Raw genomic sequence first — 111945 nt, 5'->3', positions numbered from 1 at the left:
CGCCAAGCGCGCCGGCAGCCGGATAGTTCGGCGCCAGCGGCGGCCGCAGGCGCTGTACCCGGCCGCCCTCCTGGTCGATGAACACCGGCGCGTCCGCACGCCCGACGCAGTCGCGCATCGCGGCGACCAGATCGCGGATCTGCTCGGTCTCGCCGATATTGCGCGCAAACAGGATGAAGCCCCACGGGCATTCGTTGCGGTAGAAACGGATCTCGTCGCGGGTCAGTGATTTCCCGGCGCAGCCGAGAATCATGGATTTTGATTCGGTCATGCGGAACAGTTTAGAGCTTCGCGCCGACAAAGGGAATCGCCCGCAATTGCCTCCAGAGCTTTCCGTTCACGCAAAAAAGCCGGCGCGGACGCCGGCTTTTTTTCGAGGGGCTTTGGTGCCGCTAGTGGGACACGAAGCAATTGCCGCCGGCAGCCTTGTAGCTGGTGCACAGTTTGATCGCCTCGTTGCGAGACTGCGCCGGAACGCGGACGCGGTAGAAGGTACCCTTGCCGGCGATCTCGGCCTTGACGATGTTGGCGGTGCGGCCGGAAAGCACGCTGCCGTAGCGGCGCTGCAGATCCTGGTAAGTCGCCTGGGCGCTTTCGACTGTCGGCTGCGAAGCGATCTGTATCGACCACGAACCAGCGCCGGCCGCGGCCGGATCGATGGAAGCAACCTGATCGGGCTTGACCTCGCCGACCACGTCGACCGGCTGGTCGGACGGACGCTGCGGCGCCACCGGAACCGTGTCCGGGGTGTTGGCGGACTGCTTGCTGGCTGACGGCTGGGCCTTGGCTTCAGCCTTTGTGTCGGGCTTGGGCGCCGGCTGCAGCTTGGTGGTTTCGGCCTGGTCGCCACTCGGCTGGTCGCCAATCTTCGGATCACTTGTCATTTGGTCGATCAGGGGCACGGTGCCGGTCTGCGCGGCGGCGTCGGCCTGGGCCGCCGGAGCCACGTGCTGCGGCGCCGGATCGGCCTGCTCGGCAGCAGCCATCTGCGGGGCAACAGGCGCCGGATCCTCGCGCGCCACCAGCGAGCCGTCAGGTTTCACAACCATGGTCCGTACCTTGCGCGGCGCAACGGCGACGATCTCGGGGTTTGCACCCTTCTCGGCCTCCTGCAGAACCTGCGCGATGCGATCCTCGGACTTGGGCGCCGGTGCGGCGGCGGTTTCGGTAGCGCCAGCCGCATTGGCGCCAAGCGCGCTGGGGTCAGGCGCGTTGGTGTCAGGCGGGTTGGTGCCAGACGCGTCGGTGTCGGACGCCACGGTGCCGGGCGCGTCGATATCGTCGGCGGCATCGGGGTCATTGGGCGAAAGATCGACGACGCGGCTCTCCGGTTCGTTGGCTTTCAGGTCGACCGGCTCTTCGGTGTTGGTGACCAGCTTCTGCTGAACCGGCTCGGCGGGCTTGGCGCCCTTGACCACAGCGTCATAAACCTTGTTGTCCTGGTTCGGCACGACAGTGCCGCCTGGATTTTCCGGCTTGATCTTGATCGGCCTGTTGTCGGCCTTGACGATGACCGGCGCATCGCCGCCGCTCTTGCCGCCAAGGGTCAACGCAAAGGCGCCAAGGCCTCCGGCGATCGCCACCGCGCCGACCACCGCTCCTATCAGCAGCCCGCGCCTGCGCGGCCGCCTTTCGGCCTCGCGTTCGGCAAGGCCCGGAACCGACATCTCCTCGTCCAGTTCGGGGTCGTAGTCGAGCTCATCGAAGGTGAAATCGTCGGCTTGCGAAACCGGCTGGCCACCGGGCAATGGCCCCAGATCGAAACCATCCGCTGCATCGGCATAGGAAGCGGCCGCCGCGCTGACAGGGGCTTCCGCGGGCTTGGCGCCATAGGCGCGCGTCTCGCTACGATCTTGCTTATAGCCAGCCGCGAAGCCGGCATCGTATTCATCGTCATAGCCAGCACTGCGCACCGGGGCAGGCGCTATATCCGTGGCATTCATTTCGGTGAGAAGGCTGGCAAAATCGGCATCAAGATCGTCGTAGGCGGGCGCCACCGGCTCGTCATCGTCGAAGTTGAGCTCCGGAATGTCGAGATCGTCCGCCAGCGCCACGACGCGCTCGGGCACGTCGACCGTCTCGACATCGGGCATCTCGTCATAGGCGGAAGCCTGTTGATGCGAGGTTGGTGCGGCTTCCATGTAGGCGGGCCGATCTTCATAGGACGGCCTCTCGTCGACCGGTGCGGCCGGATAGGACGGCGTTGCAGCCGGCTGCGGCGGTGGTGCCGGACGCGCCGAAGTCACCGGCTGGCTTGCAAAAGCGGGCTGAGGCTGTGCGACCGGTGTCACGCGGCTCCACGACCGGGCCGGCTCGGCCGGTGTGGCGCGTGTCGTCAGCCAGTTCAGCGCATCGAGCGGGTCTTCTTCGGCAGCAGCCACCGCACTCTTGTCGGCCAAGTCGTGATCCAGGCCGATGTTCCTGGCGAAGTCGGCATCGAGCGCATCGTTGTCTAAATCATCCGTGGTTCCGGCAGCGGCTTCGACACCGAAATCCTCGCCTTCAAGCTCATCAAGCAGGACACTGCCAAGATCGGCGTCATCGGCGGCACTGGACTGCTGCGGCTCAGCGGGCTCGTGCTCGTCGAGTTCCCAATCCAGCTCGTCGACAGCATGCATCGGTTCGTTAGCGACGTCTTTGACCGCCGCCATTGGCTGTTCAGCGGCCACTGCTGGCTTCTGAATTACCGGCGCGATGGGCTGCTGAACAGTCATCACGGGCTTCTGGGCAGGCTGCTGGGCAGACTGCTGGCTTGTCTGAGGTTCGTTGACCGCTTGTGCCGGCCGTGTGCTCATCGCGCCGAGCAGCGCGTTCAGTTCGTCTTCCAGGCTGCGTTCCTCGGCCACTGGAGCCGTCGGGACGACAGCGGCCGGCGCCGCTGGTTCGGCCGGAACCTGCGCCACGGGCTCTTCAGCGTCCTCGGCAGGCGCATCGTCGAAGCTCAGATCGAAATCGTCGTCGAACGCCGCTTCGGCGGCCGTGCCGGAAAGTCGAGCGGCCTCTGGCTCTTCGATCGACAGCTCTTCGATGAACTCTGGTTCTTCGATTTCGGCAGGCTCGTTCGGGCGAACGTCGAAATCCATGTCGACATCGGCCATGGCATCATCGAAATGGCCGGCAAGATCCTCGTCGGCCGAAACCGCTTCAACCGGCGATGCCGGAGCGGCGACGTTTTCCTCCGGCTCATGCTCGTCGAATATCAGCTCGTCTTCGAGCGAGCTTGCAACGGCATCGTCGAACTCGTCATCGAACGCAGGCGCGGTGGCGTGCACGACGGTGTCAACGGCGACCGCCTGCTCCATCGGCTCATGCTCTTCGAGCATCAGCTCGTCTTCGAGCGAACTTGCCACGGCGTTGTCGAACTCATCGTCCAAGGCGGGGTCGAAGGCGGGCTCGTCGACCGGCTCGATCGCCTGGGCTGCGGCCCTGGGTTCATCCTCGCCGGTCACCGCGATCTTGGCCGTTACATCGTCGTCGAGCCGAAAATCCTGGTCGACAGAGGTGGCAAGTTCGTCGTCACTCGACAGGTCATCCTCGAACGGCGACACGTCTTCGAGCGAGCCGGCGACGGCGTTATCGAACTCGTCGTCGAACTCCGGCTCGACAGCGGGAGCGAACGACCTTTCGGGGCCGGAGGCAATTTCGTCGGCGGCAACAGGAGCGGCCGCAACGGGAACAGCATCGTCCGCCGCACTGTCGTCGAACGCGAAATCCTGTTCGAACGAGGCGGCAAGCGCGTCCTCCATCTCGTCGGCGGCGTCCGGTTCGGGTGTCGGCTCGCGGAGCTCGGCAGGGGAAGCATTGTCATTGGCGTCGGCGCCGAATTCGCCCATCAACTCCTTCTCGAGATCGATGTCGAAATCGGCCTCATCCACCGACGGTTCGGCGGCAGCGGTCTTCGGCTGGGCCGGCGTTTGCGGTTTGACCGGCTGGCGCGGGTCGAACCCCATGATCCTGGTCAGTTCCGCGAACGGATCATCGTTGGCGATGTCGTTGTGGTCGGCTGCTCTCAGCTGGGTTCTGTCTGCCATTATTGTTCCCGAACTCGCACTCATTCGGACGCCATGGACGTCGCGTAGGGTTGGCCCTTACCAGCGCAATGTGGGCAAAAGGTGACAGGTTTTTTACTCAAACCTAACGCATTTCGGTGGGCGCATTGGCTCCGATCAGCGTCAGGCCGGACGTCAAAACGTCCGAAACAGCCTGCACCAGCCCTAGTCTGGCATGCGTCAATTGTCGGTCGTTAACCTTAACAAAACGTAAGTCGGGATTATCGGTGCCCCGGTTCCAGTGTCCGTGGAAGCTGGAAGCGAGTTCGTAGAGGTAAAATGCCAGCCGGTGGGGCTCGAGCGCGAGCGCCGCGGCTTCGATCAGCCGCGGATATTCGGCGAGTTTCCTGATCAGGCCGATCTCCCCCTCATCTGTCAGCAAAGCCACTTCGGCGGCCAGCTGGTTGCGGTCGAACATCGCCTCGCCCAATTGCTCGCTTGCCTGCCGGAACACCGAATGGCAGCGCGCCGAGGCGTACTGCACGTAGAACACCGGATTGTCCTTCGACTGCTCGGTCACCTTGGCGAAGTCGAAGTCGAGCGGCGCGTCGTTCTTGCGGTAGAGCATCATGAAACGGATCGGGTCGCGGCCGACCTCCTCGACCACTTCGCGCAAGGTCACGAACTCGCCCGACCGCTTCGACATGCGCACCGGCTCGCCGGCGCGAAACAGCCTCACCAGCTGGCAGAGCAGCACGGTAAGTTTGACCTCGTCGCCGGCAATCGCCCGGGCAAGCGCTTCCAGCCGTTTCACATAGCCGCCATGATCGGCGCCAAGCACATAGATCAGGTCGACGAAGCCGCGATCGACCTTGTCCTTGAGGTAGGCGACATCGGCGGCGAAATAGGTGAAGGTGCCGTCCGACTTGACCAGCGCCCGGTCCATGTCGTCGCCGACCGCAGTCGAGCGGAACAGCGTCTGCTCGCGGTCCTCCCAGTCGTCCGGCTTCTCGCCCTTGGGCGGCGGCAGCTTGCCCTTGTAGATGTGGCCCTTCAGCGTCAGGTCGCTGATCGCCGAGCGGATCTTCTTCGCATTGTTGGCATGCAGCGTCCGCTCGGAGAAGAAGACGTCATGATGCACGTTGAGCAACGCCAGATCCTCGCGGATCATCGTCATCATCGCATCGATCGTTCTGTCCTTGACGATGGCAAGCGCCTCTTCGTCCGGCATCTGCAGCAGGGAGCGGCCGAATTCGCTGGCCAGCGCCTGACCAACGGGGATCAGATAGTCGCCTGGATAAAGCCCGGGCGGAATCTCGCCGATCTCATCGCCGAGCGCTTCGCGGTAGCGCAGCATGACTGAGCGTCCGAGCACGTCGATCTGCGAACCGGCATCGTTGATGACATATTCCTTGGTCACGTCGTAACCGGCGAAGGCCATCAGATTGGCCAGCGCGTCGCCGACCACGGCACCCCGGCAATGGCCGACATGCATCGGCCCGGTCGGGTTGGCCGAGACATATTCGACATTGGTTTTCTTACCGCCGCCGACCGTCGAGCGGCCGTAGTTGCGGCCTTCGCCGAGCAGCGCCGTCAGATGCGCCTGCCAAAAGCCGTCCTTGAGCCTGAGATTGACGAAGCCCGGGCCGGCGATCTCGGCGGCAGCGATATCCTCGTCGGCGCGCAGCGCCTCGGCCAGCCTTTCGGCCAGCGCACGCGGGCTCTGGCCGGTCGGCTTGGCCAACACCATGGCAGCGTTGGTCGCGAGGTCGCCGTGGCTGGCATCGCGCGGCGGCTCGACGGCGATGCGCGACAGGTCCGGCGACACGCCATCCTTGTCTTTCAAATCAAGCGCTTCGACGGCCTTTATGATTCGCGCGTTGAAATCGGCGAAGATGTTCATTGCTGTGGCTCTGACGGTTTTGCAGGGATCCGGCGCGTTGGCCGGCAAATCGAGCCCGCCCTAGCTCAAATCCGGCGTATGGTCAAACAAACGCCTGTGTTCCTTGAGCGCATAAGTATCCGTCATGCCGGCCAGGAAATCGGCAACACTGCGCGCCTTGACGCGATCCTCTGCCCGGTCGAGCCCTTCGCGCCAGCCATCCGGCATGGCGCGCGGATCGGCGAAATAGACGTCGAACAGGTCCCTGACGATCTGGTCGGCATCGGCGCGCACCCGCATGACCTCCGCGTGCCGGTAGAGGTGCTTGTAAAGAAAGGCCTTCAGCTCCTTTTCCGATGCGGCCGTCTCGCCGGAGAAGCTCACCATCGTCTCGCCGGCCACCCTTACCGCTTCGGCGCTGCCGGGCTTGATGCGCGCCAGATTGGCCGTCGTCGAGACGATCACGTCCTCGACCATGATAGTGATTTGCCGACGCATCAGCTCGTGGCCGGTGCGTACGTCATCGAGCGCCGGATAGCGCTGACGCACGCCCTTGAGGATCGATCCCGGCAGCGAGACATCCTCCAGCATATCCAGCGTCAACAGTCCTGCCCTCAAGCCGTCATCGATGTCGTGGGTGTTGTAGGCGATATCGTCGGCAATCGCCGCGCACTGCGCCTCGATGCCGGCGAAGCGGTCGAGCTCGAGGTCGTGCAGTTCGGAATAGTCGCGGATCGCCTGCGGCACCGGCCCCTTCAGCCCTTTCCCCTTGGCATCGGTCAGCGGGCCATTGTGCTTGACCAGCCCCTCCAGCGTTTCCCAGGTGAGGTTCAGCCCGTCGAACTCGGCATAGCGCCGCTCCAGCCGCGTCACCACACGCAGCGACTGCGCATTATGGTCGAAGCCGCCCCAGGCGGCCATCTTCTCGTTCAGCGCGTCCTCGCCGGTATGGCCGAAAGGCGTGTGGCCGAAGTCGTGCACCAGGGCCACCGCCTCGGCCAGGTCCTCGTCGCCGCGCAACGCCCGCGCCAGAGCGCGTGCGATTTGCGCCACCTCGATCGAATGCGTCAGCCTTGTGCGGTAATGGTCGCCTTCGTGTGCAACGAACACTTGCGTCTTGTGCTTCAGCCGGCGGAACGCCGTCGAATGGATGATGCGGTCGCGGTCGCGCTGGAACGGCGTACGCGTCGGGCTTTCCACCTCGTCGAACAGCCGCCCGCGCGACTTCGCCGGGTCGCTGGCATAGGCCGCGCGCGGCCGATAGCCGAATCCGATGTCGCCCAACTCGTTGGTCATAGCGTATGCCGCAGTTGACTTGCCCCGTCGCGCTTCATACCTATCATACAAAACCGAAAGCAAGGTGACGCCCATGGGCGCTGATGCCAAGACCGCCATGAAAGTCGAGATGACCGATGCCGCCGCCAGGCGGATCGCCAAGATTGTGGCGAGCGAAGCCGGTAAGACGGCCCTGCGGGTTTCGGTCGAGGGCGGCGGCTGTTCCGGCTTCTCCTACAAGTTCGACCTGGTCGACAGGCGCAATGACGACGACGTCGCCATTGAAAAGGACGGCGCCACCGTGCTGATCGACGACCTGTCGCTGGTCTATATGGGCGGCTCGGTGATCGATTTCGTTGACGATCTGATGGGCCAGTCGTTCCAGATCAGAAACCCCAATGCGGTCGCCTCCTGCGGCTGCGGTACCAGCTTCTCGATCTAGAAATGCCCGACATCGGCGCGGTCCGTCAGGTCGCGCTTTCCGCCGGACGCGACCTCGACGCAACGCTGGCGTTCTGGCGCGAGGTGCTCGGCATGAGCCTGCATGCACGTTTCGATCCGCCGGGCATCGCCTTTATCATGGCCGGTGACGTGCGCCTGCTTTTCACCGACGGCCTGCCGGCCGGCACCGTCTATCTCGATATATCCGGCCTCGAAGAGTTCCACGCTTCGGCAAAGGCCGCCGGCGTTCCCTTCACCGCGCCGCCGGCGCTCGTCCATCGCGACACCGAAGGCCTGTTCGGCCAAGCCGGGGAAAGCGAATGGATGGCCTTCCTAAAGGACCCGGCAGGCAATACGATCGGCCTTGTCGAACGTCATCCACCGGATCGCTAGTCTCCGGACCACCAGCCTATCGAGGCCACCATGAAAATCGTCACCTGGAACATCAACGGCGTTCGCGCCCGCATCGGCAATTTGACCCATTGGCTGACGGAAAGCGCGCCCGACATCGCCTGCCTGCAGGAAATCAAGACGGTCGACGAGCAGTTTCCCCGCGCCGAGATCGAGGCGCTCGGCTACAACGTCGAGACTTGCGGCCAAAAAGGCTTCAACGGCGTCGCCATCCTGTCGAAGCTGCGTTTCGACGAGGTCAATCGCGGCTTGCCGGGCGACGATGCCGACGAGCAGGCGCGTTTCATCGAGGGCGTGTTCTCGACCGACAAGGGCGCCTTGCGTGTTGCCTCGATCTATCTGCCGAACGGCAACCCGATCGACGACGAGAAGAAGTTCTCCTACAAGCTTTCCTGGATGGCACGGCTGGAGCGCTGGGCCGAGGAGCGGCTTGCACTGGAAGAGCCGCTGGTCCTGGCCGGCGACTACAATGTCATTCCCGAGCCGATCGACGCGAAATATCCGGAAAACTGGCTAAGCGATGCGCTGTTCCAGCCCGCGACGCGGCAGGCGTTCCGGCGGCTGAAGAATCTCGGCTTCACCGAAGCCGTGCGTGCCGTCACCGACGCCCCGGACGTCTTTACGTTCTGGGACTATCAGGCCGGCGCCTGGCAGAAGAACAACGGCATCCGCATCGACCATTTGCTTCTGTCGCCCGAAGCCGCGAACTGGTTTTCCTCGGCTTCGATCGAAAAGCAGGTGCGCGCCTGGGAAAAACCCTCCGACCACGTGCCGGTGGCGATCGATCTGGCGCTGCAGCCGGCCTGACCGGAGCTGCTGTCCGGCGGCACATTAATAAGTTGACCTCTTATTGCCACAAATCGCGCGCTTGATGAGAAATCATCATGGTGGCTGGGGTTCCCATGACTACTCGATTTGTACTCTGCCCGATCGGCTGCGCGCTTGCGATGGCGGTGGTGACGCCTGCTTTTGCCGATGCAGAGTGCCTGGCTAACGGCAAATCATTCCAGATCGGCCGGGTCGCCTGCCTGACGCTTGCCGGCCAAAGCTACCTCGCCCGTTGCGAGATGGTGCTCAACAACACGTCCTGGACAAAGCAGCGGGATGGCTGCCCGGAGAACACGCTCGCCCCACATCTGCAGGGCACGCCGATCTCGACACCGGCGCCCGGCGGCATGCCGACGGAACCGACCGAGAATTGATTTCAAACGGAATTTCTGCCGGCCTATTGGTCGCCGCCACCCTTGGTGAGGATGTCGTCGGCCAGCGAGATCGCGGTGCGGCGGTCGGCTTCGCCGGCGGCCGCAAACGCTTCTTCCTGCATGCCGCGGATCCATGGCTGGTCCGCAGGTGAGGCCCGTTCGAGCGCCGCGGTCATCATCGCCAGCCCCCGCACGATCTTGCCGCTTTGGAAGAGCAGATTGCCGAGCGTCGCCTGCGCGCCCGCATGGCCCTTTTCGGCCGCCAGTTGGAACCAGCGTCCGGCCTGCTTGACGCTGGCCTTGACGCCGCCCTCACCCTTGAGGAACATCTGGCCCATCTCGAACTGGGCGTTCGGATTGCGGTAGTTGGCGGCGGCACGCATGTAATATTCCTGGGCCGCCACCTCGTTCTCCTCGATGGGGCTGCCGGGAATGCCTTTCCTCAGATAGTCGCCAAGCGCCACCAGCGCGTCCGAAACATAGCTTTCCTCGGGCGAACCGGGCTCGACATCCTGGTCGACGATCTCGCTGAAGAACTTGAATGCCGCGTAGTCGTCTCGCGCCACGCCGTCCCCTTCGGCATACATGCGCGCAAGCTTCCAGGTGGCGCCGATCTGGCCGTTCTCGGCGGCATATTTATAGGCTTCCGCGGCCTGCTCCTTATGGCCGTTCTTGTAGGCGGAAAAGCCGAACTGGAACACCGCCCACGGGCTCGACTGCGGCTTCACACCGGTCTTGTCGTCGAACACCTTGTCGTCGAAGGCCATGGCCTGGCCGACGGCGCCCAAGGTCGCGCCAAACGTGGCGAGCGCAACCAGTGCCGAAAGGACAGACGACCTCAACAACTCAGATGTCCGCATAGCAGTGTGTTTCTTTGGCACCGCCGGGATGGGTGACCGCGCCGTCGCGGGCAGATCCGACCGTCTGTGCGTATTTCCAGATCGCGCCCGACTGATAGTCGGTCGTGCGCGCCTTCCATGCCTTTGCCCTCGCCGCCAGTTCGGCTTTGGACAATGCAACCTCAATCGTGCCGTTCACCGCATCGATCGAGATCAAGTCGCCATCCCTAAGCAGCCCGATCGGGCCGCCCACTGCCGCTTCCGGCCCGACATGGCCGATGCAGAAACCGCGCGTTGCGCCCGAAAAACGCCCGTCGGTGATGAGCGCCACCTTGCCGCCCATGCCCTGGCCGTAGAGAGCCGCCGTCGTCGACAGCATTTCGCGCATGCCCGGGCCGCCGCGCGGACCCTCGTAACGGATGACGAGAACCTCGCCTTCGCTATAGTTGCGATGCGTAACCGCTTCGAAACATTCCTCTTCCGAATCGAAGCAGCGCGCCGGACCCGAGAATTTGAGCTCCGTCATGCCGGCGACCTTCACGATCGCGCCTTCGGGGGCAAGGTTACCCTTCAAGCCCACGACCCCGCCGGTCTGGGTAATCGGCCTGTTGGCGGGACGGACCACATCCTGGCTGTCATTCCAGGAAACATGTTCCATATTTTCGGCCAAAGTGCGGCCGGTCACCGTCAGGCAATCGCCATGAAGATAGCCATGGTCGAGCAGCGTCTTCATCAAGAGCGGAATGCCGCCGGCCTCGAACATGTCCTTGGCGACGTATTTGCCGCCCGGCTTGAGGTCGGCGATGTAGGGTGTTTTCTCGAATATCCTGGCCACGTCGAAAAGATCGAACTTTATCCCGGCCTCGTGCGCGATCGCCGGCAGATGCAGCGCCGCGTTGGTCGAGCCGCCAGTGGCCGAGACCACGGTCGCGGCATTTTCCAACGCTTTTATAGTAACGATGTCGCGCGGGCGGATGTTCCTTGCGATCAGCTCCATGATCTTTTCGCCGGAAGCGAAATTGAAGCGGTCGCGCATCTCGTAGGGTGCCGGCGCGCCGCAGGAATAGGGCAGCGCCAGGCCAATCGCCTCAGCGACGGTGGCCATGGTATTGGCGGTGAACTGGGCGCCGCAGGAGCCGGCCGACGGACAGGCGGCTTGCTCGATCTCGAGCAGCTCGGCGTCGCCGATGGTGCCGACCGAATGCTGGCCGACCGCCTCGAACACGTCCTGTACAGTGATCTGCCGGCCACGGTAGCTGCCGGGCAGTATCGAGCCGCCATAGATGAAGATCGACGGCACGTTGAGGCGCACCATGGCCATCATCATGCCGGGCAGCGACTTGTCGCAACCGGCCAATCCAACCAGCGCATCGTAGCAATGGCCGCGCATGGTGAGCTCGACCGAGTCGGCGATGACCTCGCGCGACACCAGCGACGACTTCATGCCCTGATGACCCATGGCGATGCCGTCGGTGACGGTGATGGTGCAGAATTCGCGCGGCGTGCCATTGGCGGCCGCCACGCCCTTCTTGACCACTTGCGCCTGGCGCATCAGCGAGATGTTGCAGGGTGCGGCCTCGTTCCAGCAGCTGGCGACACCGACCAGAGGCTGCGCGATCTCGGCCGCCGACAGCCCCATAGCATAAAGGTAAGAGCGATGCGGCGCCCGCTCGGGACCAACGGTCACGTGGCGGCTCGGCAGCTTGGCCTTGGAGATCCCTCTGGCGTCCATACTCGTCCTTACCGCGGGCGGTGCGGCCTGCCTCTTCGCCTAGCCTTTTGGCGCGTGTCCCGAGACAAGTTTGAGGTGCGCCGGGTTTATGGCGGGAAATGGGCAATGTTCCCGGGCGGCCGGGTGGCGCGAGGGTTGTTCAGAAACTGTTGCCAAAACGTCACAATTACAGGAGCGAACATCATGGGGACAATTGTTGCGCCGGCCGAATGCCGGACGCCACGCACCCAACAAACGGCCGGGCAGTGCCCGGCCGTTTTGTCGTTTAAAAATTAATAGTTAGAACTTGATCTTGACGGAAGCCGAACCGGCGAGAAGCAGGTCGTTGCCGTAGGTATAGGTGACGGCATTTGCCACGTCGCCGACACCGCTGAAAGTCGATGACCCGCTCGTCAGCACACCGATCGAGCCGCCGAGCCTGACCTCGACCTGATCGTTCGGCGAATAGGAGACGCCGCTGGCCACGGCCCAGGTATCCGACTGATAGCCGGAGGTCGTCGAGGTGCCGCGATCCCAGGTCAGCGAAACCACGCCCGACAATTGATCGGTGAACTTGTGACCGATACCGCCCGTGACCGTCCAGCCGTCGCGATAAAGCAGGTCGAATGAAACGGGCGAGGGAGCACCGGTTACCGGACTGCGCACGCCATTGATGGCAATGACGCCAAGCTTGCTCCACTCCTGCCAGCGGATGGAACCAAAGGCCAGCCAGCCAGGGGCTATACCGCTCTGCAGCTTGAATTCCAGAGCTTGAGGTATCTCGGCCGACGCCGAGACCGGGTACACCCCGGTAGAGCCGGGAACCAGGTCCGCCGGAAAGGCGCCCCTGAAGCCGGTCGTGTCGACGGTTCCCGACAGCCCGTCATATTTGTAGCTCGAAGAGTACATCAGGCTGGCGCGCAGCGCGATCTCGGGGATCTCATAGGCTGCGCCCGCACGCCAACCCCATGCCTCGTCGGATAGCTTGAAGACGCCGAGGCCGGTATTGCCGAAGGCGAGCAGTGTCTGGCGGGACAGAAACGCGTCTACCTGCTGGTAGGAGACACCGCCGATGAATCGTATGGCGCCCTTGCCGACGTTCACCTTGTAGGAACAGGTAAGACCGAAATCGTCTGTGTCGACGGCGTATTTGACCGCTGTCGGCGAATAGGCGTTGTTCATGCCGAAATTTGCGTCCGCACCATACGGTCTCGTATAGGTGGCAAGACAGTCTACGGGCTCAAAGATGTTGGCTTTGATGCCGACATGCGGCACCGCATAGTCGCCACCAACATCCACCGCCGACGTCGACAATCCCGAGCCATCGAGGCGCTGCACATTCTTGAGTTTGCGCTGTGGCGAAACATAGGTGACGCCCGCATCGAACGAATATGGCGCCGCGTCGAACAGCTGGTCGATGTTGACGCCGCCGCGGTCAAAGCCCCCGGCTTGCACCGTCCCAGCCAAAGCCAGCGAAAAAGCCCCCGCGCCCAGCAGCACTTTCAGACGCGAATAACACATGAATCTCCTCCCCGAAATATCCTTGCATCAAGCTAGAACCAATTCAGGTTAACGGCGCAACAACGAATTCGCCGTGCGTACATGTACACCTTGGCCGAACGCATTTCCGACAAGGTTGCGGTCTTTTTCCCGAGGCGGGAAAATGGCCGCCTCAATACAAATTGACGAGAAAACTCGGGAATACCGCCTAAAACACTACAGAACAGGGCATTTTGCGTGCCCAGCCAGCCATTGTTACATTACGGCAACAATGGGGCAAAAACATTCAGTTTGCCTCAAGATTTACGCTGCGGAATGCCTGTTTTCGTGGCAGGCGGCCTGTCTGGAAAGCAGATTCGTGACCGGCGAATCTGTTGCGGCCCGCCGGACCAATCTGTTCGATCAACCGGCCCAATTTGTTCGATCAGCCGGCCCAATCTGTTCGATCAGCCAGCGTCGCGCACCCGCGCCAATGCCACCGAAAGCTTCGCTTGCGCCTCGCGATATTCGGCGAGTTTTTCACGCTCGGCCTCCACCACCTCTTCCGGCGCGTTGGCGACGAATTTCTCGTTGGACAGCTTCTTGTAGAGCCGCGCTATTTCCTCGGTCACCTTGGCAAGCTCCTTCTGCAGGCGCGCTGCCTCGGCGGCAAGGTCGATCAGGCTGCCGAGCGGCAGGCAGATGGTCGCCTCGTTGACGACAATCTGCGCGGAGCCCCTGGGTGGCGCTTCGGCGAGCGAGATGTCGCCGACCCGCGCCAGACGCTTGATAGCCGAGCCCTGACGCTCAAGCCTTTCGCGTGTCGCGTCGTTGGCGCCGATCACCACGAGCGGTGCGATCGCCGCCGGCGGCACGTTCATTTCCGAGCGCACCGAGCGGATGCCGGAGACGAGATCGACCAGCCAGTTGATATCGGCGGCGGCCGCCTCGTCCTCGAAATCGGGCGACGGCCATGCCGCATGACAAAGCAGCGATGGCCGTTGCCTGCCCTCGCCGGCGGTTTCGGCCCACAGTTCCTCGGTCATGAACGGCATCATCGGATGCAGCAGCTTGTAGATCTCGTCCAGCACGAAGGCGACGCATGCCTTGCTCTCGGCCTTGGCGGCCTCGTCGGTGCCCATGAACACCGGCTTCAGCAGTTCCAGGTACCAGTCGCAGAACTGGTTCCAGACGAACCGGTAGGCGGCACCCGCCGCCTCGTTGAATCGGTACGAGGTGATGCCGTCCGTTATGTCGCGCGCGGCTCGCGTCAGCTCGGTCAGGATCCAGCGGTTGACCGCCAGCTTGGCGTCCTGCAGCCAGAAATCGTCGTCGCGCGCCACTTCGTTCATCTCGGCGAAGCGCGTCGCGTTCCACAGCTTGGTGCCGAAATTGCGATAGCCGGCAATGCGGGCCGGATCGAGCTTCACGTCGCGCCCTTGCGCTGCCATCACCGTCAAGGTGAAGCGCAGCGCATCGGCGCCGTATTCGTCGATGAGCTCGAGCGGATCGATGACGTTGCCTTTCGACTTCGACATCTTCTGCCCGTTCTTGTCGCGAACCAGCGCATGGACATAGACGGTATGAAACGGCTCCTGATCCATGAAATGCAGGCCCATCATCATCATGCGGGCAACCCAGAAGAAGATGATGTCGAAACCGGTGACCAGCACGTCGGTCGGGTAATAGGTCTTCAGCTCCGGCGTCTGGTCCGGCCAGCCGAGCGTCGAGAACGGCCACAGCGCCGACGAGAACCATGTATCGAGCACGTCCTCGTCGCGGGTCAGGATCTCGCCAGGCTGGAAATTCTCGAGCTTGTCCTCGACCCAGGCCTTCCACGGCCCTTCCAGCGCCAGATAATATTCGACGGCGGCACCGAGCGCCTCTTCCTCGGTCTTTTCGACAAAGACATGCCCGTCCGGCCCATACCAGGCAGGGATCTGGTGGCCCCACCACAGCTGGCGCGAAATGCACCAGGGCTGGATGTTCTCCATCCAGTCGAAATAGGTCTTTTCCCAGTTTTTGGGCACGAAATTGGTACGGCTCTCGCGCACCGAGGCGATCGCCGGCTTGGCTAGTTCCGCCGCATTGACATACCATTGGTCGGTCAGGAACGGCTCGATCGGCACGCCGCCGCGGTCGCCATGCGGCACCGTGTGGCGATGCGGCTCGACCTTCTCGAGAAAGCCGCCCGCCTCCATCAGCTCGACGATCTTCTTGCGCGCATCGAAACGGTCGAGGCCGTCGAGGCTGTCCCAGACGGCCTGGCGCTCCGGCGTCACTTCCAGTCCGGCCAGAAAGTCCTCATTGTCCTTGAGGCTCACCGCCGCATTTATGGTGAGAATGTTGACCGCCGGCAGCCGGTGGCGCTTGCCGACCTCGAAATCGTTGAAGTCATGCGCCGGCGTGATCTTGACCGCACCGCTGCCTTTTTCGGGATCGGAATACTCGTCCGCCACCACCGGGATCCTGCGGCCGACGATCGGCAGGATAAGGTTCTTGCCGACAAGATGCCGGAAACGCTCGTCGTCGGGGTGGACGGCAACAGCCGTATCGCCCAGCATCGTCTCCGGGCGGGTCGTCGCAACGGTGATGAAGGTCTTCGGATTTTCCGGATCGAATGTCGTGCCTTCGACCGGATAGCGGAAGTGCCAGAGATTGCCGTTGACCTCCTGCTGCTCGACCTCGAGATCCGAGATGGCGGTCAACAGCTTCGGGTCCCAGTTCACAAGGCGCTTGTCCTTGTAGATCAGCCCTTCCTTGTAGAGCGTCACGAACACTTCGAGTACGGCCTTGGAGAGGCCCTCGTCCATGGTGAAGCGCTCCCGGCTCCAGTCGGCCGAGGCCCCGAGCCGCTTCAGCTGGTTGAGGATCGCGCCGCCGGACTCGTCCTTCCACTCCCAGACCTTGTCGATGAACTCATCGCGCGTCAGGTCGCGGCGGTGGATCTGCTTTTCCATCAGCTGGCGCTCGACCACCATCTGCGTGGCGATGCCGGCATGATCCATGCCCGGCTGCCACAAGACATTCTTGCCGCGCATGCGCTCGAAGCGCACCAGAATGTCCTGCAGCGTGTTGTTGAGCGCGTGGCCCATATGCAGCGAGCCGGTGACGTTCGGCGGCGGGATGACGATGGTGAAGGCTTCAGCCCCCTCCTCGGCCCCGGCACCGGCCCGAAACGCGTCGGCCTCTTCCCATATCCTGGCAATCTTCGGCTCGACGGCTTTGGCGTCGTAGGTCTTTTCGAGCATGGGAAAACGGTCCGCGCTGTCCGGAATTTGTGGTCCGGTGTAAATCGGAAGGTTGTTGCCAAGTCAACCGCAAGGGCATGGCCGATAGATAGCGCCGGGATGGTTCGGTGCAACTCGCGGAACTGAATGTTACAAAGCAATCGCTTCAGGTTTGCGCTGCCCCTTGCCGTGCCTTCCGGTCTTGGTGGTTGGCGAAAGCCGAAGCGACATCCAATCTCCCCCCTTGCGGGGGAAATTGGATGCTTCGCCGATGGCGCCTGTCGGCAGGCCGATGAGGGGCAGCGCCGACCTCGACAATTCGCCGGTCGAGCGCCGCCCATCGGCGGCTCTCCGAAATGCTACTGCGCGCCGCGCGCGACGCGCTCGATTTCTTCGCGCACCAGCCGCTCGACCAGCGTCGGCAGGTTGTTGTCCAGCCAGTCCTGCAGCATGGGCCGCAGCATCTCCTCTGCCATCTCGTCGAACGTCTTCTTGCTGCGGCTGGCAAACGCGTCGGAAAGCTCGCCGAAGGCGGCGGCAACCTGCCGGCCCGTATGCTCCGAAAGGATCGCCGGACGTGCGGGCGGCGCCTCGCTGGCCGCCGGACGCGCCAATCCGATCTTCGAAGGTTCCGGGCCGATTCTCGAAGGTCCCGGGCTGCTTTCCGAAGGCTCCAGCCCAATCTCCGAAGGCTCCGGCGCAGGTCCAGCGGTCGCCTCGTCCTCGAAAACCTCGGCCTTCGGCTCGGCGTCCGGCGTATGGGATGGCTCGGCGCGCTCCGGCTTGGCCATCGCGTCGCCGACCGCGGCGATCTCGCGCCGCCAATCGGCGATGATGGTGTCGGTTGTCTCGGCAGCCTTGGCCGTCGCAGGCCGATCCGGCTTTGCGGGCGGTTCGGGAGCGGTGTTCACCTCAGCCAGCGTCACCGTTGCTTTTACCGGGCCGGGGCGGAGCGGCGTTTCCAGGCGCTCGATGACCGGCGCGACCGTTGGCTGCACCTCGGCCCGCATGGCCGGCTTGGCGATCTCCAGTCCGCCGCGCAGTTCGGAACGGAACGCATCCCCCTCCGCTGCCCGTCCGGCTGCCGGCGCCGGTTGCAGATCCTGGCGCAGCTCGTCCGCGTCGCCCGGCTGCTTGCGGCCTGTATCGCTGTCCTCGATGATCCTTCTGATGGAAGCCAGTATTTCTTCCATGGAAGGTTCGCGCTGTACGCTGCTTGCCGTCGCCATCGTCACATCCGCCGCCCTTGTGACTCGTTCTCAGATATCCTGTCCGGCAATGCCGGATTCGAATCATGGCGACAGCGTAACCGACGGAACGGCTTACGAGAATCCCCAATCTGGCGACATCTCGGATTTCAACAGATTAGGGTCGGGAGTTGAAGCCCGCGCGTCGTTCGAGCGCGGGCTGAAAACACGGCCTGGCGATCAGCGGCCGTCCGGCGTGCGCAGGCCGATCCACTTGTCCTTGACGGCGTCGTAATGCTCTTCCGGCCTGTACTTCGTCACGTTGAGCGCAAGGCGCTCTGCCGACAAATGGCCAACCGCCGAGAGGATGGCATAGCTTGCTACCACCACGTCGCGTTCGGCGCTGACAAGATTGATCTTGGCGGTGATGAGGGTCGCCTGCGCGTTGAGCACGTCGAGCGTGGTGCGCTGGCCGACATTGCGCTCTTCGATGACGCCGTTCAAGGCAAGCTGCGCGGCGGCGACCACCTGCCGGTTGGCCGTGACGCTTTGCTGCGCGGCGGTGTATTGCGACCATGCCGAGGTCACCGCTTGGCGCACGGTGTCGCGGCTGACATCGACCTCGATACGGGCCTGGCTGAGTGATTCCTTTGATTGGCGAACCAATGCCGAGGTCCGGCCGCCGGAATAGATCGGTATCGTCAATGTCGCGCCGATGTTCGCCGAATTGGTTACGCCATCCTGTGTCGAGGAGAGCGAGCCGGGCGCGGTGCCGCGAATGGCGCTCGAAACACCGGCCGACGCCGATAGTTGCGGCAGCAACGCGCCTTCGGCAGACTTCACCGAAAACGCCGCCGCGTCGACCAGATGCGCGGTAGCGAGGATGGCCGGATGCTCGGCCGATGCGATCGCGATCGCCGCATCGAGGCTCGACGGCAACAGCTTCGACACCGGCGAAGCCGGCCTGAGCCTGCCCGGCTCGTCGCCGACGATCTGGCGATAGGTCGCAGCGCTTGCCAGCGCCGTCGCGCGGGCGGCGCTCAACTGCGCCACCGCGGAGGCACGCTGGGCGTCGGCTTGCGCGACGTCGGTGCGGGTACCTTCGCCGACCTCAAAGCGCGAACGCGCCGCACGCGCCTGCTCGGTCAGGAATTGCAGGTTCTGTTCGGTCAGCACGGCGACCTGCCGGTCGCGGATAACGTCCATATAGGCACTTGCCGCATTGAAAAGAGTGTTCTCTTCGGCGTTGCGCAGGCTTTCGAACGAAGCGCGGACCCGCGATTCGGCGGCCGCCACATTGTTCCTGGTCTGAAAACCGTCAAACAGCGTCTGGTCGATCTCGACGCCGAAGTTGCCGGTGGTTATCGAGATGTTTCGGTGCAACCGGTTGCTGTGGCTGGCGGTATAATCAATACTTCCGGAACCAGTGATGGTCGGGCGCCAGCCGGACTTGGCGATTGCCACGCCCTCGTCGGTGACGCGCGCGCCGGCGCGCGAAGAATTGAGCGAGGAATTGTTCTGATAGGCCTTTGAAAGTGCCCCGAGAATAGTTTCGGCCGAGGCGGCCATTGGAGACAGCGCGGTCGCCGAAACGAGGACAGCGGTAAAAAGCAACTTGCGTACAGACGGCACGTTATATTCCCTCATTCGTTTTGCACGGGAACTGCGCCACGCTGGCTTCTCCTTCTGATCAGCCGGCGCCGCGTTTTTTATCGTTCCCCCGCTGAAAGCCCCCAGAAACGCCCGGTTATGCAGATCAGCAACGATTGTTCAAACGCAAGCGATCATGACAACGCCTTCGCTGCAAGGCAAAATCACTCAGAATTCGAAGGCGGGAATGCGTTCAAATCCCGGTAGTGGCTTAATTGCCGCATTAAATGCGCGTCTTCCCGTTACAACCCCTCCAGTCTTAAAAAAAAGCCGGGCTACGCCCGAATTGCCCTGCCCTTCAACGGCGACGAGTCGGCCGCCTTCGGCAAGCTGGTCGAACAGCGCCGCCGGCACCTCGCCGACGCTGCCGCCGATCAGGATGACGTCGTAAGGCGCCTTGGCGGCATGGCCTTGCGGCAGCGGCCCGTGGACCACGGTGACATTGCCACAACCCAGCGCCGCAAGCGTCGACGTGGCGGTCTCGGCCAGCGCCGCATCGCTTTCCAGCGCGACCACGGACCTTGCCAGCCGCGACAGGATCGCCGCCGCATAGCCGGTGCCGCAGCCGACATCGAGTGCCGAATCGCTTGGGCCGACATCGGCCAGCTGCATCAGCTTGGCCAATGGCGACGGCTCCATCAGATAGCGCGGACCATCGGCCGTATCGGCAATGCGGATGTCCTCATCGATATAGGCAAGATCGCGCTGGCCGGCGCCGACAAAGGCCTCGCGCGGCACAACAAGCATCGCCTCGAGCAACGGCGCGCTGGTCACGTCGGTGGTGCGGACCTGGCCGTCGACCATCTTCACCCGGCGTTCGGCAAAATCAGCGCTCATGTTCCAACCATCCGCTTGCCGCGCGAAGGGCGCGGCTGTTTCGACCCGAACTGAAGCCCCTGGCGCTGACGCGCGGGAGCTCGGGCATTGGAGGCCTCGCCCGGAATCGAACCGGGGTGCAAGGATTTGCAGTCCTCTGCGTAACCACTCCGCCACGAGGCCTCATTGCTCCCGGCGTTCCACCCGGCTCCAATAGGTTGCGGCGAAAATGCCGTCAAGCGGCCACCATGCATTCCCAACGGTTCTTCCGACATCGAGGCACTGCTTATCAACGCCATGCCATGCTAGCAATAACATATTAGCTTATCGTTAAGCATGATTCTCGGCGAGAGGAACCCGATACCGGCGATCACGTTGGGCAGAAAGGAGGTTCCGCCATGGCTCAAGCAACTACGAAAGACGGCACACCGCGCGGATTGTCGCAGTCTGCAGGGCTTGTGCGCTATGCCATCGACCGCCTCGGCATAGAAGGCGCAAACAGCCTGCCGCCGCGCGACCGGGCGCGGCTGGCATCGGCTACCGCCGTTCTCAAGGAACTTTGCGAACGCCTGGAAAGCTGCTTCGACCAACCTCGGTAGTGCATAGGCGGAGCACGCCGCTCTCAAACAATTGCCTGTTTCCGGCCTGTCAGCAGGCAACCTCAATCGGGCCGGCGCCGTCGCTCCCACCAGACGACGAAGCGGCGCCGGTGACGGCGCACCAATGCGAATTCGTAGGAGAGCACCAGCAATCCGATCGGTACCATCCAGAAACCCAGGATCGGCAGGAAGCCGAGAATGCCGCCGATGATCAGCACGACGCCGATCGCAATCCTGAGGCCGCGCGAGCGCGGCATGGTGAACTGGCGGCCGAAGACCGAGATTTTCCGGGCCGGTGGCTGTTCGTCGCTCATTGCCGTCATTTGAAATGTCGATCCGTTTGCATCAGTAGCACCGTCAGCCGGAGAAAGCCGCAACGGCCTTTTCTGTTCCGTGACAGGCGAGAGACACCTCATATGAGGGCGCTCGCCGGCCATTGCCAGAAAGCCCCGCGCCAAAAAGCACCGAAAAAATGCGAAATGCTTCTTTGCAAAGCCGAAACGGGTTTGCTATAGGCTGCCCCACTCACGCAAGAGCCTCTGTTCCCCGGTAGCTCAGTGGTAGAGCAACCGGCTGTTAACCGGTTGGTCGCTGGTTCGAATCCGGCCCGGGGAGCCAGCGCTCATTGTATGCTAAGGCGCAATATGGCACGGCGGCGTGCGATTTTTCCCTACGCTTTGATCGCGCTAGTCCTGCTTCCAGAGTGGCAGAGCGTCGAGGACCGACGAATCCAAGCGTAGAATATCGGCCTCGCCCGCCCATGCCTATTCCTCGCAAGCCGCAATCTCAAGATCGGCGGCAGACATGCGGAAATACCGACGATCGGCGGCTTCGCCGATCATCGGCTTCGCGCCTCGAAGCTGATCTTGCCAGAGCTTGACCAAAACCGCTCTGGTCGTGATCAATGCGCCACGCCGTCGGATGCGTGTAGGAGTCTCCAAGTCAGGCCGACGCGGCCGTCGAACTGGGATGCGAAATGTTCGGCGGCGACGCCTTCCAGGCCATCATCGACAAGAGCCTCGATGCTTCGTCGCATCAGCGCGAGCTGCATCTCGCGGGCGTGGGCCAGGTCTGCCTCTCTCATGATTTCCGTGACATGGTAGGCGACAACGGGCTGGCCGAGGCAAGACATGAGCGTGCTCGCTTCTGACGTGACGGCCGTAACTGCGTCTTCGATCTTCATTCAGGCGCTCCTCATCAAACATGATGCTGGCGCCTCCCCATGAGACGACGGTGTTCCGTCGTTTCCTTTTACAATTTCGACAGTCGCGCACGAGTGAAGGGACGAGTGCGCGAACAGGAGAATTACCCTCTTGTTCCAGTCTCCTTGAGCAACCTCGCTACCCAAATCAGTATGCTGCAAAATTGAATTAAAGGCGACCGGATAGTTAATCGATGGTTAATGGCGGCGCTCGCATCTCAGGCGTTCGCGCATGAAACATCGGGCAGGTCCGCCTTGCGCCAGCATTCGGTTATAGAGGCGAACTTTGCCTCCGCCCGGAAGCAGACATTGCAGTTGACCGCGCTGGAGGTCGTCGTCGCCCCAGCACCCGAAATTGATTTCGCAGCTTCTGAATGCCCGTTAACGGCGGCGAACCAGCAGTTCGCAACGCCAGGAAGATCACCCTGCGGAAATGCAGTCCGCTAGCTTGCCGGCGACCCTCAAGAACTGCATCACGATGCTTATGGCCGGCACCTGGGCTGCGGAACCAACCCCGACAGACACGCAGGGCACCCTTAGCCTGGAAAGGCACAACTCGGTACACGAGAGCGACTATATCTCTACGGAAACAACTTGAAGAAACGCTTCGCTACCCATAGCATGCCACCCCCTGGTGAAATCTGATCAGGAGGTCGGTGGGATCGGTCGGGTTTTTAAGCCAGTGCAAAGTAGGGAGGATAACTATGGCTTCCGAAGTACAGGCAAACAATGGCGTTAACGTCGAGGCGCTGCTCGGCGCACGCGAAGCGCTTACCAATGCCCCGGAGGCCGCGCAGTTCAAGTGGCGCGCGGCCTGCGAATGGAAGGATGGCACCCACAGCCACTCGACGGTCGAGAGTTTCTACGGTCTCGGCCAGGACCAGCATCGCAAGACCACCTTCGCATTCGATGCCGACCATCCGGAGGTCTTTGCTTCCCTGGATCAGGGCGCCACGCCTGTCGAATACGTGCTGGTCGGGCTGGCGAGCTGCCTGACCGCCGGCATCGCCGCTGTTGCCCAGAACCGGAACATTCAGTTGAAGTCGGTGAGGGCAACCATCGAAGGCGACATGGATATTGCGGGTATACTCGGCATCGACAGCGACGTCCGCAACGGCTTCAGCGGCATCACGGTGAAGTACAACATTGACGCCGACGCCAAGCGCGAGGACATCGAGGCTCTCGTCGCGCAGTCACAGAAGCGGTCGGCTGTCTATGACATTGTAACCAATCCGACGAACGTCACGGTCGTGGTGAATTGAAAGGCGCTTCGAGCCGTAGACTCTCCTGATGAGAGGGCGCGATTAGTTCCGTCACCACAGTGATCGTCGGCGCAGGGCACGCGGGGCTCGCGATGAGCCGCTGCCTCGCGGAGCGCTCTATCGACCATGTGCTGCTGGAGCGCGGCGAGATCGCCCATACCTGGCGCACCGAGCGATGGGATTCGCTGCGGCTGCTCACCCCGAACTGGCAGAGCCGGCTGCCGGGCTTCTGCTACGATGGCGACGACCCCGACGGCTACCGGACGATGCCTGAAGTGATCGACTTCCTCGGGAACTATGCCAAGGCGATCGCGGCTCCAGTCAGAACACACAGGACCGTTACCTCGGTTCGCAGCGACGGTACGGGATATCTCGTGCGCACGGACCGCGGCGAGTGGCGCTGCCGAACTGTCGTGCTGGCGTCGGGCGCGTGCAACATCGCACGCCTGCCCGATTTGGCCGTCCGCGTGCCGCCGTCGGTCGCCATGCTGACGGCACAGTCCTACCGCAATCCGGCTCAGGTCGCCGACGGCGGCGTGATGGTGGTGGGCGCCTCGTCGAGCGGCACCCAGATCGCACAGGAGCTGCAGCGTTCGGGGCGTCAAGTGACCCTGTCGGTGGGCGAGCACATCCGAGCGCCGCGCGTCTATCGCGGCAAGGACCTGGAGTGGTGGATGGACGCCGCCGGCGTGCTCGACGAGCGCTACGACGAGGTAGACGACATCAGACGGGCACGACGGGTTCCTTCGCTGCAGCTTGCCGGCACCCCCGACCGCACCACCCTCGACCTCAATGCGCTGGTCGACCTCGGCGTCAGACTCGTTGGCCGTCTCGCTGGCATCACCGAAGACGGCAAGGCCCAGTTTGCGGGGTCGTTGCGCAACATGTGCGCGCTTTCCGATCTCAAGATGGCCCGGCTGCTCGACCTCATCGACGAATGGGCGCGCGCCAACGGCCTTGACGCTACGGTCGGGCCGCCGGATCGCCTGCCGCCGACCCGTGTCGAGGACAACCCGCCGCTCGGCCTCGACCTTACCGGAGGCGCGATCAGGACGATCATCTGGGCCACCGGCTACCGGCCAGACTACTCCTGGCTGGAGTTGCCGGTCCTCGACCGCAAAGGCCACGTCCGTCACGACGGCGGCGTTGCGGAACATCCGGGCATGTACCTGATGGGGATGCAATTTCTGCGCCGCCGCAAGTCTGCGCTGATCGACGGCGCCGGCGACGACGCGCGTGATCTCAGCGACCATCTGGCATCTTACCTCAGGCAAAAATCAATCAACGTCTAAGGCCAAGGAGGTCAGCTACCGCGACAACGCCGAATTCCGTGACCTGCAATCATATTCCCAAGTGCAACTTCGGCTTCCAGAAGGGGCGGAACAACTCAATCTTGGGACAGCGGTTCATCACCACTTTCAAGCCCGCTTCCTCCGCCAACAGGGCGGCAGTGTCATCGCGCACCCCAATCTGACTCCACAGAACCTTGGCACCAATTGCGATGGCTTCCTGTGCAACTTCCAACAGATCTTCGGAGCGGCGAAAAACCTCAACCATATCCACAGGCCGGTCGATGGCCGCCAGTGACGCGTACACCTTGAGCCCTCGAATTTCATCCAGACCGGGAGTGGGATTGACCGGGATCATGTCATAGCCGGTTTCGTGCAGAACCCTGAGAACACCATAGGAAAACTTGGTCTTGTCGGGGCTGGCCCCCACCATCGCAATGGTTTTGACCGACTTTAGAATGTCTTGCAGATAAGCCTCCGAATAGGGCTCATCATGATTCATATGGGTCATTTCTTTGCTTCCAACGGGGTCGCAATATCGGCTTTCAATTCATGTGCGGCCAAGGGATCTAGGAAGGGGTTGCGATAGAGCTTGTCGTGGCTTTCAACGCCGACCTCCAGCGTGCAGTCGCTCATAGGGCGGGCAACGCAGAGGATTATATAGCCATTGTTGATCTGGCGGTTGTTCAGCGCCCGCTGGGCCTTTTGACTGACTTTGCCGCTGATTATCTTGGCCGCGCAGGTTATGCAGCCGCCATACTTGCACCCGTAGGGCAGGTCCACGCCCTGCTCGCGCAGGCTTTGCAAGAGGGGCTTGCGGTGATCGACGTCAAAGGCCGCACCGCCTTGGTTGGCGAGGGTGATGGTGAAGCTGGTCATACCCAGATGTCACTCGTGCAATCACCGCCGGGATAACGGGTTTCGTGGCAGCGGCTTGGTCCATTTGCTTCCTTGCCAAAATCGACGACAAATCGCGGATCAATTTCCATGCCGCCGTTTTCCGTATCGCAATTGACCATCAGCATGCATCCGCCATTGGTGCGGATTTCCGGATAGAACTGATTGTCCCAGGTCGAGAAGAGCGAGGTCGTCACATAAAGGCGCTTGCCGTCGAGGCTGAGCTGTATCATCTGAGGCCCACCAGTCACTTTCACGCCGTTGACCTCAGGCGCACGGCCGAGAAGTCCGCCCATCCACACTTGTCCGGTGAGCTTGGCGTTATGCGGGTCCGAGATGTCATATTGGCGGATGTCGCCATGCAACCAGTTGCAAAGATAGAGGTGTCTATCGTCCATACTGAGCAGAATGACGGAGATCACGCCCGGTATCGGGATCGGCCATTCGGGATGCGGCTCATTGCCAACATCGACAATTTTTTCCCATTGCCAGTCACCCGCCGCATCCTTCCACCAATGGATGATGTTTGCAGAAAGGGCCGCGCCAACAAAGCCGTGACTGCTGTCGGGATTGTGATGGAATCGCACTTCGAGTGGGAGCAAGCCATCCTCACCGAGATAGAATGTTTGCTTTGGCTCCTTCTTCTCAAAATCCCAGAAATGGATCTCTCGGCCATATTTCAGATGGCCAACCTCCTCCAGGTCAAAACCAGGCATGAAGGTATTGGGCGCGGCCCACTCCGAGCTGACCATTACGTTATGTCGCGGCTGGTACCAGAAATCATAACCAAACTTGATGCTGCCCATGGAGTTTTCCCAACGGCCGACAATCTCGAACTCCTTGTTGAGTTGCAAATAGCCGCCTGGGGCGTTGCCTTGAGCGTCGCCAAGCATGGAAATGATGATATCCGAGCCGAGGCAATGCACTGTGTGCGGCGCCGACAAGTTGGTCCTGGTTTTGATTTCAGCGCCGTCTATGACCTTGAACAGTGTCGGATTGCGGGGATCGGTTGCGCAATCGACAATATGCAGATTGGTCGAGCGCACACCCGGCACAATCAGATACTTGCGTTCCATGCTCGCATCGCCATGGCAGGACGAACAGGCATTCCAGCCCATGTGATGAAGCTCATCGCCAATACCCGGCATTTGCAAACGTGAAATCACTTGGCTGTAGGTCGAACTCTCCGGGTCGACATCAATGGTACACAAATAGTCCGGCTTCTGAATGCCCGTGCCAGTGTAGATGGCAATCGTATAGAGCAGCTTTTCGCGAGGTGCCCTCATCGCCTCTGCTGGAGAAGCATAGCCCGGTCCACAGCAATGATTGGTCATGGGTACTTCCCAATTTGAACAGATCACTGGCCAGCCCCAACTGGGGTCAAGCTGGATGTTAGTGCATGCTTGGCATTAGCGCTATGGCCGGGGTGGCTGGTCAAGCGCGCGCACTGTGACGTACAACTGGGCGACAGAGCGTCCACGGGACTGTCCAACGCGAGCTGCTTATCCCGGCGGAACATTGGTGGGGCGATCGGAAATCGGTGCCTGGACCAAGCCCAAGTGAAGGCTCCCGGCTTCGTATGAGCCGCCAGTCCGCTTTCGGCATAGCGGCCACTTCATGACTGACGACGGATGACTGCTTCTGGCCCAAGACCCGACGGGTCAAGCGGCCTTCTGAAGGACGGCACGAGGGCGGCCGTAACCCGCGCCCAATCGACGCCTCCGCGAAGGCCGGATTGGGAGGTCATCGAAGCGGCGCGATCCTATGGCGCATTCGGCCCGGCCTGAAGGTCAGGCCGCCTTCAACGCAGTGGCTCAACACCGGCCATAGCCGACCTTCACGAGCAGCCCTTCCTCGCGCATCCGGGAGAGATAGCACCGTGGGATACCGATGTCGGTGAGATCGCGGGTCCGCACCTCGCCGCGCTCTCGCGCCAGAGCAACGGCGCGATCCCGGAGCGATGGCGGCCGCCCACCTGCAAGGCGTAGTGCTTCTGCGCCGTCACGATCACGTTTTCGCACTTGATGCGGCTGTTGCGCGTGTCGGTGGAGCGCTATGGCGAACTCGTATTTCGCTGCTTCGTCGGTCCCGGGGAGCCACCGCCTTTTGTACGCTAAGGCGCGCTAGAACCAGCCGCGGCGCGCCCAGACTGCAATGCTGGCCGGGGAACGAGCGACATCGTCGGGAACAAGTCCCGTCTCATAAATCAGCACAACAGGTCTGCCGGGGCTAACTAGCTGACACTTGGTTGATCCCGGCATCAACCCAGGAACGTGTCTGTTCCAGCACCTCATCGGAAAACGCTGGGTCGTCAATCGCCCGGGCGAGGATCACTGCCCCCACCATCGCCGCAAAGCTTCCGATCGCCGCGCGGCGCCTGTCTGCCGCATCCAGCTCCGGGAACGCCCTACCGGATGCTTACGGTCTTGACGTTGACCGGAGGGGAGAACCAATGGGTAGCCATGACACCTACTACTCAGGGGAGAGATACATCTTGGCCTCCTTAGCGGCAGCCTCAAATGCCTTTCGTATCACGTGAGGGTCAATCGGATCGCCCTCCACAGCCGACAGGCAGAGGGTCACCGCCTTGTGCCAGCAAGGTCCTCTCCGGGTCCACGTCTTTAGCTGCTCAAGGGCTGCCCTCGCATTGTTGCAGCCATGCCTATCACCGGACGCAGTCCTTACGAACACAGGAGGGACGAACCAATGGGTTGCCATGAGGGGAATCTAGAGCGGGACGAGCCTGCCGACCAACCCAGTTGTAGCCCGCAATAATGGAACAACGCAGGCGCTCAGTAGTTTAGAAATCGCAGCGGTCGATTCTTCGTGGATGCAGCCGCGTGCTGGGTCCGTCGCCTTTCTCACGAGCGGCGGGCCTCCACCTTATGGAGGGACTAACGTCCCCTGCTCCTTAGCGGCAGCCAGGAATGCCTTGCGGGCCTCCTCGGGTGCCATCTGGTCGGAAATCACGGCGATGCAAACGCGCACCGCGAGGTCCCACTGAAGGCCATGGTTGGTCCACTTCAGGAGTTCCTCAGCGGCTGCTTCAGCGTTGCTGACCTTGCGCGTCGAACCGCGACCCTCGGTCCTTACAGGGACCGGCGGGGAGAACCAATGGAGCGCCATGCAGCCACTCTTTGTCGGCCCGATCAAGTTCCTGCAGCAAATGCTTTTGCTCAGCCGGCAGCTCCTGTTCTACAGGCAGATTTAGCATGGCGCGAAGGTAATTGCGGATTACCTCTGAAGTGATCCACCGCCGCACAACTTCGGCAACAACTTCCTGTCTGGCTTTATCGATTTCGACCACGTTCAGGCCTACATGCTTAATAGGGCCGAACCCCCTCGCAAGCGGATTTGTTCCTTAGAGGGCGGGGAATGTTTGGTACAAAACCGGGTGATCGGATAACTGGCTCGCGCGAGGCCCCCCGTACGTACCCCCCTCCGTTTCCCTTACGGCGCTGGTGGGCACAGCCTTGCTATGTACCCTTGGCAGCGTCCTCGATCAGGTCGGCTATTAAGGTGCGGACCCGTAGGTCGGACCTATCCCCTATGTTTCCCACATCTTTGGTCACCATCCCCGGCGAAGATACGGACACCGCCCCGCTCACCTTAACGTTGACCGTAAAGGTTCTTCTAGGCGCCTTCTCCAATTCTCGCTTCCTGTAGATCTGGAAACGAATCGACGGGGTTAAAGCTTTGACCTGCCGGCGTGGCGCGGTGTCTATGTCGACAGCCACCTCGCCTGCCACGTCAGCCTTGGCCGCCTCCAGCGATGCAATCACGACGTCGTTTAGCCAGGCCTTTGCTTGCTCGCTGAAGTCCGCCATGGGGGCATCTCGCTTCCCCATCTCCGCGCCGCCGACGGGCTTCTCCTGCTGACGGCGAGCTTCCTTCCCGCGCTCAAGGGCTTCTTTAAACTTTGCCATCCCTGTTGCTCCGATTTATCATCAGGCCACCCCCGTCAGATCGGCTATGGCGCCCTCCCATTCACTAGAACGCGCGTAGTCGGGGTACGTTGCGTTGGGGAGCCTTTGGGTTCGCCGCTATTCAGCGTCACGGGGCGCGGCCGATGGACAGCGAAGCAGGTTTCGAGGGTGCTGGAGAGGGTATCGGGCTGATTGTTTGACGGACTGGCTTTGCGAAGGCGATCTCCGCCCCTTCGCGCGGACCGGTCGCCTGGAAGAAGGTGACCTTGCTTTCCGGCTCGAGCGTGACGATCTCGCGCAGATCAGCACCGGCGAGCGTAGCTTCGCGCACGAAGTGGGTCGCGCTCTCCTCCACGACGTCGCAACGGGTGCAGAGGCCTGCGGGCAGGAACAGTCTGGCGTCGCGCGCCTTGAGTTCGAGGCCTTGCCATATCTGCGCACGGGTCAGCCTGGTCTCGCCGCCGGGATTCACCGGAACGGGAGCGCTCGAGTAGATCATGATGTGTCTCCTGGACAGAAGGTCGGTGATGGGGACTCAGCCGGCAATTGCGGCCGCATAGTCGCGATAGGAGCGCAACGGCCGGCCCAGCAGCGCGGTCAGCCGATCGACATCGCCGGCATCGGGGACCATGCCGTCCGTGAGGAAGCGCTCCGCCATCAGGCGCATGTCGAGCGCCATCCAGCTCGGCATGAACTGTCGCAGGTTCTGCTCGAACCCGGCGGTGTCGTCGCCCGGATACGCGATCTTGCGTCCCAGGACGTCTGTCCAGATGGCCGCGACATCCGCGCCGGTCAGCGTGTCGGGGCCGACCAGGTTGATGCGGTCGAACGGCAGCGGCGCGGCGGCCTGCTCGCGGCGGATGAGTTCGATCGCAGCGATCTCGCCGATGTCCCGCGCGTCGATCATGGCGACACCCTTGGCTCCGATCGGCATCGGATAGATGCCGTAGCCGGTCACCACGTCCTTGATCGTGATGTCGTTGTTCATGAAGTAGGCGGGCCGCAGGATGGTGGCGTTGAGCCCCATCTGCTCGATCATCCGCTCGACGCCGAACTTGCCCGCAAAATGCGGCACGTTGACGTAGAGGTCGCTGTGGATCACCGACAGGTAGACGATCCGCTCGATGCCGGCCTCGCGGGCAACGGCAAGCGTTACGAGAGCCTGGGTGTATTCGTCGGCCACCACCGCGTTCAGCAGGAAAAGGGTGGAGACGCCGGAGAACGCCTTGCGCAGGGAATCGACGTCGAGCAGGTCGCCCTGCACGACATCTACGCCAGCGGGGAAGTCGGCTTTGGATGGATCGCGAACCAAAGCGCGCACATTGGCGCCACGCTTCACGAGCTGTTCGACTACGTTGCGGCCGACATTGCCGGTCGCGCCGGTAACGAGAATGGTCATGGGGTTACTCCTGAGTTGAGCCGGATGGCATCCCAGAAAATTAGTGATCCACATTTGTGCCGGTAGGCGTTATATCTGGACACACCGTCTCATTGGTGGAACACATGGATCTACTTGCCCTTGCTGATTTCAATCTGGTCGCCCGCCATGGGGGCTTCGGCAAAGCCGCGCGTGCTGCCGGGCGCCCGAAGGCCACCTTGTCCCGACGCGTGGCGGAGCTGGAGGCGAGTCTCGGCTTACGGCTGTTTGAGCGCGGCGCGCGCGCGTTGAAGCTGACGGAAGAAGGACGTGCGCTTTTCGAGCGCGCCGGCCGGTTGCTGTCCGAGCTCGAAGAGACCGCGGCGGCAATCGCCTCAGGCGGCGAAAGGCCGCGAGGCAGGTTGCGGATCAGCGCCCCAGTGCTGTTCTCACAGACCGCGATGGGGAAGATCGCTGCCGGCTTCGCCCTGAAATACCCGGAGGTAAGGCTCGAGGTCACGACGGAAGACCGCGCCGTCGACATGATCGAAGAGGGATTTGATCTGGTGATCCGGGTCAACCCGGATCCGGATGAGAGCCTCGTTGGGCGAGCCTTTCTGCGTGATCGACTGGTGGTCGTGGCAAGTCCTCACCTCGCCCGGCCGGCGGAGGGTCTGGCGACCCCGGCCGTCATGCGTTCGACAGCCGATCGAAAGGCTTGGGCGGTGAAGACGCCCGCTGGCCGGTCAACAATCGCGATCGAGCCCGTCCTTGTGCTGTCGTCACTCATCATGGTTCGGGATGCGGTGCGGGCGGGCGTCGGCGCGGCACGCCTGCCGGTGTCGCTGGTGAGCCATGATCTGGCGGACGGAACGCTGGTACATTGGGGGGATCTCGATCGACCCGACATCGCCCTGTGGACACTCTATCCCTCTCGGCGGCTGCTGAGCGCCCGCGTCTCCGCATTTATCGACCATCTGAAGCAGGCCTTTCCGATGGGAACGCCTGACGAGCTGGCCGCCTATATCGGCAAATGACGCCGGGAAGCTGGTTAACCCAGCTGAGGCCTTACTCCAGGGTTGGGGGATCGAGCGGTCATTGGTCGTGCAAGCCCTTCCACCGCAAATCATAAACGCGCGTTTTTTGCTTTCTGCGCACGACAGCGCCTTTTCCCTAAAATCGACCGCCCTATTTCGCCTCGACAGGTGGGCGGCTGCTTGCTGGACGAGTCCTTGCGGCGAGTACGGCATGTGCTTCGAGGTACCCACACATGAACTTCCATGATCGGCACCTATTGCGGTTGCGGGTGAACGGAGAGGACCACAGCCTTTCCGATCTCGATCCCCGCGTCACGCTGCTCGACCTGCTGCGCGAGCGGCTTCATCTGAGCGGAACGAAAAAAGGATGCAATTTCGGCGAGTGCGGCGCCTGCACCGTGCATCTCGACGGACGGCGTGTGAATGCCTGCATGATACTCGCCGTGTCCGTGGAGGGACGCGAGGTCACGACGATCGAAGGCCTGGCAGACGGCGGCGCGCTTCATCCCGTGCAGCAGGCGTTCATCGATCATGATGGTTTCCAGTGCGGATTCTGCACGCCCGGCCAGGTGATGTCGGCGGCGGCGTTGATCGAGGAGGGACATACCGGCTCCGATGCCGAGATCCGCGAGTGGATGAGCGGCAATCTGTGCCGCTGCTCGGCCTATCCGCAAATCGTCGAGGCGGTGCGCGCAGCGGCCGGGAGGGCGAGCCAATGACCCCATTCGTCTATGCGCGTGCCGATAGCCTGGGCGAAACGATCGCGGCAGGTGCCGCGCCGGACAGCGCCTTTCTCGCCGGCGGCACCGAATTGCTCAACTGGCTGCGCCTTGGAATTGCGGGGCCGACGCGGATCATCGATATCTCCCGCCTCGACGGGCTGGATCAGATCGAGGCACTGCCCGGCGGCGGCTTGACGATCGGCGCCCTGACGCATCTCAACGATGTAGCGCAGCATGCGCTGGTCATGCGCGACTATCCGGTGTTGAGCCAGGCGATCCTCAACGCCGCGTCGCCGCAACTGAGAAATCTCGCAACGATAGGCGGCAATCTGCTGCAGAAGACGCGCTGTGCCTATTTCCGTGCCGAAGAGCAGCTGCCGTGCAACAAGCGTCAGCTCGGCTCCGGTTGCTCGGCATTGCATGGCATCAACGACAATCACGCAATATTCGGCTGGACCAAGGATTGCGTCGCCACCCAGCCATCCGACCCGGCGGTGGCGCTGGCAGCACTTGATGCGGACATCGTCACCGCGCACCGCAGCGGCGGCCGGCGCATTCCGGCAGCCGAATTCCACCTGCTTCCCGACACGCGGCCCGAGGCGGATAATGTGTTGCAGCAAGGCGAACTGATCACGGCAATCGAGCTGCCGGCGGCGGCGCCGCGATCGGCCTACCTCAAGGTGCGCGAGCGCGAATCCTACGAATATGCCATCGTCTCCGCCGCCGCGGTGCTGGAGATGGACGGTCAAACCATCCGTCGGGCTGCCCTGGCGCTGGGATCCGTCGCGCTACGGCCGTGGCGGCTGAGCGCCGCCGAGGAGCAGCTCGCCGGTGCCGAACTCGGCGATCGCGAGGCGTTGAGCACCGCCATCGAGCAATCCTTCGCCGAAGCGCGTCCCTTGTCGCAGAACGCCTACAAGATCGAACTGGCCAAGACCGCCGCTTTGCGGGCGATCGAAAGAGCAGCGAGGATGCCGTCATGATGATCAGCCAGCCTGTTGCCCGCCCCGACGGCGGCGTCAAGGTTACCGGCCGCGCCCGCTATGCGGCCGACTATTATGCCCCCGATCTGCTTCACGCAGTGCTGGTGACCGCGCCCGTTCCCGCCGGCCGCGTGACGTCGATCGTCGTCGACGATGCGCTCGCGGAGGAAGGCGTCGTGCGTGTGCTCACGCATGAGGACATGCCCAAATTCGGCCGGTTCGCATCGCCGAGGGCCGAGCCCGATACGCAGATGCAGCAGGCCGAAGGCCCGCCGGCGGCGCAGAGCTTCATGCCCATGCAGGGCAACGAGATACGTCACGAAGGCCAGCCGCTTGCCATTGTGCTGGGCGAGACGCTGGAGGCGGCGGAAGCCGGCGCCCGCCGCGTCGCATTGCGCTACGAGTTCGCCGAACCAGAATTGCCGGCACCGCCGGAGTGGACGGCAATCGACAAGGCTGCGGTCGTGCCGAGGGAGAGCGGCTTCCTGTTCCTGGAGCCGACGTTTACGAAGGGCGACGTCGGCCGCGGGCTTAGCAACGCGGCCGCCACGGTCGAAGCCGTCTACCTGCAGCCGTCGCGCCACCACAACGCCATGGAGCCCTCGGCGACGCTCGCCGAGTGGAACGACGGAGAGCTGACGCTGCACGATGCCACGCAGCACGTCTATGGTGTCCGCCAGGTGCTTGCCGCCCGTTTGAATGTCCCGGCCGAGAAGGTCCGCGTGATTTCCCGCCATACCGGCGGTGGCTTCGGCGGCAAGGGTTGGATCTGGCCGCATCAGGTGCTGGCCGCCGCCGCGGCGCGCATCATGCAGCGCCCGGTCAGGCTGGCACTCAGCCGTGCCAACGCCTATTCCTGCCTCGGCTACCAGCCGCGCATGGCACAGAAGATCGTGCTGGCGGCGGACAAGTCGGGCAAGCTGACCGCCGTGCAACAGGACGTGGTCAACCTGACCACCGTGAGCGACGATTTCGTCGAGTTCGCCACCGAAGCCTCGAAGGGTCTATACGCCACGCCGGCCATGCGTCTCAGCCAGCGCGTCGAGCGCGCGAACGTCGCCATGCCGACGGCGCTGCGCGCGCCGGTCGAGGGTCCGGGTACCTGGGCCCTCGAAAGCGCGATGGACGAGCTCGCCCACCGCCTCGGCATCGATCCGCTCGACCTGCGTCTGATCAACCATGCGGACACGGATCCGGCCACCGGCCAGCCCTGGTCGTCGAAGAAGCTGCGCGAGGCTTATGAGGAAGGCGCCCGCCTGTTCGGCTGGCGCGAGCGCCCGCGCCAGCCACAACGCGACGGCGATTGGCTGATCGGCTACGGCATGGCGACCTGCAGCATGGGCTGTTTCCGCCACCCGACGCCTGCAGCCGAGGTCAGGCTGCACAGAGATGGCACGGTGCTCATCCGCACCGGCACCCAGGACATCGGAACCGGAACACTCACCATCTTTCCGCAGATCGCGGCCGACGTGCTGGGCCTGCCGATGGAGAAGATCGAGTTGGAAATGGGCGATACACAGCTGCCGGAGGCGGGGCCGACCTATGGCTCATCATCGACCATGGGAGTGGGCTCGGCGGTGCTCGCCGCTGCCGAAGATGCGCGTTCGCAGCTTGCCCGTCTTGCCAATCTGCTGCCCGACGTCGAGATGCAGGACGGCAAGATTCGCCGCAAAGGCGCTGCCGGCGGCCAGACCATCGCCGACGTGATGAGCCATACCGACATCGGCGAGATCATCGGCTCCGGCTCGTTCGATCCGGCGCAGCATGGCAAAGGCCTCGCCATGCGCACTTTCGGCGCGATTTTCGTGGAGGTCGGCGTCGATCCGGGGCTCGGCCTGCTCAGGCTTCGTCGCGCCGTGGGCAGCTACAGCGCCGGCCGCATCGTCAATCCCCGCACCGCACACAGCCAGATGACGGGCGGCATCATCTGGGGCTGGGGCATGGCGGCAATGGAGCAGAGCAGGCACGAACCAGTGCTTGGGCGGTTCCTGTCGAAGAACCTTTCCGGGGTCGCCATTCCGGTCAACGCCGACATTCCCGGCGATGTCATAATCCACTTCGTCGACGAGGTGGACGAGCATGCCAGCCCGATCGGCGGCAAAGGCATCGGCGAGCTCGGCGCCACCGGCGTTGCCGCTGCGGTTGCCAACGCCGTCTTCGATGCTACAGGGAAACGAATCCGGGAGTTGCCGATCACGCCGGAAAAACTGCTGTAGAAGGACCGGCCAGCGGAATCGTCTGCTCGACGAGGTTGACGTAGTAGCGCATCACCGTCGGCACAATCTCGTCGTTGAAAACGTAGCGGTCGCCGTGCAGGCCTTCGCCCGAGCCGACCTCGCCAGCACCGATCCACGCATAGCAGCCGCTGGCCTCGCGGATCATGAAAGCGAAATCCTCGCAGCCGAGACTGGGGCTGAACTCGGTCAAGACATTCTCCCGGCCGACGGCGGAGGCGGCGGCCTCGACGGCATGGGCCGTTGCGTCCGCCGTGTTGATCAGCGGCGGATAGCCCTTCCGGTAGTCGAGGCTTGCCTTGAGCGAATGCGCGGCGGCAATGCCTTGTGCGATCTCCCCGATCAGCCTCTCGCAATGGTCGGAAAGTCCGGGCTCGAAAAAGCGGCAGGTGCCCTGCAGCCAGACCTTGCCCGGTACGATGTTGCCGACATTGCCGCCATGGATCTGCGTGAGGCTGACGACAAGCGCGCTTTGCGGGTCGACCGTGCGGCTGACGATGCGCTGGACGGCTTGCACGAAGGCGCCGGCAGCCAGGATCGGGTCGTCGCCGAGCTGCGGCATCGCGGCATGCGCGCCAAGACCCTCGAAGGGTCAGTTCGAAATTATCGACGGCCGCCATTTGCGCACCAGCGCGGGCGGCGATCGTCCCCAGCCTGACGCCCGGCCAGTTGTGGACCGCATAGACCGCCTCGACCGGAAAGTGGTTGAACAGGCCGTCCTCGGTCATGCGCATGCTGCCGCCCTCGTTCTCCTCGGCCGGCTGAAAGATGAAAGTGACGGTGCCGTCGAAGGCACGGCGATCGCTGAGCAGTTTGGCGGCGCCGAGCAGCATCGCGGTGTGGCCGTCATGGCCGCAGGCATGCATTACTCCTTCTTTCCTGGAGGCATAGGGCAAGCCGGTTTTCTCCAGCACCGGAAGCGCGTCGAGTTCGGCGCGAAGGCCGATGGCGCGTGTGCCGCCACCGCTGCGCAGGACACCGACGACGCCGGTGCCGCCGATCCCTTCATGCACCTCGTCGACGCCGAAGGAGCGCAGTTTCTCTGCAACGAAACGCGCCGTTTCGTATTCATTGAATCCGAGCTCCGGATTGGCATGGATATGGTGCCGCCAGCCTATGACCTCTGGTGTCAGCGCGGCGATGGGGTCATTATGCAGCATGATGCCTCCTTTCCGCCGACAAAAAGCGGCGTGGTTTGATCCTGCCAGCCATAGAAGGCCCGGCGAGAGGCGTCTTGAACCGGATTGACCATGGCAAGGACAAACGAGGCGGCAGAGACCGGGAAATACTGGCGCCATCCATGCTTCCCCGACCTTGGCCTGTTCGAGGCGCGCTTCACCCGGCACCGCTACGAACTGCACACGCACCCGACCTACGTGATCGCCCTGATCACCTCCGGCTGCGAGCGGATTCGCATCGGCCGCCAAAGCGTTCTCGCTCCGGCAGGCACCATTGCCGTGGTCAATCCCGAGGAGTGGCATGACGGCGAACGCGGGGCGGACGAAGGCTGGGCTTACCGGACGTTTTATCCCTCGGTGCCACTGATGACCGCGCTTGCCCGCGAACTCGGCCGCGACGGCGCTCCGGTATTTTCGCGCGCGAGCATCGAAGACAGCAGTCTCGCCGCAGCATTGAAGGCAGCACACCAGGGCTCGACATCCCCGGACACAATGACGGCCGAGACGTCCCTGCTCGTGGCATTGCGACGGCTGATCGTTCGGCATGGCGACTGGAGCGGGCGCCCCGAGGAGCTCGAAAGCTCCAGATCACAGCGAAGATTTTCGCTCTACCGCGATTTTGTCGAAAGCGAGCTTGGCTCGCAGCTCGACCTCAAGCGGCTTGCCGGCGTGGCTGGCGTGACCCGGTTCCAGGTCATCCGCGACTTCAACAAGACAATCGGCCTGACGCCGGCGGCCTACATCCGCGACCGGCGATTGCGCCGGGCGAGCGCGCTGATCGAACGGGGATTTGGCCTCGCCGACGCCGCTATCGCGGCAGGTTTCGCCGACCAGAGCCATCTTTCCCGTACATTCCGGGCCATGCATGGCATGACGCCGGGCATGTTTAGAAGAGCGGGATAGGCGCTCCTGAACAGACAGCTTGCGCGCCAATGCGTGCTGCGCAATGCTGACGCAGCTCGGGGGGAATCATGCGAAAAATCTTGGCATTGACGCTGCTGCTCGCGGCTGCACTGTTTGCAAATAGGGCCCAGGCGCTGGATGCCAGCGGCACGCCGGTCGTGGTGACCCCACTTGCCTCTCGCACCGAGACCGCGTCCGGCCAGCCGATTACGCTGCCGCAGAAGAACGTGCAGGTCCTGGTCTCGGCCTATCAGATCGCGCCGGGCGCAACCTTGCCGGTCCACAAGCATCCGTTTCCGCGCTATGCCTATGTCGAGGCCGGCACGCTTCAGGTCACCAACGTCGAGACCGGCAAGAGCAACACCTATCAAACAGGTGATTTCATCATCGAGATGATCGGGCAATGGCATCAGGCGACCAATGTCGGCGCCGATCCGGTCAAGCTGCTGGTCATCGACCAGGTCGAAGAAGGTACCAAGAACACCGTGTTGCGCCAGTAGCTGCCACGTCTGAAGACGGAGTCCGTGGCGGATCCAGCACAGCGCGTAACAGACGTCAGAACGCGAACCCCTCCGGCAAATTGTGATTCCAATAGCCTTCCTCGACAAGTTCACTTATGCGCCAGCCCTCGGACGTGCGTACGACGCGGTCGCGATACCACAGCCCCTGGAAGAAGACCTGCCTTTTGCCTTCGCCGAGGTCGACCACCATCGGGCATGAACAATGCACGCGCGCGCTGGCCTCATCCGCTCGGAGATCCAGAAGGATTGTCGAAATGGCGTGCTGCGAGATCAATATCTTCGAAAGGGCGCCTTCCATGTAAGCAACATGCTCATCCACACCGCTCCTGATTCCACCTGTTACAGTGTCGTCAAGCACGGCATCGGGTGTGAATATTTTGCGATAGGCGTCCCAGTCGCGATCGTCCACAGCGTAGCAATAGCGAACAAGCAGCTGTTCGATCTCTAGCCGATCGGAAACCTCCTGCAATGAAAGGGTCATGTCCTGTCTCCGCGGTTGGCGGCACTAATGCCGCATGCGCCAAGCCTGCCCGACATTTCGATCAAATATTCACGTTGCCGATGCTCCGAGCAACCTCGCCGCGCGACTGGGCATGCGCAAACCCGAACACTCATTTGGCCTCCGCCTTTACCCGGTCGGCAGCGGCGGCCAGCACGGCGCGATCCCCCTCCTCGTACAACCGATCGATGGCAATGGCGTTGACGCGCCAGCCTTCTGGTGTCCGCACCAGCCGGTGGAGATAGCTGCCACCGACCGTCCAGAACCGCCCGCCGATCCAGTGGGCTGCGCGGACATGGCTGCGTGCAACCGCGTCATTGCCCGCGCCTTCGACGGTGATGTTGGTGATGAGGTGCTGGGTGGCGTCGAAGCCCGGCAGCAGTCCTTGCCACTGCGCGATCAGCGCGTCGCGGCCGCCGGTCGTGACCTCGCCGCCGAAGAGGCTGGTATAGTCGGTCGTGACACGGGCCGCGAGATAGGATCTGACCCGGTTCCACTCACGCAGATCGGCATAGAGGCCGATCCCGGCCACTGCCTCGGCGATTGCGATCCTGTCTTCGACCGTCAGCGCATCTCCCGATGCGCTCGACGTGGGCGCCGAGACGGCGGAAACCGTCGCAGCGGAAAGCGCCGCGACCAGGACATGCCGACGGGTGACGAGGCTCATTGTTCCGCCTCCCCCGCACTGCCAAGCGTCGCGCGGAAGTGCGCGGCGACGGCATCGCTTGCGGCCTTCACCGGCGCGGCACGATCGTAGAAATCGAATTGGGTGACGTTGTCGAGCCACAGCTCCTGTTTGGAACTGGTCAGCCGCGCGTAAAACTTGTGCGCACCCTGCGGAATGGCTGCCGCCTCGCTATGCACCATCAGAAAGGGCTGGTGCAGGCGCGGGGCAGCCTGGATGGCGTCAAACCTCAGCCAGCCGCGCCAGAAGGCCGGATCGGCCTCGTTGCGCCAGGCCGGGATCATGCCGCGCTCGGGTTCGGTGTAATAAGGCACCTTGAACATGATCGCGCGCTCATCGGTCAGGCTGGCGGCAGGCAGGAACGCCTGTCTGCCGGTGCGGCGATACGCGGCCTCGGCCGCGTCGCCTGCGGCCTCAAGCCTGGCGATGCCTTCCTTGCCGCCATAGGTCTGCTCGACCACTTCGGCATCCTGCAACCAGGGCGCAACGAGGGCGACCGACTTGATCGCAGCGTTTTCGGCCGCAGCGGTGACCATGTAACCGGAGCTGGCGCAAATGCCGAGGCCGCCGATGTGCTCCTTGTCGGCCTCGGGCCGGCTCGCGAGATAGGCGACGGCTGCTTCGATGTCGGCGGTCTTGGCGTTCGGGTCCTCGTACTGGCGACGTATGCCGCCGCTTTCGCCCCACCCACGAAAATCGAAGGTCAAGGCGACGAAGCCACGATCGGCCATCTCGCGGGCGTAGCGGGCCGGCATCTGTTCCTTCACCGTCATCCAGGCACCGGTCACCACCAGCGCGGGCCGAGGTTTCGCCGTGTCTACATCCTCTGGCAGATAGAGTTCGCCGACGAGCTGCTCACCATGCGAGGAGAATGTGACGCGCTCGACGCGCGGTGCGGCCACGGCATTGGAGGCGGCGAGCGCGGCGGTGATTGCTACGGCAAGTGTCAGGGTTTTAAGCATCGCAAGTCTCCTTTGGCTTGGAGTGAGAGCGCGGCGCGTTGCGAGAAAGACCGTCGTCTCAGCGCTCGCCAGCCAGTCGGCCGGGCAGTGGCTTCAGCGGGTAATGCGCCCAGTAGAAGGCGTCCGACTGGTACATGTCGGTCAAAAAATTCTGTGCCTCGGCGATCTTGCCGTCCTTGATGCGGAACATCAGCGCGTAGAACTGGTCGATCTCGGGACCTGAGCCGACATTCGACCAGCCGCGATGGACGTCGACGACGAGGTTGCCCTGCGCCTGGAAGAAGATCGGCTCGGCCTTGAATTTGCCCTCGGCCAGGCCGCGGAAAAAGGCGACCGCCTCGTCCGGCCCGCGCTTGTCGCCGGCGAGCGGATGATGACCGGGAATGCGCCACACGACGTCGGGCGCGAGGAAGGACCGCACGGCCTCGGGATTGCCGGTCGCGTAAGCTGCGTAATAGTCCTTGATGAGCTGGATGTTGCTGTCCTCCAGCGGCCCGGCGTCCGCCGGGGCGGCAGACACCGCCAGAAGAGCGCCGGTGGCGAGTAAAGCGAGCCTGGTCATCGGTCCTGTCTCCTTGCCCGTTCGGGTCCTCGCAATAGCGAGATCCGTTCGTCGGACCCAACATGACGCCTTTTGTTCACCGGAAAAACCAGTAGAATTCGACAGGGCTATTTGGAAAAACCTTACAATGCGCCTCGACCAGTTCAGCGGCATCGTCGCCTTCGTAAAAGTTGCGGAGGCCAAAAGCTTCACCCGCGCCGCGGCCGAGCTCGGCGTCGCTCCGGCCTCGTTGAGCGAGGCGGTCAAGGGGCTCGAGGAGCGTCTGGGGGTGCGGCTGCTCAACCGCACGACCCGCAGCGTTGGCTTGACCGAAGCCGGTGCCCAATACCTCGATCATGTGCGCCCGGCAGCCGAAGATATTCGGGCGGCTGGTGCGGCACTGCGCGAGGCCCGCGACCGTCCCGCCGGCACGCTGCGCCTCAGCCTGCCCTGGATCGCCGCGCCGCTGCTGATCGAACCGCTGATGCGGTCGTTCATGGATGCTTATCCGGAAGTGCGGCTTAGCCTGATCTTCGACGACAGCTTCGTCGACATCGCCGCCGGGGGCTTCGACGCCGGCCTGCGCATCGGCGAGCTTCTCGAGAAAGATATGATCGGCGCGCGCCTGGGCAGGCCCCTGCAGATGGTCGTGGTCGGCAGCCCCGACTATCTGGCGCGGCACGGCACACCGAAGCGGCCGGCCGACCTCGCCGGCCATCGCTGCATCGCATTCGCCCTCACCCGCACCCGAGCGATTTCGCCCTGGGAGTTCATCGTGGAGGGACGCGAAGTCGCATTCACGCCGGACGCATGTCTGGTCGCGAACACGCTTCCACTGTGCATCACCGCCGCCGCGCAAGGGCTTGGCCTCGCCTTCGCGGTCGAGGGCCTCGCCGCGCCGCTTCTCGCCTCAGGGGCGCTGGTCAGGGTGCTGGAGCCTTTCTGTCCCGCTTACGAGCCGCTCCACCTCTATTATCCGAGCCGCCGCCTGGTACCGCCGAAGCTGCGGGCCTTCATCGACTTTGTCCGCGCGAATTCTCACAAGCTGCGGATCTGATGTGGCTTTTCGAGAGCCCGGCCCCGTTCAGCCCCAGGCGCCGACCATCTGCCTGGTGGTTGCGTTGAGCCGGTTGAATGCGTTGATCAGGGCAATCTGGACGACCAGGGCGGCGAGCGCCTTTTCATCATAGTGCCGGGCGGCCTCGTCCCAGACCGCATCCGGCACCGGATCCGGGCGGTCGGCCAACCGGGTTGCCGCCTCGGTCAGCGCCAGCGCGGCGCGCTCGGCATCCGTGAAGTAAGGTGTTTCCCGCCAGGCGGACACGGTGAAGACGCGCTCGTCCTTTTCGCCCGCCTTCTTCAATTCGCGCGCATGCATATCGACGCAGAGGCTGCATCCGTTGATCTGGCTGGCGCGCAAATGGACGAGCTTTCGCGTCACATAGGACAGGTCGGCCGTCTCCGTCGACTTGTCCAGCGCGAGCAGCGCCTGCAGAGCGCCGGGAATGAGCATCACCGGGTTTTTCAATCGTGCTTGCATGGTGGTCTCCTTAGGCGTGTTTTTGCCGGTCGGACATTTCAGCTGTCGGTCGGCGGCGCTGTTAATGCAATCAATAACTCATCAGTTATTAATTGACGTATAACTTCCGGGTTATGGATGTGTCAAGCGGCAAATTGAAGGGAGCGGCGCCCTGTCGCGTGTTGAGCCAACAGTTCCGGCTTTCATGGCACCAGACCCGATGCTACCGCTGGCCAGCCAAATCATCGACGGATCGCCCATGACCGAGACCGAACGCTCTCGCCTGCCGCTGATCGAGATCTGCGTCGAAGGCATAGACGGCCTGCTGGCCGCGCAAGCCGCTGACGCCGACCGTGTCGAGCTCTGTGCCAGCCTGATCGAAGGCGGCATCACACCGAGCTTCGGCACGGTACGCACGGCGCTCGAGCTGGCGACGATCCCGTTCCACGTCATCGTGCGGCCGCGCGGCGGCGATTTTCTCTATAGCGAAGCCGAATATCGTTCGATGCTCGCCGATGTCCGCGCGCTTGCCGAGCTCGGCGTCGCCGGTGTCGTTATCGGCTGCCTTAATGCCGACGGCACGATCGACGAACAGCGCATGAGCGAACTGGTGAAGGCGGCGGGGCGATTGAACGTCACCTGCCACCGCGCATTCGACATGACCCGCGATCCGGCCGAGGCGCTGGAGGTGCTGATCCGCTGCAAGGTCGGCCGCGTGCTGACCAGCGGCCAGCGCGACACGGCGCTCGAGGGCGCTGACCTGCTCGCCGATCTTGTCAGGCAGGCCGGCGACCGCATCATCATCCTCGGCTGCGGCGGGCTTGATCCCGAGAACATCGGCAAGGTGCGGAGGAAAACCGGGTTGAGCGAAATGCACTTCGCCGCGCTCAAGGACGTGCCGAGTGTCATGCGTTACCGCAATCCGAAAGTCGGCATGGGCGGCACCGATCTCGACCGCGAATACCGCAACACCGTGACCGACGAGGCGATGGTGGGGGCGACCATCGCCGCTGCCCGGACATGATGCCGGATGACGGAAGAAAACATGATTGAAACGCACTGGCCGATCGAACGGGTTTCGCCGCAGGATGAGCCCGCCATACTCGCGCTCAACAACGAGCATGCTGCCGAATTGTCGTGGCTCGAACCCGAGCGCCTGTCCTTCCTGCTCGGCGAAGCGTTTTACACGCGCCGCATCGGCACCCTCGAAGCCTTCATCATGACCTTCGACCAGGACGCGAGCTACGACAGCCCGAACTTCCTGTGGTTTCGCGAGCGCTACCCGCGGTTCGTCTATGTCGATCGCGTCGTGGTCGCCGCCGCAGCGCGCGGGCGCGGCCATGCCCGCCGGCTCTACGAGGATTTGTTCGAGCAGGCGTCACGCGCGGGCCAGGCGATCGTCACCTGCGAGGTCAATGCCGAGCCACCCAATCCGGCTTCAGACGCCTTCCATGCCGCACTCGGCTTTGTGGAAGTGGGCAACGCGGTAATCCACGGCGGCAAGAAGGCGGTACGGTATTATGCAAGGCGGATCGCCGGCTAAACTGCGGGCGCTGTTCGCCCTACCAATTGCGGTTCAGCCAGGAGCGGGCCGGCTTTTCGATGATGTAGTAGCTGCACAGCGCGCAAGCGAACACCGCGGCCAGCATCAGCCATGGCGAACTGCCTTTTATGTCGACGAATTGATAAAAGGGCTGCTGCCAAAGATAGAGCGAATACGACCACAGCCCAAGCATCGTCATCGGCAAGGAGGATAGAAACCCGGTCAGGTACCGGCTGCTGAAGTCGAGCGAGTTGACGGCGAGCGCCAGCAGCGGCACCGCGACCAGATAGTGGATGGGGGTTGGCACGGCAGCCGTGGAAAGGAGCACAGCCACGACTGTGGCCGCCAGGGCGACATGCGGCCCCTTGAGCAGCGCCGGCAGCCTGTCGTCGGCCTTGAGCAGGCATATCACCGCCGACAGCAGGATCGAGGCGATGTGCACGTCGGTGCGCCAATAGGTGCCCTCGTAGCCTATTGCGAGCGCCCAGTAGGAAATGGCGCCGTTTGCCATGGCCAGCACCGACAATGCGCCCAGCAACATGATGACCCGGGACCGCCCCGACACGACGACGCTGATCAGCGCCAGGATGATATAGGCGTGCTCTTCGACGCAGAGCGACCAGATATGGTCGAGCGCGCCGGCGCGGGTGACGAGAATTCCGGCATAGTTGTAGGTGAACGTCAACGCCGTCAGCGCCGCCTTCCACTTGAACGCGATGAATGTGCCGGACAAGGCAACCATCGCGGCAACGACAAAAACCAGCAGTGCCGGATAGATGCGGGAGAACCGGCGCTTGAAGAATTTCTTCAGCGGATAGTGTTCGACAAACAGGATCTCGGCCATCAGCCGGCCGCTGAGCACGAAGAAGAATTCGACGCCCAGGACGCCGAGATTGATGCCGGGAACGGGGAAGAAATGGCCGATCAGCACCAGCGCGATCGACAGGCCGCGCCAGCCGTCGAGATAGGCAAGCCTGGTTCTTGCCGAGCTGTCGGCGACAGGCCTGGACACGACAAGACGCGTCGCGGAAATATCCGTCATGCCGGTCCCTTCATTGAACCTGCGAAAAGGCGGGCTGGAGGCCGCATTCCTCCTGCTATATTGCAGTGCACCAGAACTTTGTGCAAGTGCGAGATAACGACACGCCCGAAGTACGGGACGCACAGAAAGCGCCGTCGAGCCCCTTCCCAAAACCAACGGTCGGTAGTCTCAGGCGTTGGCGGCAGGCGCTGCGCGCCATGGCCAGCTTATTGCCAAATAGTACATTGCCATCCTGGCTGGCTAAGCAAAATGTACTCACGATTTCCGCGGCGCCGCGCGGCAGGCCTGCTCTTCCGCCATCCAATGCCTTGCCCGTTTGTCCAAATCGGCCGAATGTGCCGGGGACAGATCCACTGAACAGAGGCAGTGCATGACCGGCTTCGTCCTTCCCCTGCCCGCAACCCCGTCGGTGGCTGTGGTTGGCTCGTCGGAGCGTTTTGCGGTGCGCCGGATCTTCTGCGTCGGCCGCAACTACGCCGCCCATGCCCGCGAGCTCGGCAATGATGAGCGCGACCCGCCCTTCTTCTTCACCAAACCGGGCGACGCGGTGGTCGACGCGGCACTTGGTTCGGGCACGACGATCCCCTACCCGCCGCTGACCCAAAACCTGCATCACGAAATCGAGCTGGTCGTCGCGATCGGCAGAGCCGGCTTTCGCGTCCCGCGCGAGCGCGCGCTGGACCATGTCTGGGGCTACGGCGTCGGCGTCGACCTGACCCGCCGCGACCTTCAGGACGAGGCGAAAAAGGCGGCAAGGCCGTGGGACTGGTCGAAAGCCTTCGACCGTTCCGCGCCCTGCGGCCCGCTGGTCCCGGCGCAAAAATCCGGTCATCCCGACAAGGGCCGCATTTGGCTCGCCGTCAACGGCGGGATCAGGCAGGATGGCGACCTCGCCGAACTGATCTGGCCGGTTCCCGACATCGTCTCGATTTGCAGCGAGGCGATAGAACTTAAGCCCGGCGACCTGATATTCACCGGCACGCCGGCCGGCGTCGGCGCCGTTGGGCCGGGCGAAAACATCACCGGTGGCGTCGACGGCATCGGCGAAATCGAACTGACCATCGGCCAACCGATCCGATGAGCGACATCGTCCTCCATAACTACTACCGCTCCTCGACCTCTTACCGGGTGCGGATCGCGCTGGAGATGAAGGGCCTGGCCTACGAGTACGTGCCGCATCATTTGCGCCATGGCGAACATCGGGAGCCCGCCTACCTCGCGGTCAATCCGCAAGGGCTGGTGCCGGCGCTGGTCTTCAGCGATGGCACGCTGCTGACGCAATCGCTGGCGATCATCGAATATCTCGACGAGACCACGCCCGAGCCGCCGCTGCTGCCCAAGGATGCGCCTGGCCGCGCCCGCGTCAGAATGCTGGCGCAGATGATCGCCTGCGACATCCATCCGGTGAACAATCTGCGCGTGCTAACCTCGCTTCGTACACTGTTCGGCGCCAGCGATCAGGATGTCGTCAACTGGTTCCGGCACTGGGTCAACGAAGGCTTCCAGCCGCTTGAAAAGATTCTGGCTTCCTCGCCCGAGACCAAGACATTCTGCCATGGCGACACGCCTGGGCTGGCCGACATCTGCCTGATCGCACAGGTCACCAGCAATGCCCGCTTCGGCGTCGACATGACGCCCTACCCGACGATCTCGCACATCAATGCCGCCTGCATGGCGCTGCCGGCGTTCCAGAAGGCCGCGCCGGAGAACCAGATCGATGCCGAATAGAGAAGCCAAAGATCCAAATGAAGCGAAAACGCTCGCCGACATCGAAGAATATGGCTGCCACATTCTGTATGTGCTGGAAGAAGGCGAGCATCCGCCTTTCAGCTACTCGGTGGGGATAGAGCACAATTTCAATGCTCCTGAACTGGTCGTTGTCGGGCTGAAGCCAGAGCTTTCCCAGTCTGTCATCAACCAATACTGCAGACGGGTGAGCAACGGCGAGATTTTCCGCGTCGGGCAGCGATCGTCTGGTTTCATAGGCGGCTTCGACTGTCAGTTCGGCTCGGTCCATGTGGAGCACTACCCTGAACATTTCGGTTGGGACATCTGGTTCTACGACGGCCTGGGCTTCCGGGTTATGCAGCTTATCTATCCTACGACCGAAGGCATCTGGCCGTGGGATACTGAAGCGAGCGAGTGGTTTCGAAAGCGGCAACCGCTTCTCGACACGCCGCCGGCATCAAGCTAACTCCGAACAGCCGCCTGACGAATGCGCCGTTATTGAATTGAAACTTGTGAAAGCCTTGTCATGAAAGCCGTCGTCTTCGAAAAATTCGGCGAAACGCCGACGATCCAGACCGTGCCGGATCCGACGCCCTCACCGGAAGGCGTCGTCATCAAGGTCGAGGCGACTGGCCTCTGCCGCAGCGACTGGCATGGCTGGATGGGCCACGACGACGGTATCCGCCTGCCGCATGTGCCGGGCCACGAACTGGCCGGCGTCGTGGTCTCCGCAGGCAGCCGGGTGACCCGCTGGAAGGGCGGCGAGCGCGTTACCGTGCCGTTTGCCGTCGGCTGCGGCCGCTGCTTCGAATGCACCTCGGGCAACCATCAGGTCTGCGAGCATCAGTTCCAGCCCGGCTTCAGCGCCTGGGGATCGTTCGCCGAATATGTCGCGATCGACCATGCCGACACCAATCTCGTGCGCTTGCCCGACGAGATGGAATTCGCCACCGCCGCCAGCCTCGGCTGCCGCTTCGTCACCTCGTTCCGCGCCATCGTCGACCAGGGCCGGGTGACGCCCGGCGAATGGGTGGCCGTGCATGGCTGCGGCGGCGTCGGCCTGTCGGCGATCATGATCGCCAGCGCCATGGGCGCCAATGTCGTCGCCATCGACCTCACCGACGAGAAGCTGGACTTCGCCAAAAAGATCGGCGCGGTGGCGACGATCAATGCGGCAAAGACGCCGAACGTGGTCAAGGCGGTCAAGCAAATCACCAATGGCGGCGCGCATATGTCGATGGACGCGCTCGGCCATCCCAGTACCTCGTTCAACTCGATCGCAAACCTGCGCCGCCGCGGCCGCCACGTGCAGGTCGGCCTGATGCTCGGCGACCATGCCAGGCCGCAGATTCCGATGGACAAGGTGATCGCCTTCGAGCTCGAAATCCGCGGCAGCCACGGCATGCAGGCGTTTCGTTACCAGGCGATGATGGAGATGATCCGCACCGGCAAGCTCAAACCCGAACTCCTGGTCGGCAAGAAGATCAGCCTCGAGGAAGCGCCGGCCGCATTGATGGCGATGGGCGGCTTCGAAGGCATCGGCATCGGCGTGGTGACCAGATTCTAGATCACGCCCCGAGTCTGGATCAGCGAAACGACGCACAGACCTCCCGCACGCAGGCTCGCAGCCAGCGCTGTGCCGGATCGGCATCAAGCCGCGGATGCCACAGCATCGAAATGGTGACCTCCTCGATATCGACTGGCAACGGGAAGCTGTACATGCCTGCGCGCGCGCCCAGCGTGTGCCGTTCGGGGACGCTGGCGATCAGATCGGAGGCGCGCGCCATGGCGAGCGTGGCCGAGAAGCTGGAAACCATGCATACAATCGTCCGCTGGAGACCGAGCAGTTTCAAAGCCTCGTCGATCGGGCCCTTTTCGCGGCCACGCCGCGAAACGCTGATGTGGCGGCCGGCCGCATAACGTTCCGGCGTCACAAGGCCCTCGCTCAGTCTATGTCCCGTTCGCACCGCACCGATGAAGCGGTCGCGAAACAGCGCCTGAATGCGCATTTCAGGGCTCGTTTCACTGGCAACCCCGATTTCGAGATCAACCGCCGCGTCACGCAACGACATGTCGTTCTTGTCGGATTTCGGCGCAAAACGCAGCCGCACGCCGGGCGCGTCCGCTTCGATGCGGGCGACAAGACGCGGTGCGAACTCCTCGACGAAACTTTCGTTGGCGCGCAGCGTGAAGACCTTGTCGAGAGCTGACAGGTCCAGAAGCCTGGCAGGACGCAGCAGCGCCTCCGCGTCCTCAACGACGCGGCCCACCTGTTGCTGCAATTCCTGCGCGCGAGGCGTCGGAACCAGGCCGCGGCCGGCCCGGACCAGCAATGGATCGCCTGTCGCTTTCCGCAACCGCGCCAACGTCCGGCTCATCGCCGAGGGACTGAGGCGCAGCCGCCCGGCCGCGCGCGCCACACTGCCCTCGCTCAGCAGCACATCGAGGGCGACAAGCAGATTGAGATCGGGCGACGACATGGAAGGACTATAGCACAGCTCAGCATGATGTGGCGTTTCATGCACGAATAAGATGAAAATGCTGCGCCTTTCGCCACATCAAGCCGGGGAATAACTTCCGGCAGCTCCGATCCTGGGGGCTGCCGGCAAAGGAGTTCACCTTGGCATCGATCGCTGAAAAGACTTGGAACGAAGTTGCCCCGGTGAGCGCACGATCGACCCGATGGGCATTGGCAAGCCTGTCGCTTTCAACGCTGCTGTCGTCGCTCGCCAACAGCATCGCCAGCGTCGGGCTGCCATCACTGATGCAGGCGTTCGGCGCATCGTTCCAGCTCGTGCAATGGGTCGTTCTTGCCTATCTGCTCGCCATCACCACCTTGATCGTCAGTGCCGGGCGGCTCGCCGATATATTCGGCCGCCGCCCGCTAATGCTCGGCGGCATTGCCCTGTTCACCTTCGCATCCGTGCTTTGCGGGCTCGCGCCGACGCTCTGGCTGCTGATCGCCGCACGGGCGGCACAGGGGCTCGGCGCGGCCGTCATGATGGCTCTGACGCTGGCCTTTGTCGCCGATACGGTTCCCCGGGAAAAATCCGGCAGCGCCATGGGCCTGCTCGGCGCCATGTCGGCGATCGGCACCACACTTGGCCCCTCGCTTGGCGGATTTCTGATCGCCGGCCTCGGCTGGCGCGCGATCTTCCTCATTAATCTGCCGTTGGGGGCGCTGGCCTTCGCGCTCGCCTGGCGCGTCCTGCCGGCCAGAAAAAAGATAGCGGAACCGGATCGGCGCGGTTTCGACGGGATCGGCACGGCCTTGCTCGCTCTGACGCTGGCCGCCTATGCGCTCGCCATGACCCTTGGGCGCGGCAGTTTTGGCTCTCTCAATGTCGGCTTGCTGATTGCCACCGCCGTGGCTGGCCTCCTGTTCGTCATTGCGCAGACAAGGGCCGAGAACCCTTTGATCCAGCCTGCCAGGTTCCGCGACCGCGCCTTGAACGCAAGCCTCGCCATGAACCTGATGGTCGCCACCGTGATGATGGCGACGCTGGTGGTCGCGCCATTCTATCTGTCGCGCGCGCTTGGGCTGGACGCAGCCATGGTCGGGCTGGTTCTGTCGACCGGCCCTCTGGTTACCGCACTGGCGGCGCTTCCAGCCGGACGCCTGGTCGATCGTTTCGGGGCGCACCGGATGATGATCGTCGGCCTGTTCGATCTCGCTATTGGTACCGTTGCTCTATCGCGGGCGGAATTCGGTATTGCCGGCTATGTCGTACCAATCATCATCGTCTGCACCGGCTACAGCCTGTTTCAGACCTCCAACAATTCGGCCGTGATGACCGGTGTGGAATCCGACCAGCGCGGCGTCGTCTCCGGCCTGCTCAATCTGTCGCGCAACCTCGGCCTGATCACCGGTGCGTCGGTGATGGGTGCGGTGTTTGCCTTCGCATCGGCTGGCGGAAGCGAAGGCACCGGTCAGCAGATATTGGCATCTGCGGCAGCCGCACGCGGCATGCAGGTCACTTTCCAGGTCGCGACGGGCCTAGTGCTGATGGCGCTGATCCTTGCGATATTTTCAGCCCGCACCACTGCCGGGCGAACAGATATCGTTGCCAAGCATCCTTGAGGATTCCACCCGGTTCGCATGCAACTCCGGCAGCCGGCACACCTATCTCGCATATCTCTTGGCACCGACGACGCAAAGCACCACGGCGGCGGTGACGGCGATCATGGCGGGACTGACCTGCTCATGCAGCAGCGCTGCCGCCAGCCCAAGGCCGAAGAAAGGCTGCAGCAGTTGCAACTGCCCGACCGCAGCGATGCCGCCTTGCGCCAGGCCGCGATACCAGAACACGAAACCGATCAGCATGCTGAACAGCGAGACATAGGCCAGGCCAATCCAGGCGCCCCTGCCGGCACTTTCGAGCGACGGCGGCATGGTGATGAACGTCAGCGCCAGCATGACCGGCAGCGACAGCACCAGCGCCCACGAGATCACCTGCCAACCGCCGAGCTTGCGCGACAGCGCCGCTCCTTCCGCATAGCCCAATCCACACACGATGATGGCGGCCAGCATCAAGATGTCGCCGAGCGGAGAGACCGAGAGGCCTTGGGTGACTGCAAAACCAGCGACAAGGGCGCTGCCGAGGCACGAGAACAGCCAGAACGCCGGCTTCGGGCGATCACCGCCTCGAACCACGCCGAAGATCGCGGTCGCCAACGGCAACAGGCCGACGAAAATGATGGAGTGAGCCGAATTGATGTGTTTGAGCGCCAGCGCCGTCAGCAGGGGAAAGCCGACCACGACGCCAAGCGCCACGATCGCCAGCGGGAACAGATCTCGCCGCTCCGGGCGCTTCTGGCGAAAGAGAAGCAGCAGCGCCAGGCCGAGGATGCCCGCCGAAGCCGCACGGGCGACCGTTACGAACACCGGATCGAAATCCATCACCGCCACGCGCGTCGCCGGAAGCGAACCGCTGAAGATCAGCACGCCTATGAACCCGTTGACCCAGCCACTCGCCCCCCAGCCACTCGCCGCCCAAATACTCGCCGCCCAGCCACTTGCCGCCTTGTCCATCGATGCCCCGCTCGTTTTCGCCCTCTATCGGGCCGGGCGTCTGGCTCCGCCAGAGACAATCGGGTACAGTTTGACAAAACCGTCATGGTAGGGCGAGCAGTACGGATGGACGAGCAGACGACAACAGATGAGGGCAGCCGGACGCTTGTCGAAAGCGTCATGGCGACGATCAGGCACAGGATCGCCGCGCGCAGCCTGACACCGGGAATGCGGCTGCCTTCGATCCGGGCTTTCGCCAAGGCCATGCAGGTTTCCAAATCCACCGTGGTCGAAGCCTATGAGCGTCTAGCGGCGGAAGGCATGATCCGCTCGCGGCCGGGCTCTGGTTTCTATGCCGCCGGACCGTTGGCTCCGCTGTCGCTGGCCGAGATCGGCCCCAGGCTTGACCGTGCTGTCGACCCGCTCTGGGTCTCGCGCCAATCGCTGGAAGCCGGCGATGGCGTCCTGAAACCGGGTTGCGGCTGGCTGCCGGCAACATGGATGCCCGAGGCTGGATTGCGCCGGGCATTGCGGACGACGGCCCGCGCCGACGACGCCGCGCTGACCGATTACGGCACGCCGCTCGGCTTGCCGGCGCTACGCCATCTGCTGGCGCGGCGCATGGCCGAGCACGGCATCGAAGCCTCTCCGGACCAGATCATGCTGGCGGAGTCGGGAACCCAGGCGATCGACCTGCTGTGCCGGTTCCTGCTCGAACCGGGTGACACGGTATTGGTCGACGATCCCTGCTATTTCAACTTCCATGCCCTGTTGCGCGCCCATCGGGCCAAGGTGATCAGCGTCCCCTACACGCGCTCGGGTCCGGACATCGAGTTGTTCGCGCAGGCGCTGAACGAGCACCGGCCGCGCCTCTACATCACCAACTCTGCGCTCCACAATCCGACCGGCGCTATATTGTCGCCCGTCGTTGCCCATCGGGTGCTGAAGCTCGCCGACCAGTCGGGGCTGACGATCATCGAGGACGATATCTTCGCCGATTTCGAACACACGCCCGCGCCCAGGCTGGCGGCCTTCGACGGGCTCAGCCGGGTCATCCATATCGGAAGCTTTTCCAAGACGCTGTCGGCATCGGTGCGCTGCGGCTTCGTCGCCGCTCCTCGCGACTGGATGGACGGATTGACCGATCTCAAGATCGCCACCTCGTTTGGCAGCGGTCGGCTTGCATCCGAACTGGTACTGACGCTGCTGAAGGACGGCCTCTATCGCAAGCACGTCGATCTGCTGCGCGCGCGGCTCTCGCGCGCCATGGAAGAAACCAGCACCCGCCTCAGGGCAATCGGCATCGTGCCATGGATAGATCAGCCCGCCGGCATGTTTTTATGGTGCAAGCTGCCGGAGGGGATCGATGCCGCGGATGTCGCCCGCCATGCCCTGTCGGCCAATGTCGTGCTTGCGCCCGGCAATGCGTTCAGCCTGTCCCGGTCAGCCAGTCGTTACATGCGCTTCAACGTCGCCCAATCGGGAGACGACCGGATTTTCAGGGCGCTTGAAGAGGCGATGTCGCGTTGATTGCGCTGCCCCAAAACTGAGGCTGAACTCTCAGATGCTGGCCCGCTTGCGGCGCGCATAAAGCATGACGAGCGTCTCGGCGGTCAGCGCCGGTCTCTGCTCGCCTTCGATCTCGACCGTATTGGCGGCCTTCATCAGATACTGCCCCGGACCTTTGTCTTCCATCGACAACAGCGTGGTGCGCAGCCTGATTCGCGAGCCGACCCTGACCGGCGCCACGAAGCGCACTTTGTCGAAACCGTAGTTGAACGCGGCCTGCGTGTTTTCGGGTACGATCCCCATCTCGAGCGCCAGCGCGCCAATGATCGACAGGGTCAGATAGCCATGCGCGATCGTGGTGCGAAACGGGCTTTGCCGCTTCGCCCGCTCCGGATCGACATGGATCCATTGATGATCGCCAGTGCATTCGGCAAACTGGTCGATGCGGTGCTGATCGACCAGCGTCCAGTCCGAGACGCCCAACTCCTGCCCGGCCATCGCCCTGAGTTGCTCGAAGGTCGGCGGCGTCCTCGGCCGTATCTGCGTCATTCCTGCTTTCCCGATCGCTTGCCTGTTCCGGACCACGACGGGCCGCCCCTGTCAATTCGCCAGTGCGATTCCAGCCCATAATCTTCGGCCGCGAACCGCCGGTCTTCGCCGCCGGCAAGCGTGCTGCCGGGGAACAGCTTACTTCTTGTCGTGGCCGGCGCGGATCTCCTCCATCGCCTCCTTGATGCGGCTGCGCAGGATTTCGATCGATTCGGTGCCGGATACCCTCGCCAGTTCGGCCATCTCGCCGGCATTCTTCAGCGCGGTCTCGAACGATTTTCTGGCGAATGCCGCCTGCTTCTGCATCATTTCCTGCGGATTGCCGGGCGCCCTGTAGCTTTGTGCCATGTCGGCGATTTCGCGCAGCGTGTCCTGCAGCATCTCGCGTTGCCTGGACAACAGCGCCGACGCTCCGGCGGCACTCGCCCGGGCCGACTTCTCCAGCGCTTCCAAGTTTTTGCGGTTGTGAGCGAGGATCGCCTCGACGTCGACATTCGGCAGCTTCAGGTCGCGGCCGAACTTGCCGAACATGTCGATGAAGGACTCGGACTCCGGTCGTTTTGCCATGCTGGTTCTCTCCCCCCTGTTGCCGTGAACGCCGCCACTGCACGGAAGATAGTGCAGCAAAGCTCAGCGGTCCATTCGGACGAGTCAGCCGACGAGAAACAGCCGTTCGGCGGTGTAGAGCACGAGCCCGGCAAGGCCACCGATGATCATGCCGTTGAAGCGGATATATTGTAGGTCCTTGCCGATGTTCATTTCGATAAGCCTTGTCAGTTGCGCGAGGTCCCAGCGCTTGACTTGGTCGGCGATGAATTTGGACACGCCGCTCTTCTGGCTTTCGACGAAGGAGGCCAGCGCCACGATGAACCCCTGGTTCATGTCGGCCCTGATCTGCGCGTCATCGGCAAGATGGCGGCCGACCTCGACGAACATGGTGGCGAGATGGTCACGGATCATCGAATTCGGCGCCTTGGCGTCCTGTTCGATGAACAGCCGCATGCTGTCCCACATATCGCCGGCCAGCGCGCTGAGCTCCGGCCGGGCGAGGAAATCGCGCTTCAGCTTTTCGGCGCGCCTGGCATATTGTTTGGATGTCCTCAGCCGCTCGACGAAGGTTTCGACGAAAAGGTCGAATTCGGCTCGCATCGGATGGTGCGGATCGGCCCGCACCTCATCGAGCAGCGAGCCGGCCGACGCAACGATCTTCTTCAACAGATAGGCGTCGGCGCGAAACAGGTTGAACAGCGACGGCAGTTCCTCGCGGATCTTCTCGCGCATCGTCGCCAGCGCCTGCTCGTCGCTCAGGAAGCGGCCGACCACCTTGGTGAACTCGTCGAACAGTTTCTGGTGGCGGCGATCGCCGGTGAGCGCCGACAGCAGCTCGGCGGCAAGCGGCGCCAGCGGCACCTTTTCGATCTGCTCCAGCATACGGCTGGTGACGAAGCCGCGCAGTCCGGATTGCTCGACCGCCGCCAGCGTCTGCGGCACCAGCCGGCCGACGAAGCGCGACAGGTCGGCGGCGCGGTTCGGGTCGGCCAGCCAGTCCGCGACCAGCGCGGAAAAGTCGACCTCGGCGAGCTTTTCGCGCACCGGTTCCGGCGCCAGGAAATTGACCTCGATGAAGCGGCCGAGATTGTCCGCGATGCGGTTCTGGTTTTCCGGGATGATGGCCGTATGCGGGATCGGCAGGCCAAGCGGCCGCCGAAACAGCGCCACCACCGCATACCAGTCGGCCAGCCCGCCGATCGTCGCCCCTTAGGCGAAAGCGGCGACGAAGCCCAGCCACGCATGCCGGCTCTCGAGCGATTTCGCCACAGCAAAGACCAGCACGCAAAACGCAAGTGCTGCGGCGGCAACGAATTTGGTGCGCCTGAGCGCTGAAAGCTTGGCATCGGCATCGGCGTCGAACCGGACGGATGCGACAGATGCAAATGCCGGGGCTGGTCGTGACATGGTGGGCCGCTCCTGATCGATTTATGCGAACTTATCTAGTGTCGCTTACTCAGAAAGCGCGCCGCTGGTTCCGGTGCGCGCAATCGTGCACGCAAACTTGACGCCGCAATTCATCTATTATGCAGCGCCAGTCTGGAATTGTTCCAAACTATGGGCCATATTGACGCCAACCACTGTTATGTGAGGACACAATGCGGCTTACCCGTCAGACCAACTACGCCATGCGCATTCTGATGTATTGCGCCGCCAACACCGAGCGGTTGAGCCGCATCCCCGAGATCGCCGCCGCCTATTCGGTATCGGAACTTTTCCTGTTCAAGATCCTGCAGCCGCTGGTCGAAAACGGCCTGATCGAAACGGTGCGCGGCAGGAATGGCGGCGTCAGGCTCGGCCGCGCGGCCGAATCAATCAACCTGTTTGATGTCGTGCGGGTGACGGAGGAAAGCTTTGCCATGGCCGAGTGCTTCGAGAACGACGCCGCCGAATGCCCGCTGGTCGACAGCTGCGCCTTGAATTCGGCATTGCGCGAAGCGCTCAACGCCTTCTTCGCCGTGCTGTCGCGCTACACGATCGCCGATCTGGTGGCGGCGCGCCCGAATGTGCGACACCTGCTCGGCATCGACATGCTGGTGCAAAGGGCGCCGGCCGCCTGATTTCTCTGATTGCCTAAGCTGCCGATTGCGGCAATACGAACGGCATGTTTGCGGCCGGCAACACGCTAACCTTCAGCCGGCAATCGAAGACCTTTTCGATCAGCTCGTCGCTGAGCACCCGTTGCGGCGAACCTGTAGCGGCGAGCTTGCCGCGATGCATGACGAAAATCTGGTCGGCATACATCGCCGTCAAATTGAGGTCGTGCAGGATGGCGACCACGCCGCCGCCGCGTCTGGCGAAATCACGCGCGATGTCCATGATAATCAGCTGGTGTTTGATGTCGAGGCTGGACACCGGCTCGTCGAGGAACAAATAGCGCGGCTTGCCGTCGAGCACCGGCGCCCACACCTGGCACAGAACACGGGCAAGCTGCACGCGCTGCTGTTCGCCGCCGGACAGCTCCTGGTAGAAGCGGCCGGCAAAGCCGTCGAGGTCGACGCGAGCCAGCGCCCGTTCGGGCAGGCGCTGGTCTTCGCCGGGCAACGCGCCGGAGCGCCCGCCGACCAGGCCCAGCCTGACGATCTCACGCACGGTAAACGGGAAGGACAGCGTCGTCGCCTGCGGCAGCACCGCGCGCACCGTCGCCGCTTCGACCGGTTTCATCGCCGACAGATTGCGGCCGTTGACGGTGACCTCTCCCGAATAGCGAAGGTCGCCGGACAGTGCTTTGAGGAAGGTCGTCTTGCCCGAACCGTTGGGGCCGACGATGGCCGCAATTTCGCCGGGCCGCGCCTCGCAATCGACATTGGCGACAATGCGCTTACCGCCGATCGCCACCGAGACATCCCGCGCTTCGATCATAAGAACCCCTTAGAGACTGTTTCGAAAATCGCTCTGGCGAGCCATATGGTGGTGGTTTCGAGAACCGGAGCGCAGCGGACATTTGGGTCCGTGAGCACCGGAAGCGCAGAAAACGCCATCAGATGGCCGCCAGAGTAGAGTTCCCAAACAGTCTCTCACAGGTCGATGACGCCGCGCTTACGCAGCAGGATCCACAGGAAGAACGGCGCACCGGCGACCGCGGTGACGATGCCGATCGGCAATTCGGCAGGCGCCACGATGGTGCGGGCAACGGCGTCGGCCAACAGCAGCAGCGCGGCGCCGAGCAGCGCCGATGCCGGCAGCAGGTAACGGTTGTCGGGGCCGATCAGCAGGCGCAGCAGATGCGGCACGACGATGCCGACGAAGCCGATGCCGCCGCTGACCGCGACGGAGGCGCCGACCGCTGCCGAGACGCCGACGATCGCGGTGTATTTCAGCCGCTGCACCGGGATGCCGAGATGGCCGGCCGTGGCCTCGCCCAGCGCCAGCGCGTTGAGGCCGCGCGCCAGGAACGGCATTGCCGCCAGCGCCAGCACGATGACCGGCCCGACCGAGCCGATCTTTTGCCAGGTTGCGCCGCCCAGCGAACCGAGCTGCCAGAAGGTCAGGTCGCGCAATTGCCGGTCGTCGGCCATGAAGATCAGGATACCGGTCAGCGCCATGGCAAGCGCCGCCAGCGCGATGCCGGCGAGCAGCATGGTGGCGACCGAGGTCCGGCCCTGCCGTGTCGCGACCTGATAGAGCAGCAATGTCGTCGCCAGCCCGCCGCAGAACGCGGCCAGCGGCAAAGCCATCGTGCCGAGCGCCGAAGTCAGCGGCGCCAGCATGGTCGAGCCAAGCACGATGACGGCGACCGCACCGAGGCTCGATCCGGCCGAAACGCCGATCAGGCCGGGGTCGGCCAGGGGATTGCGGAACAGCCCCTGCATGACGGCACCGGACACGGCAAGCGATGCGCCGATCAGCACGCCCAGAATGATGCGCGGCAGACGGATGTCATGGATGATCAGGCGGTCGCGGGCGCTCAACGCCGCATCGCCGGGCGGCGCGCCGAACAGCCAGTCGCGCATGACGCCGATGGCCGAGGCATCGGATGCGCCGGAGGTCAGCGACAAAAGCACGGCGATAGTCAGCCCGACGCAGAGCAGCACGATGACGAGGTGGGCGCGCCGCGAGCGGTCACCCTCGGCGGCCGTCACCATAATTCCCGCCGCACCAGCGATCGAATGATCGGCCATCGCGCTCAATCCGTGCCCTGGCCGCCATAGAGCGAGACGGCGAGGTCGTGGATGGCGTCGGCCGTGCGCGGGCCAAAGCCGAGCAGATAGCCGCCGTCCATGCGGATCAGCTTGCGGGCGGCACCCGCCGGCGTCGAAGCCACGGCAGGGTTCGAAAACAATTCGTCATCCGCGGTTGCCGGCCCGGCATTGTTCATCATCAGGATCGCGTCGGGCCTGGCGGTGATGACTGCCTCGTCCGACAATTGCTTGTAGCCGGCAAAGCCGTCGATGGCGTTGATGCCGCCCGCAAGCTTGATGATGCCGTCGGCGGCGGTGTCGCTGCCGGCGGCAAGCAGCTTGCCGCCCTGCATCGACAGCACGAACAGGATGCGCTTGCGATCCTTGATCGAGGCGGTCTGCTTTTCGGCTGCCTTCAGCGTGGTGTCAATCTGGGCCGCCAGCGCATCGGCCTTGGCCCCGGTGCCGAGCGCCTTGCCGACGATGTGGATCTTTTCGAGAATGCCTTGATTGTCGTAGCGCTCGGGCACCTCGATGAACGGGATGCTTGATTTCTTCAAGACGTCGACGGCTTCCTTCGGTCCGCTGCCGTGCAGGGCCAATATACCCGACGGATTGGCCGACAGCACACCCTCCGGCGACAGCTGGCGCATGTAGCCGACATCCGGCAGTTCCGCCGCCGCTTGCGGATAGCGGCTGGTCGAATCGCGCGCGACAAGACGATCCTGTTCACCGAGCGCGTAGACGATCTCGGTGATCGAGCCGCCGATGGCTACGATCCTCGAGCGGTCGGCGAAAGTCGCGATGTCCTCGGCGGCTTGAGCCGGCATCAGCGCGGCGAACGCCAGGAAAACAGCGGCCGCAGGACCAGGCGCCGACCTGGAGACCGATGCCAGCCTGGAGAAAAGAACCATCGTCGTTTTCCTCAGGCTGCGGTCGGGCTTGGGATACGCGGCAGGTTTTCGGCCAGAAAGCGCCAGTCTTCGCGCTCGCTTTCGCCTTCATGCCGCTTACCGAAGAACTGGATGATCATCTTGCCGTCAGCGCCATAGACTTCGAGCGACGTGACATGGCCGTCCTTGGTCGGCTTGCGCACGGCCCACACCTCATCGATGTGGTCGGTCCGCAGGTGCAGGTGGAAGGTCTCGTCGAGCACGTTGAGCCATGGTCCCATCGGCTTGATCGAGGCGACGGGGCCGGAATGGATCTGGATGCAGCCGCGATTGCCGACAAAGCACATGATCGGCATGGCGCCAGCAGCGGCGTGGTTGAACATGGCGTTCACGGCATCCTTGTCGACCAGCCAGGCATAATCCTGGCCGACCATACGCACCGCCTGGCGGCGACTGATCTTCAGTGTCTTCAACATGCCAAAGAACTGGTGCACATCGGTCAGTTGGCTCCAGCGGTCGCGCAGATCGTCGATGCTCGCCGGGTTGTCCGCAGGCTCGGTCTCGTCAGCCGTGCCCGCTGAAATCGCCACCGTCGGCTCCTGGTTCGGCGATTCCAACCCGGCCACCAGCTTCTGATAGGCGTAGAGGTTGGAGGCTGGCCTGAGATGCACCTTGTGCATCGCCTCGCCTGCGGTGTCGAAGAACTGCAGGCTGCGTCGGATGTCGGCGCCGTCGCGCTTTTCCACGGCGAAGCCGTGCGCCCAGACTTTCGGGAAGATGCGCAGGTCGATGTTTTCGCCGAGCACCATGGCATTGTGATTGCCGGTGACGACCTTGTCGTAGACGCCGATCTTCTCGTGCACCGCGCTTTCGTTGCGGGTCAGCGCCATCACTTCACCGACAGCTTCCAGGCCAGTCAAGAGGTCGTTGACACGCGGCTCGACGCGCACGACGCCGTCGCCGCAATGCGCGGCGACCAGTTCGGCCTCCGAAATACCGAGCTGGGCGGCGAGATCGCGCTCGCGCATTTTCGGATTGTCTGCCCGTGCCCGCCGGATCTCGTGCGGAGCGGGTTTTACGCGCTGGTCCATTTCTACCACCTACTTGTTGAGGATGAGCTTGCCCTGCCGGGTGATCTTCAGCCGGTACAGCGCACCATGATGCTCGATGCCGATCTCGTGCTCGCCCTGGAACAGCGTGTTGCTTGACAGCGTTCTCACGGCCGATTGGACCCGGTCGAAACGGACGGAATTTTCGTCGGAACGGCGGACGCGATAGCGAAAGTCGCTGGGATTGTGCGTGTTCATGGGTTCGCTCCCTTTCCTGTGCCGGGCATCTGGCTCGGCGCCTGCGTGAAATGCCGATTCAATTCTTGACTCGAATGGTCATGTTATCTAGCAGTGCAATACCGGAGTAAATGAGTCAACATTTAAGACGCCGGACGCGATGAAAAATGCCAGCGAGCCCCAAGCCAGCCAGCATCGAACATGGATTCTTGGAGTTGCAGCATGGGGTTGGCGAATTGGGGACGGCTGGCGGGCAGCGGCCTAACACACTGTTCTATGACAAGCAAAATGGCCGCGTTGCTGGCCGGCGCGGCGGCGATCCCGCTGCTCGCCACACCGGCCGGCGCCCAGCAGGCCGCCCAACCGGCAACTGACCAGCAGCAGACTGACCGGTCTCAACAGCCCGAAAAGACAAAGCCGGCGGGTACCACGCTGCTCGACAAGATCCTGATCCTCAGCCGTACCGGCGAGACGGCGATCGAGTCGCTTGCTTCAGCCAGCCATGTCGACGAGGAACAGCTCGAGCGCCGCATGGCGACGACGCCCAACGAGATGCTGTTCGGTGTGCCGGGTGTCGCCGTCCAGGCCGACGCAAGGCGTGTCAGCTCCAGCATCAACATCCGCGGCCTGCAGGATTTCGGCCGCGTCTCCGTCATCGTCGACGGCGCCCGCCAGAATTTTCAGCGCTCGGATCACGGTACGCAATCGACCTTCTACATCGATCCGGAACTGATCAAATCCGTCGATGTGATCCGCGGCCCGGTCGCCAACACCTATGGCTCCGGGGCGATCGGCGGCGTCGTCTTTTTCGACACCAAGGACGCGCAGGATTTCCTCAAGCCGGACGAGACCTGGGCGGCATCTGCGACCGGGCGCTACGAAACCAACGGCGAAGGCTGGACCACCAGTGCCAGCGGCGCCTATCGGATCAACGAGAACTGGGACGTGCTCGGCAATATCGTCTACCGCGACTATGACGACTACAAGCATGGCGGCGGCGCCACTGTAGCGGGCACCGGCTTCGACGTCTTGAGCGGCCTCCTCAAGACGACCATCCGCCCCAGCGAAAACAGCGAGCTGAAGCTCGGCTGGATCGGCTCGAACGACGGATGGACCGAGACCAGCGGCAGCGCGCCGGTGAACGACGCCGACCTGAAGGCGAATACCTTCACGGCCCGCTACAACATCACCGACGAAGACAAAAGCTGGCTCGATCTCCACATCAACGTCTCCTACAACAAGACTAAGCTCGATCTGACGACCCTTGTCGCGCAAAACCGGTTTGATCCGGTCACCGGCCTGCCCGTGGTTTTGCCGGCGGGCTCGAAATCGACGTTCGACATCGGCACCTCCGGCATCGACATCTGGAACACGTCGAGATTCGAGACCGTCGGCATTGCGCATGAGCTGACCTATGGCGGCGACTGGGTTGGCGACGATGTCGAGACAGGCGGCACGGCGGGCGGCGACAGTTTCTACACGCCCTCGGGCAACAGGAACGTCTCCGGCGCTTTCGTCCAGGACAAGCTCACCTGGGACTGGCTCGAGGTCATCGCCGGGCTGCGTTACGACAGCTACAAGCTCGACAGCGATGTCGGCGAAACCTCGGGCAACCGGCTGTCGCCACGCATCACAGTGGGCGTTTCGCCCTTCGAAACCGCCAGCCTTTCCGGGCTGCAATTCTACGGCACCTATGCGGAAGGCTACCGTTCTCCGTCGCTGTCGGAGACCCTGATCAGCGGCAATCATCCGGCAGGCGTCAGCTTTCCGTTCCTCCCCAATCCCAATCTCAAGCCCGAAACCGGCAAGACCGTGGAATTCGGCGTCAATTACAGCACCAACGGCGTCATTGAGGCCGAAGACGCGTTGCGGCTGAAGGCGGCCTATTTCAACAACAATGTCGACGACTACATCGACGGCGTGACCCTATCGGCGTTCGACCCGACCAGCGGCTGCCCGTTCGGTCCGGGCATACCGATCTGTTTCCAGTATCAGAATTTCGCCAAGGCCAAGATCCACGGCTTCGAGATGGAGGGCGTCTATGACGCCGCCTGGGGCTTTGCCGGCCTGTCCGCCTCGATCACCGACGGCCACACGATTTCCTATGAAGGCGAACGGGCGGACCTTGTCACCGTCCCCTCCTCCCAGATCACCGGGCAACTCGGCTTGCGCTTTCTCGAGGACCGGCTGACCATCGGCGGCGAAGTGCAATACAACGGCAAGCCGCAGGGCAACCCGGTGGCCAGGGACTACACGCTGGTCAATGCCTTCGCCAGCTACCAGGCGACCGACAATTTCAAGGTCGATTTCCGCGCCGACAATCTGTTCGACGTCAAATACGCCAACCCGCTGAACGCATCGACGACGAGCGTCGTCTACGAGCCCGGCGTCACCCTGAAGCTGGCGGCGACCATGAGGTTTGGAGGCTGACGACAATGACAGGCATGACGGCATCCCTTCGTCTGTTCGCCGCGGTGCTGGCAATATTGCTTGCGGCGGCTCCGGCGTGGACACAACAGCAAGTGCCGGCGCTTTTCCTCGAGCTCAACGGCGCGCAGCCTTCCGACAAGGGCTGCCGCCTGACGTTCGTGGTCACCAACAATCTCGGCGCCGGTCTGTCCAAGGCGGCATTCGAGATCGCATTGTTCAATGAGGCCGGCGTCGTCGATCGGCTGACCGTGCTCGATTTCAAGGAGCTGCCGGCAGGCAAGACCAAGGTGACGCGTTTCGACCTTGCCGGCACCGATTGCGGCAAGGTCAGCCGCGTGTTGATCAATAGCGCCACGGAATGCGCCGGCGCCGAGCCGAATGCCTGCATGCGCGGGCTGAAGGCGCAGACTAGGACCGGCATCGCCTTCGGGGTCTGAATTTTGGGACTGGAACCCGCCTTCGCACGAAACGCTGTGCCGTGGCCGCTAGCCGGTTTCCTGCCGCCGGAGCCGGATGATCCGGATTTCGCCATCCCGCGCGGGGCGCTGCGTGTTTCGCTGCGCGACAGGCCGGAAGACGGTTACATCGTCGATGCCGACGGCGACTTGCCTACGGTGCCGGCGGAGCCATTGCGGCAGGCACGACGGAAGCAGCGGCGCCGCAACTGGACGGTGGCGATCACCTGCTCTTGCGCATTCCACGTAGCGGTGGCGCTGGCCTTTCTCACGCTGCCGGACGATCGGCCAAAGATCGAAGGTGCCGACCAGCACGGCGAAATGCTGCTCGGCGCCGATCCGCAGCAGGCGGCCGGCGATGCCGCAGATGACCCGGAAGTGGCCAACGTAACGATGGTGACCATGCTCGAGGCCAAGCCCGTCGAAACGGTCGAGGCACAGGCGACCGCGGCCGAGGAGACGCTCCAGCCGGTCACTGACGCGGCCGAAGCATCGGGAACAGAAGTGGTCGAGCCGGTCAGCGAGGCCGCCACGGAAACTGCTGCCCTTGCCGATCGCACCGAGCCAGCACCTGCCCAACCCGTCCAGCCTGCCCGCCAGGATCCGTCGCCCGACATTCTCGCGACCGACAGGCTGGTGCCTGCCGACGACAATGCCGTGCCGCCGCCAGTCGGCGCCGCCGAAACGGCCGAGCTTGTCGAGACAAGCATGCCGGTACCAGCCGCTCCGAGGCCAGCCGAAACAGTTCAGACGACCGAGACAGTCGGCGCGGCGGAAGAACCGAAGCCGGACAGGCCGAAGCCCAAGCAGCCGAAGAAGGCAACCGCGCAGAAAAAGCCGGCCGGGAAAGCCGAACCAGATGAGCCTGAAAAGCCGACCCTGCGCAAGAAGTCGGGCAAGGCACTTGCCAAAGCCGATTCCAAGAAGAGAAAGACCGGCTCCGGCGGCCGTGACGAAACGGATGTCGCGCGCGGCATGGCCGACGGCAGGAAGGACGGCAAGCTCCTGACCGCCAGCAGGGGCGGCAAATCAGGCATCGGCAATGCAGCCGTCACGAACTACCCCGGCAAGATCAGGTCAAAGCTGGTGCGGGCCTTCAATTCGACACGCACGCGCGCCACCGGCACAGCAACCGTTGCCTTTACCGTCGGCTCGAATGGCAACGTCCGGTCGGCCAGGCTGACGGGCAGTTCGGGTGTTACCGCGCTGGACAAGGCCGCACTCGACGCGGTCCGCCGGGCATCTCCGTTTCCGCCGATTCCAGACGGAGCCGGTCGCTCGGCCTGGCAGTTCGAGGTGCCGCTCGGTATCAGGTAGCGACCGTCCCCATGCCGGCACCAAAGTCGGCGCCGCCCCTGCCCGCGACACGCGAGCCCTGGCGAAACCCTACGCAGCGGCCAGCAGGCTGGCATTGCCGCCCGCCGCCGTGGTGTCGACGCAGACGGCGCGCTCGTGCGCATAGGCGGCCGGATAATAGACTTCGCTGATCAGCGGCACGATCGGGCCGGCGCGCTCGGCGATGACCTTGCGCACGATGCGCGCGGCCTCGGGCGTGCCGGAAAAGGCAACCACGTCGACGCGCAGCGAGCGCGCTTCGACCGGGTCCGGACGGCCGTCGATCGCCGCCAGCGGCAGGCCCTTGCCGGTCAGCGCCGACAGTGCCGCCGGCGCGCCTGGGGCGACGGCGAGCACCGCATTACCGGCGGCCAGCGCCTGGATCGCCTGGGCAAGCAGCGTATCCGCGTCGGGACCAAGGCACAGCACGCGGCCGCGCGGCGACAGCGACAGCGTGTTGGCCTCGCCGGTCGGCCCGGGCAGGTCGACCTGGCCGAAATCGATCGCGGCTGCAGTGCCGATGGCCGCGGCACCCTTGCCGCGCAGATATTTCCTCAGGATGGCGACACGATCTGGACGCGTCGACCAGCCGCCCAACGCCGGGTCCGGCAGATTGTCGGCGAGCTCGGTCGCCGTCACCTTGCGGCCTTCGGCAAGATGGGTGCCGGCCTCCGGTCCCTTGCGGAAGCGCCGGAGATAATGTGGCCCGCCGGCCTTCGGCCCGGTGCCGGAAAGGCCCTCGCCGCCGAACGGCTGCGCGCCGACGACGGCGCCGATCTGGTTGCGGTTGACGTAGATGTTGCCGGCATGGATGCCATCGACGAAATGCTGGGCGCGGCCTTCGATGCGGGTGTGCAGGCCGAAGGTCAGGCCATAGCCCTTGCGGTTGATCGCGGCGATCACCGCATCGATCTCGTCGGCATCGAAGGTGGCGACATGCAGCACCGGGCCGAACACCTCGCGCTCCAACTCCTCGATGCCCTTGACCCGAAAGACGTGGGGCGCGACGAAGCGCCCGTCCTTCGGCGCTTCGAGCTTGGCGATCAGCCGGCCCTGCAGGCCCATTTTCGTGCAATAGTCGCGGATCGACGCCTGCGCCTCGTCGTCGATGACCGGGCCCACATCGGTCGAGATCCGCCAGGGGTCGCCGAGGCTGAGCGCTTCCATCGCGCCCTTCAGCATCTCCAGCATCTTCTTCTCGACGTCCTTCTGCACGTAGAGCATGCGCAATGCCGAGCAGCGCTGGCCGGCACTCTGGAAGGCGGAGGCGAGGATGTCGCGCACCGCCTGTTCCGGCAGCGCAGTGGAATCGACGATCATGGCGTTCAGGCCGCCGGTCTCGGCGATCAGCATGGCGTCGGGCGCGGCGGTGTCGGCGAGCTGCTTTTCGATCAGCTTGGCGACCTCGGTCGAGCCGGTGAAGCAGACCCCGGCAATGCGCGGATCGGCGGTCAGCGGGCTGCCGACCGAGGGACCGTCGCCGGGCAGAAGCTGGATGACGTCTTCCGGCACGCCGGCCTCGCGCAGCAGCTGGACGGAGCGGAAGGCGATCAGCGGCGTCTGCTCGGCCGGTTTGGCGATGACGGAATTACCGGTGACGAGTGCCGCCGCAATCTGCCCGGTGAAGATGGCCAGCGGAAAATTCCACGGCGAGATGCAGGCGATGGCGCCGCGCGCCTCGGTGCCCGCCTCGGCATTGGCGGCCTCAGCCGCATAGTAGCGCAGGAAGTCGACCGCCTCGCGCACCTCGGCAACGCCGTCGGCCAGTGACTTGCCGGCCTCGCGGGCGGCCAGCGCAAAGAACTCGACGGCGTTCGCCTCGTAGAGATCGGCTGCCCGGTTGAGGATGGCGGCGCGCTCGGCGACCGGGCGTCTTGCCCATGCCGGTTGTGCCTCGACGGCGATGCGCACGGCGGTTTCGACCTGCTTGGCGCCGGCCTCGCTGACCGTGCCGACCACTTCCGAAGGTTTTGCCGGATTAACGACCGGACGCTGCTTGCCGTAGCCGGCGGCGCGGCTGACCGGCTTGGCGTGCCAGCGCTCCGGCCCGGCGAACTCGGCCCTCGCCTTGTCGATCGCAGCCAGCGTCAGCGTGTCGGTGATGTCGAAACCCTTGGAATTGCGCCGGCCGGGGCCAAAGATCGCCGACGGCGGCACGATCGCCGGATTGGCGGCGGGGCCTTGTTTCTCCACCGTCTCGAGCGGGTCGCGGGCGATGTCCTCAGGCTCGACCTCCTCGTCGGTGAGCTGGTGGACAAAGGAGGAGTTGGCGCCGTTTTCGAGCAGCCGGCGGACCAGGTAGGCGAGCAGGTCGGAATGCGCGCCGACCGGCGCATAGATGCGGCAGCGCGTGCCTTCGGCCTTGCGCACCGTCTCATGCAGCGCCTCTCCCATGCCGTGCAGCCGCTGGAACTCGAATGTATCGCGGTCCGTCGTCATCGACAGGATGGCGGCGACGGTGTGGGCGTTATGTGTGGCGAATTGCGGATAGATGCGATCGGTCATCGCCAACAGCTTCTTAGCGCAGGCCAGGTAGGAGACGTCGGTGTTGGCCTTGCGGGTAAAGACCGGATAGCCGTCGAGCCCGAGCGTCTGCGCCCGCTTGATCTCGGTGTCCCAATAGGCACCCTTGACCAGCCGCACCATGATGCTGCGGTCGTATTTCCTCGCCAGTTCGTAGAGCCAGTCGATGACGAAAGCGGCGCGCGGGCCATAGGCCTGCACGACGACGCCAAAGCCGTTCCAGCCGGCCAGCTCCGGCTCGGCCAGCACCCGTTCGATGACGTCGAGCGACAAATCGAGGCGGTCGGCCTCCTCGGCATCGATATTGAGCCCCATGCGCGAATGGCGCGCCGCCAGCGCCAGCGACAGCAGCCGCTCGGCCATGACGGGCAGCATCTTTTCCTTCTGCGTCACTTCATAGCGCGGATGCAGCGCCGACAGTTTTACCGAAATGCCGTGGTTCTGGCGGATGTCGGGGCCGTTGGCGCCGGCGTCGAGCGAGGAGATGGCGTCGGCATATGCCTTGAGGTAGCGCAGTGCGTCGGCCTCGGTGCGGGCCGCCTCGCCCAGCATGTCGAAAGAATAGAGATAGCCCTTCTGCGTCATCGGACGGCCGCGCCTGACCGCCTCGGCAATGGTGCGGCCGAGCACGAACTGCTCACCCATCTCGCGCATCGCCGCCGCCACCGCCTTGCGGATGACCGGCTCGCCCAGCCGGCGCACCATGGCGCGCAGCGTGCCTTCGATGCCGCCCTCGCCTTCGTCAAGCACGCGGCCGGTCAGCATCAGCGCCCACGTCGACGCATTGATGAAGATCGAGCTCGAGCCGCCCGAATGCGCCGACCAGTCGTGCGGCGCAATCTTGTCGGCGATGAGGTCGTCCATCGTCTCGGTGTCGGGCACGCGCAGCAGCGCCTCGGCCAGGCACATCAGCGCCACGCCCTCTTTGGTCGAGAGGCCATAGGCTGACAGGAAGACCTCCATCAACCGCGGATCGGACGAGCCGCGCACCGCGCGCACCAGATCGGCGGCACGGGCCGAAATCGCCTTGCGGTCTTGCACGAACAGCCCGGCCGCCTCGGCCAGCCGCCTCACCGCCTGGTCTTCGTCGGGCAAATAATTGGCACGGATCTGCTGGCGGATGGTGTCGAGCGCTGGCATGGCGGTCCTGTAGAGCGAGCATAAGGGTGCGGGCCGGCGGTCACCGGACCGAATGGCGCAAGCTAACATAAGTGCGGATTGCAGTCGGTCCAAAGAAGTCGACAGAACAGATCGATCGATCTATCATTAGGACTGATCACCTCCAATTCGACCAGGAATCCAGTGACAGAAGACCAATTGGACCGGATCGACAGGAACATCCTGTCGGCTCTGGGCAGCAATGGCCGGCTTTCCATGTCGGAACTGGCGGCGAAAGTCGGCCTGTCGAAGACGCCGGTGCAGGCACGGGTCAAACGGCTGGAGAAGGACGGCTTTATCAGGGGCTACCAGGCGATCGTCGACCGCGAGCGCATGGGCGAAGGCCATGTCGCCTTCGTCCAGGTGAAACTGTCCGACACCCGCTCGGCCGCGCTCGACGCCTTCAACCGCGCCGTGCAGGCGGTGCCGGAGATCGAGCAGTGCCACATGATGGCATCGAGCTTCGACTATCTGCTGAAGGTACGCACCACCGACATCGCCGCCTACCGCCGCGTGCTCGGCGAGCGCATCTCTGCCCTGCCGCACGTCGCCCAGACCTCGACGTTTGTCGCGATGGAGACGGTGAAGGATCGATAGGCGCTCACCGAGCTCGTCAGCTCATCCGGCTCGTTCAAGACGCTCCTGAAATTGCTCCTCGATCGCCTTCAGGAAATGGTCGGACGTCGATGTCCATCCAAAGAGTATCTGCACGAGCGTAATCGAGGCGTCATGGTTGCTCCGTGGGGCGTCCAATGCGATCGGTTCGCTCGTGCAATCCGTCAGCAGGATGCAGTGATAGTCCCTGAAGAAGGCATCCCGAATTGTCGACTCCACACACACGCTCGTCGTGCACCCAGTCACGATGAGCTGTTTGATGCCTGCGGCCTTCAGAACAGCATCGAGTTCGGTCTCGTAGAAGCCGCTGAACCGGGTTTTGTAGAGGACAACATCCCCCGCCTCCGGCTTGAGGTCGTTGACGATATCTGTTCCCCAGTTGTCGCGGATCAGAATCCGGCTCTCACTGCCATCCGGCGCTGTCATTTTCTCACCGACCCCAAAGATCTGGAGATGTCGGAGACGATTGGGGGCATCCGATGTCCCGAGATCTGAAAGATCGGAATGATACCCCATCTTCAGATAGATGACGGGCAGTCTCAACTTGCGAGCGGCCGCTGTTACAGTTGCAGTAGGGCCGACAGCCTTTTGAATCCCGGAGATATTGATGCCGGCTCTGTCGAACATCCCGCCTTTCGAGCCGAAGTCATTCTGCATGTCCACAACGAGAACTGCAGTCTTGGCGGGGTCAATTGAAACAGGTTGAGGTTTTGCGTCGATGACAAGTGGCTGCATTTTTATCCTCCCACAGCCTGAGGTATCGCACTTTGCGCCTTTGTTATCATGAGCAGCGACCCTGCATCGTGTCAACGTTACTTGGCGGCCCAAGACGATGGTCCGCTCTTGTCGCAGACTAACCCGGCCTCACTCCGCCAGCGTCTTCAAAAACGCCACCAGCGCCGCGCGCTCGCGGTCAGAGAGCTGCAGCGGGTGGATCTCGGATGTGCCTTCGACACTTGCCAGCGCCTTGGAATAATGCGCCACCACTTCGTCGAGCGAGGAAAACTGCCCGGCATGCATGTAGGGCGGCCGGGTGGCGGCGCCGCGCAGCGACGGCGTCTTGTAGGCGCGGACGAGTTCCGGCCCGGTCTTGACCATGAAGCGCAGTTCGCGGCAGGCGCTGGCATCGCCGTCGCGAAAGGCGCCGAAACAGTTGAACGGATCGGCCTCGACTTGGCGCACCGCATCGACGCGGCCGCGATCCGGCGGCAGGCCTGCGACCGGCGGCACGCCGGTGTTGTGGAAGCTGCCGTCGGTAAAACGCGGGCCGTTGTGGCAGGTCACGCAATTGGCCTTGCCGATGAACAGCTTCAGGCCGAGGATTTCCTCCGGCGAAAAGGCGGCGTCGCCTTTCGGCTCGGCGCCCGCAGCCAGGTCGATGGCAAAGCGGTCGAAGCGTGTCTGCGGCGGCGCGATCGAGCGCTCGAAGGCGGCGATCGCCTTGCCGATGTTGGCAAAGACGCGGTTGACCTCCTCGGCTTGGCTGGCGGGCATGGCGTTCCAGGCCGCCTTCTCGGCATCGGTGCCGAGCGGGCTGGCATTGGACGGCACGCCCGAAAGGTTGGGCAGCGGCCCGAAGATGCGCTCGTAGCGCTCGCCGAACCGGGCCTTGATGTAATGCGCGAAGGCGGCGCGGTTGCCGGCCTGCTCCAGTGGATTTTCGAGCGGTGTCAGCGCTTGCGCCCACAGGCTGTCGCGCCGCCCGTCCCAGAAGAACCAGGGATCATGCGCGACGCCGGCCAACGGCATGGTACGCCGGTTGGTGCGGCCGACGCCGACCGCTTGCGGCAGGTCGTCCTGGAACTGGCGGTCGATCTTGTGGCAGGTCGAGCATGATACCGTGCCGCCGCCGCTCATCCCGGTGTCGAAAAACAGCGTCGAGCCGAGTGCCGCGGCGGCCGGCACATCGGCGAAGCGATTGGTGGTGTCGGGCTTCAGCGGCGGCAGCTTGGACAGCGCCAGCGAGGCGATGGTCTGCTTTTCGGCATCGGAAAACTCCGGTCTGCTGCAGCCGGCGAGCACGGCTACCATCACCAACGCGAGAAGGCTGGAAAACCGGCTCATCAGTGCCTCACAGCACCACGTTGAAGACGACAGTGTCCGAACCGGCCGCAGCGGAAATGGCAAAATGCAACTGCCACCACCCGCTCATCGTGAATTTGACGCCGTCGATGCGATAGTGCCCCGCGCCGAGGTAATCGGTCGCCTGCGGGCTGGTTGGCAGGCCGTGCTTGTGCCGCGGCATGCCGCCGGAAATCGTTATCGCAGCACCTTCCACAGGCGCACCCTCGACGGTTTTGAGCGTGAGCAGCCAGGATTCCAGTTCGCCCTGCCGGATGACGCCTTTCTCGGGCTCGAAAGTCGCCACGAACAGCTTGTTCGCCGTCGTCTTGGAATGGACGACGTCCGAGCTTGGTTGCGGCGCATGCGGCGCCGTCAGATAGACGATTACCAGCACGCCGGCGAGCAAGGCAGCCAGGCCGAGGCCTCCAAGAAGATAACGCCATAACGATGCCAAACCCATTCCTGTTCTGCGGATAACGTTTCGCTGGGCAGATCGCGTCCCACGCCCCTGTGGGAAATCGCGCCCAGTGCAAGAATCCGCCGTCGCCGAGCATGGCGCTGCCGGCCGCAAAAAGCTACAGCACCGCAATTGCAGGATGGAGGAGTGCTTCATGGCAGGAAACGGCATCGCCTCGATCGGCGAGTGCATGCTCGAGCTTTCGGGTCAGGCCGGGCCAAACTGGCGCATGGGCTTTGCCGGCGACACGTTCAACACTTTATGGGCGCTGCATGCCTTGAGCGGCGAGCGGCCGGCGACCTATGTGTCGGCCTTCGGCGACGACCCGTTCTCACGCGACCAGATCAAGTTCCTGGCCGAGAACGGCATCGGTATCGGCGCCAGCTCGGTGATAGCGGGCGCCCGCCCCGGCCTTTATGCGATCACGCTGACCGGCGCCGAACGTTCTTTCACCTATTGGCGGGCCGATGCGGCCGCGAGGCAGCTGGCTTCCGACCCAGCCGCTCTGCAGAAAAGCCTTGAAAACCAGGCGCTTGTCTATTTTTCCGGCATCACCTTGGCAATCCTATACGAGGATGCACGCAAGGTGCTGCTGACGGCCGTGGCCGAGGCGCGTGGGGCCGGCTCGCTGATTGCCTTCGATCCCAATTACCGGCCGCGGCTATGGCGCCGGCGCGAGGAAGCGCAGGCCGCGATCCTCGAGGCGCTCGCCGTCGCCGACATCACGCTACCGACCTTTCCCGACGAGCAGATGCTGTTTGGTGATACGACACCGCAGGAAACCGCCGAACGGCTGCGAAAGCTGGTCGGCGAAGTCGTCGTCAAGAACGGCGAGGAACCGGCGCTGATCGCGCAAAACGGAACCTCGCAATCGGTGCCGGCGGTGCACGTCGCCACCCCGGTCGACACCACCGGCGCCGGCGACTCCTTCAACGGCGCCTATCTCGCCGCTCGCCTTGCCGGCCATGCGCCGACTGAGGCGGTGCAGCGCGCCCATCGCGTCGCCGCCGCCGTCGTGCAGGTGCGCGGCGCGCTGGCGCCGTTCGAGACGCTCAAGGCTGCGTTCGAGGCAACTGCTATCTGACCTTGATGACGACCTTGCCCTTGGCGCGTCCTGTTTCGACATAGGCCAGAGCGTCATTGGTCGCTTCGAATGAAAAGACCCGATCCACAACCGGGCGGATCGCGCCGGATTCGATCAGGGCGGTGATTTTGCTCAGCTGATCGCCCTCCGCCCACATGAAAAGGAACGAAAACTGCACACCACGGCGCTTGGCTTTGGCCCGAATTCCACGGCTCAGGAAGCGCAGCACCAGCTTCAGCATCAAATTCAGTCCCTTTTCCCTGGCAAATTCGGGATCCGGTGGACCGGAGATGGAGATGAGCTTGCCACCCGGTTTCAGCACGCTCAGGGATTTTTCCAGTGTTTTGGCGTCCTGGCTGTTCAAGACGACATCGTAGCCCGACAGAACTTTCTCGAAGTCGTCTTTCCTGTAGTCGACGACGACATCGGCGCCGAGACCTTTGACCAGATCGGCACTCGCCGCGCTCGCGGTTGTCGCAACGGTCGCGCCGAGGTGCTTGGCCAGTTGGATGGCGAATGTTCCCACGCCGCCGGAGCCTGCCTGAATGAAGACCTTCTGTCCCTTCTTCAGGTTTGCCCTTTCTACGAGCGTCTGCCAGGCGGTCAAACCGACCAGGGGAATCGAGGCCGCCTCTCCCATGCTGAGATTCTCGGGCTTCAAGGCTGCGTCGGCCTCATTCACGGCAATGAATTCGGCGAATGTCCCAATCCGGCCATCGCGCGGCCGCGCATAGACCTCGTCGCCGGCTTTGAACTTGCTGACTTTCGATCCCACGCGGATAACCTTCCCAGCCACGTCGTGGCCCAGGATGAAGGGCCGGCGATAGGGCAGGATGAGCTTGAATTCTCCGGTTCTGATCTTGGAATCGAGCAGGTTCACCCCAGCGGCATGGACCTCTACCAGGACATCGCTGTCCTGGAGCTCCGGCTCCGGCATTTCGGCCAGCCGCAGGGTGCCCTTTTTATTATACTTATCGACAACGAATGCCTTCATGGCAGTTACTTTCTAGGAATGTCTGTTGCTGTTCGGGACGAAACAAGCCGAACGTTTTCAGCTGCATACCCGCCCTGCGGCAAGGCCTCAGCCTCGAGGAAGGACAGGGCTTTCCGGACAAAATCGGCGTAGTTCTGAAATACCCCGCCATGCCCGGCATCCGGATAGATGACCAGATGCGCCCCCGGGATACGCGCGGCGAGATCGTAGGTATTGCTGCTCGGCACCATCCTGTCCTGGCCGCCATTCGCAACTAAAGTGGGAATGCGGCTGGTGCTCAGGTCTTGTGGCGCCTGCAGTCCGTAGGCCTTGATCGCCTTGAGTTGCGCGCCGAACGCGCTCAGCGATACCGCTTTGTCCCGGTTATTCCGGCGCTCTTTCAATCGTTGCAGAAATGCGTTTGCGGCGCGGCGGCCATTCGGCGTTCTTGTGAAGAAGAGATAGTATTTCGGATCCCGAAAAGTCAGCGCGCCCTTGATCATGTCCACGATCGTCAGCGGCGTCACCTTGTCGATGCCTTGCCCACCGGCCGGCCCCGTGCCAGCCAGGATGAGTTTGCGCACAAGCTTGGGCTCGGTCAGCACAATCTCCTGCGCCACGAAGCCGCCGAGTGAAAAGCCGAAGAGATCGACTTCTTCGAACCCCAGCGCCCGGATAAAGGCGATTGCATCCCGCGCCATGCCGGAAATGGTCGACGGAGTTTTGCCTCCCGAAGCACCGATGCCGCGATTGTCGAAGGCAATCACCCGCCGGGTCGCAGCGAGGCCATCGACAATGCGCGGATCAAAATTGTCCAGCTGAGCAGCCAGATGGTTGAGCAGGATCACCGGCACGCCCGCCCTGGGCCCGAGTTCCCTGTAAGCAAATGCTGTGCCGCCGACATCGATCGAGAGCGTTGGCGCGTCCCGGAATAATGCCGGTGAACGCGGCGGCCATGTTTGGCGCCTCCGTCTCGTAGGGCCTGGCCAAATGTGTTGTGGTTGCTAGTCGCATGTGCGTGAAATCCTCCGCCTGTTCAGACCGGCAGTCGGAACTGCTGGCGCAGGCTCTTGTCGAAAATCCCCGCGGGGGCAAAGCGGCGCAGCAGGCTGACCTGGCGCGCTGCCTTGCCAGCGGTATAGCGCCGTCGCGGACGGGCATCGGTCGCTGCCTTGACAACCACATCCGCCACCACTTCCGGCCGATCGGCTTTGGGCATCACATCGCCCAGCAGCGCCTTGAGCCCGGCTCGAGCCCGATCGTATTCCTTCAACAGCGAATCCGGCTCGATGCCGTTTTGGTCGAAGACGGTGCGGACGAATGCCGGCTCGATGACGGAAACGCGGACGTTGAAGGCGCGCACCTCGTGGTCGAGCGATTCCGAATAGCCTTCGAGCGCGTGCTTGACTGCCGAGTAATGAGCTGAGTATGGCGCGGGTACCAGTCCCAGGATCGAGCCGATATTGATGATGCGTCCTTGGCCGCGCCGCCGCATCGAGGGCAACACCGCATTGGTCATCCGCATGACGCCGAACAGATTGACGTCGAACAGGGCTTGTACCTGTGCGACCGAGGATTCCTCGGCGCCTCCCAGCAGACCGACGCCGGCATTGTTGACCAGGAGGTCGATCCGGCCGGTCTGCGCGAGTACGGTGGCAACGAGCGCATTGACGGCCGCATCATCGGTCACGTCGCATGCCAGCATGGTCACTCCATTCGGGCCATTACTGGTATTGCGGCGACTTGTCCCGAAGACAGTGAACCCCGCCCGCGCCAAGGCCTCGGCGCTGGCGCGGCCGATGCCGGAGGAGGCTCCGGTCACGATTGCGGTTTTTTCAGAATTCCCATTCATTTTTGATGTTCCAGGTTCGAGAGGTCTAGCTTATTTCCACGAATTGAATTATGGTCGTAATATCAGATTATGAGCATAATGCAATAGCAGGACAGGAAAGAAAGACCATGCGCTACGAAAAGGGCCGAAAAGACGCGTCACGCAGCCGGATCATGGAGGTCGCCGCCGAACGTTTTCGATCTGACGGCATCGCGGCGTCCGGCCTGGCGACCATCATGAGCGACGCCGGGCTGACGAACGGCGCCTTCTATCCGCACTTCCAGTCCAAGGCGGAGCTCGTCCGTGAAAGCCTGGCGGCGGCGTTGGACGCGCAGTCGCATCAAGTGCAGGAAGCATTGGACGCCGGCGGCCCGGAAATGGCCATAGAGGCCTATCTATCGGCCGAGCACCGGGACAATCCTGGAAAGGGCTGCGCTTCGGCCGCGTTGTTGCCGGAAATCGCGCGGCAGCCGCCTGAAACGCGGGCCCTCTACGCCGAGCGCATTCAATCCCTGGTGCGCCAGATAGCCGAAGCTCTGCCGCCGACCAATGATCCAGAGGGCGCTGCGTTGGGCATGTTTGCAACGCTCATCGGCGCGCTTCAACTCGCGCGCGCCGTGGAAGGGACGGAATTGTCGGATCGTATCCTTGCGGTGGGAGCAGCTGCCGCAAAGGCGCTGATCCGGCCGGTTCAAGACGAGGTGGCCTCCTGAGGGAGTCCGGACTATTCGGCCGGCTCGAAACTGCCTTGCACCAAGACTGTCTCCACCGGCCCAAGCGGATTGATGATCCGGCTCTCCAGGACTTCGATAAGTTTGCGTCCAACACCAGCCATATCCACGAAATGAACTCCGATCTTTGCCGGCAGGAAACGTGCCAGCCGCGTGCTGTCACGGCTGACGATGTGGACGTCGCGGCCCGGTGTAAGACCCCGCTTGCCGAGAGCGTGCAACGCTCCCAGAAGGCCGAGTTCGTTGGCGCACGCGAGGCCCGTCGGCGGATCTGACGACGCCAGCAAGCGATCGAACCAGCCCGCGCTCGATTCCATGGTGAACATGCCATGGCCGATCAACGATTGGTCGATCGGAATACCGGCCTCGGCCATTGCCCTTCCATACCCGGAAAGACGCATGGCACTCGTCTGGTCCTCCGGAACGAGAAGTTGCAGCGCAATGCGTCGACAGCCCATATCCATGAGCCGCCGGGTCGCCTCGTAGGCAATCTGTTCATTGTCGACATCGACATAGGGATACGCGATATCCAGGTCGGTTCTTCCAAACGCGACGAATGGCATGCGTTTATCCAGCAGCAGCCTGACGCGCGGATCAGCCGACACCAGGCGCGTGATGATCAGGCCGTCTGCGCTGCGCGCCTGAAGCTGCCGCTGCACACTCTCGACGGGATCGTCGTCGGGAGTGGTGGAATAGATGGACAGACTATAACCGGCTTGCCGCGCCGCCAGCGTCATGCCTTCGATTAAAGGAAGCTTCAACAGATCGGACAGATGGTCTCGTGTCTCCATCGGGAGTACCGCCGTCAGCGTCTGCGTTCGACCGGTTTTGAGCGCGCGGCCATGATGATTTGGTAAATAGCCGACCCGCTTAGCCGCCTCCTTGACGCGGGCTATGGTCGAGGGCTGCACTTCCGGCCCGTCCTTCAGAGCGCGGGACACCGTGGTCACCGACAGGGAAAGTTCCGCGGCGATCTGCTTTAGATTGGCCATTGTTCGCCCGACTTCATTTGCGAAAGCGCCGGCTGATTTGCTGACCGCCATAACGTTGCTGAATTCGACATCCCGGTCAATCCAAACTCCCATAGGAAGCAGCTTGACTCTAGCGTATTCAGGTGCAATCGTAACGTTACGATTATAAAATAATGGCTCTTTCAAGCAATATTCCATAAAAGTTGGGGAGGAGAACCTATGTCCTGGCTACGCATTTCCTTAACAGCATTCGCAATCTCCGCTACCCTGCCCGTGCATGCGCAGACGGTCACCATCACGACCGCAGGCGGCGATTATGGCAACGCCATAAAGGAAGCCATGTGGGGCCCGGCTGCAAAAGAGCTCGGCTATGATGTCCGCGAGGAGACGCAGAGCGACGGCCTGGCCGCCCTGAAGATGCAGGTTACCTCGGGTGCAGTCACGACCGACATCGTCCACCTGGGTTCGCCGGAAGGCGCGCAGGCTGCCGCACAGTCGCTGCTTGAGCCACTCGACTACAAGATCATCGATCCGAAATCCGTGCCGGACGGTGCGAAGTCCGACTACTGCTATCCGTTCGACTCCTATGGCACCGTCATGTCGTGGAACACCAAGACCTATGGCCAGAACCCGCCGAAGACGTGGGCGGAATTCTGGGATGTTGCCAAATTTTCTGGCCGTCGCGCGTTGCGCGCCAATGCGCAAGATTCGATCGAGATCGCGCTTCTCTCCGACGGCGTGGCACCGGCCGACGTCTATTCCGTGCTCAGCACGCCGGAAGGGCTAGAACGCGCCATCAAGCGGCTTGAAGCGATCAAACCAGATGTCGCCGTGTGGTGGACCTCGGGCGCCCAGTCCGCGCAGTTGCTGAAAGACGGTGAGGCGGATTTGGTCATTACCTGGAACGGACGCGCCCAAACCGTGAAAGCAGATGGCGGCGCGGCTGACTACACCTTCAAGGGTTCGGTCATCGGCACGGACTGCCTTGGGGTGCCGAAGGGAGCGCCGAACAAGGAAGCCGCGATGAAGCTCATCGCAGCGATGACGCAGCCCGCGCGGGTTGCCAAGCTGACCGATTTCATTGCCTACGGCCCCGTCAATCCTGCGGCATATGAGGGTGGCCTTATTCCCGCGGACCGTCTGAAGACCCTTGCGACCGCGCCTGAAAATGCTGGCACTTCGGTGTTTTCCAATTCAGAATGGTGGGTCAAGAATGGCGAGGCTGCACAAAGAGCCTTCGATGAAATGATGGCCCGCTGACCCTCAGCTCTAACGCATGTCGCGCAAAAATGTGCAGCGCGCGACAACGACATGCATGAAAACAAGAACCTAAAGCGCGTCGCGTGAAGCCGGTCGAACGCGACGCGCTTCAAGGCTGGAGCACATGATGAAGTCGCTCGCGATCACCATCGAAAGCGTGCACAAGGCTTATGGGTCCTACGTCGCACTGGATGATGTTTCGCTCGACATCCAGGCTGGCGAATTCCTCACACTGCTAGGGCCATCGGGATCGGGCAAGACCACGTTACTCATGGCTCTGGCCGGTTTTGTCCGGCCGGATTCCGGTAAACTTTTCTTGGGTGATCGAGACATCACCCGCCTGCCGCCCAACAAACGAGACATTGGCATAGTATTCCAGAATTACGCCTTGTTTCCCCACATGAATGTCCTGGCGAACGTCGCGTACCCGCTGGTGCTGCGCAAGGTACCGAGAGCGGAGGCGCGTCAGCGGGCGCTTGATACCTTGGCCCGCGTGAAGCTGGATGGTCTGGCGGAGCGCAATGTTGCCGCACTATCCGGCGGCCAACGTCAACGGGTGGCATTGGCGCGGGCTATCGTCTTCGAACCGCGCGTGATGTTGATGGACGAGCCGCTGTCGGCACTCGACAAGAACCTGCGCGAGACCATGCAGTATGAGATCCGGCGTCTGCATGATCATCTACGGATCACCACAATCTATGTAACCCACGACCAGCGCGAAGCGCTGATTATGTCTGACCGGATTGCGGTGATGAATTCTGGCCGCATCCAGCAGATAGATACACCGCAGCGGATTTATGATCGTCCATCGACCCGCTTCGTCGCGCAGTTCATGGGCGAGGCCAACATTGTGGCCCCGGGCTCGGCACGCAGAATCGACGGCGCCGAAGCATCACGCGAAACTCTGATGATCCGCGCCGAAAGCTTCCATCTTGATGCGAAGCTCGTCGGGGGCGACGGAGTGGCTCTCGAAGGAATACTGCGCGCCAAAGCGTTCCGCGGCGAGAACTGGCTTTTGACGCTGGCGCTTGACGGTGGGCAAGAGGTTCTTGTCTGCATTCCGGCAGCGCTGGCCGGCGGCTGCGCCGAGCTTGCCGCCGGTCAGCGGATGACCGCCTATGCACCAGCAGCGAAGGTTCACGCGATACCGGGAGCGATGGCGTGACCGTCGTCCGGGATCCGGCGCTCGCGGCGGATGCACGGCGCGAGCGGCGGTTTTTTCTTTCGCTTTCGCTCCCGGCGCTGTTCATCGTTGGGCTGGCCGCGATACTGCCCATCCTTTGGATCATCCGCCAATCCTTCCTGACCACCGGGGGCGAGTACACCGTCGGCAATTACCAGAAGGTCCTTTCGAGCGGACTGACATGGTCGGCGCTCGTCACGACCCTCGAACTATCCTTGGGTACGCTGGCGGCCTGCATTGTTCTCGGCACCCCTCTGGCGCTGGCTCTGGCCAGCGTCAGACCAAGGGTGGCCAACGTGCTCATGGCGTTCGTCATGCTGCCGCTGTGGACCTCCATTCTGGTGCGTACCTATGGTTGGCTCGTGCTCTTGCGGCGCGACGGCCTGATCAACGCGGCTTTGACCGGCTCAGGCCTGACGGCGGAGCCATTGCCGCTGGTCTACAACTTCACGGGAACGCTCATCGGCATGGTGCACTACATGCTGCCGCTCTTTCTGCTGCCTGTTTATGCTGCGATGCGCGATATCGACCCAAATCTCATTCGCGCGGCAGCGAGCATGGGAGCCACTCTCCGACAGGTCGTCCGCACAGTCATCATGCCGCTTTCGGCGGGCGGCATCTTCTCGGGTTCGATCATCGTCCTCATCTACGCCATAGGTTTTTTCATCACGCCGGCGGTGCTTGGCGGCGGCAAGGTAAATCCGCTCTCTACCCGGATCGAGCGTACACTATCGACCTTTCAGGACTGGGGGTCGGCGAGCGTCCTGGGCATTCTGCTCCTCGTTCTCATGGCACTGATCGGTGTGATGTTGCTGGCGGCACGCCGCCTGGTGGCCCGGAACACAGCCGAAGCCTCCCATGCTTGAAGCCTATCCGCAAAACAGGCTCGCCCGCATTTTGCTCTGGAGCTTTGCCGCTCTTGTCATGGCATTTCTGATGTTGCCGACGCTCGTGGTGGTGCCGCTTTCCTTTTCGGCGTCGAATCTCCTCGAGTTTCCGCCGCACGCCTACTCGTTGCGCTGGTATGAGAACTTCTTCGGCTCGGCAACGTGGATGGCCGCGCTCAGAACGAGTTTGATCCTTGGGACATTAACGGCGTTGATCGCCGTGCCCTTTGCGCTGCTCGCCTGCATTTCAATGAATCGGCTGGGCGGAAAGACCGCTGCGGCGATCCAGAGCGTCCTGCTGACCCCCTCGATCACGCCAGGTATCCTGCTTGCGATCGGTCTCTTCTTTGTGTTGGCCGCACAACATCTGATCGGAACGCTATTCGGTGTGCTGGTCGGACATGTGGTGCTGGCCGTTCCGGTCGCCTGCATTGTGTTGCTACCCGCTCTCGCCCGCTTTGACTGGAACCAGGTTCAGGCGGCGCGCAGCCTCGGTGCAAACTGGGCCAGGGCCATTGGCGGAATAATCGTTCCGCAACTTCGGATCAGCTTGCTGTCGGCGACATTGATGGCGTTCCTGACCTCACTCGACGAGTCTGTGATTTCGATCTTCGTCGCAAGTGGTCGCAACAGCACGATGCCGAAGCTCATGTTCCTGTCGCTGCGCGATCAGATCGATCCGACGATTGCGGCGATCTCGACATTGTGGACCGTCATCGTCGTCGCCGTGGTCCTGATTGTGACCCTTCGCCAAAAGTCCTGACCGAGACTGGAAACATGCCCACCAATCACCACGCAGCCGACGATCTGACGGATCATTCGACGGACATCCCTCAGGTAGGGTTGGCCATCATCACCGGGTCGGCAAACTGGGGACTTGCCTTCCCGGAAGATGTCGAATTCGATGGCGTGCGCACCTTGCGGCGCGACATGAGTTTTGAAACGCCTTTCGGTCGTACCGACAACTGGAAGCTGCTCGAGTTCGATGCGTCGATCACAGCGGAAGGGAGAGCAAAACGCGCGCTGTGCATGTATTCGCACGGCAATCCCCGCGACCGTATCGACCATTCCTGCCATCGCCGCGCGTTCTGGGTATTGATGCGGGCGGGTGTACGGCAAGTTCTCGCCTGCTCGACTGTAGGCGCCGTCAACAAGGCGATCCAGCCGGGCGACATGGTGGTGGCCGCCGATATCATCGAACTGACGCAGACCCCGTTTTCACTGCTTCCCGACCGCCAGAGTTTTGACTGTTCGGGCAAGCAAATCGTGTGTCCAAGATGTGCGGCGGTTCTGGTCGAAACGGCCCGCCGTCATTGGCCAGCCGAATGCCGCGTTTACGGCATCGAACAGCAGTTGGTGGCTGCCCATTGTTATGGGCCCCGGCTGACAACGCCAGCCGAAGCGTTGGCGTATCGGGGCATGGGTGCGGATGTACTCAACCATTCCATCGCCCCTGAAGCGACCTTATCGCGCGAGATCGGCGCATGTTTAGTGCCTTGCGCGTTCGTGACGGCGGGTTTCAACGACTATATGGATCGCAATCGCCAGAAATTGCTGCAGGAGGACGTGCTGCCCAGTCTCTCCATGACAGCCTCGCGGGTCGCGCTGGAGACCGCCGCGCGACTTCCCGCTGACCCGGAATGCTCGTGTCAGGGCTTGAAGTCGCCTCAGCCGAAAGAACGCTCCAGCCGGTTCTGAGATAACCCGCCCGATAGCTGAAGCTCTGCCGCAGACCAGATCGCGCCGGTCATAGAACCATCGCAGCTCCATCAGGCAATCGTCGTCGACCTTGCGCGGCACGTAGTCGAGCGCGTTTCTGAGGAAGTGCACGTAGCAGCGCTGCCAGGCCGTTCGGGCAGCACTTCGCGGATCGCCGCCCTGAGCCCCGGATGGTCGTCGGAGACGACGAACTCGACGCCGGCGAGCCGCTTGAGCTCTGTCACGAACTCGCGCCGCTGTAGAGCGGGATTGAGATAATTGCTTTCGGTTATCCCGGTAAGCCTCATGGGAGCCGGTTTAGGGCCTCCGCGACTTTTACTCTCAGTTGTGCTTCGTCAAGATAGAATCTAGGATTCTCTCTGATCAAGCTGATATCGGAAGTGTATGAGTCAATGTCAGCAAAGATCTCATCTAGCACCCTAAAGTCATGATCTGGGATGGCTCGCGTCTCATCCTTAAATTTTTTTAAGTAAATTTCTACCAGCTTAGGAGCATCTACTTCCCCTGCGAGAAAGGTTTCAACCAACGCACGGTATTCGCCAGATACGCCGCTCATAGTCCGCCTCGCAGTTTTCCGGTCGTCAAGACTATTCTAGCTGCTTGGGACTGAGCTTCCATCCAGACAGGAGATTTCCTGAACTGTCGCGAATGACACTCAAGCCGGTTTGCGGGTCGACGAAGTGCGTTACTGATTGCCCTTGGTAAGTTCCTTGGATGGCCTGCGTCATCTCGGCCTCCTCGCGACGGTCGAGTTGTACGCTTCGGCAGCGGCTCTCCCGCCCTAAGGCAGCCTGAACCGGTATTCCGTCACATGGTGGTAGATCTGGCCCGGCCATAGCGTGGCTTGCGGGAAATACGGCCGGTTCGGCGCATCCGGCCAGATTTGCGGCTCCAGGCAGAAGCCTGAAAACGCCTTGTACTGGCGTCCGCCCAATCCAGGCGAGGACGGCGCCAGATACTGGCCGGTATAGAGCTGGACGCCCGGCTCGGTGGTCCAGAGTTCCATCTCGACGCCGGAATTCGCCCCTTGCGCCCATGATGCCTGCTTCAGCGGCCCCCGCGTCGAGGCAAGGCAGAAATTCTGGTCGTAGGGGAGCTGCTCGCCCTCGGTCTCCATGCGCAGCGGCCGCGCCTGGCGAAAATCGAAGGGGGTGCCGTCGACCGGCTTGACCGTTCCTGTCGGGATCAGATCCGCGTCGACCGGCAGATAGGCGCCGGCATTCAGCATCAGCCGGTGGTCGAGAATGTCGCCGGTGCCGCCGTCATCCAGGTTGAAATAGGAATGCTGAGTGAGATTGCAGAGCGTCGGCTCCTCGCAGGTGGCGGTCAGTTCGACGCTAAGCGTGCCGGGGATCTTCAGCCGGTAGGTGCAGGTCACGTCGAGCGCGCCGGGAAAGCCCATCGTGCCGTCCGGGTCATGCAGGGCCAGCGTGACAAAATCCCTGCCGTGCAGCGAAACCGCCCAGGCACGGCGCGAAAAACCTTGCGAACCGCCATGCAGCGTGTGCTTTTCGAGGAAATTGCGCTCGGTCTGGTAGCGTTTGCCGGCAAGCGTGAAGCGGCCGTCGCGGATACGGTTGGCGTAGCGCCCGACGACAGTGCCGAAGAAGGCGGTATCCGTCTCATAGTGCTCGAAACGATCATAGCCGAGCACCAATGGCGCCTCGTGCCCGGCCAGGTGCAGATCCTGGATGATCGCGCCCAGCCCGATGATGTTGGCGGTTAGGCCGCCGCCACGGATGGTGAAGCGACGGACTTCCTCGCCCGCCTGCGTCGTGCCGAAAACCTCGCCATCCTTCATTGCCATGCCCGCAAGTTCGTTGCTCGATGCCAGCCTGGCCTTTCCGAAGCGGCCCAGGATCGTTTTCGGTATTACCGCATGAGGCTTCTAGAGACCAAGTCCGCCGATGCAGACATATTTGGTGTCGAGATAATCCTCGATGCCCTGATGGCCGCCTTCCTTGCCGAGGCCCGATTCCTTGACGCCGCCGAACGGCGCCTCAGGCGTGGTGATGAGCCCTTCATTGACGCCGACCATGCCGTATTTGAGCCCTTCCATGACCCGGAAGGCCCGGCCGAGATCGCCGGTGTAGAAATAGCAGGCCAGGCCAAACTCGGTGTCGTTGGCGAGTCCTACGGCCGCTTCCTCGGTCTCGAACTTGAACACCGGCGCCACCGGGCCAAAGATTTCTTCCTTCATGAAGCGCATTTTCGGCGTGGCATTAGCGATCACCGTCGGCTGGAAGAACGAACCGCCGAGCGCATGGCGTTTGCCGCCGGCGACAACCTTGCCGCCCTTGGCGGTAGCGTCGGCAATCAGCTCCTCGACCTTCTCCACCGCCTTCTCGTCGATCAGCGGCCCCTGCTGGACACCGTCTTCGAGGCCTGAACCGACCTTCAGCCCGTTGCTAGCAGCAGCCAGCTTTTCGACGAACTGGTCATAGATGCCGGCCTGCACCAGGAAGCGGTTGGTGCAGACGCAGGTCTGGCCGGAATTGCGGTACTTGGCGGTGATGGCGCCAGCGACTGCCCGCTCGATGTCGGCGTCGTCGAAGACGATGAACGGCGCATTGCCGCCGAGCTCCATCGACACCTTCTTGACGGTCACCGACGACTTCTGGATCAGGATCTTGCCGACCTCGGTCGAGCCGGTGAAGGTGATCTTCTTGACCAGCGGGTTGGCACAGATCTCGTCGCCGATCTCACCGGCGGCGCCGGTCAGGATATTGATCACGCCTTTGGGGAAGCCGACTTCCTCGGCAAGCGCGCCCCAGGCAAGGCCGGAATAAGGCGTCTGCGACGCCGGCTTGACCACCGCGGTACAGCCGGCGGCAAGCGCAGGACCGAGCTTGCGGGCCAGCATCGAGGATGGAAAATTCCATGGCGTGATGGCGGCGATGACGCCGACCGGCTCCTTGGTCACCAGGATGCGGCGGTCCGCCCAGGGCGACGGCACGACGTCGCCATAGGTGCGGCGGCCCTCTTCGGCGAACCACAATATGTAGGACGCGGCCGAGCCGATCTCACCCTTCGATTCGAACAGCGACTTGCCCTGCTCGATAGTCAGCAGTTCGGCCAGCACGTCCTGATTGTCCATCATCGCGTCGTGCAGCTTGCGCAACAGCTTCGAGCGTTCGAGCGCGGTGGTCTTGCGCCATGTATGGAAGGCAGCGTCGGCGGCTTCGATGGCGCGACGCGTCTCGGCCTTGCCCGATTTCGGCACGGTTCCGATCTTGAGGCCGGTGGCAGGATTGTTGACGTCGACCGTCTGGCCTGAATCGGCCTGCACCCATTCGCCATTGATGAGATTGGCCTGCCGCATGAAATGGCTGGTTTTCTGAAGCATGATCTCGCCTCCGTTCGGCACCTGGCGGGCCGGTCGCTGATTTCGTGAATGGACGTGCGCGATAGCATCGCTAGAGCCACTGCTCTTAGCCCAGGGCAAGCCCCGCAAGCAATCACAAGATGGCATATAGGGTTTGGGCCAGCCAAAGCGAGAGGGCTGCAGCCGGGCTCTTATCCAAAAACATGGACGACCACTGTCAGCCAAAACGCCGTGGTCACGACCGCACTGGCGGTGGCGATGGTCATCTGGTTCGACGCCAGCGCCTGGCCGGTGTTGAACTGCACCGCGATGAGATAGGAATTGATGCCGGACGGCAACGCCGCAACCATCACCGCCACCTTGGCCGTCAATGGCGGCAGGCCGATCAGCCAGACCAGGCCGAGAACCAGCGCCGGCATCAGGAACAGTTTCAGCGCCGACAGCGCCAACGCCGGCCTTACATTGCCGGAGATGCCGAAACGGCGCAGGCTGAGCCCCATGGCAAACAGCGCCACCGGGGCGGCGGTGCCGGCCAGCGCGTCGCTCAGCCGCGTCGCAAGCACCGGCAGCGGCGCACCGGTGAAGCGCCACGCCAGCCCGGCCAGTATGCCGATGATCAGCGGATTGATGAATACCCTCCTGAGAAAGCTCCTGACGACGCGGAGCGGATGCACAGGCTCGCTGCCGCCGCGGCCGAACATCTCGAACAGGATGATTGAGGCCATCATCATCACCGGCAGGTGAATGGAAACGAGCAGTGACAGCACTTCGAACCCGGCCGGCCCGAACACGCCGATGATGAAGGGCGCGCCGAGCAGGACGACGTTGGAGTAGGACGACGACACGCCGCCGACGACCCCGGCGCGGGCGTCCCGCCCGAAGATGCGCGTAATGACCAGATGGCCGGCGGCCCAGGTGAGCGCGACCGCCGCGAAATAGGCGCCCCATAGCGACCACGGCGCGACGCCGTGGAAATCGGCCTTTACCATGGTCTGGAACAGCAGCAGCGGCATTGCCACGTTGATGGCGAATTCGGATACGCCCTCGCCGCTCGCCGGCTTCAAATAGCCGGTCAACCCGGCAAGATAGCCGAGCCCGACGAGACTGAAGACGAAGAGGACGGTTTCGGTAAGCGGAGACATTTTTCCCGTGATAGGCGAGCCCCGGCGGCGGCGCAATCGCCCTTCCCTCGCGAGATAAGGTAATCGGCTCGGTTTGCGCTGCCCCTCACCCTTACCCTCTCCCCGTGAAGGACTCCGTGAAGGACGGGGAGAAGGTCCCGGCAGGGGGTTGGGGACGGCCGACACCGAAAGAGGGCGCTTGGCACCGAAAAGATGCCCGAGAATCCTACCGACCTGCTCGACGCGCAGGCAGCGCGCCTGAAGAAGCCGAGCACGACGCGCTGCGCACCGGCGACCCGAGATCAGACGTCTCTGGATGAGGCCGAAGCCGCCTTCGAGGCGACACTCAAGGTCTTCACCCGCGAAAGCCAGCCGATGCAATGGGCCTTCGAGCAGAACAATCTCGGCGACGTCCACTGGAACCGCGGCAGCTATGGCGGCGGCAATGCCGAATTCCAAATGGCGATCGAATTCTTCGAGAACGCCAAGCAGGGCTTTACCGAAGCCGGCTACACACTCTCCATCCCGCTGACCGACCGCAAGATCGATCTGGTGAAGAAGCAGATAGCGAAGAAATAGGCGTTTCGGCCGCAGGTTGCACTCGGCTTGTCTTTCAGCCGACTTTGCCGTCCCTATATGCCGGTCACCGGGGACCTGCCTGCCGGTCACCCAAAAAGGATGTCCGATGCTTCGATTTGTCCTGGCGCTGCTGTTGCTTGCCGTTTCCGCCACAGCCCATGCGACGGAAGCCGGCTGGGCGCTGCTGCGCGACGGCGGGCATGTGGTGCTGCTTCGCCATGCCATGGTCACCGGCACCACCGATGCAGCCAATTTCGACCTCGGCAAATGCGCGACCCAGGTCAATCTCTCAGAGCGTGGCAAGCAACAGGCGCGCAAGATCGGCGCGCTGTTTGGCGCTCGCGCGGCACCGGTCGAGCGCGTGCTGTCCAGCCGCTATTGTCGCTGCCTCGAGACCGCCCGCATTGCTTTCGAAAGCGAGCCGGAGCCGTTCGCACCGCTTGACCTGCTGAAGACCGACGAAAAGGAGAAGGCCGCCCAGATCGCTGCGATCCTGGCCGAGATCCGCGGCTATTCCGGCTCCGACAATCTGGTCATGGTCACGCATCTCGAAAACATCAAGGAATTGACCGGCATCTCGCCGCGTGAAGGCGAGGCCGTGGTCGTCGCGCCGCAGGGCGACGGCCTGCGGGTACTCGGCCGCGTTACGTTTTGAGGGGTCGGTCGCTCCTCGCGTCGAGCGAGATAGCTGTTGCCGAAATGCCACTGCCACGAGAAGTCGTGGTTGGATTCCGATCTCATCTTGCTCTGCCTGGGCAGCCAGCCCATCTGCGCCCGGCGCATCAGGCCTTTTCCTGCCCGGAAAAACCGATTAGACAGCCCAAAACACATGCGGACAGATTCCGCCCGCAATCGAAGGAAAAGCCCTTGTCCACCACGTTCGACAAAGTCGCCAAGATCATCGCCGACACCAGCGAGATCGATATCGAGACGATCACGCCCGAAAGCCACACCATAGACGATCTCGGCATCGACAGCCTCGACTTCCTCGACATCGTCTTTGCCATCGACAAGGAATTCGGCATCAAGGTGCCGCTGGAAAAGTGGACGCAGGAGGTCAATGACGGCAAGGCTTCGACCGACGACTATTTCGTCATGAAGAACCTGTGCGCCAAGATCGACGCGCTCGTCGCCGCCAAGAACGCCACGTGAACACAGCGCCTGACGCGCCCGACCCACAACAGCCCGCCATGAACCCCCACGACGTCGTCATATCAGGCATCGGCCTTGTCTCGTCGCTGGGCGAGGGTCCGGACGCGCATTGGGCAAAGCTCGTCCAGCCGCGCCTTGAACCGGTTCTGGAGGCCTCGCGCTTCTCGCCCTATACGGTCCACCCGCTGCCGGCGATCGACTGGAACCTGCAGATCGCCAAGCGTGGCGACCAGCGGCAGATGGAGACCTGGCAGAGGCTCGGCACCTATGCGGCCGGCCTTGCGCTCGACGATGCCGGCATCAAGGGCAATGACGAACTCTGCTCGACCATGGACATGGTGGTGGCCGCCGGCGGCGGCGAGCGCGACGAGGCGGTCGATGCGGCCATTCTCGCGGCATCGGAAAGCCGCAATGACCGCGACGTGCTGCTCAACGAGAAGCTGACCACCGAATTGCGCCCGACGCTGTTTCTGGCGCAGCTCTCTAACCTGCTCGCCGGCAACATCTCGATCGTCCACAAGGTGACCGGCTCCTCTCGCACCTTCATGGGCGAGGAAGGTGCGGGCGTTGCCGCAGTCGAGACGGCGGCTGCGCGCATCCGCTCCGGCCAGTCGACGCATATATTGGTCGGCGGCGCTTTCCAGACCGAACATTCCGACATGCTGCTCGGGTATGAACTGGCCGGCTACCTGCATCGCGGTCCGTGGCGGCCGCTCTGGCAAAGGCAAGGTGCCGAAGGCGGCGGTGTGGTGACCGGATCCGGCGGCGCGTTTCTCGTCCTGGAGCAGCGCGAGCACGCGGAAAGCCGTGGCCGCAAGATCTATGCGGAACTCGGTCCGGTCCTGTCCGGTCGTGCCAGGCGCCGGCGGGGCGAACTCGGCGGTGAGATCGCCGCGCTGCTGAAGCAAGCCGCATTGCCGCACGGCGAGTTACTGGCGATCTCCGGCGCTTCGGGCGCCCATGCCGCGACCGCCGCCGAGAAATCGGCGCTCGACGCCAATCCGGCGATCGCCGCACGCGGCTTTTCGACGCTGACCGGCCACATGAAGGAAGCGCAGTTCCCCTTTGCCGTTGCGCTGGCGGCCTTGGCTGTCGACCGCAAGGCCGCCTACCCTGTCTTCGACGCCACAGTCGAAAAACCGTTTGCCGGCGTCCCGAAGACCGTCCTTGCAACGGCGATCGGCTATCACCAATTCGAGGGCATGGCGCTGATCAAAGCCGCCTAGAGCATCGGACCGAAAAGTGTGACGCGGTTTTCGGGCGATCCGATGCTCCAAGAGAAACAGGTTTTTGGACAACAAATGGCCAATCTGAACGACCACATGGGCAGGCCGATCGTCGCCGTCACCGGCATCGGTGTGGTGACGTCGCTCGGTGTCGGCAAAGCCGACAATTGGGCGGCACTTACGTCAGGCAAATCCGGCATCCATCCGATCACCCGCTTCCCGGTCGATCATCTCAACACCCGCATCTCCGGCATGGTCGATTTCCTGCCGTCGAGCTCCAAGGGCGCCAGTCTCCTCACCTATGAGCTTGCCGAAACCGCCGCCCAGGAAGCGATGTCGGAGGCGGGCCTCGATGCCGGCGATTTCGGCGGACCGCTGTTCCTCGCTTCGCCGCCGGTCGAGCTCGACTGGAGCGAGCGCTTTTCGCTCTACAATTCCGACACACACGACACCGGTGCCGAGAGGCTGCTGCGGGTGGCGCGCGGCCTCAGGGAACTCGACATCTTCGAGACCACGCAGTTCGGCTCGATCGCCGACCGGCTTGCCGACCGTTTCGGCACGCGCGGCCTGCCGATCACGCTGTCGACCGCCTGCGCTTCGGGCGCCACGGCGATCCAGCTCGGCGTCGAAGCGATCCGCCGCGGCGAATGCGACAGGGCGCTGTCGATCGGCGCCGACGGCTCGGCGACCGCCGAAGCCTTGATCCGCTTCTCGCTTCTGTCGGCGCTCTCCACCCATAACGACATCCCCGAAAAGGCCTCCAAGCCGTTCTCCAGGGATCGCGACGGCTTCGTGCTGGCCGAAGGCTCGGGCGCCCTTGTGCTGGAATCGCTGCAGGCTGCACTTGCCCGCGGCGCCACCATTCTCGGCATATTGCGCGGCTGCGGCGAAAAGGCCGACGACTTCCATCGCACCCGCTCCAAGCCGGACGGTTCGCCGGCGATCGCGGCGGTGCGCGCCGCCCTTGCCGATGCCGGCCTGAGCGAGGACGGGATCGATTATGTCAACGCCCATGGCACCTCGACGCCCGAAAACGACAAGATGGAGCATTTGTCGCTGTCGACGGTGTTCGGCGAGCGGATCTCGTCAATGCCGGTCTCGTCGAACAAGTCGATGATCGGCCATACCCTATCGGCTGCCGGTGCTGTCGAAGCCGCATTTTCGCTGATGACGATGTGCGAAAGCGTCATTCCACCGACCATCAACTACGACAATCCCGACCCGGCGATCGTGCTCGACGTGGTGCCGAACACCAAGCGCAACGCCGAGGTCGGCACCGTCCTGTCGAACTCCTTCGGCTTCGGCGGCCAGAACACCTGCCTTGTCATGGCGCGGGAACCGGTCTAAGCGACCGTTCCGCTCTAGCACTGTTGTCGTGCGCATGGTCCTTTCCGAAACGGTTCTCGGTCCTGCGCAACCTGGGATCTGGCATGCGCGCATTGCAACTTATCGAGGATCGCCGGCTTGAAACGGTGGACCTGCCGCCACCGCCGCCGCCTTCGCTCGGCGAGGTGACGCTGCGCATCAAGGCCGTGGCGCTGAACCATATCGACGTCTGGGGCTGGCGCGGCATGGCCTTCGCCAAGCGTAAGCTGCCGCTGGTCGTCGGCGCCGAGGCCTCCGGCGAGGTCGAGGCGGTCGGCCCCGGCGTTTCCAGCCTCCTGCCCGGGCAATTGGTGTCGATCTATGGCGCCCGCACGTGCGGTCTTTGCCGCGCCTGCCGCGAAGGCCGCGACAATCTCTGCGAGCATGTTTCGGGCGTTCACGGTTTCCATCTCGACGGTTTTGCGCAGGAAAAGATCAACCTGCCGGCGCGCCTGCTCGTCGCTGCCCCGCCCGGCGTGAGCGAAATCGGCGCGGCGGTAGCGCCTGTCACCTTCGGCACGGTCGAGCACATGCTGTTCGACAATGCCCGGCTGCAGCCCGGCGAGACGATACTGATCCATGCCGGCGGTTCCGGCATCGGCTCCGCCGCGATTCAGCTGGCCAAGAAGATGGGCTGCACGATCATCACCACCGTCGGCTCGAACGACAAGATCGACAAGGCCAAGGCGCTCGGCGCCGACCACGTCATCAATTATCGCGACGACCGTTTCGAAGGCGTCGTGCGCAAGCTGACCAAGAAGAAGGGCGTCGACGTGGTGTTCGAGCATGTCGGCACTGACACCTTTGCCGCCTCGATGCTGTGCCTCAAACGCGGCGGCCGGCTGGTCACCTGCGGCTCGACCTCCGGCGTGTCGACACAGATCAATTTGATGCAGTTGTTCCAGCAGCAGTTGAAACTGCTAGGCTCGTTCGGCTGCCGCATGGAAAATATGGCCGACGCCATGCAGAAGATGGCGGCGGGCCTGGTCGCGCCGGTGATCGACACCGAGGTCGGCTTCGACGGCATCGATGCCGCGCTGAAGCGCATGGAAGGCCGCGACGTCTTCGGCAAGATCATCCTGCGCGTCGGCTGAAATGATCGGCAACGCCTTCAGGAAGATCCGCAGGGACGTGGGATTCCGCTATGGCAGGCGGCTTCGCCAGTTCAACTACTGGCTGGTCGCGCGGGTCGCCATGATCATCATCTCCGCGCTGCGGATGCTGCCGCCCGACAGCGCGCTCAATTTCGCCGACCGCGCTGCCCGCCGCATCGGCCCTTGGGTAGCGCGCCATCAGGTTGCTGTCGACAATTTGCGCAAGGCCTATCCCGAAAAGAGTGATGCCGAGATCGAGGCGATCGCTTCCGACATGTGGGGCAACATGGCCCGCCTCGCCGCCGAATATATCTTTCTCGATGCTCTGTTCGACTACGATCCGGCTGCGACGAAGCCGGGCCGTGTCGAGGTCAAGGGCGTGGAGCATTTCGTGCGCATTGCGGGCGAGGACAAGCCGCATATCGTCTTCACCGGGCATCTCGGCAATTTCGAGCTGCTGCCGGTGGCTGCGGCGACCTTCGGCATGAACATCACGGCGCTGTTTCGCCCGCCCAACAACCCTTACCTCGCCGACTACATCCTCTCGACCCGCCGTTCGAGCATGGGATCGCTGCTACCGTCTTCGACCGGTGCCTCGTTCGCGCTTGCGGCCATCCTGGAGAAAGGCGGCAATATCGGCGTGCTGGTCGACCAGAAATTCACCGGCGGGCTCGAGACGACATTCTTCGGCCGCCCCTGCGAGAGCAACCGGGTTCTCGGCACCCTGGCGCGGCACTACGATTGCGATGTCTATCCGGCGCGCTGCGTGCGCCTGCCGAACAACCGTTTCCGGCTCGAGATCGAGGACAAGCTCAGCTTGCCGCGCACCGCCGGCGGCAGTGTCGACGTCCGCGCCACCACCCAGCTTCTCAACGACGTGGTCGAGCGCTGGGTGCGCGAAGACCCCGGCCAGTGGATGTGGTTCCACAAGCGCTGGGAGATCAGCGGCCGCAAAAAGCGTCGGCCGGCGACAATGCGCGACAAAGCCGCCTGAGCGCACCATCTTTTTGGGTACAAGCCCTATTTTGTTCCTGCTTTGTGCCGGCAGCTATGCTACTAATTTCGGTATGGTGCTATTTGGCCCCGGCGAACCCGCTGCTCCGGCGGGTTTTTTATTGCGGGCCGAGGAGCAGGCCCTAATTCGTCACGAGGATCCGCGTATTGCCGAAGCCGGCTTTGCGCACCATCGAATAGAACGCGGCGGCGTTGCTGGGGTGGAGGCGCACGCAGCCATGCGATGCCGGGCGCCCCAATTGCCGGATCGCGCCGGTGCCGTGGATGGCATAGCCGCCGCGGAAGAACACCGAATATGGCATCGGCGACATGTCGTATTTGCGCGAATACCACATCCGGGCCGTCCGCTGTGGACGATAGCTGCCGCGCGGCGTGACGTAGCCTTTGCGGGCGGTGGAAACGCTCCACCGGTAATACGAAAGCCCGTATCTTACCGTCATCGTCTGTGAGGAAATATCGATGTTCGCGACCAGGCTGGCCGCCCGGCTCTCGAACGACGAACCGAACAGCATCGCCATCAATGCCGCTGCCATGAGAACAGTATTTTTCATGCAATCAAACCCCTTTGATGCCCCTTGCCTGCCTGCCGTCACGCTGTTCCCCAGCGTTTTGATGGCAAGCCAGCGAGCTAACACCTACTCCCTGACGATTTCACCAATCCAAAGCAGCGAATTTGAACGATTTCCCGCAATAGTTGCCGTAACGACACGCAATCGCCTGGCAATTCGCCATCGGGCTTGCAAAACCGCCTCATCCGCTGCTCAATTCGCCGAATGAACGAACCGAACGAACGGCTCCTCAAGGCTATCGATGACCGAGCCGATGATCTGGTTGCACTGACTGCGGATCTGATCCGCTTTCCGACCATCAATCCGCCCGGCGAAGCCTATCGGCCGTGTGCCGAATATATCGGCGCGCGGCTGAAGAAGCGTGGTTTTGAGATCGAATTCATTCGTGCCGAAGGCACGCCCGGCGACACTGACCGTTATCCGCGCGTCAACGTCGTCGCCCGTTTCGATGGCCGGGCGCCGGGTGCTTGCGTGCACTTCAATTCGCATATCGACGTGGTCGAGCCCGGCGACGGCTGGAGCCTCGATCCGTTCGCCGGCATCGTCAGGGATGGCAAGGTCTATGGCCGCGGTGCTTGCGACATGAAAGGCGGGCTTGCCGCCTCGATCATCGCCGCTGAAGCCTTCATGGAGGTTTTTCCCGATTTTCCAGGCGCCATCGAGATTTCGGGCACGGTTGACGAGGAGTCCGGCGGCTTTGGCGGCGTCGCCCATCTGGCCAAGCTCGGCTATTTCTCCAGGCCGAAGGTCGACCACGTCATCATTCCCGAGCCGCTCAACAAGGACCGCATCTGCCTCGGCCATCGCGGCGTCTGGTGGGCGGAGATCGAGACCAAGGGCGAGATCGCGCACGGCTCGATGCCGTTCCTCGGCGACAATGCTGTGCGCCATATGGGCGCCGTGCTGCGGGCCTTCGAGGACGAATTGTTTCCGGCTCTCGACCGCAAGATGACGCGCATGCCGGTCGTGCCCGAAGGCGCAAAACGCTCGACCATGAACATCAACTCGATCCATGGCGGCCAGACGGAGGATTTCCGGCCCGGCCTGCCCTCGCCCAACGTGCCCGATTCCTGCCGGCTGACCATCGACCGCCGCTTCCTGCTCGAAGAGGATCTCGCTACGGTCAAGAGCGAGGTGACCGAAATCCTGGAACGGCTGAAGCGCGAGCGCAAAAAGTTCGATTACGAAATCCGCGATCTGATGGAGGTGCTGCCGCTGATGACCGAGCGCGATGCGCCGGTGGTTAAGGCGGTCGCGCAAGGCATCATGGAGATATTCGACCGCGAGCCGGATTATGTGATTTCGCCCGGCACCTACGACCAGAAGCACATCGCCCGCATCGGCCACATCTATGACTGCATCGCCTATGGCCCGGGCATTCTCGACCTCGCCCACCGGCCCGACGAATGGGTCGGCATTGCTGACATGCTGGACTCGGCAAAGGTGATGGCGATCGGCCTCGACGTGCTGCTGAGGGGCGCCGGCCCGCGATGATCCGGCCATGGGCGGAAAAACATTCCTCCCGGCGTCTGCGGACGGTACGAAACGCAATTTACTCGGCGGCGAATTCACGCTTCTATCGCCCGGGTTTGAGCACGTGTTTTAGATATGGGGAGTTGCACGATGAAATTGTGGAAAACCATCCTGGCCGCTGCGGCGCTGGTGTTGGCCGCCGGAACCTCGGCAATGGCCGCGCGCACCGACCTGGTCATCGGAATTACGCTCGAACCCCCACATCTCGACCCGACCGCGGGTGCCGCCGCGGCGATCGACGAGGTGCTCTACGCCAATGTCTTCGAGGGCCTGACCCGCATCGGCCCGAACGGCGAAGTGCTGCCCGATCTCGCCGAAAGCTGGAGCATTTCCGACGACGGCAAGGCGTACACTTTCAAGCTGCATACCGGCGTGAAATTCCATGACGGCAGCGACTTCAACGCCGACGACGTGAAATTCTCGCTCGATCGTGCCCGCGCCGACAATTCCGTCAACGCGCAAAAGGGCCTGTTCGCCGCCATCGACAAGGTCGAGGTCGTCGACCCCACGACGGTGACGGTCACGCTGAAGAACCCGCAAGGCTCGTTTCTCTACAATATGGGCTGGGGCGACGCGGTTATCGTGGCGCCTGAGACAGCCGACACTAACAAGGAAAAACCGATCGGTACCGGCCCGTTCAAGTTTCAGAGCTGGGCCAAGGGCTCATCGATCACGCTGGTCAAGTCGGACAATTACTGGGGCGCCCCAGTATTTCTCGACAAGGCCGAGTTCCGCATCATTCCGGATGCTGCCGCCGCCGTTCCGGCGGTGCTTTCCGGCGACGTCCAGGCCTTTCCGTTCTTCGACCCCGACAGCGTCGCCCAGGTCAAGGACGACCCGCGCTTCAAGGTGGTGATCGGCTCGACCGAGGGTGAAACCATCCTGTCGATCAACAACAAGAAGCCGCCCTTCGACAAGCTGCAGGTCAGGCAGGCGATTTCCTTTGCGCTCGATCGCAAGGCGATCATCGACGGCGCCTCGGCCGGCCTCGGCGTGCCGATCGGCTCGCACATGTCGCCCGCCAGCAAAGCCTATGTCGACCTCACCGGCCTCTATCCGCATAATGTGGAGAAGGCCAAGGAATTGCTGAAGGAAGCCGGCCTGGAGAACGGCTTCAAGGCGACGCTCAAGCTGCCGCCGCCCTCCTATGCGCGGCTTGGCGGTGAGATCATAGCCTCCGAGCTTCGCGAAGTCGGCATCGATCTCGAGATCATACCGGTCGAATGGGCGCAGTGGCTTGATCAGGTCTTCACCAAGAAGGATTACGACCTGACCATCGTTTCCCACACCGAACCCAACGACATCGATATCTATTCGCGCAAGGACTATTACTTCAACTACGACAATCCGGCTTTTAACAAGATCATTGACGAGCTCAACCTTACCTCCGACGAGGCCAAGCGTATGACGCTGCTCGGCGAGGCGCAGAAGGTCCTGGCAGATGACGCCGTGGTCGGCTTCCTTTACGAGCTGCCGAAGGTCGGCGTCTGGGACGCCAAACTGCAGGGCCTGTGGGAAAACGCCCCGATCCAGGCCAACGACCTGACCAAGGTGAAGTGGACGGATTGAGGCGCTGACAGAAGGGGCGAAAGTTGCACTCCGTCACACCCCCCTCTGTCCTGCCGGACATCTCCCCCGCAAGGGGGGAGATTGGCAGTTTCCACGCCGGCGCTGCCCTTACAACGCTAGTGGTTGGCGAAAGCAGCGGTGAGGGCTCAATCTCCCCCCTTGCGGGGGAGATGTCCGGCAGGACAGAGGGGGGTGGGCGGGAACGATACCCTAGCCCGATCTTTGCGTCCGCACCGGTCCCCTCATGACCGCCTACCTCCTCAAGCGCCTCGCCATCGCCGTCGTCACGCTGGTTCTGGCCTCCATGGTGGTCTTTGCCGTGCTGGAGATCATTCCCGGCGACCCGGCGCGGCTGATGCTTGGCCTGAACGCCAGCGCCGACCAGATCGAGTTGCTGCGCAACCAGATGGGTCTCAACGCTCCCGTCGTGCTGCGCTATCTGCATTGGGCCGGCGGCTTGCTGAGCCTCGATTTCGGCCGTTCCTACACCTATTCGGTGCCGGTCATCGATCTGGTCCGTGAGCGCCTCGTCGTCTCTCTGCCGCTGGCGCTGATGGCGCTGGCGCTGTCCACCATCATTGCCATTCCGGTCGGACTGTTTTCCGCCAGCCGGCGCGGTCGCGCCGGCGACACGATCGCGATGGGTGCCGCCCAGCTTGGCGTCGCCGTGCCCAATTTCTGGTTTGCGCTGATGCTGATCTATCTCTTCGCCGTCTGGCTGCGACTGGTGCCTGGCGGCGGCTTTCCCGGCTGGGGCGCCGGCGTCTGGCCGGCGCTGAAATCGCTGCTTCTGCCGGCGGTCGCTCTCGCTCTGCCGCAGGCGGCGATCCTCGCCCGGGTCACCCGCTCGGCGCTGATCGAAGTGCTGAACGAGGACTACATCCGAACCGCCCGCGCCAAGGGCCTGCCCTATCGCCTTGTCTTGTGGCGGCATGCGCTGCGCAACGCCATGATCCCGGTGGTCACCATTCTAGGCCTGCAATTCGCCTTCCTGCTTGCCGGCACCATCATCATCGAGAACGTCTTCTATTTGCCCGGCCTCGGCCGGCTGGTGTTCCAGGCGATCAACCAGCGCGACCTGATCGTGGTCGAGAGCGTCGTCATGCTGTTGGTTGCCGCCGTCATCGTCGTCAATTTCATTGTCGATCTCTCCTATGCGGTGGTCGATCCGCGCCTGAGAGGCAGGCAATGACGCTGCACATCGATATCCCCGACGAGAACCTTGCCGGCATCCTGGCCAAGGCGTTTCGAAACCGTTCGTTCCTTGCCGGCTTCGTCATCACCGCACTGGTGGCCGCGGTCGCGATCATCTCCTTCTTGTGGACGCCTTACGACGTCACCAGGCTGGTCATTTCCGACAAGACCCAGGCGCCGTCGCTGGCGCACTGGTTCGGCACCGACCATTTCGGTCGCGACATCCTGTCGATGATCATGGTCGGCGCCCGCAACTCGATTGCCGTGGCGCTGGTGGCGGTCGGCATCGGCATGGGCGTCGGCGTGCCGCTCGGCGCCTTTGCCGCGGCACGCGGCGGCTTCGTCGACGACGTGCTGATGCGGCTGAACGACCTGGTCTTCGCCTTTCCGGCGCTGCTTTCGGCAATCATGATCACCGCCATCTTCGGGCCGGGCGCGTTCAACGCCATCATTGCCATCGGCATCTTCAACATCCCGGTGTTCGCGCGCGTCGCCCGGGCCGGCGCCCTGGCGATCTGGCCGCGCGAATTCATCCTCGCCGCCCGCGCCGCCGGCAAGAGCAGGACGCTGATCAGCATCGAACATGTGCTGCCCAACATCGCCACGCTGCTGCTGGTGCAAGGCACCATCCAGTTCGCCCTGGGCATACTGGCCGAAGCCGGGCTTTCCTATGTCGGGCTCGGCACGCAGCCGCCGATGCCGAGTTGGGGCCGCATGCTGTTCGACGCCCAGACGCGCATGGTGGTGGCGCCCTGGATGGCGATCTTTCCGGGCATGGCGATCGTCGTCACCGTGCTCGGCCTGAACCTGCTTGGCGACGGCATCGCCGACATTCTCGATCCGAAGTCGCGGCGTCAGCGATGAGCCTGCTCGAAATCGACAAGCTGTCGCTGACCATCGGCGACACCGCTATCCTCAGAGACGTCGAGCTTTCCGTCGCGGCCGGCGAAGTAATGGGGCTGGTTGGCGAATCCGGCTCCGGCAAGTCGATGACGGCGCTCACGCTGATGCAGCTTCTGCCCTGGGCGGCGCACGCCAGCGGACGCATCACCTTCGACGGCATCGACATCCTTGCCGCCAGCGAGGACCAGATGTGCGCACTGCGCGGCGACGACATCGGCATGGTTTTCCAGGAGCCGATGACGGCGCTCAATCCGGTCAAGACCATCGGCGAGCAGGTCGCCGAGGGTATTCGCTGGCACACCAGGGCGAGCCGCGCCGACGCCGAGGAACGGGCGCGAAAGATACTCGACCGGGTCGGCCTGCCGGCAGCACAATTCCCGCTGTCGCGTTATCCGCACGAACTTTCCGGCGGCCAGCGCCAGCGCGTCGTCATTGCCATCGCCTGTGCGCTGAAACCCAAGCTGCTGATTGCCGACGAGCCGACGACGGCGCTCGACGTGGTGCTGCAGGCGCAGATCCTCGACCTGCTGCGAGACCTCGTAGCGGAAAACCGTATGGGTCTTCTGCTCATCTCGCACGACCTCGCCGTGGTGACCGAGATGGCGGACCGCATCACCATCCTGCGCCATGGCGAGGTAATGGAGGCCGGCGATACGGCGCGCATCCTGTCCGAACAGCTTCATCCCTATACCCGCCAACTGGCGCAGGCCTCGATGCATGTGCCCGCGCGGGCCAAGACACACGAGGGCGGCCGAGCCAAACCGCTGCTTCAGGTAGAAAACGTGACGCGGGACTATCCGGGACGGCGCATATCGCTGTTGAAACGCGCGGCTGCCATCCGGGCCGTCGACGATATCTCTTTCTCGATGGCGCCCGGCCAGTCGGTGGCGCTCGTCGGCCGTTCCGGCTGTGGCAAGTCGACGCTTGCCCGCATGGTTCTGGCACTGGACAAGCCGACATCAGGGACAATCCGCTTCCGTGGCGACACCCTCACCGGCAAGAGCGAGGCGGAGCTGAGGCCGGCGCGGCGCGACATGCAGGTCGTGTTCCAGGACCCGTATGGTTCGTTCGACCCACGCCAGAAGGTCGAGAGATTGGTGGCCGAGCCGCTGCATGTGCTGGAGAAGAAGCCGGCGCCCGCCGCGCGGCGCGAGATGGTGGCGCATGCGCTGCACGAGGTCGGCCTCTCACCAGGCGACATGGACAAATACTCGCACGAGTTTTCGGGTGGCCAGCGCCAGCGCCTGTCGATCGCCCGCGCCATCATCACCCGGCCGAAGCTGGTCGTCGCCGACGAGCCGGTCTCGGCGCTCGATGTCTCGATCCGCGCCCAGATCCTCGATTTGTTCGCCGAGCTCAACCAGAAGCTCGGCATCGCCTATCTGTTCATCACCCATGATCTGACCGTCGCCCGCGCCATCACCGACGAAGTGATGGTCATGCACGACGGCAAGATCGTCGAGCGCGGCAGGACGAGCGAAGTGCTCGACCACCCGCAATCCGAAGCCGCCAAGGCGCTGGTCGCCGCCGCTCCCGATTTGCATCGGGCAATTGCGAAAAGGCTGCAGGAACAGGGGTGAGCAGCTTCGCGACTCAAAGCCCGTTTGCCCACTATCCGTTGGATCCGTTCGACTCCTTGAGGTTTCCATGAGTACTCAGATACCGTGGGTTGAGAATACCGAAATAGCTTTGATTAGAATCGAATTGTATTCGGTTGTGATTGAAGCGTTATCAAGGGATTCTGGAAATTGGATTTCCATTGGTTTAAACGTTGACTTTCAAATCTATCGCTCGGATGAATTTTCAAAGTACGGTGTTGTAAAACACAGTGGCTCACTGCCAATCCTTTGGAATCTGATTGGGGCAAGCATCGTTTCAGTTGAATTCGATCAAGGTACCCTCGAGATAAAATTAGACGTCGGCGCATACATCTCTGTCGAAATAGAAGCTGAAAGACTGGAGCAAGTTACTTTCCGCCGCCTTGGGTCAAACGCACTCGAGCACCTTCCCTGATCGGCAAGTCTGGCTCCGGGTCAAAATTGTCGGAACTACGGTGACAGAATTGGCACTGCACCCGGTAATTCTGTGACAGGAATTACGGTGACAGGCAAACTCGCCCGCCAGGATGTCACGCTGGGAACGCTCACCCACACACCGCGACCAGCGTGCGCGATGCTTCCGGCCAGACGCTGCGCACCCAATATCTGCCGGTGCAGCTCGACTTCGGCACGGTTGCCGCCCCGCTGCAATACACGGCCGCCAACAAGCTGCTCTCGGCTTCAGGCTTCATCACCTCGACCATCTACGAGGCCGACGGCCAGACCAAGGAGATCACCTATGCCAATGGCGTAAAAACGTCCTTCATCTACTCGCCGACCCGGCGCTGGGTCACCCGCGTCACCACCGCCAAGGGCGCCACGATCCTGCTCGACGACCAATATGCCCGCGATCTCCTCGGCCGCATCACCGGCACGACGGGGCTGACGGCTTCCGACAGCTGGACCTATGGCTACGACAAGGCCGACCGGCTGACCCTAGGCGATAATCTCGGCAACAACACGCTCGACGAGACTTTTGTTTACGCCGCCAACGACAATCTGACCTCGCGCACGCGGGTTGCCGGCACCTATGTTTACCCGGCGGCGACAGCGCCGCGTCCGCATGCCCCGACCGCGGTCGGCGTCAAGACGCTCACCTACGACGCCAACGGCAACATGACCTCCGACGGCACCAGGACGCTCGCCTGGGACGAGGCCAACCGGCTGAAGACCGTCACCCAGGCCGCCAGCACCGTGTCGCTGTTCTATGGCCCGGATGGCAGCCGAGCCAAAAAGACCTCATCCGTCGCCACCACGCTCTATCCCGACGCCTCGGTCGAGATCAATCCGGCGACGCCGGGGGCAGAAATCTACACCCGCTATCCCCATCCCGACGTCAAGGTCACCGGCACGGTAAAAGCCTTCCTGCACCGCGATCACCTGGCCTCGGTGCGCATGGTCACCGATGCCACCGGCGCCGTCGCCGAACAGACCAACTACGCAACCTACGGAGAACGCCTCAACACCGGCTTCCAGACGCAGAAGAGCTACATCGGCGAACGCTTCGACCCCGAGACAGGCCTGCTCTACCTCAATGCACGGTACATGGACCCGCTGCTGGGGAGATTCATCTCGCCCGATGACTGGGATCCGACGCTGCCGGGCGTCGGCACCAACCGGTATGCCTACGCCCAGAACGATCCGGTCAACAAGAGTGATCAAAATGGGCATGCCACTCCGACCTCACCGCGAGATTCAGATGCTGATGCGCCCACAGCTGGCGGCGGCAACCAAGCAGGTGATGCCACAGATCACAAGGACGGACTTGCAAATGCTGCCAAGGATGCGGAAGATAATTTCCCGGGGGTAACGGGTAAGAAGAAGGCATCTCAGGGCTCAGTCAAGGTTGCTGGCCCAGCGATCGCTCCAACACAAGCACGTGTGCCTCCGGATGCGATCTTCCCAGGCGCTAATTGGAGATGGAGCCCAGACGCTCCCAATTCGAGGGGTGGCACTTGGACTACCAAGGTTGGCGATACGCGCTATAGTGCCAGTTGGGACGTCAAAGACCAGCACTGGGACGTACAAACCCAGCCTACAAAACAAAACCCATTGGGATCTCGTCAAAGATACAGCAGATGGGGTGTCCCGCTGTCGAAAGAACAAGCTCACACTCGTCCACCTGGACCATTTCGCGGTCCTTTCGAAGGACCAATGCTAGTTGTCCCAATTGGTCCGCTAATGGAGATGATGAAGCGGGGGGGTGAAATGTGGGGCTGGACAGATCCAGACTACAGATCGTGAGGACAGATTAGATTTATCACCCATAGCCATCCCAGGTGTTAACAATATGCTCATGATGACGATGCAGCAACAAGAGGAATTGGGATGGACAACAATAGATCTCCCTCAAACGTGAGCCGTAACTATGAATTTTCTGAGCAAAACCGATTGCGAATCGTTGATTCAAAGACGCCTAGGAGGTAAAGGAGAAGACGTTCGTACGTTATTAACCCGCGGCGGTTCAACAAAAATAAGTGATATCGATAAATTTTACGTTTCAAATAGAATTTTATCTACTTATCGTATTATTTTAGAAGAAAATAGTAGCGCGTTCGATGAGTGTATAGCTTTCTTTGACAGTATCGGTGTATGGCCGTATCAACAAGACGAGAAGTTATCTCAGCTGCTATGGAGACACTACACAAGACATTTTCCCGCTGAGCGTCCAGGAATTGTCTTTTCGAGATTTGAATTCGAAAAGATTTATGCATTTTTCTGTGTATCATTCTATTCAGGATGGGACTCGGCTCTTATATTTAATGAATTCAATTGGATTTATTTCTCACACGACGAATACATGCTGTGCAGATTTGAAGACAAAAGCATAGAGGATTTTCTGAAGAAGTAGACCGGTAGAATTCCGGTAAATCCTCATGAATTACGGTGACACCCATTAGCCGGCCCCTCGTCAAGGGCGCGCAGAACGTTTTGGCGACGTCAGCCGCCAATTTGCATCTTTCTTTTCCTTCCCTCAGCGGCAGGTTTTGAACCGCACCCGTTTCTTCACGCTTGGCTGCGAGAACGATCGCGCCATACACCCGTAAGGATCAAGCACTCATAGGGATCAAGGGTTGGTCAGGCCTTGCGGCTTTCCCTCGCCACCGGCGGCCAGAGCGCCGACACCCGCTTCGTCTCGACCGCCACCTACAACACGGTCTGCGGGCTGCCGGCGGCGAAGACCGACTTCAACGGCCTGATCAAGACCTTCACCTACGATCCGTTCTGCCGGCCCTACCAGGTCTCGCAGAGCATCACCGGCGCCTATGCCAAGACGCGTTTCGAGAACGAGGGCAATCCGGCGACACAGGCATTGGCCAAGCTGACGCCGCTGCCCAATGGCGCCGGCGAGGATTTTACCCGCTCCTATTATGACGGGCTTGGCCGGGTCTACCGGGTGGAAACGCCTGGGGAGACGGTGGCCGGCGCAAAGCGCATCGCCGATACCGATTTTGACCTGCGTAGCAATGTCCTGCGCACCGCCTTCCCGCGCTTTGTCGGCGACACAGCGCAGTGGACGACGAACAGCTACGACTGGAACGACCGGCTGGTAAAAACCCTCTATGCCGATGCCAGCCAGGCCATCTTCGCCCACAGCCTCGACACCGGCACGGGGACTAATCCGCGGCTTTACGCGGTCACCCAGACCGACCAGATCAATGCGACGACCACGCGCCAGTCGAAGAGCGTGTCCTCGACGCGCGGCGATGTCGTGCAGATCGTGCGCGATCTCGGCGGGCTTAATCTGACGGAGGGCCGCAGCTACGATGTCCTTGGCCGGCTGGTCGGGGTCAGCGATCCCGGCGGCTCGAACTGGTCCTACAGCTACGACATGGTCGGCAACCGGCTTTCGGCAACCGATCCCGATCTCGGCTCATGGTCGTACATCTATGACGCCGCCAACCGGCTGACCAGCCAGACCGACGCGCGCGCCACCGTCTCCGCGCTTGCCTACGACCAGATGGACCGGCTGACCCTGAAGACGGCAACGCCCTTCGGCGGCAGCGCGGTGACGCTGACGCAAAACACCTACGACCAGGCAGCGGCCGGCTTCTACAATGTCGGCCAGCTCACCACCTCCACCAACCCTGCCGCCACGCAAAGCAACAAATATGACGGCTTCGCCAAACTCGCCCGCCAGGACGTCACGATCGGCACGCTGACCCACACCACGACCAGCGTGCGCGATGCGTCTGGTCAGACGCTGCGCACCCAGTACCTGCCGGTGCAGCTCGACTTCGGCACGGCGGCCGCCCCGCTGCAATATACGGCCGGCAACAAGCTGCTCTCGGCTTCAGGCTTCATCACCTCGACTATCTATGAGGCCGACGGCCAGACGAAGGAGATCACCTATGCCAACGGGGTGAAGACGTCCTTCACCTATTCGCCGACCCGCCGCTGGCTGAACCGCGTCACCACGGCCAAGGGGCGCCACAATTCTGCTGCTGCCTCAGCCTTGCGACTTCACCACATCGGCCGGGCTGATGTCGAGCAGTTCGAGGGTGCGGCGCAGCAGCTGCATCTCGCTCCCGGCAAGTTGCGAATCGGCCTTGGCGATCTCTGCCATGTGGCGGGCGAGCAGTTTGCGCCGTTCGATGTCGAGGTCGCGAAACTGAGCGATGGCCTGCGAGCCGTTGGTCTCGTAGCCGAACTCGTTGAGATATTCGATGACGCTGTCGATGCTGGTTTCGGGAATGCCGAAGGCGTCCCGGCAGATGCGCCTGAAGGCGGTCATTTCGCTTTCGCTGACCGATCCATCGGCCAGGATCATGCGGAACAGCATCAGCAGCTCCGCCGACAGCACCGGATCGTCCGCCACCTTGCGCACGCCGGGGTCGCCATCGAAGATCGAGCGTATCTGGTCCAGCAATCCCATCGCCGTCAGCCCCTTCCGATTCGTCGGGAAGGTAGCGCGGAATCGGCTTTGCGCAAACGGGGTCGAATGGTGGAACCCGCCATATTTTCTCGCCGGAAACTGCCGGCCAATCCGATAAGCCCGCTGCGTGGGCTCATTGGTGTGTGACCGCGCGACTGATACTATGCCGCTGTACGAATCATGTTGAGGAGGGACCGAACATGAATCTCAGTGCGCCTACCCAGCTTATTTTCATCATATCCCTTGTCATCGCCATCATCGGCGTTCTCGCCGCGCTTGGCGTTCTTGCTTTCATCCCTTTGAATGCCGCGTGGATTGTCGTCATCGCCTACATCGTGCTGGCCGCCGGCTGCCTGATGCGCGGCGCTTAAACAATTCAGAATCTCAGGCAACTCGGAGCGCCCGGCCAAAAGCCGGGCGCTTTTGATTCTGCAGGATGGTCTGTTAGAATTCCTGGACGAGGGAAAGCACATGCCCGCCAGCGAAGACGGCAGCCGCCACGACGGCCCAGGGCTCGATCGGTTCGAGATGGTGCGGCGCGCGCCCAGTCATCGGCTTCAGGGCGCCGTCACCGACATATGCGGCTTTCGCGAAACCATTCCAGGCCATTTCCGCGCCGTCGAATATGCCTCGCTGACCGTGCCGCTGGTCATCAGCTTTGCCGAACCCTTTGCCATCGGGCTCGGCAAGGACCCGAGCGACAATGACCGCTTCGCCAGTTTTGCCGCCGGCCTTTATGCCGGCCCGGTGGTGATCGAATCCTTCGGCGGCGCCTGCTGTGTGCAGATCAATTTCACCCCGCTTGGCGCCCGTCGTTTCTTCGGCCGGCCGATGAGCGAACTGACTGACCGCATGGTCGGCCTGGATGACGTGCTCGGCGTCGAAGGCATCGCGCTTCGCGAAAGGCTTGGCAATGCGCCGGATTGGAGCTCACGCTTCGCCATCGCCGAGGCCTTCGTCGCGAACCGGTTGGCAACCGCAGACCGCACTCAAGCCGACATAGTCTGGGCCTATGAGACGATCGTCTCGACGCGTGGGCGGATCCGCATCTCGACGCTGGCCGAAAAGCTTGGCTGGAGCCGCAAGCATCTTACCGGAAAGTTTTCGGACGCGGTCGGCACCGGCCCAAAAACGCTGTCGCGAATTGTCCGCTTCAACCATGCGCTTGGCCTGTCGAGACAGGCCAGCAGCGATTGGGCCGACATCGCCGCCGACTGCGGCTATGCCGACCAGGCGCATCTGGTGCGCGAGTTTCGCGACCTCGCAGGCGTCACGCCGACGACTGTCGCCGTGAGGTAACATTTCTTCAAGACGCGCGACCGGCCTTCGCCCAGACTGGGTTGATCGACCAACACAGCGAAGGAGATCAGCCATGCCGAACACCACCGAAGCACCGCGGCTTTACCCGGCGCTACGCTACAGAAATGCCGGCAAAATGATCGACTGGCTATGCGAGGCCTTCGGCTTCAGCGTCCGCGCCCGCTATGGCGAAGGCGACGTGGTGCACCATGCCGAACTCGCATTCGGCTCCTCGATCATCATGCTCGGCACGGCCCGCGACGATGCCTATGGAAAGATGGTCGGCGCGCCCGGCTCGGGCGGCGGCAAGTCGATCTATGTCGCGGTCGCTGACGCCGACGCGGCATACGCGCGGGCAAAAACCGCCGGCGCCGAGATTCTGGAAGAGCTCACCGACCGCGACTATGGCAGCCGCGAATTCATCTGCCGCGATCCGGAAGGCAATGTCTGGTCGTTCGGCACCTACTGGCCGAAGGCCGACGAAGCCGCCAGCTAACGCGCCAGCCCGAAAATCGCGTCGCAGTCGAGGTGGGTTTCCAGTTCGGCTGCGATCTCGTCCAGTGCCCGGTCGACCTCGGCGCGGTAGTCGATGCCGCCGCCCTTGACGCCGAGGCTTTCGAGGAATTTCGCCCGGAAGGCATCGGCGGAAAACAGACCGTGCATATAGCTGCCCAGCACCTTGCCGTCGGCCGAGATAGCGCCGTCATCGATGCCGTTGATGACGGCGGACGGCCGCAGCGCGTCGGGACCGGTGGTGCGGCCGAGATGGATTTCGTAGCCCTCGAGCGGCAGATCGAACGGCACCGAGCGCGCGCTGACATTGCGCACCGTCTTTTCCGGTTCCATCACCGTTTCGACGTCGAGCAGGCCAAGCCCTTGCGCCTCGGTAACGCTGCCCTCGATGCCATCGGGATCGCGCACGACATGGCCGAGCATCTGGAACCCGCCGCAAACGCCGACGATATGGCCACCGCGTTTCCTGTGCGCGGCGAGGTCGCGGTCCCAGCCGTTCTCGCGGAATTTCAGGAGATCGCCGATCGTCGACTTCGAGCCGGGAATGACCACCAGCCCTGCATCTTCGGGCAAGCGCTGGCCAGGCGGCACGAACACCACCTCGACCTGCGGTTCGGCCTTGAGCGGGTCGAGATCGTCGAAATTGGCGATGCGCGAGAGCACCGGCACGGCGACCTTCAGCGCGCGCTTCTCGCCTGACGCCAGCCGTTCGAGCACGACGGAATCTTCAGATGGCAGCCGCGCCGCCGCCTTCAGCCACGGCACCACACCAAAACAGCGCCAGCCTGTGAATTTTTCGATCGCCTCGATGCCATCGTCGAACAGCGAGACATCGCCACGGAACTTGTTGATGAGATAGCCGACGATCATGCGCCGGTCCTCGTCCGGCAGGATCAGGTGGGTGCCGGCGACCGAGGCAATGACGCCGCCGCGATCGATATCGCCGACCAGGATCACCGGCACGCCGGCGCGCGTCGCAAAGCCCATATTGGCAATGTCGCGGCTCCTGAGATTGATCTCCGCCGGCGATCCCGCGCCCTCGACAATGACCAGATCGGCGTCCTCGCCGACCGTCGCCCAGGAGTCCAGCACCGCGTCCATCAGCCTGCCCTTCAGCGCCTGGTAGTCGCGCGCCCGCGCCTCGCCGAACACCTTGCCCTGCACGACGACCTGAGCGCCGACATCGGTCTGCGGCTTGAGCAGCACCGGGTTCATGTGGACGGTCGGCGCCACGCCGCAGGCGATTGCCTGCAGCCATTGGGCGCGGCCGATCTCGCCACCGCCTGAACCGCCGGGAATATCGGCGACAGCGGCGTTGTTCGACATGTTCTGCGGCTTGAACGGCCGCACTTTCAAGCCGCGCTTCTTCGCCGCGCGGCATAGGCCGGCGACGAGCACCGTCTTGCCGACATCCGAACCCGTGCCCTGCAGCATGATCGCTTTGGCCATATCAGCCCCTGCCCTGCGCAACGGTTCCGGTGATCGTCGACTTGGCCGCCAGTGGCCCACCGCGCCAGAGATAAAGCGCCAACAGCGGCTCCCTGCCGGTGCGCATGGCGTGGCTGACGCCAGAGGCATGGTGGATCACCTCGCCCGCCGATCGAAGGTGAAAACCGCCATCGCCCATGCGCCATTCGGCGCCGCCGGTCAGCGGGATATAGATCTCCTCCGCGACATGATGATGGTCGGGGTAGACGATGTCGGGTCCAAGGATCAGCAGACCGCCCGCGACCTCTTCATTGACGAAATGGCCGCGTGTGCCGAACACCTCCAGCCAGCCGTAATTCTCCACGAAAATCCCGCCGAAATCCGCCTCGCCATAGGTCTGGCCCCAGTGCAGATCGCCGCGACGCTCCGCAACCAGCCGCGCCAGCGGCTTGGCCGCAGCGGGAGCGAGTTCGACGATACGGTCAAGCTGGACGAGACAAGGCAGTGCATGCGGCTCGAGCGGCCGACCCGGCATGTCCCAGCCGACCCGGGTCACGGCGTCGCGCACCAGCGCATCGTCAAACGTCTGGAGATAGGCCTGGAAGCGTCCAAGCAGTTCGTCGAAATTTGTCGTCACACATTGCTCCAAAGCACATTCGCGCACAGCGGCTGCCCAGATAATTGGATCGAGACGGTCGGGTTGCGCGGCGGCATCATTGGTCTAGATTGGACTGCGCGCAAAGCCAAAAACGACAGGCCAGCAGGCCGGAAACATCAGGGAGCACGCCATGGACGCCGCTGTCGATGCGGGCACCAGCCAGTTCGAACTCAACGAGGACCAGCGCGCCATCCAGGAGATGGCCGAGGCCTTCGCCGCTGACCGCGTCGCGCCGAATGCGCTCGACTGGGATCGCAACAAATATTTCCCCGCCGATGTGATCCGCGAGACAGGCCCGCTCGGCCTTGGCGGCATCTATGTCCGCGACGATGTCGGCGGCTCAGGGCTCGGCCGGCTCGACGCCGTGCTGATCTTCGAGGCGCTTTCGCGGGCCGATCCGGCGTTTTCCGCCTTCATCTCGATCCACAACATGGCGGCATCGATGATCGACCGCTTCGGCAGCGACGAGCAGCGCCGGCGCTTCCTGCCGAAGCTGACCTCGATGGAATGGCTGGCAAGCTACTGCCTGACCGAGCCGGGCTCGGGCTCGGATGCGGCGGCGCTGAAGACGCGCGCGGTCAAAAGCGGCAGTGACTATGTGCTGAACGGCGTCAAGCAGTTCATCTCGGGTGCCGGCGACAGCGACCTCTATGTCGTCATGGCGCGCACCGGCGCCGACGGGCCGAAGGGCATTTCCACCTTCGTCGTGCCGAACGATGCGCCCGGCCTTTCCTTCGGCGCCAACGAGCACAAGATGGGCTGGCACATGCAGTCGACCCGCCAGGTCGTCTTCGAGGATTGCAAGGTGCCGGCCGAAAATCTTTTGTCGGCTGAAGGCGCCGGCTTCGGCATCGCCATGGCCGGGCTCGATGGCGGCCGGCTGAACATCGCCGCCTGTTCGCTCGGCGGCGCGCAATCGGCGCTCGACAAGGCGCTCGCCTACACCGCCGAACGCAAGGCTTTCGGGTCGAAGATCAACCAGTTCCAAGCGCTGCAGTTCAAGCTCGCCGACATGGAGACCGAACTGCAGGCAGCGCGCGTCTTCCTCTACACCGCCGCTTCGAAGCTCGACCACAAGGCGCCGGATGCCTCGAAATGGTCGGCGATGGCCAAGCGCTTCGTTACCGACACCGGCTTTAATATCGCCAACGACGCCCTGCAGCTGCATGGCGGCTATGGCTATCTGCACGATTACGGCATCGAGAAGCTGGTGCGCGACCTGCGCGTCCACCAGATCCTCGAAGGCACCAACGAGATCATGCGCGTCATCATCGCTCGCGCCCTGATCGGACGGTAAAGCCAGCAAATACCGGGAGAAAAACGATGACCACCATCGCCTTCATCGGCCTCGGCAATATGGGCAATCCGATGGCCGCCAATCTGGTCAAGGCCGGGTATGCCGTCCACGGCTTCGACCTGGTGCCGGAAAACCTCGTCATCGCCAGGGAGCACGGCGTCGTCATCATGGCCAATGCCGTTGCAGCGGTGAAGGATGCCGATGCGGTCATCACCATGCTGCCGGCGGGCAAGCATGTGCTGTCGGTTTACGCAGACATCGCGGCCAAGGCGAAAAAAGGCGCGCTGTTCATCGATTCCTCGACCATCGACGTCGAGTCGGCCCGAAATGCCCATGCCATCGCCGCCAAGCATGGGTTGCTGTCGATCGACGCGCCGGTCTCCGGCGGCACGGGCGGTGCGGCAGCCGGCACGCTGACCTTCATGGCCGGCGGTTCGACGGACGCCTTCGCCAAGGCCGAACCAATCCTCAAGCCGATGGCTGGCCGCATCGTTCATTGCGGCGACGACGGCGCCGGACAGGCGGCGAAGATCTGCAACAACATGATTTTGGGCATTTCGATGATCGGCGTTGCCGAGGCCTTCGTACTGGCGGAAAAGCTCGGCCTGTCGCACCAGGCGCTGTTCGATGTCGCCTCGACGTCGTCCGGCCAGTGCTGGTCGCTGACCACCTACTGCCCGGTGCCCGGCCCGGTGCCGACATCGCCCGCCAATAATGGCTATAAGCCCGGGTTCGCGGCGGCACTGATGCTGAAGGACCTGAAACTGTCGCAGGAGGCCGCACTGAGCGCCGGTGCGGTAACGCCACTCGGCGCGGAGGCAGCCCAGCTTTATGCGCTGTTCAACGCGCAAGGAAATGCCGGCGCCGATTTTTCCGGCATCATTAATTTCCTCCGTGGTGACCCGGTATAAGCTCCAAGTTCACAGGTTTTCGATCTGCCCAAAGCGGAAAGTCGGCAAATTTAGGTTTGCTTAAGCTCTTGCTAACCCTGCAGTAACGATGTGCGTTTAAAACGGATTGCGAGGCGGACATCCGCCCGGCGCTCCGGATCAGGTCTCGCGTACCGGAGCCCGTAAGTTTCGCAAGTGTATTGTTGGCGAAGCGCCATGCGTATCTGGCAAAGCCGCGTTCCGATGGAGCGCGGTTTTTGCATTTTCACCATGTCGTCGGGCTATATTCCGATTGCCGCGTCGCTGACGCGGCCCTTCCGTGCTGTCTCAGTCGTCTAATCGCGGACCAAAATGCAAGCCCAAATTTGTATTGAGGCGTCGTTTGCCGGGAGCACGGTCGTCTTCGCG

At 62.9% G+C, this 111945-nt stretch carries 109 protein-coding genes, 2 tRNA genes and 5 pseudogenes (1 of these 116 only partly in view); 55 read left to right on the top strand and 61 right to left on the bottom strand.

The features are described from left to right. From nagZ to NKJ46_RS17245, 4 genes are all read right to left on the bottom strand, one after another. Nucleotides 1-271: the 5' end (the start) of a beta-N-acetylhexosaminidase gene (gene nagZ, locus NKJ46_RS17260; RefSeq protein ID WP_352666052.1), read on the bottom strand. The gene continues 749 nt to the left of window position 1, outside the view; 271 of the gene's 1020 nt are visible here — the first part of the coding sequence; the start codon lies at nt 269-271; the stop codon falls past the left edge of the window. A gap of 121 nt (nt 272-392) precedes the next feature. Then, nucleotides 393-4031, bottom strand: coding sequence for an SPOR domain-containing protein (locus tag NKJ46_RS17255; protein WP_352666051.1), 3639 nt, complete (start codon nt 4029-4031; stop codon nt 393-395). Between the two features lie 103 nt (nt 4032-4134). After that, nucleotides 4135-5892 (bottom strand): arginine--tRNA ligase, encoded by a 1758-nt coding sequence (gene argS / locus NKJ46_RS17250; RefSeq protein ID WP_352666050.1) that lies wholly within the window; start codon nt 5890-5892, stop codon nt 4135-4137. Between the two features lie 60 nt (nt 5893-5952). Next, nucleotides 5953-7167 (bottom strand): deoxyguanosinetriphosphate triphosphohydrolase, encoded by a 1215-nt coding sequence (locus NKJ46_RS17245; RefSeq protein ID WP_352666049.1) that lies wholly within the window; start codon nt 7165-7167, stop codon nt 5953-5955. Between the two features lie 73 nt (nt 7168-7240). Between NKJ46_RS17245 and erpA the strand changes: the two genes are divergently transcribed. The 4 genes from erpA to NKJ46_RS17225 all read left to right on the top strand — a co-directional run bounded on the left by erpA (nt 7241) and on the right by NKJ46_RS17225 (nt 9200). Next, nucleotides 7241-7588, top strand: a complete 348-nt coding sequence (erpA, locus tag NKJ46_RS17240) for an iron-sulfur cluster insertion protein ErpA (RefSeq protein WP_254818314.1) — start codon at nt 7241-7243, stop codon at nt 7586-7588. 2 nt (nt 7589-7590) lie between these two features. Beyond that, nucleotides 7591-7980 (top strand): VOC family protein, encoded by a 390-nt coding sequence (locus NKJ46_RS17235; protein WP_352666048.1) that lies wholly within the window; start codon nt 7591-7593, stop codon nt 7978-7980. 30 nt (nt 7981-8010) lie between these two features. Further along, complete coding sequence (gene xth, locus NKJ46_RS17230) at nt 8011-8805, top strand: exodeoxyribonuclease III (RefSeq protein ID WP_352666047.1); 795 nt, start codon at nt 8011-8013, stop codon at nt 8803-8805. A 77-nt stretch (nt 8806-8882) separates the two neighbouring features. Then, nucleotides 8883-9200 (top strand): hypothetical protein, encoded by a 318-nt coding sequence (locus tag NKJ46_RS17225; protein ID WP_352666046.1) that lies wholly within the window; start codon nt 8883-8885, stop codon nt 9198-9200. 23 nt (nt 9201-9223) lie between these two features. On the opposite strand, the gene NKJ46_RS17220 is transcribed toward NKJ46_RS17225, so the two are convergent. The 8 genes from NKJ46_RS17220 to NKJ46_RS17185 all read right to left on the bottom strand — a co-directional run bounded on the left by NKJ46_RS17220 (nt 9224) and on the right by NKJ46_RS17185 (nt 20295). Next, nucleotides 9224-10060 (bottom strand): tetratricopeptide repeat protein, encoded by an 837-nt coding sequence (locus tag NKJ46_RS17220; protein ID WP_292663816.1) that lies wholly within the window; start codon nt 10058-10060, stop codon nt 9224-9226. Continuing rightward, on the bottom strand, nt 10047-11771 hold the full coding sequence (ilvD, locus tag NKJ46_RS17215; RefSeq protein ID WP_352666045.1) for a dihydroxy-acid dehydratase: 1725 nt from the start codon (nt 11769-11771) through the stop codon (nt 10047-10049). Before ilvD ends, NKJ46_RS17220 begins: the two co-directional genes overlap by 14 nt. Before the next feature lie 279 nt (nt 11772-12050). Beyond that, nucleotides 12051-13271: an OmpP1/FadL family transporter gene (locus NKJ46_RS17210; RefSeq protein WP_292663820.1), complete on the bottom strand. Its 1221-nt coding sequence runs from the start codon at nt 13269-13271 to the stop codon at nt 12051-12053. A 425-nt stretch (nt 13272-13696) separates the two neighbouring features. After that, nucleotides 13697-16480 carry a valine--tRNA ligase gene (locus tag NKJ46_RS17205; RefSeq protein ID WP_352666044.1) on the bottom strand — a complete coding sequence of 928 codons (2784 nt, stop codon included), beginning with the start codon at nt 16478-16480 and terminating at the stop codon, nt 13697-13699. A 338-nt stretch (nt 16481-16818) separates the two neighbouring features. Further along, nucleotides 16819-17688, bottom strand: a complete 870-nt coding sequence (locus NKJ46_RS17200) for a DUF2497 domain-containing protein (protein WP_352666043.1) — start codon at nt 17686-17688, stop codon at nt 16819-16821. Between the two features lie 198 nt (nt 17689-17886). Beyond that, nucleotides 17887-19278: a TolC family outer membrane protein gene (locus tag NKJ46_RS17195; RefSeq protein ID WP_352666042.1), complete on the bottom strand. Its 1392-nt coding sequence runs from the start codon at nt 19276-19278 to the stop codon at nt 17887-17889. 186 nt (nt 19279-19464) lie between these two features. Further along, a complete protein-coding gene (locus NKJ46_RS17190) occupies nt 19465-20133 on the bottom strand; it encodes a protein-L-isoaspartate O-methyltransferase family protein (protein WP_352666041.1) in 669 nt (222 codons plus the stop codon). An 88-nt stretch (nt 20134-20221) separates the two neighbouring features. Further along, nucleotides 20222-20295, bottom strand: a tRNA-Cys gene (locus NKJ46_RS17185). A 215-nt stretch (nt 20296-20510) separates the two neighbouring features. Between NKJ46_RS17185 and NKJ46_RS17180 the strand changes: the two genes are divergently transcribed. After that, nucleotides 20511-20711, top strand: a complete 201-nt coding sequence (locus NKJ46_RS17180; RefSeq protein ID WP_352666040.1) for a hypothetical protein — start codon at nt 20511-20513, stop codon at nt 20709-20711. A 62-nt stretch (nt 20712-20773) separates the two neighbouring features. Here NKJ46_RS17180 and NKJ46_RS17175 read toward each other — a convergent pair whose 3' ends face one another. After that, the gene (locus NKJ46_RS17175; protein ID WP_023676401.1) at nt 20774-21034 is read right to left on the bottom strand and encodes a hypothetical protein; all 261 of its coding nucleotides are present in this window, start codon (nt 21032-21034) and stop codon (nt 20774-20776) included. 220 nt (nt 21035-21254) lie between these two features. On the opposite strand from NKJ46_RS17175, the gene NKJ46_RS17170 reads away from it, so the two are divergent. Next, a tRNA-Asn gene (locus NKJ46_RS17170) sits at nt 21255-21329 on the top strand. A gap of 283 nt (nt 21330-21612) precedes the next feature. Here the strand turns inward: NKJ46_RS17170 and NKJ46_RS17165 are convergent. After that, nucleotides 21613-21894, bottom strand: a complete 282-nt coding sequence (locus NKJ46_RS17165; protein ID WP_352666039.1) for a hypothetical protein — start codon at nt 21892-21894, stop codon at nt 21613-21615. A 722-nt stretch (nt 21895-22616) separates the two neighbouring features. On the opposite strand from NKJ46_RS17165, the gene NKJ46_RS17160 reads away from it, so the two are divergent. Together NKJ46_RS17160 and NKJ46_RS17155 are read left to right on the top strand one after the other, a co-directional pair. Next, nucleotides 22617-23174, top strand: coding sequence for an OsmC family protein (locus NKJ46_RS17160; RefSeq protein WP_352666038.1), 558 nt, complete (start codon nt 22617-22619; stop codon nt 23172-23174). A gap of 59 nt (nt 23175-23233) precedes the next feature. After that, a complete protein-coding gene (locus NKJ46_RS17155) occupies nt 23234-24466 on the top strand; it encodes an NAD(P)-binding domain-containing protein (protein ID WP_352666037.1) in 1233 nt (410 codons plus the stop codon). A 49-nt stretch (nt 24467-24515) separates the two neighbouring features. Here NKJ46_RS17155 and NKJ46_RS17150 read toward each other — a convergent pair whose 3' ends face one another. The 11 genes and pseudogenes from NKJ46_RS17150 to NKJ46_RS17100 form a co-directional block, all read right to left on the bottom strand. Then, nucleotides 24516-24965, bottom strand: coding sequence for a CoA-binding protein (locus tag NKJ46_RS17150; protein WP_352666082.1), 450 nt, complete (start codon nt 24963-24965; stop codon nt 24516-24518). A gap of 5 nt (nt 24966-24970) precedes the next feature. Continuing rightward, nucleotides 24971-25342, bottom strand: coding sequence for a 2Fe-2S iron-sulfur cluster-binding protein (locus tag NKJ46_RS17145; protein ID WP_292406710.1), 372 nt, complete (start codon nt 25340-25342; stop codon nt 24971-24973). Then, the gene (locus tag NKJ46_RS17140) at nt 25339-26694 is read right to left on the bottom strand and encodes a selenium-binding family protein (RefSeq protein WP_352666036.1); all 1356 of its coding nucleotides are present in this window, start codon (nt 26692-26694) and stop codon (nt 25339-25341) included. Before NKJ46_RS17140 ends, NKJ46_RS17145 begins: the two co-directional genes overlap by 4 nt. A gap of 480 nt (nt 26695-27174) precedes the next feature. Then, a complete protein-coding gene (locus tag NKJ46_RS17135) occupies nt 27175-27381 on the bottom strand; it encodes a type IV toxin-antitoxin system AbiEi family antitoxin domain-containing protein (RefSeq protein ID WP_352666035.1) in 207 nt (68 codons plus the stop codon). A gap of 208 nt (nt 27382-27589) precedes the next feature. Continuing rightward, nucleotides 27590-27769 (bottom strand): annotated as a pseudogene (locus NKJ46_RS17130) (TetR/AcrR family transcriptional regulator); the annotation flags it as partial. Nucleotides 27770-27832: 63 nt separating this feature from the next. After that, nucleotides 27833-28078 (bottom strand): DUF982 domain-containing protein, encoded by a 246-nt coding sequence (locus NKJ46_RS17125; protein ID WP_352468751.1) that lies wholly within the window; start codon nt 28076-28078, stop codon nt 27833-27835. A gap of 165 nt (nt 28079-28243) precedes the next feature. Next, nucleotides 28244-28486 (bottom strand): DUF982 domain-containing protein, encoded by a 243-nt coding sequence (locus NKJ46_RS17120; protein WP_352666034.1) that lies wholly within the window; start codon nt 28484-28486, stop codon nt 28244-28246. After that, the gene (locus NKJ46_RS17115) at nt 28407-28667 is read right to left on the bottom strand and encodes a hypothetical protein (RefSeq protein ID WP_352666086.1); all 261 of its coding nucleotides are present in this window, start codon (nt 28665-28667) and stop codon (nt 28407-28409) included. The genes NKJ46_RS17120 and NKJ46_RS17115 overlap by 80 nt, the downstream gene beginning before the upstream one ends. A 169-nt stretch (nt 28668-28836) precedes the next feature. Continuing rightward, nucleotides 28837-29286, bottom strand: a complete 450-nt coding sequence (locus NKJ46_RS17110) for a hypothetical protein (protein WP_352666033.1) — start codon at nt 29284-29286, stop codon at nt 28837-28839. 220 nt (nt 29287-29506) lie between these two features. Continuing rightward, nucleotides 29507-29785, bottom strand: a pseudogene (locus tag NKJ46_RS17105) (AtaL-like protein); the annotation flags it as partial. A 36-nt stretch (nt 29786-29821) separates the two neighbouring features. Continuing rightward, a complete protein-coding gene (locus tag NKJ46_RS17100; protein WP_352666032.1) occupies nt 29822-30685 on the bottom strand; it encodes an SDR family oxidoreductase in 864 nt (287 codons plus the stop codon). 104 nt (nt 30686-30789) lie between these two features. On the opposite strand from NKJ46_RS17100, the gene NKJ46_RS17095 reads away from it, so the two are divergent. The 4 genes from NKJ46_RS17095 to NKJ46_RS17080 all read left to right on the top strand — a co-directional run bounded on the left by NKJ46_RS17095 (nt 30790) and on the right by NKJ46_RS17080 (nt 35601). After that, nucleotides 30790-31680 (top strand): LysR family transcriptional regulator, encoded by an 891-nt coding sequence (locus tag NKJ46_RS17095; protein WP_352666031.1) that lies wholly within the window; start codon nt 30790-30792, stop codon nt 31678-31680. A gap of 233 nt (nt 31681-31913) precedes the next feature. Continuing rightward, nucleotides 31914-32399: a (2Fe-2S)-binding protein gene (locus NKJ46_RS17090; RefSeq protein WP_352666030.1), complete on the top strand. Its 486-nt coding sequence runs from the start codon at nt 31914-31916 to the stop codon at nt 32397-32399. Next, nucleotides 32396-33385, top strand: coding sequence for an FAD binding domain-containing protein (locus tag NKJ46_RS17085; protein ID WP_352666029.1), 990 nt, complete (start codon nt 32396-32398; stop codon nt 33383-33385). The genes NKJ46_RS17090 and NKJ46_RS17085 overlap by 4 nt, the downstream gene beginning before the upstream one ends. Further along, a complete protein-coding gene (locus NKJ46_RS17080; protein WP_352666028.1) occupies nt 33382-35601 on the top strand; it encodes a xanthine dehydrogenase family protein molybdopterin-binding subunit in 2220 nt (739 codons plus the stop codon). Before NKJ46_RS17085 ends, NKJ46_RS17080 begins: the two co-directional genes overlap by 4 nt. Here NKJ46_RS17080 and NKJ46_RS17075 read toward each other — a convergent pair. After that, nucleotides 35579-36181 (bottom strand): M20/M25/M40 family metallo-hydrolase, encoded by a 603-nt coding sequence (locus NKJ46_RS17075; protein ID WP_352666027.1) that lies wholly within the window; start codon nt 36179-36181, stop codon nt 35579-35581. The two genes, NKJ46_RS17080 and NKJ46_RS17075, sit on opposite strands and share 23 nt — an antisense overlap. Before the next feature lie 28 nt (nt 36182-36209). Continuing rightward, nucleotides 36210-36779 (bottom strand): annotated as a pseudogene (locus tag NKJ46_RS17070) (amidohydrolase); the annotation flags it as partial. A gap of 90 nt (nt 36780-36869) precedes the next feature. Between NKJ46_RS17070 and NKJ46_RS17065 the strand changes: the two are divergent. Together NKJ46_RS17065 and NKJ46_RS17060 are read left to right on the top strand one after the other, a co-directional pair. Continuing rightward, nucleotides 36870-37700 carry an AraC family transcriptional regulator gene (locus NKJ46_RS17065; protein WP_352666026.1) on the top strand — a complete coding sequence of 277 codons (831 nt, stop codon included), beginning with the start codon at nt 36870-36872 and terminating at the stop codon, nt 37698-37700. A gap of 68 nt (nt 37701-37768) precedes the next feature. After that, on the top strand, nt 37769-38200 hold the full coding sequence (locus tag NKJ46_RS17060) for a cupin domain-containing protein (protein ID WP_352666025.1): 432 nt from the start codon (nt 37769-37771) through the stop codon (nt 38198-38200). 55 nt (nt 38201-38255) lie between these two features. On the opposite strand, the gene NKJ46_RS17055 is transcribed toward NKJ46_RS17060, so the two are convergent. The 4 genes from NKJ46_RS17055 to NKJ46_RS17040 all read right to left on the bottom strand — a co-directional run bounded on the left by NKJ46_RS17055 (nt 38256) and on the right by NKJ46_RS17040 (nt 40929). Next, the gene (locus NKJ46_RS17055; protein WP_352666024.1) at nt 38256-38702 is read right to left on the bottom strand and encodes a nuclear transport factor 2 family protein; all 447 of its coding nucleotides are present in this window, start codon (nt 38700-38702) and stop codon (nt 38256-38258) included. A 130-nt stretch (nt 38703-38832) separates the two neighbouring features. Beyond that, on the bottom strand, nt 38833-39387 hold the full coding sequence (locus tag NKJ46_RS17050; protein WP_352666023.1) for a nuclear transport factor 2 family protein: 555 nt from the start codon (nt 39385-39387) through the stop codon (nt 38833-38835). After that, a complete protein-coding gene (locus NKJ46_RS17045; protein WP_352666022.1) occupies nt 39384-40367 on the bottom strand; it encodes an alpha/beta hydrolase in 984 nt (327 codons plus the stop codon). The genes NKJ46_RS17050 and NKJ46_RS17045 overlap by 4 nt, the downstream gene beginning before the upstream one ends. A 58-nt stretch (nt 40368-40425) precedes the next feature. Continuing rightward, nucleotides 40426-40929, bottom strand: coding sequence for a nuclear transport factor 2 family protein (locus tag NKJ46_RS17040; protein ID WP_352666021.1), 504 nt, complete (start codon nt 40927-40929; stop codon nt 40426-40428). 127 nt (nt 40930-41056) lie between these two features. Here NKJ46_RS17040 and NKJ46_RS17035 point away from each other — a divergent pair, with 127 nt between their 5' ends. After that, nucleotides 41057-41965 carry a LysR family transcriptional regulator gene (locus NKJ46_RS17035; protein ID WP_352666020.1) on the top strand — a complete coding sequence of 303 codons (909 nt, stop codon included), beginning with the start codon at nt 41057-41059 and terminating at the stop codon, nt 41963-41965. A 27-nt stretch (nt 41966-41992) separates the two neighbouring features. Here NKJ46_RS17035 and NKJ46_RS17030 read toward each other — a convergent pair whose 3' ends face one another. Then, nucleotides 41993-42448, bottom strand: a complete 456-nt coding sequence (locus NKJ46_RS17030) for a carboxymuconolactone decarboxylase family protein (protein ID WP_292662971.1) — start codon at nt 42446-42448, stop codon at nt 41993-41995. Between the two features lie 238 nt (nt 42449-42686). Here NKJ46_RS17030 and NKJ46_RS17025 point away from each other — a divergent pair, with 238 nt between their 5' ends. Both NKJ46_RS17025 and NKJ46_RS17020 read left to right on the top strand, forming a co-directional pair. Continuing rightward, entirely contained in the window at nt 42687-43451 is a 765-nt protein-coding gene (locus NKJ46_RS17025) for a copper homeostasis protein CutC (RefSeq protein WP_352666019.1), read from the top strand. A 21-nt stretch (nt 43452-43472) separates the two neighbouring features. Then, nucleotides 43473-43970, top strand: coding sequence for a GNAT family N-acetyltransferase (locus NKJ46_RS17020; RefSeq protein WP_352666018.1), 498 nt, complete (start codon nt 43473-43475; stop codon nt 43968-43970). Between the two features lie 19 nt (nt 43971-43989). On the opposite strand, the gene NKJ46_RS17015 is transcribed toward NKJ46_RS17020, so the two are convergent. Continuing rightward, entirely contained in the window at nt 43990-45012 is a 1023-nt protein-coding gene (locus tag NKJ46_RS17015) for an acyltransferase family protein (protein ID WP_352666017.1), read from the bottom strand. Nucleotides 45013-45382: 370 nt separating this feature from the next. Here NKJ46_RS17015 and NKJ46_RS17010 point away from each other — a divergent pair, with 370 nt between their 5' ends. The 4 genes from NKJ46_RS17010 to NKJ46_RS16995 are packed head-to-tail and all read left to right on the top strand — an operon-like array spanning nt 45383 to nt 48307. Then, nucleotides 45383-46093: a fumarylacetoacetate hydrolase family protein gene (locus NKJ46_RS17010; RefSeq protein WP_352666016.1), complete on the top strand. Its 711-nt coding sequence runs from the start codon at nt 45383-45385 to the stop codon at nt 46091-46093. Continuing rightward, the gene (gene maiA / locus NKJ46_RS17005; RefSeq protein ID WP_352666015.1) at nt 46090-46740 is read left to right on the top strand and encodes a maleylacetoacetate isomerase; all 651 of its coding nucleotides are present in this window, start codon (nt 46090-46092) and stop codon (nt 46738-46740) included. Before NKJ46_RS17010 ends, maiA begins: the two co-directional genes overlap by 4 nt. Further along, nucleotides 46730-47206 carry a DUF4262 domain-containing protein gene (locus NKJ46_RS17000; protein WP_352666014.1) on the top strand — a complete coding sequence of 159 codons (477 nt, stop codon included), beginning with the start codon at nt 46730-46732 and terminating at the stop codon, nt 47204-47206. Before maiA ends, NKJ46_RS17000 begins: the two co-directional genes overlap by 11 nt. A gap of 60 nt (nt 47207-47266) precedes the next feature. After that, a complete protein-coding gene (locus tag NKJ46_RS16995; RefSeq protein WP_352666013.1) occupies nt 47267-48307 on the top strand; it encodes a zinc-dependent alcohol dehydrogenase family protein in 1041 nt (346 codons plus the stop codon). 19 nt (nt 48308-48326) lie between these two features. Here the strand turns inward: NKJ46_RS16995 and NKJ46_RS16990 are convergent, their stop codons facing one another. After that, entirely contained in the window at nt 48327-49220 is an 894-nt protein-coding gene (locus NKJ46_RS16990) for a LysR family transcriptional regulator (RefSeq protein ID WP_352666012.1), read from the bottom strand. A gap of 140 nt (nt 49221-49360) precedes the next feature. On the opposite strand from NKJ46_RS16990, the gene NKJ46_RS16985 reads away from it, so the two are divergent. After that, a complete protein-coding gene (locus NKJ46_RS16985) occupies nt 49361-50821 on the top strand; it encodes an MFS transporter (RefSeq protein WP_502903412.1) in 1461 nt (486 codons plus the stop codon). A 42-nt stretch (nt 50822-50863) separates the two neighbouring features. Here NKJ46_RS16985 and NKJ46_RS16980 read toward each other — a convergent pair whose 3' ends face one another. Beyond that, nucleotides 50864-51772 carry a DMT family transporter gene (locus NKJ46_RS16980; RefSeq protein ID WP_352666011.1) on the bottom strand — a complete coding sequence of 303 codons (909 nt, stop codon included), beginning with the start codon at nt 51770-51772 and terminating at the stop codon, nt 50864-50866. Between the two features lie 105 nt (nt 51773-51877). Here NKJ46_RS16980 and NKJ46_RS16975 point away from each other — a divergent pair, with 105 nt between their 5' ends. Further along, on the top strand, nt 51878-53281 hold the full coding sequence (locus NKJ46_RS16975; RefSeq protein WP_352666010.1) for an aminotransferase-like domain-containing protein: 1404 nt from the start codon (nt 51878-51880) through the stop codon (nt 53279-53281). Between the two features lie 30 nt (nt 53282-53311). Here NKJ46_RS16975 and NKJ46_RS16970 read toward each other — a convergent pair whose 3' ends face one another. From NKJ46_RS16970 to NKJ46_RS16960, 3 genes and pseudogenes are all read right to left on the bottom strand, one after another. Further along, nucleotides 53312-53809, bottom strand: coding sequence for a MaoC family dehydratase (locus NKJ46_RS16970; protein ID WP_352666009.1), 498 nt, complete (start codon nt 53807-53809; stop codon nt 53312-53314). A gap of 138 nt (nt 53810-53947) precedes the next feature. Next, complete coding sequence (locus tag NKJ46_RS16965) at nt 53948-54376, bottom strand: phasin family protein (protein ID WP_352666008.1); 429 nt, start codon at nt 54374-54376, stop codon at nt 53948-53950. 84 nt (nt 54377-54460) lie between these two features. Beyond that, nucleotides 54461-55765 (bottom strand): annotated as a pseudogene (locus tag NKJ46_RS16960) (DUF445 domain-containing protein). 191 nt (nt 55766-55956) lie between these two features. On the opposite strand from NKJ46_RS16960, the gene rirA reads away from it, so the two are divergent. Next, nucleotides 55957-56418, top strand: a complete 462-nt coding sequence (gene rirA, locus NKJ46_RS16955; RefSeq protein ID WP_352666007.1) for an iron-responsive transcriptional regulator RirA — start codon at nt 55957-55959, stop codon at nt 56416-56418. A gap of 13 nt (nt 56419-56431) precedes the next feature. Here the strand turns inward: rirA and NKJ46_RS16950 are convergent, their stop codons facing one another. From NKJ46_RS16950 to hemP, 5 genes are all read right to left on the bottom strand, one after another. Next, a complete protein-coding gene (locus tag NKJ46_RS16950) occupies nt 56432-57220 on the bottom strand; it encodes a heme ABC transporter ATP-binding protein (protein ID WP_352666006.1) in 789 nt (262 codons plus the stop codon). 155 nt (nt 57221-57375) lie between these two features. Next, a complete protein-coding gene (locus tag NKJ46_RS16945) occupies nt 57376-58479 on the bottom strand; it encodes a FecCD family ABC transporter permease (protein ID WP_352666005.1) in 1104 nt (367 codons plus the stop codon). Nucleotides 58480-58484: 5 nt separating this feature from the next. Next, nucleotides 58485-59393, bottom strand: a complete 909-nt coding sequence (locus NKJ46_RS16940) for a heme/hemin ABC transporter substrate-binding protein (RefSeq protein ID WP_352666004.1) — start codon at nt 59391-59393, stop codon at nt 58485-58487. An 11-nt stretch (nt 59394-59404) separates the two neighbouring features. Continuing rightward, entirely contained in the window at nt 59405-60463 is a 1059-nt protein-coding gene (locus NKJ46_RS16935) for a hemin-degrading factor (protein WP_352666003.1), read from the bottom strand. A 9-nt stretch (nt 60464-60472) separates the two neighbouring features. Then, nucleotides 60473-60679 carry a hemin uptake protein HemP gene (gene hemP, locus NKJ46_RS16930; RefSeq protein WP_352451949.1) on the bottom strand — a complete coding sequence of 69 codons (207 nt, stop codon included), beginning with the start codon at nt 60677-60679 and terminating at the stop codon, nt 60473-60475. Between the two features lie 201 nt (nt 60680-60880). Between hemP and NKJ46_RS16925 the strand changes: the two genes are divergently transcribed. Genes NKJ46_RS16925 through tolA form a run of 3 tightly spaced genes read left to right on the top strand, consistent with a single transcriptional unit; the run spans nt 60881 to nt 64860 of the window. After that, nucleotides 60881-63088, top strand: coding sequence for a TonB-dependent hemoglobin/transferrin/lactoferrin family receptor (locus NKJ46_RS16925; RefSeq protein WP_502903411.1), 2208 nt, complete (start codon nt 60881-60883; stop codon nt 63086-63088). Nucleotides 63089-63093: 5 nt separating this feature from the next. Continuing rightward, nucleotides 63094-63525 carry a hypothetical protein gene (locus NKJ46_RS16920; RefSeq protein ID WP_352666001.1) on the top strand — a complete coding sequence of 144 codons (432 nt, stop codon included), beginning with the start codon at nt 63094-63096 and terminating at the stop codon, nt 63523-63525. A 3-nt stretch (nt 63526-63528) separates the two neighbouring features. Continuing rightward, on the top strand, nt 63529-64860 hold the full coding sequence (gene tolA, locus NKJ46_RS16915; RefSeq protein ID WP_352666000.1) for a cell envelope integrity protein TolA: 1332 nt from the start codon (nt 63529-63531) through the stop codon (nt 64858-64860). Nucleotides 64861-64929: 69 nt separating this feature from the next. Here the strand turns inward: tolA and putA are convergent, their stop codons facing one another. Further along, nucleotides 64930-68541 carry a bifunctional proline dehydrogenase/L-glutamate gamma-semialdehyde dehydrogenase PutA gene (putA, locus tag NKJ46_RS16910; protein WP_352665999.1) on the bottom strand — a complete coding sequence of 1204 codons (3612 nt, stop codon included), beginning with the start codon at nt 68539-68541 and terminating at the stop codon, nt 64930-64932. Nucleotides 68542-68703: 162 nt separating this feature from the next. Here putA and NKJ46_RS16905 point away from each other — a divergent pair, with 162 nt between their 5' ends. Further along, a complete protein-coding gene (locus NKJ46_RS16905; RefSeq protein ID WP_352665998.1) occupies nt 68704-69156 on the top strand; it encodes an Lrp/AsnC family transcriptional regulator in 453 nt (150 codons plus the stop codon). 21 nt (nt 69157-69177) lie between these two features. On the opposite strand, the gene NKJ46_RS16900 is transcribed toward NKJ46_RS16905, so the two are convergent. The 3 genes from NKJ46_RS16900 to NKJ46_RS16890 form a co-directional block, all read right to left on the bottom strand. Beyond that, nucleotides 69178-69909 (bottom strand): cysteine hydrolase family protein, encoded by a 732-nt coding sequence (locus NKJ46_RS16900; protein ID WP_352665997.1) that lies wholly within the window; start codon nt 69907-69909, stop codon nt 69178-69180. A 129-nt stretch (nt 69910-70038) separates the two neighbouring features. After that, nucleotides 70039-71238 (bottom strand): cytochrome-c peroxidase, encoded by a 1200-nt coding sequence (locus NKJ46_RS16895; RefSeq protein WP_352665996.1) that lies wholly within the window; start codon nt 71236-71238, stop codon nt 70039-70041. A 7-nt stretch (nt 71239-71245) separates the two neighbouring features. Beyond that, complete coding sequence (locus tag NKJ46_RS16890) at nt 71246-71692, bottom strand: FixH family protein (protein WP_352666080.1); 447 nt, start codon at nt 71690-71692, stop codon at nt 71246-71248. A gap of 157 nt (nt 71693-71849) precedes the next feature. Between NKJ46_RS16890 and NKJ46_RS16885 the strand changes: the two genes are divergently transcribed. Then, the gene (locus tag NKJ46_RS16885) at nt 71850-72779 is read left to right on the top strand and encodes a sugar kinase (RefSeq protein WP_352665995.1); all 930 of its coding nucleotides are present in this window, start codon (nt 71850-71852) and stop codon (nt 72777-72779) included. On the opposite strand, the gene NKJ46_RS16880 is transcribed toward NKJ46_RS16885, so the two are convergent. The 3 genes from NKJ46_RS16880 to NKJ46_RS16870 all read right to left on the bottom strand — a co-directional run bounded on the left by NKJ46_RS16880 (nt 72772) and on the right by NKJ46_RS16870 (nt 75604). Beyond that, nucleotides 72772-73773 (bottom strand): NADP-dependent oxidoreductase, encoded by a 1002-nt coding sequence (locus NKJ46_RS16880; protein ID WP_352665994.1) that lies wholly within the window; start codon nt 73771-73773, stop codon nt 72772-72774. The genes NKJ46_RS16885 and NKJ46_RS16880 overlap by 8 nt on opposite strands. Nucleotides 73774-73778: 5 nt before the next feature. Next, nucleotides 73779-74660, bottom strand: a complete 882-nt coding sequence (locus tag NKJ46_RS16875) for an alpha/beta fold hydrolase (protein WP_502903413.1) — start codon at nt 74658-74660, stop codon at nt 73779-73781. Between the two features lie 128 nt (nt 74661-74788). Continuing rightward, nucleotides 74789-75604 carry an oxidoreductase gene (locus NKJ46_RS16870; RefSeq protein ID WP_352665993.1) on the bottom strand — a complete coding sequence of 272 codons (816 nt, stop codon included), beginning with the start codon at nt 75602-75604 and terminating at the stop codon, nt 74789-74791. A gap of 107 nt (nt 75605-75711) precedes the next feature. Here NKJ46_RS16870 and NKJ46_RS16865 point away from each other — a divergent pair, with 107 nt between their 5' ends. Further along, complete coding sequence (locus NKJ46_RS16865; protein ID WP_352665992.1) at nt 75712-76296, top strand: TetR/AcrR family transcriptional regulator; 585 nt, start codon at nt 75712-75714, stop codon at nt 76294-76296. Nucleotides 76297-76307: 11 nt separating this feature from the next. Here NKJ46_RS16865 and NKJ46_RS16860 read toward each other — a convergent pair whose 3' ends face one another. Continuing rightward, nucleotides 76308-77471: a LacI family DNA-binding transcriptional regulator gene (locus NKJ46_RS16860; protein WP_352665991.1), complete on the bottom strand. Its 1164-nt coding sequence runs from the start codon at nt 77469-77471 to the stop codon at nt 76308-76310. A 33-nt stretch (nt 77472-77504) separates the two neighbouring features. Between NKJ46_RS16860 and NKJ46_RS16855 the strand changes: the two genes are divergently transcribed. From NKJ46_RS16855 to NKJ46_RS16835, 5 genes are all read left to right on the top strand, one after another. Then, nucleotides 77505-78545 carry an ABC transporter substrate-binding protein gene (locus NKJ46_RS16855; protein WP_352665990.1) on the top strand — a complete coding sequence of 347 codons (1041 nt, stop codon included), beginning with the start codon at nt 77505-77507 and terminating at the stop codon, nt 78543-78545. 127 nt (nt 78546-78672) lie between these two features. Beyond that, nucleotides 78673-79710, top strand: a complete 1038-nt coding sequence (locus tag NKJ46_RS16850; protein ID WP_352665989.1) for an ABC transporter ATP-binding protein — start codon at nt 78673-78675, stop codon at nt 79708-79710. Then, nucleotides 79707-80594: an ABC transporter permease gene (locus NKJ46_RS16845; protein ID WP_352665988.1), complete on the top strand. Its 888-nt coding sequence runs from the start codon at nt 79707-79709 to the stop codon at nt 80592-80594. The genes NKJ46_RS16850 and NKJ46_RS16845 overlap by 4 nt, the downstream gene beginning before the upstream one ends. After that, nucleotides 80587-81378, top strand: a complete 792-nt coding sequence (locus tag NKJ46_RS16840) for an ABC transporter permease (RefSeq protein ID WP_352468408.1) — start codon at nt 80587-80589, stop codon at nt 81376-81378. Before NKJ46_RS16845 ends, NKJ46_RS16840 begins: the two co-directional genes overlap by 8 nt. A gap of 14 nt (nt 81379-81392) precedes the next feature. Then, nucleotides 81393-82313 carry a phosphorylase family protein gene (locus NKJ46_RS16835; protein ID WP_352665987.1) on the top strand — a complete coding sequence of 307 codons (921 nt, stop codon included), beginning with the start codon at nt 81393-81395 and terminating at the stop codon, nt 82311-82313. A 36-nt stretch (nt 82314-82349) separates the two neighbouring features. Here the strand turns inward: NKJ46_RS16835 and NKJ46_RS16830 are convergent. The 6 genes and pseudogenes from NKJ46_RS16830 to NKJ46_RS16805 all read right to left on the bottom strand — a co-directional run. Beyond that, nucleotides 82350-82549, bottom strand: a pseudogene (locus tag NKJ46_RS16830) (transposase); the annotation flags it as partial. A gap of 68 nt (nt 82550-82617) precedes the next feature. Beyond that, nucleotides 82618-82890 (bottom strand): colicin immunity domain-containing protein, encoded by a 273-nt coding sequence (locus NKJ46_RS16825; protein WP_352665986.1) that lies wholly within the window; start codon nt 82888-82890, stop codon nt 82618-82620. Nucleotides 82891-82921: 31 nt separating this feature from the next. Further along, nucleotides 82922-83062 carry a colicin D domain-containing protein gene (locus NKJ46_RS16820; RefSeq protein ID WP_352665985.1) on the bottom strand — a complete coding sequence of 47 codons (141 nt, stop codon included), beginning with the start codon at nt 83060-83062 and terminating at the stop codon, nt 82922-82924. 53 nt (nt 83063-83115) lie between these two features. Continuing rightward, a complete protein-coding gene (locus NKJ46_RS16815; protein WP_352665984.1) occupies nt 83116-84141 on the bottom strand; it encodes an aldose epimerase family protein in 1026 nt (341 codons plus the stop codon). 81 nt (nt 84142-84222) lie between these two features. After that, the gene (locus tag NKJ46_RS16810; RefSeq protein ID WP_352665983.1) at nt 84223-85680 is read right to left on the bottom strand and encodes an NAD-dependent succinate-semialdehyde dehydrogenase; all 1458 of its coding nucleotides are present in this window, start codon (nt 85678-85680) and stop codon (nt 84223-84225) included. 170 nt (nt 85681-85850) lie between these two features. Then, a complete protein-coding gene (locus tag NKJ46_RS16805; protein WP_352665982.1) occupies nt 85851-86801 on the bottom strand; it encodes an AEC family transporter in 951 nt (316 codons plus the stop codon). Between the two features lie 192 nt (nt 86802-86993). On the opposite strand from NKJ46_RS16805, the gene NKJ46_RS16800 reads away from it, so the two are divergent. From NKJ46_RS16800 to NKJ46_RS16770, 7 genes are all read left to right on the top strand, one after another. After that, entirely contained in the window at nt 86994-87359 is a 366-nt protein-coding gene (locus NKJ46_RS16800; protein ID WP_352665981.1) for a hypothetical protein, read from the top strand. 106 nt (nt 87360-87465) lie between these two features. Then, nucleotides 87466-88014: a histidine phosphatase family protein gene (locus NKJ46_RS16795; protein WP_352665980.1), complete on the top strand. Its 549-nt coding sequence runs from the start codon at nt 87466-87468 to the stop codon at nt 88012-88014. 212 nt (nt 88015-88226) lie between these two features. Continuing rightward, complete coding sequence (locus tag NKJ46_RS16790) at nt 88227-88511, top strand: acyl carrier protein (RefSeq protein ID WP_023719977.1); 285 nt, start codon at nt 88227-88229, stop codon at nt 88509-88511. 38 nt (nt 88512-88549) lie between these two features. Continuing rightward, on the top strand, nt 88550-89737 hold the full coding sequence (locus tag NKJ46_RS16785; protein ID WP_352666078.1) for a beta-ketoacyl-ACP synthase: 1188 nt from the start codon (nt 88550-88552) through the stop codon (nt 89735-89737). Between the two features lie 75 nt (nt 89738-89812). After that, entirely contained in the window at nt 89813-91084 is a 1272-nt protein-coding gene (locus NKJ46_RS16780; protein ID WP_352665979.1) for a beta-ketoacyl-ACP synthase, read from the top strand. Nucleotides 91085-91167: 83 nt separating this feature from the next. Then, a complete protein-coding gene (locus NKJ46_RS16775; RefSeq protein ID WP_352665978.1) occupies nt 91168-92196 on the top strand; it encodes a zinc-binding dehydrogenase in 1029 nt (342 codons plus the stop codon). A 1-nt stretch (nt 92197) separates the two neighbouring features. After that, nucleotides 92198-93190 carry a lipid A biosynthesis lauroyl acyltransferase gene (locus NKJ46_RS16770; RefSeq protein WP_352665977.1) on the top strand — a complete coding sequence of 331 codons (993 nt, stop codon included), beginning with the start codon at nt 92198-92200 and terminating at the stop codon, nt 93188-93190. A 142-nt stretch (nt 93191-93332) separates the two neighbouring features. Here the strand turns inward: NKJ46_RS16770 and NKJ46_RS16765 are convergent, their stop codons facing one another. Then, nucleotides 93333-93761 (bottom strand): L,D-transpeptidase, encoded by a 429-nt coding sequence (locus tag NKJ46_RS16765; protein ID WP_352666077.1) that lies wholly within the window; start codon nt 93759-93761, stop codon nt 93333-93335. Nucleotides 93762-93983: 222 nt separating this feature from the next. On the opposite strand from NKJ46_RS16765, the gene NKJ46_RS16760 reads away from it, so the two are divergent. From NKJ46_RS16760 to NKJ46_RS16725, 8 genes are all read left to right on the top strand, one after another. Further along, nucleotides 93984-95273, top strand: coding sequence for an acetylornithine deacetylase/succinyl-diaminopimelate desuccinylase family protein (locus tag NKJ46_RS16760; RefSeq protein ID WP_352665976.1), 1290 nt, complete (start codon nt 93984-93986; stop codon nt 95271-95273). A gap of 129 nt (nt 95274-95402) precedes the next feature. Continuing rightward, complete coding sequence (locus NKJ46_RS16755) at nt 95403-96881, top strand: ABC transporter substrate-binding protein (protein ID WP_352665975.1); 1479 nt, start codon at nt 95403-95405, stop codon at nt 96879-96881. A 244-nt stretch (nt 96882-97125) separates the two neighbouring features. Continuing rightward, nucleotides 97126-98073 (top strand): ABC transporter permease, encoded by a 948-nt coding sequence (locus NKJ46_RS16750; protein WP_352665974.1) that lies wholly within the window; start codon nt 97126-97128, stop codon nt 98071-98073. Next, a complete protein-coding gene (locus NKJ46_RS16745) occupies nt 98070-98939 on the top strand; it encodes an ABC transporter permease (protein WP_352665973.1) in 870 nt (289 codons plus the stop codon). The genes NKJ46_RS16750 and NKJ46_RS16745 overlap by 4 nt, the downstream gene beginning before the upstream one ends. Then, entirely contained in the window at nt 98936-100558 is a 1623-nt protein-coding gene (locus NKJ46_RS16740) for an ABC transporter ATP-binding protein (RefSeq protein ID WP_352665972.1), read from the top strand. Before NKJ46_RS16745 ends, NKJ46_RS16740 begins: the two co-directional genes overlap by 4 nt. Before the next feature lie 67 nt (nt 100559-100625). Continuing rightward, nucleotides 100626-100991: a hypothetical protein gene (locus tag NKJ46_RS16735; protein WP_352665971.1), complete on the top strand. Its 366-nt coding sequence runs from the start codon at nt 100626-100628 to the stop codon at nt 100989-100991. 152 nt (nt 100992-101143) lie between these two features. Then, nucleotides 101144-102820, top strand: a complete 1677-nt coding sequence (locus tag NKJ46_RS16730) for an RHS repeat-associated core domain-containing protein (protein ID WP_352665970.1) — start codon at nt 101144-101146, stop codon at nt 102818-102820. Nucleotides 102821-102944: 124 nt separating this feature from the next. Then, entirely contained in the window at nt 102945-103427 is a 483-nt protein-coding gene (locus NKJ46_RS16725) for a hypothetical protein (RefSeq protein ID WP_352665969.1), read from the top strand. A 1599-nt stretch (nt 103428-105026) separates the two neighbouring features. On the opposite strand, the gene NKJ46_RS16715 is transcribed toward NKJ46_RS16725, so the two are convergent. Then, nucleotides 105027-105452 (bottom strand): tellurite resistance TerB family protein, encoded by a 426-nt coding sequence (locus NKJ46_RS16715; protein WP_352666076.1) that lies wholly within the window; start codon nt 105450-105452, stop codon nt 105027-105029. Between the two features lie 200 nt (nt 105453-105652). Here NKJ46_RS16715 and NKJ46_RS16710 point away from each other — a divergent pair, with 200 nt between their 5' ends. The 3 genes from NKJ46_RS16710 to NKJ46_RS16700 all read left to right on the top strand — a co-directional run bounded on the left by NKJ46_RS16710 (nt 105653) and on the right by NKJ46_RS16700 (nt 107247). Further along, entirely contained in the window at nt 105653-105823 is a 171-nt protein-coding gene (locus NKJ46_RS16710; RefSeq protein WP_023676480.1) for a hypothetical protein, read from the top strand. Nucleotides 105824-105923: 100 nt separating this feature from the next. Further along, nucleotides 105924-106751 (top strand): helix-turn-helix domain-containing protein, encoded by an 828-nt coding sequence (locus NKJ46_RS16705; protein ID WP_352665968.1) that lies wholly within the window; start codon nt 105924-105926, stop codon nt 106749-106751. 73 nt (nt 106752-106824) lie between these two features. Beyond that, entirely contained in the window at nt 106825-107247 is a 423-nt protein-coding gene (locus tag NKJ46_RS16700) for a VOC family protein (RefSeq protein WP_352640468.1), read from the top strand. Here NKJ46_RS16700 and NKJ46_RS16695 read toward each other — a convergent pair. Both NKJ46_RS16695 and NKJ46_RS16690 read right to left on the bottom strand, forming a co-directional pair. Beyond that, nucleotides 107244-108713 carry a cobyric acid synthase gene (locus NKJ46_RS16695; protein WP_352665967.1) on the bottom strand — a complete coding sequence of 490 codons (1470 nt, stop codon included), beginning with the start codon at nt 108711-108713 and terminating at the stop codon, nt 107244-107246. The two genes, NKJ46_RS16700 and NKJ46_RS16695, sit on opposite strands and share 4 nt — an antisense overlap. A 1-nt stretch (nt 108714) precedes the next feature. After that, the gene (locus NKJ46_RS16690) at nt 108715-109329 is read right to left on the bottom strand and encodes a dimethylsulfonioproprionate lyase family protein (RefSeq protein ID WP_352665966.1); all 615 of its coding nucleotides are present in this window, start codon (nt 109327-109329) and stop codon (nt 108715-108717) included. A 151-nt stretch (nt 109330-109480) separates the two neighbouring features. Between NKJ46_RS16690 and NKJ46_RS16685 the strand changes: the two genes are divergently transcribed. Beyond that, nucleotides 109481-110647: an isobutyryl-CoA dehydrogenase gene (locus tag NKJ46_RS16685; protein WP_352665965.1), complete on the top strand. Its 1167-nt coding sequence runs from the start codon at nt 109481-109483 to the stop codon at nt 110645-110647. Nucleotides 110648-110673: 26 nt separating this feature from the next. Beyond that, a complete protein-coding gene (gene mmsB, locus NKJ46_RS16680) occupies nt 110674-111558 on the top strand; it encodes a 3-hydroxyisobutyrate dehydrogenase (RefSeq protein ID WP_352665964.1) in 885 nt (294 codons plus the stop codon). The last annotated feature ends 387 nt before the right edge of the window (nt 111559-111945 follow it).

It is taken from the genome of Mesorhizobium sp. M0166, from assembly GCF_040322255.1.
Taxonomy (GTDB): Bacteria; Pseudomonadota; Alphaproteobacteria; order Rhizobiales; family Rhizobiaceae; genus Mesorhizobium.
Note: the sequence above shows the minus strand (reverse complement) of the source record. Positions and strands in the feature narration are given on the sequence as shown.

Bases quoted from the DNA above. Each gene is read 5' to 3' on its own strand.
- NKJ46_RS17255 (WP_352666051.1), bottom strand. From the start codon at position 4,031: ATGGCAGACAGAACCCAGCTGAGAGCAGCCGACCACAACGACATCGCC.
- argS (WP_352666050.1), bottom strand. From the start codon at position 5,892: ATGAACATCTTCGCCGATTTCAACGCGCGAATCATAAAGGCCGTCGAA.
- NKJ46_RS17245 (WP_352666049.1), bottom strand. From the start codon at position 7,167: ATGACCAACGAGTTGGGCGACATCGGATTCGGCTATCGGCCGCGCGCG.
- erpA (WP_254818314.1), top strand. From the start codon at position 7,241: ATGGGCGCTGATGCCAAGACCGCCATGAAAGTCGAGATGACCGATGCC.
- NKJ46_RS17235 (WP_352666048.1), top strand. From the start codon at position 7,591: ATGCCCGACATCGGCGCGGTCCGTCAGGTCGCGCTTTCCGCCGGACGC.
- xth (WP_352666047.1), top strand. From the start codon at position 8,011: ATGAAAATCGTCACCTGGAACATCAACGGCGTTCGCGCCCGCATCGGC.
- NKJ46_RS17225 (WP_352666046.1), top strand. From the start codon at position 8,883: ATGGTGGCTGGGGTTCCCATGACTACTCGATTTGTACTCTGCCCGATC.
- NKJ46_RS17220 (WP_292663816.1), bottom strand. From the start codon at position 10,060: ATGCGGACATCTGAGTTGTTGAGGTCGTCTGTCCTTTCGGCACTGGTT.
- ilvD (WP_352666045.1), bottom strand. From the start codon at position 11,771: ATGGACGCCAGAGGGATCTCCAAGGCCAAGCTGCCGAGCCGCCACGTG.
- NKJ46_RS17210 (WP_292663820.1), bottom strand. From the start codon at position 13,271: ATGTGTTATTCGCGTCTGAAAGTGCTGCTGGGCGCGGGGGCTTTTTCG.
- NKJ46_RS17205 (WP_352666044.1), bottom strand. From the start codon at position 16,480: ATGCTCGAAAAGACCTACGACGCCAAAGCCGTCGAGCCGAAGATTGCC.
- NKJ46_RS17200 (WP_352666043.1), bottom strand. From the start codon at position 17,688: ATGGCGACGGCAAGCAGCGTACAGCGCGAACCTTCCATGGAAGAAATA.
- NKJ46_RS17190 (WP_352666041.1), bottom strand. From the start codon at position 20,133: ATGAGCGCTGATTTTGCCGAACGCCGGGTGAAGATGGTCGACGGCCAG.
- NKJ46_RS17180 (WP_352666040.1), top strand. From the start codon at position 20,511: ATGGCTCAAGCAACTACGAAAGACGGCACACCGCGCGGATTGTCGCAG.
- NKJ46_RS17175 (WP_023676401.1), bottom strand. From the start codon at position 21,034: ATGACGGCAATGAGCGACGAACAGCCACCGGCCCGGAAAATCTCGGTC.
- NKJ46_RS17165 (WP_352666039.1), bottom strand. From the start codon at position 21,894: ATGAAGATCGAAGACGCAGTTACGGCCGTCACGTCAGAAGCGAGCACG.
- NKJ46_RS17160 (WP_352666038.1), top strand. From the start codon at position 22,617: ATGGCTTCCGAAGTACAGGCAAACAATGGCGTTAACGTCGAGGCGCTG.
- NKJ46_RS17150 (WP_352666082.1), bottom strand. From the start codon at position 24,965: ATGAATCATGATGAGCCCTATTCGGAGGCTTATCTGCAAGACATTCTA.
- NKJ46_RS17145 (WP_292406710.1), bottom strand. From the start codon at position 25,342: ATGACCAGCTTCACCATCACCCTCGCCAACCAAGGCGGTGCGGCCTTT.
- NKJ46_RS17140 (WP_352666036.1), bottom strand. From the start codon at position 26,694: ATGACCAATCATTGCTGTGGACCGGGCTATGCTTCTCCAGCAGAGGCG.
- NKJ46_RS17125 (WP_352468751.1), bottom strand. From the start codon at position 28,078: ATGGCAACCCATTGGTTCGTCCCTCCTGTGTTCGTAAGGACTGCGTCC.
- NKJ46_RS17120 (WP_352666034.1), bottom strand. From the start codon at position 28,486: ATGGCGCTCCATTGGTTCTCCCCGCCGGTCCCTGTAAGGACCGAGGGT.
- NKJ46_RS17110 (WP_352666033.1), bottom strand. From the start codon at position 29,286: ATGGCAAAGTTTAAAGAAGCCCTTGAGCGCGGGAAGGAAGCTCGCCGT.
- NKJ46_RS17100 (WP_352666032.1), bottom strand. From the start codon at position 30,685: ATGACCATTCTCGTTACCGGCGCGACCGGCAATGTCGGCCGCAACGTA.
- NKJ46_RS17095 (WP_352666031.1), top strand. From the start codon at position 30,790: ATGGATCTACTTGCCCTTGCTGATTTCAATCTGGTCGCCCGCCATGGG.
- NKJ46_RS17090 (WP_352666030.1), top strand. From the start codon at position 31,914: ATGAACTTCCATGATCGGCACCTATTGCGGTTGCGGGTGAACGGAGAG.
- NKJ46_RS17085 (WP_352666029.1), top strand. From the start codon at position 32,396: ATGACCCCATTCGTCTATGCGCGTGCCGATAGCCTGGGCGAAACGATC.
- NKJ46_RS17080 (WP_352666028.1), top strand. From the start codon at position 33,382: ATGATGATCAGCCAGCCTGTTGCCCGCCCCGACGGCGGCGTCAAGGTT.
- NKJ46_RS17075 (WP_352666027.1), bottom strand. From the start codon at position 36,181: ATGCCGCAGCTCGGCGACGACCCGATCCTGGCTGCCGGCGCCTTCGTG.
- NKJ46_RS17065 (WP_352666026.1), top strand. From the start codon at position 36,870: ATGGCAAGGACAAACGAGGCGGCAGAGACCGGGAAATACTGGCGCCAT.
- NKJ46_RS17060 (WP_352666025.1), top strand. From the start codon at position 37,769: ATGCGAAAAATCTTGGCATTGACGCTGCTGCTCGCGGCTGCACTGTTT.
- NKJ46_RS17055 (WP_352666024.1), bottom strand. From the start codon at position 38,702: ATGACCCTTTCATTGCAGGAGGTTTCCGATCGGCTAGAGATCGAACAG.
- NKJ46_RS17050 (WP_352666023.1), bottom strand. From the start codon at position 39,387: ATGAGCCTCGTCACCCGTCGGCATGTCCTGGTCGCGGCGCTTTCCGCT.
- NKJ46_RS17045 (WP_352666022.1), bottom strand. From the start codon at position 40,367: ATGCTTAAAACCCTGACACTTGCCGTAGCAATCACCGCCGCGCTCGCC.
- NKJ46_RS17040 (WP_352666021.1), bottom strand. From the start codon at position 40,929: ATGACCAGGCTCGCTTTACTCGCCACCGGCGCTCTTCTGGCGGTGTCT.
- NKJ46_RS17035 (WP_352666020.1), top strand. From the start codon at position 41,057: ATGCGCCTCGACCAGTTCAGCGGCATCGTCGCCTTCGTAAAAGTTGCG.
- NKJ46_RS17030 (WP_292662971.1), bottom strand. From the start codon at position 42,448: ATGCAAGCACGATTGAAAAACCCGGTGATGCTCATTCCCGGCGCTCTG.
- NKJ46_RS17025 (WP_352666019.1), top strand. From the start codon at position 42,687: ATGACCGAGACCGAACGCTCTCGCCTGCCGCTGATCGAGATCTGCGTC.
- NKJ46_RS17020 (WP_352666018.1), top strand. From the start codon at position 43,473: ATGATTGAAACGCACTGGCCGATCGAACGGGTTTCGCCGCAGGATGAG.
- NKJ46_RS17015 (WP_352666017.1), bottom strand. From the start codon at position 45,012: ATGACGGATATTTCCGCGACGCGTCTTGTCGTGTCCAGGCCTGTCGCC.
- NKJ46_RS17010 (WP_352666016.1), top strand. From the start codon at position 45,383: ATGACCGGCTTCGTCCTTCCCCTGCCCGCAACCCCGTCGGTGGCTGTG.
- maiA (WP_352666015.1), top strand. From the start codon at position 46,090: ATGAGCGACATCGTCCTCCATAACTACTACCGCTCCTCGACCTCTTAC.
- NKJ46_RS17000 (WP_352666014.1), top strand. From the start codon at position 46,730: ATGCCGAATAGAGAAGCCAAAGATCCAAATGAAGCGAAAACGCTCGCC.
- NKJ46_RS16995 (WP_352666013.1), top strand. From the start codon at position 47,267: ATGAAAGCCGTCGTCTTCGAAAAATTCGGCGAAACGCCGACGATCCAG.
- NKJ46_RS16990 (WP_352666012.1), bottom strand. From the start codon at position 49,220: ATGTCGTCGCCCGATCTCAATCTGCTTGTCGCCCTCGATGTGCTGCTG.
- NKJ46_RS16980 (WP_352666011.1), bottom strand. From the start codon at position 51,772: ATGGACAAGGCGGCAAGTGGCTGGGCGGCGAGTATTTGGGCGGCGAGT.
- NKJ46_RS16975 (WP_352666010.1), top strand. From the start codon at position 51,878: ATGGACGAGCAGACGACAACAGATGAGGGCAGCCGGACGCTTGTCGAA.
- NKJ46_RS16970 (WP_352666009.1), bottom strand. From the start codon at position 53,809: ATGACGCAGATACGGCCGAGGACGCCGCCGACCTTCGAGCAACTCAGG.
- NKJ46_RS16965 (WP_352666008.1), bottom strand. From the start codon at position 54,376: ATGGCAAAACGACCGGAGTCCGAGTCCTTCATCGACATGTTCGGCAAG.
- rirA (WP_352666007.1), top strand. From the start codon at position 55,957: ATGCGGCTTACCCGTCAGACCAACTACGCCATGCGCATTCTGATGTAT.
- NKJ46_RS16950 (WP_352666006.1), bottom strand. From the start codon at position 57,220: ATGATCGAAGCGCGGGATGTCTCGGTGGCGATCGGCGGTAAGCGCATT.
- NKJ46_RS16945 (WP_352666005.1), bottom strand. From the start codon at position 58,479: ATGGCCGATCATTCGATCGCTGGTGCGGCGGGAATTATGGTGACGGCC.
- NKJ46_RS16940 (WP_352666004.1), bottom strand. From the start codon at position 59,393: ATGGTTCTTTTCTCCAGGCTGGCATCGGTCTCCAGGTCGGCGCCTGGT.
- NKJ46_RS16935 (WP_352666003.1), bottom strand. From the start codon at position 60,463: ATGGACCAGCGCGTAAAACCCGCTCCGCACGAGATCCGGCGGGCACGG.
- hemP (WP_352451949.1), bottom strand. From the start codon at position 60,679: ATGAACACGCACAATCCCAGCGACTTTCGCTATCGCGTCCGCCGTTCC.
- NKJ46_RS16925 (WP_502903411.1), top strand. From the start codon at position 60,881: ATGGGGTTGGCGAATTGGGGACGGCTGGCGGGCAGCGGCCTAACACAC.
- NKJ46_RS16920 (WP_352666001.1), top strand. From the start codon at position 63,094: ATGACAGGCATGACGGCATCCCTTCGTCTGTTCGCCGCGGTGCTGGCA.
- putA (WP_352665999.1), bottom strand. From the start codon at position 68,541: ATGCCAGCGCTCGACACCATCCGCCAGCAGATCCGTGCCAATTATTTG.
- NKJ46_RS16900 (WP_352665997.1), bottom strand. From the start codon at position 69,909: ATGCAGCCACTTGTCATCGACGCAAAACCTCAACCTGTTTCAATTGAC.
- NKJ46_RS16895 (WP_352665996.1), bottom strand. From the start codon at position 71,238: ATGAGCCGGTTTTCCAGCCTTCTCGCGTTGGTGATGGTAGCCGTGCTC.
- NKJ46_RS16885 (WP_352665995.1), top strand. From the start codon at position 71,850: ATGGCAGGAAACGGCATCGCCTCGATCGGCGAGTGCATGCTCGAGCTT.
- NKJ46_RS16880 (WP_352665994.1), bottom strand. From the start codon at position 73,773: ATGAAGGCATTCGTTGTCGATAAGTATAATAAAAAGGGCACCCTGCGG.
- NKJ46_RS16870 (WP_352665993.1), bottom strand. From the start codon at position 75,604: ATGAATGGGAATTCTGAAAAAACCGCAATCGTGACCGGAGCCTCCTCC.
- NKJ46_RS16865 (WP_352665992.1), top strand. From the start codon at position 75,712: ATGCGCTACGAAAAGGGCCGAAAAGACGCGTCACGCAGCCGGATCATG.
- NKJ46_RS16855 (WP_352665990.1), top strand. From the start codon at position 77,505: ATGTCCTGGCTACGCATTTCCTTAACAGCATTCGCAATCTCCGCTACC.
- NKJ46_RS16850 (WP_352665989.1), top strand. From the start codon at position 78,673: ATGAAGTCGCTCGCGATCACCATCGAAAGCGTGCACAAGGCTTATGGG.
- NKJ46_RS16840 (WP_352468408.1), top strand. From the start codon at position 80,587: ATGCTTGAAGCCTATCCGCAAAACAGGCTCGCCCGCATTTTGCTCTGG.
- NKJ46_RS16835 (WP_352665987.1), top strand. From the start codon at position 81,393: ATGCCCACCAATCACCACGCAGCCGACGATCTGACGGATCATTCGACG.
- NKJ46_RS16825 (WP_352665986.1), bottom strand. From the start codon at position 82,890: ATGAGCGGCGTATCTGGCGAATACCGTGCGTTGGTTGAAACCTTTCTC.
- NKJ46_RS16820 (WP_352665985.1), bottom strand. From the start codon at position 83,062: ATGACGCAGGCCATCCAAGGAACTTACCAAGGGCAATCAGTAACGCAC.
- NKJ46_RS16815 (WP_352665984.1), bottom strand. From the start codon at position 84,141: ATGGCAATGAAGGATGGCGAGGTTTTCGGCACGACGCAGGCGGGCGAG.
- NKJ46_RS16810 (WP_352665983.1), bottom strand. From the start codon at position 85,680: ATGCTTCAGAAAACCAGCCATTTCATGCGGCAGGCCAATCTCATCAAT.
- NKJ46_RS16805 (WP_352665982.1), bottom strand. From the start codon at position 86,801: ATGTCTCCGCTTACCGAAACCGTCCTCTTCGTCTTCAGTCTCGTCGGG.
- NKJ46_RS16800 (WP_352665981.1), top strand. From the start codon at position 86,994: ATGCCCGAGAATCCTACCGACCTGCTCGACGCGCAGGCAGCGCGCCTG.
- NKJ46_RS16795 (WP_352665980.1), top strand. From the start codon at position 87,466: ATGCTTCGATTTGTCCTGGCGCTGCTGTTGCTTGCCGTTTCCGCCACA.
- NKJ46_RS16785 (WP_352666078.1), top strand. From the start codon at position 88,550: ATGAACCCCCACGACGTCGTCATATCAGGCATCGGCCTTGTCTCGTCG.
- NKJ46_RS16780 (WP_352665979.1), top strand. From the start codon at position 89,813: ATGGCCAATCTGAACGACCACATGGGCAGGCCGATCGTCGCCGTCACC.
- NKJ46_RS16775 (WP_352665978.1), top strand. From the start codon at position 91,168: ATGCGCGCATTGCAACTTATCGAGGATCGCCGGCTTGAAACGGTGGAC.
- NKJ46_RS16770 (WP_352665977.1), top strand. From the start codon at position 92,198: ATGATCGGCAACGCCTTCAGGAAGATCCGCAGGGACGTGGGATTCCGC.
- NKJ46_RS16765 (WP_352666077.1), bottom strand. From the start codon at position 93,761: ATGAAAAATACTGTTCTCATGGCAGCGGCATTGATGGCGATGCTGTTC.
- NKJ46_RS16760 (WP_352665976.1), top strand. From the start codon at position 93,984: ATGAACGAACCGAACGAACGGCTCCTCAAGGCTATCGATGACCGAGCC.
- NKJ46_RS16755 (WP_352665975.1), top strand. From the start codon at position 95,403: ATGAAATTGTGGAAAACCATCCTGGCCGCTGCGGCGCTGGTGTTGGCC.
- NKJ46_RS16750 (WP_352665974.1), top strand. From the start codon at position 97,126: ATGACCGCCTACCTCCTCAAGCGCCTCGCCATCGCCGTCGTCACGCTG.
- NKJ46_RS16745 (WP_352665973.1), top strand. From the start codon at position 98,070: ATGACGCTGCACATCGATATCCCCGACGAGAACCTTGCCGGCATCCTG.
- NKJ46_RS16740 (WP_352665972.1), top strand. From the start codon at position 98,936: ATGAGCCTGCTCGAAATCGACAAGCTGTCGCTGACCATCGGCGACACC.
- NKJ46_RS16735 (WP_352665971.1), top strand. From the start codon at position 100,626: ATGAGTACTCAGATACCGTGGGTTGAGAATACCGAAATAGCTTTGATT.
- NKJ46_RS16725 (WP_352665969.1), top strand. From the start codon at position 102,945: ATGAATTTTCTGAGCAAAACCGATTGCGAATCGTTGATTCAAAGACGC.
- NKJ46_RS16715 (WP_352666076.1), bottom strand. From the start codon at position 105,452: ATGGGATTGCTGGACCAGATACGCTCGATCTTCGATGGCGACCCCGGC.
- NKJ46_RS16710 (WP_023676480.1), top strand. From the start codon at position 105,653: ATGAATCTCAGTGCGCCTACCCAGCTTATTTTCATCATATCCCTTGTC.
- NKJ46_RS16705 (WP_352665968.1), top strand. From the start codon at position 105,924: ATGCCCGCCAGCGAAGACGGCAGCCGCCACGACGGCCCAGGGCTCGAT.
- NKJ46_RS16700 (WP_352640468.1), top strand. From the start codon at position 106,825: ATGCCGAACACCACCGAAGCACCGCGGCTTTACCCGGCGCTACGCTAC.
- NKJ46_RS16695 (WP_352665967.1), bottom strand. From the start codon at position 108,713: ATGGCCAAAGCGATCATGCTGCAGGGCACGGGTTCGGATGTCGGCAAG.
- NKJ46_RS16685 (WP_352665965.1), top strand. From the start codon at position 109,481: ATGGACGCCGCTGTCGATGCGGGCACCAGCCAGTTCGAACTCAACGAG.
- mmsB (WP_352665964.1), top strand. From the start codon at position 110,674: ATGACCACCATCGCCTTCATCGGCCTCGGCAATATGGGCAATCCGATG.